This window comes from Sphingomonas sp. GW821-FHT10C01 (assembly GCF_059415525.1).
Map to the genome: position 1 here is coordinate 172,162 of NZ_JBWKNK010000003.1, position 115,343 is coordinate 287,504.

The window sequence follows — 115,343 nt, forward strand, 5'->3', positions numbered from 1 at the left end:
TGGACGACGATGCCGTTGGCGAAGCCACCCGTCGCGCTGATGTTGCCCGAGAAGGTGACGTTGCCGGTCTCGTGGTTGTCGACGAACACCACGCTGTTGCCCGTGGTCTTGGTGATCGACGATGCGATGTTGACCGCGCCGGTGCCGTTCAGAACATAGACACCGAAACCGGTCGGATCATTGGTGGCGCCGATCGCGCCGCCCGCCAGGTTCACGGTGTTGCCGGAGTTGTTGATCTCCACGCCGTTGCCGCCGGTATTGTTGATCGTGACGCTGCTCGCGGTGAACGTGCCGTTGCCCAGGCCGTTGATCTCGATGCCTTCGTCACCGGTATTGGCGATCGTCACGTTGCCGAGATTGACGTTCATCGTCGATCCGCCGCCGTAGAAGATGCCGTCCGCCGTCGCGCCGGTGGTACCGGCGATCGAGACATTGGTGGCGCTCAGTGTGCCGCCATCGACATTGCTGATGTTGATCGCGCTGCCGTTGGTCGAGCCGGTGCTGGTCAGGGAGTCGAAGACCAGGCCGAGCGTGCCGACATTGCCGTTCACCAGGTTGAGGATCTGGCCGGTGGCGGTCTGGATCGAGTTGCCGGTGCTGTAGACGGTCAGGTTGCCGCCGCCGCTGAAGTCGATGCCGTTACCAGTGCCCGACGCGACGATGTCGACGCCGTTGCCGCCCGCTGCAGACGAGAAGGTGATGTTGGTACCGGTGTTGCTGGCCAGCGTCACCGCATTGGCATTGGCCACGGTGTTGAGCGCGATGCTCTGGCCGTAGAAGTTGATCGCGCCGCCGGCGTTGTTGGCGATGTTGATGCCGAGCGCATTGTCGGTGAGGTTACCGCCGAACGTGTTGCTGCCGCCGGTGATGTTGGTCACCTCGACCGAACGGGCCAGCGTTCCGCTGGTGGCAATGCTACCGTTATAGTCGAGCGACAGCGTGCCGCCGTCGACATCGATGCCGCGGGTGGTCGCGGTGATCGAGCCGGAGTTGATGGTGACGCTGCCGGTGAGCGTGCCCGCGGTGCGGCTGATCAGGATGCCGTTGGTGCCCAGCGTGTTGCTGGCGCTCGCGAAGTTCAGGTTGAGCGTCGACGTCACCGCCGAGGCGTTGCTGATGTCGAGGATCGTGCCCGAGCCGGTGGCGATCGTGCTGTTCGGCCCCTGCACGTTGATCGTGCCGCCGCCCGCGATCGTGAAGGCGGTGCCGCTGGTGGTGGTGATGCCCAAGCTGCTGCCGACCGAGCTGAACGCGACCGTTCCGCCCGCATTTGCGCTCAGCGTGACGGCATTGTTGGCCTGGGTCGACAGCGTGGTCGTGCCGTTGAAGTTGACCGAACCACCATTGCTGTTGGTCACGCTCAGGCCCAGCGCGTTGGCGCCGCTTGAGGTGATCGCGCTGGCGCTGCCGAACGTTACCGTGCCGGCATCGTGATTGTCGATGCGGACGGCATAGCCGTTGCTGTCGCTGATGCTGCCTGAATAGGTGAGGTTGCTGTTGCTGTCGGTGAGGACGAAGGCATCGCCCGCTGCGGCATGGGTGATCGCCGTGCCGCTGCCGAAGCCGAAGGTGCCATCCGCCCCATTGACGATGTCGATGCCGGCATCGCCGCCATTCAGCGTCGTCGTACCGGTGAAGTTGTAGGTGCCATCGGCATTGTTGAACTGCAGGCCGATGCCGTTGGTGGCGCTCAGCGTGCCAGTCTGGAAGGTCAGCGTCCCGGCCGAATGGTTGAGGACATTGACCAGCGCGGCGTTGTTCGCCTGGGTGATGCTGCCGCTATAGGTGACCGCGGCGGTGCTGCCCGAAACGTTGAACGCCGTGCCCGTCGGGCTGGTAATCGACGTATTCGCCCCAAAGCCGAAGGTACCGCCCGAGCCGTTCAGGATGTCGATCCCGGCGTCGCCGCCGTTCAGCGTCGTCGTGCCGTTGAAATTGTAGGTACCGTCGGCATTGTCGAACTGCAGGCCGGTGCCGTTGGTGGCGCCCAGCGTACCGGTCTGGAAGGTGATCGTCCCGCCTGAATGGTTGAGGATCGACACCAGCGCGGCGTTGTTCGCCTGGGTGATGCTGCCGCTATAGGTGACCGCAGCGGTGCTGCCCGAAACGTTGAACGCCGTGCCCGTCGGGCTGGTGATCGCGGTGTTGGCGCCGAAGCTGAAGGTACCGCCCGAACCGTTCAGGATATCGATGCCCGCATCGCCGCCGGCCAGCGTCGTCGTGCCGAGGAAATTGTAGGTACCGTCGGCATTGTCGAACTGCAGGCCCGTGCCGCCGGTGATGTTGAGTGTGCCAGCATAAGCGAAGGTGCCGGTGCTATGACCGCCGCCGATGCTCAGTGCAGCGCCAGCGGCGCTCTTGGTCACCGAGCTGGTCGAATCGAAGTTGAACGATGCCGTACCGCCGGAGATCGTGAGCCCCGCGACCAGCGGGTTTGCGATGTCGACATTCGTCGCGTTGATCGTGCCGGCCGCATTGGTGAAGATCAGGCCATTGCCCCCGGTCAGGTTGACATTGGTCAGGGTCGTCGTGCCGGTGGCGTTGTTGAGCGTGATGCCACCGCCGGTGCTGGTGATGTTGGTCAGCACCGAATTCGCGGCGTTGAGCAGCAGGTCGCCGCCCGGGTTGCCCGAGAAGGCGACATGGTCGATCGTCGTGCTGGTCGACGGGGTGATCTCGATACCCATCGTCCCGAAGTTGCGGACCGTCAGATAGTCGAGGAGCGTATTGGTCGCGCCGGCGCCATTGTCCTTGATGCCGCGCGATACTGCACCCCCACCATCGAGGATGAAGCCCGACAGACGGTTGCCCGTCGCGCCCAGCGTGATCGCATTCGCGCCCGCCGCGCTGGTGAGGGTCGCAGCACCGTTACCGGTCGGATCGGCAATGCTGACCGAGCCACCGCCCGACAGAAGGATCGTCGAAGGTACAGTGAGTGCGACGACGATCGGCGCGCTGCCGGTTCCCGCACCGCCGCCCACGCCGTTACCGAAGCCACGAACCTGGACGTTGGAAGCCAGCGCCAGTGAGTCATTGCCGTTGGAACCGGCCGCGCTGATTGCGCTCCCGTTATTGACCAGGACGATCATGTCCTGCGCAGTGGCCAGCAGCTCTGCGGCCGCGAGCGTCATCGGGTTGGCGCCATCCGAGCCGCTGCCGTTCCCGCCGGCGCTCGCAGCGACGAAGTAGATTTTCCCGAGCCCGAAGCCCGCGCCCGGGCTGCCCAGGAAGGACACGTCGCGGAAGTCATAGGTGCCGAACGCCGGCGCGTTGCTCGCGTTGATCGCAGTGCTGGCAGAGATCGACGAACCCGTGTCGATCGCCGCTTCGCCATCGCCATAGGTAAGCAGCGCGTTGGTTGTGGCATCGAGATAGATACCGGTGCCGACGCCCGCGATCGAGCTGGAGGCACCCATCTGGCCACCGAGCATGATGTTGGCGCCGCCCAGCGTGCCGCGGAGATCGACCGCGATGCTGGTGCCCGCGCCGCCTGCATTGGTGACGTCGAAGTCGCCGAACATGATCGGCGCTGAAAGCGTTGCGCCATTGAGGTCGAGCGCCACCGCGTTGTTGCTGTTCAGCCCGATGTCGAGATCGTCGATCACGATCCCGACCGGGTTGTTGCCAATGATGTCGATGCCGCGCGAGGTAATGCCCTGCAGGTTCACAACGCCAAGGCCGAGCGCGGCGCCGGTGGTGCCCACACCGTCGAGCGAAATGCCGGTGGTCGCCCCGCTCGTGCTGACACTGCCGAAGGTGAAGCCGCTCAGGCCAATGATCACGCCCTGGAGGCTCAGCGCCGTCCCCGTGCCGGTGGTGCTGATCGAATTGCCCGCACCGCGCACGATGACCGTGCCGCCGTTCGTGGCGGTGAAGCCGGTACCCGTCGTCACGATGTCGAGACCGTTGCCGCCTCCCGACATATTGAAGTCGATCGTGCCGCCCGTATTGCCGGAGAGGAAGACCCCGGCACCGGTGCCGCCCAGCGCGAGCGACGGACCGGTGAAGCGGATCAAGCCCGAATTGACGTTGGTGACCGAGATGCCGCTCACGGTCGACGCCATGTCGCCGCCGAAAGTGACAGTGCCAGTCTCGTGATCAACGATCTGGACCATGTTGGTGCCGACGAGCGCCGAGCCCACCGCAACGTCGCCGGTGCCGCCGGTGACCGAAACCGCATAATTGGCCGCACCGGTGGCGGCGATCGTGCCGGTGCCCAGAGTAACCGGGCCGGTCGAGCCGGCGATGACAACGGTGCTGCCGTTGGCACCCGCGAGATTCATCATGCCGAAGGTCACCGCCGAACCGCTGTTGAGGAGTTCGATGGCGTTGCTGCCGGCCAGGCCGATCGTGGTGTTGCCGAAGGTGATCGCCGCCGTGCCGGTGGTCACCTTGATGCCGTCATTGGCGGCGCCGCTGGTGCCATTGGCGATGCTGACCGTGCCGCCGTTGAAAGCAGCGCCGGTGAGATTGTTCAGCAGGATGCCGTTGTTGGCGACGGTTCCCGTGGCGGTCAGCGAGGCGAAGTTGATGCCGCCGGTGCCGCCGGTCACCCCGCTCAGGCCGAGTATCTGGCCGGTGGTCGTGTCGATCCGGTTGTTCGCACCGGTGATGACGAGCGTACCGCCGCTGGCACTGAAGCCGGTACCGCTGGTGGTGTCGATATCGAGCCCGCCGCCGGTGAAGGACAGCGTACCGGTGCCCGCCATGTTGATCGCAGTGCTGGCGCCGCTGTTGAACGCCTTGCTCGCATTCGAGAAGGTGATCGCGCCGCTGCTCGCCGCATCGACGGCAACGCCCGCGCCGCCAGTGTGGCTGACAGCGCCGGTGACGGAATAGGTGCCGTCGGCATTGCCGAAGTTGAACGCGGTGCCGGCACTGGTCGAGGTGATCGCGCCAGCCAGCGTAACGTTGGCAACGCTGTTCGCCACGTTCAGGATCGAACCCTGGCTCGCATTGATCGTGCCGCCATAGTTCAGCGTGCCGCCGGTATCGCCGCTCAAGTCGATCGCGGAAACGGTCGAGCCGTTGATCGCGGCGCTGCCGGCTGCACTTGCGATGTTCACCGTGCCGCTGGTGACGTTGAGGAAGCGCATCGCGTTCTGGCCGCCGTCGACCGTCAGCGACGAGCCCGCGGTGTTGGCGATGTTGATCGTTCCGAGCGTGCCCGAGAAGGTGAAGCCGATACCGCTGTCGATATCGAGCGTACCGGTCAGGTTGACGCCGCCGGTTCCGGTCAGGTTGCTGAACAAGACCGCGTTGTTGGCCGCATCCAGATTTAGCCCGCCGATGTTGAGCGAGCCGGCCAGATTGACACCGGCCACCCCGACCGCGGTACCGAGGGCAGGTGCCGCGGTGATCTGGTCGAAGGTCACCCCACCCGCTGCCACCGTGATGCCGCCGAGTATGAGCCCCGCCGCATTGCCCGTGGTGATCGTATTGCCGCTGCCCGTCACGCTGATCGTGCCGCCGCTGTTGCTGGCGAAACCAGTGCCGGTGGTGGTGACAATCCCCAGTCCGCCGGTGAAGTCTACCGTCGCGCCTGCGTTGTTGGTGAGCAGGACACCCGCGCCCACGGTATTGTTGATCGCGACCGCGCCTTGGAACTGCACGCCCAGCGCGGTATTGTCGCGCACCGAAATCCCGGCGCCGGTCGCGCCGTTGACGTTGACCGCGCCAGTAACGGTGAAGTTGCCGAGCACCTGATCGAGCAGGATGCCATAGGCGCCACCGCTCGCGTTGACCGAATTCAGGACCATGTTGATCGTCAGCGGGTCGAGGTTGATCGCCGTGCCGTTGGTCGTGTCGATCGCGCCGCCGGTCGTACCCAGGGTGAAGTTGTTCGTCTTGGAATTGGCGACGATCAGACCGGTGCCGCCGTTATTGGCGATGTTGAGATTGCTGAAGTTCAGCGCGCCGGTGACATTGGTCAGGCTGAGGCCATCGCCGGTGATGCGCGACCCCGTGGTGCCCAGCGTCAGAGCCCCGGCGTTCACCGCCTGGAGGCCTGCGGTGAGCGTATCGGAATCGAACGTCACGTCGGAGAAGACGAAACCACCGGTCTCCATGGTGTGGTTGACGGTGAGGTTGGTCAGCTGACTGACAGTGAACGTCCCGGCGCCGGTCCCGTCCAGGTTCAGGATATTGCCACCATTCGCGGCGAGCGTGAGATTGCTCAGCCCGAGCAACACGTTCGCGGCATTATCGTAGATGCGCAGCGCACCCGCCGCGCCCCCCGAGATGGTGCTGTTGCGGATCGTCAGCGTACCACCGGCCCCATTGCCGAGGATGCCGGCGCCGGTGCCCGAATTGGCGATGATCACGCCGTCGATGATGTTGTTGCCGCCCAGCGTGAGCGTTGCATTGGCGCCGCTCGCGGTCAGCGTCGGAGCCCCCGAACCCGCGAACGGGTTGGAAATCACACCGGTCTGGACATTGTAGAGCAGGATGTTGGCCGGGGCGCCGCCGCCCACGGTGAAGCTGTCCGTATCGCGGAAGCTGTACAGGATCTGGCCGCCGTCGAGATCGAACGATCCGCCCGCGCCCGCCGTCGCGTCCAGAATGTCGTTGCCGCCCATCGGATTGTTGAGCAGCACGATATAGGTCGCGCCCGCCGCCTCGGCGCCGGCCAGGCTGCCCGGATCGCTGCGCGTGCCGGTGCCGGTCGCGCCTTCCAGCACGAAATAAGCGGAGACGGACAGATTCGTGGTGTCGCCGACCATGTTCACGTCGGCGAAATTATAGGTGCCGGTGCCGCCGTTCAGTCCGCCGATGACCAGTGGCGTGACCGCCGAAATGCTGGACCCCGCGCCATTGGCATCGGTGTTCGAGCCGTCGCCATAGCGGAAGGTACCGGTGATCGCCGCGTTGGTCAGGTCCACACCGACGCCGAGGCCGGTCATGGCGCTGCTGCCATTGACGATCACGTTGGCGGCAGTGGCGCTGCCGGTCATGTCGATACCGCGCGTACCGGTTGCCGACGCGGCCGCGATATCGAGCGTCGCGAAGGTGACGTTACCGGTCGCGCCGGTCAGATCGACCGCGGTGGTGTTGGCCTGAAGCCCGGTGATATCGACATCGCCAAAGGTGAAGCCGCCCACCGAGCCGTTGATAATCCTAAGGCTCGCGCCGCCGCTGAGGGCCATATTGCCGAAGCTGTACGTGCCATCGGCGTCATTGAACGTCAGGCCGTGTCCGCCGGTTACGTTGAGGGTCGCGCCGCTGAAATTCAGCGTTCCGACGGAATGCGCCGAGACGGAAAGCGCCAGCGACGTCGCGTCCGACTGGTTCAGCGTGCCCAGATACGTCACGCCCGCGGTCGAATTCGAAATCGCGAACGCCGGGCCGAACGGATTGGTGATCGTCGTATTGGTACCGAAGGTGAAGCTGCCCGCGGAGTTGGCGAGGACGGAGATGCCCGCGCTGCCGCCGTTCAACGTCGTCGTGCCGTTGAAGTTATAGGTGCCGTCGGCGTTGTTGAACCGCAGCCCGGTCCCGTTGGTCGCGCCCAGCGTGCCGCTCAGGAAGGTGATCGTGCCGCCCGAGTGATCGAGGACCGAGAGCAGAGCCGCATTGTTCGCCTGGCTGACGTTGCCGGCATAGCTCAGGCTGGCCGTGCTGTCGGCGATGCTGATCGCCGCGCCGGTCGGGCTCGTGATCGTCGTGCCCGCGCCGAATGTGAAGTTGCCTGCCGAACCATTCAGAATGTCGATCCCGGCATCGCCGCCGTTCAACGTCGTCGTGCCGTTGAAGGCATAGGTGCCGTCGGCATTGTCGAACTGCAGGCCGGTGCCGCTGGTCGCGCCCAGCGTGCCGCCCTGGAAGGCGATCGTGCCGCCCGAATGGTTGAGGACCGAGAGCAGCGCGGCGTTGTTCGCCTGGGTGATGCTGCCGGTATAGCTCAGGTTCGCCGTGCTGTCCGCGATGTTGATCGCGATGCCCGTCGGGCTGGTGATCGACGCGTTGGCGAAGGTGAAGCTGCCCGCCGAACCGTTCAGGATGTCGATGCCGGCATCGCCGCCGTTCAGCGTCGTCGTGCCGTTGAAGGCATAGGTGCCATCGGCATTGTCGAACTGCAGGCCGGTGCCGTTGGTCGCCGACAGGGTGCTGCCCGCGCCGAAGGTGATCGTACCGTTATGGCCCGCGACGCTCAGCAGCGCCGCGTTGTTCGCCTGGCTGACGCTGCCGTTATAGGTGAAGCCAAGCGTACCGGTGCCGCTGCCGATCGAGATCGCCGAACCGGTGGTGCCGGCGATGCTCGAGCCTGCGCCGAATGTGATCAGGCCGTTGACGTTGCCGCCGATCGAGATGCCATTGGTGGTGGCCGAAGTGACGTTGAGCGCGCCGACCTGAAGCGCGCGGCCGCCTGTGCCGATGCCGGTGAGGCCGTTGGTGACGGCAACGCCTGCGCCCATGCCCGAATGAACGACACGGTCGAGCACCAGGTCGGTCTGCGATCCGTTGATCGACAGAGTGGTGCTATTCACCGTGTCCACCGTGCCGGCGGTGCTGCTGAGCGCCAGCCCCATGCCGCCGACACTCAGGCCGTTGCTGCTCTGGTTGTAGATGCCCAGACTGGTGAAGTTCAGCGCCCCGGTCGCGTTGATGAGGGTGACACCCTGACCATTGACCCGCGCAGCCGCGGTCCCGGCCGTGAGCGAGGCGTTGACCGTCTGATAGCCTGCCGTCGCCAGATCGGCGTCGAAGGTCGCGCCGAAGAAATAGGCGCCGCCCGCCTCGCCATGCCCGCCCTCGATCGTGATGTCCGAGAGCTCGGTGATCGTGGTCGAACCTGCGCCGCCCTTATAGACCGCGAGCGCGATCGAATTGTTGCTGGCCCACAGGCGCAGATTGCTGAGCGCAAGGCTTGCCGCCGCGCCATTGTCGCTGAAGTCGATCGCGCTGTCCGCACCGGAGATGATGCTGTTGCGGATCGTCACATTCGATGCGCCAAGGCCCGCCACACCGGTGCCGGTGCCGCCATTGGCGATGATCACGCCGTCGATCAGCGCGCCGCTATTCACACGCACCGTGTCCGCGCCGCCGCCCGCCGTCGTCGTCAGCGTCGGGGCACCCGATCCGGCGAACGGGTTGGTCACGGTGCCGGTCGCGACATTGTAGAGGGTCACGTTCGCCGGGGCGCCGCCCGGCAGCGCGATCACGTCGCCATACAGGAAACCGCGCAGCTGCTGGCCGGTCAGCAGCGTGAACGTACCTCCGGTGCCAAAGGTCGGATCAGCGGCATTGAGCGTGTCGCTGCCGCCCGCAAGATTGTTGAGCAGGACGACGATGTCGGCGCCCGACGCCGCGGCCCCGGCCAGGCTACCCGGATCGCCGCGCGTGCCCGCGCCGCTGGCGCCGGCCAGCACCCAATAGACTGTTGCCGATGTGGCAAGCGCGCTGGTGTCGCCGACCAGGTTCACATCGGCGAAATTATAGGCGCCGATGGCACTGTTGAGCCCGGTGACGACAAGCGGAACCGCGGCGTTGATCGTCGACGCCGCACCGTTCGCATCGGTGTTCGATCCGTCGCCGAAGCGGAAATTGCCGGTAATCGCGGCACTGGTCAGATCAACGCCGGTGCCGACGCCGGTGATCGTGCTGCTGCCGGTGATGGTCAGATTGCCGCCGAACGTCGCGCCGGTCAGGTCGATACCGCGCGTGCCGGTGGCCGACACGCCAGTGATGTCGAGCGTGCCGAAGGTCACATTGCCCGAAGCGTTGCGCGCATCGAGGCCGGTGGTGCTGCTGCCCAGCGCGGTGATGTCGACATCGCCGAAGTTGATCGAACCAGTGCTGCCCGCGCCCAGACGAATGCCCGTACTGCCCGGGCCGGTGATGGTCACGCCGCCGGTGAAGGTTGCCGAGCCGTCGATATCGGTGAGCGACAGGCCAGTAGCGCCGCCGATGATCGATCCGCCAAGCGCCGTGAACGCGCCCTGCATCCCTTCGATGCGCAGACCTGTGGCTCCGGCCCCGCTGATCGCGAAAGTGCCGAGCGTGACATTGCCGCTGTTCGCAAGAACCTCAACGCCGTTAGTCGCGGTGTTGGCGACCGTTACCGCACCGAGGTTGATCGCGGCGCTGTTGCCGCCGAGCGAAATGCCCGCCCCCGCGCTGGTGCCGCCGACATTGATGCTGGCGAAGCTCAGTCCGCCGCTGCCGCCGATATTGTTGAGCGCGACGCCCGCCCCCGCCGAGGTCAGCGTCGAAACCGAGCCGAAGCCGAGATTGGCACCCAGCGTCACCGAATCCATCGCCAGCCCGCGCGCATTGCCCGTGGCGGCGATCGAAATGCCCGATCCACGCAGGTTGAGCGACCCGCCATTGGTGCCGAGCAGGTTGAGCACCGTGCCGCCGGTGCCCGACAGCGTCAGGTTGGTGAGCGTCGCCGAGGCCGCCACGCCACCGTCGCGCAACAGGATCGCGCCGCCGGCGCCCGAGATGATCGAGTTGCTGATCGAGATATTCGAGACGCCGATGCCCGAAACGCCGATGCCCGCGCCGCCGATGCGAAGCCCGTCGATCGACGCGCCGTTCGCCAGGGTGACGGTCGCGCCAGCGCCGGTGTTGGTCAGCAGTCCCGCCCCCGAACCGGCATAGGGATTGGTGACCAGGCTCTGAGTCAGGCCGTAGAGAGTCATGTTCACCGGCGTGCCGCCGCCGACATTCTGACTGTCGCCGTTCAGGAAGCCGATCAGCCGCTGGTTGGCGTCAAGCGCGAACGTGCCGAGGCCAGCCACGTCGAGCGTATCGTTGCCGCCGGTCGGGTTGTTGAGCAGCACGATCACCGTCGCATTCGAAGCCAGCGCGGCGGCCAGGCTGCCCGGATCGGTCTTGGTGCCGGCGCCGGCGCGGCCCTGCTCGACGAAGAACAGGCGGACCGGGTTGGTCACAAGCCCCGTCGTGTCTCCGTTCAGCACGACATCGGCGAAGTTGTAGTTGCCGACAGCCTCGTTGATGCCCGTCACGGTGATCGGCGTGATCGCGTTGATCGTCGAATGCGCGCCGTCGGCGTCGGTGTTCGATCCGTCGCCGTAGCGGAAGCTGCCGGTGATCGCCGCATTGGTCAGGTCGATGCCGGTACCCACACCGGTGATCGTGCTGCTTTCGGCGACGGCGAGGTTTCCAGCAAAGGTCGCGCCGGTCATGTTGATGCCGCGCGTTCCGGTGGTCGAGGTGCCCGAAATGTCGAGCGTGCCGAAGGTAACGGTGCCCGACGCGGCGCGCGCATCGAGGCCGGTCATGTTCGCGCCAAGGCCGGTGATGTCGACATCGCCGAAGCTGATCGTTCCGGTGCTGCCGGTGCCAAGCACGATGCCGTTGCCGCCCGAGATCGTGGTGGTACCGGTGAAGCTGGCGCTGCCCGTGACGCCGCCGATCTGTATACCGGTGCCGGCGTTGTTCCTGATGTCAGTATTGCCGATCGACAGGCTACCCGAAACATTGGCGATCACGATACCATTGTTTGCGAAATTGATCGCCGCGCCTGCAACGGTCGTGGCACCGGTCGCGCCCGCGACGCGCAAGCCCGCGCCGGCCACGTTCCGCACCGTCAGCTGCCCGAGCGAGACCGTCCCGCCATTGCCGTTGAGGCGAACGCCATCGGCAGCTCCGCTGTCGACCAGTACCGGCCCGAGCGTCACATTGCCGGTGTTGCCCGAAATGTTGACGCCAGCAACGGTACCCGCACTGTTGATGACCGAAACAGAGCCCAGCGTCACATTGCCGCTGTTGTTGAGAATGGTGACGGCGGTACCGGCCGTGTTGGTGATATCGACCGCCCCGATATTCACCGTCGCGCCGCTGTTTACGACGGCAAGAGCAGTGCCTGTCGGCGAAGTCGTCCCGAAGGTCGTGACGCTGCCGACATTCACTGTGCCGCCGGCCACCTGGTTGAACATCACCCCATTGCTGATCGGAAACTCGGTGGTGACCGAACCGATATCGAGCGTACCGACCGTGACATCGGTCAGGCCGACCGCACTCGCGGCGCCGGTCGCGGCGATGTTGATGCCCGTGCCCGAGACATTGAGCGTCCCTGCTCCCGCGCCACTGAGCGCCAGCGCGCGGCCGCCGCTTGCCGACAGATTGAGGTTGGTGAGCGTGACCGAAGCCGCCGCGCCTCCATCGTTGATGGCGATCGCACCGCCGTTGCCCGAGATGATCGAGTTGCGGATGATGACGTTGGACACGCCCGAGCCGAAGATGCCGACTCCCGACGCGTCGTTGTTGATGACGACGCCGTCGATCCGGGTGTTGTTGGCAAGATTGAGCGTCGTCGCGCCAAGGCTACTGGTCAGGATCGCGGCACCGGATCCGGCAAACGTATTCGCGATACCGGTCGGACCAAGGTTCGAGACGATCAGATTGGCCGGAACGCTGGCACCGGTGACCGAGAAGAAATCGGTATTGAGGAAGCTGACCAGCGATTGGCCCGTCGTGAGGCTCAGAGCGCCGCCGGTTAGGCCGGCGGTATCGATCACATCCTGCCCGCCATTCGGATCATTGAGCAGCACGATATACTGTGCGCCCGACGCCGCGGCTCCCGCGATGCTGCCCGGATCGCTCGCCGTGCCCGTACCGGTGGCACCCGCAAGGACGTAGTAAGTGGTGAAGCTGCCGCCGGTGAGGTTGTTGGTGTTGCCGTCCAGCTGAACGTCGGCAAAATTATAGGTGCCCTGGGTCGCGTCCATGGCGAGGACGGCGATTACCGTGTTGGCGGTGATCCGGCTTTCCAGACCGTCGGCGGCATTGCCGTCACCGTAGCGGAAGCTGCCGGAGATGTGCGCGTTGGTCAGGTTCGCGCCGATGTCGACGCCCTGAATCACGCTGGGGTTGGCGATCGTGACCGCACCCGCATTGGCGGCGTTGGTCAGGTCGATGCCAGTCGAACCGGCGGCACCGGTGCCCGTGATATCGAGCGTGCCGAAGGTCACGTTGCCCGATGTACCGGTGAGGTCCAAGCCGGTGGCCGCGCCAAGGCCGGTGATATCGACATCACCGAAGACCACGCCGCCCGGCACCGCGCCGATCACGATGCCGGCGGCCGCCGGATTGACGATGTTGAGCGAGCCGGTGAAGGCGGTGCCGCCCGCCAGATTGTTGAGCGAAAGCGCAGGCTCACCGGCGCCGGTGATCGTGGTGGCCCCGGTGAAGGCCACGGTCGACCCGGCGGCACTGTTGCCGACGATGATGCCGCTACCCGTCGGATTGGTGATGTTAAGCGTGCCGGTGAAGCCCACCGTACCGGCGACGTTGTTGATCGACAGCGCCGTGCCGGTCGAACCGTTGATCGCGGTGTTGCCCGCGAAGATGACGCTCGATCCCGCGGCCGTGCCGTCGATGGTGATCGGCCCGGTGCCGCTGATCGCACCGGTGAAACGAATCGCGCCGCCGGTGTTGAAGAGCGAGACGAGCGGCCCCGCGCTGCCATCGGTGATCGTCGCGCCGAAATTGAGACCGATCGCGCCGCCGCTGCCCGCCACGCCGGCCTCGCCGACCTGAACCGACGCGCCGCCGCTGTTGGTGATCGTGCCGCCGCCAATCGTCACCAGGCCGGTCGAACCGCCGGTAATGAACAGGCCCTGCTGGCCGCTGTTTGCGATCGTCAAGGTGCCGATGTTCAGCGCGTTGCCGCCGGTGCCCGCACCCTGGACATTGTCGAGGATGATGCCCGCGCCCGCCGCGCCGGTCGAACTGACGGTCGCGAAATTGAGGTTGATCAGCAGCGGATCAAGGTTGAGCGCGGTCCCCGAAGTGGTGTCGACCACGCCGGCGATGTTGCTCAGCGTGAAGGTACCGGTCTTGGTGTTGTTGACCGTCAGGCCGGTGCCGGCATTGTTGGTGATGTTGAGCGAGGTGAAGCTCAGCGCGCCATCGACTTCAGTGAGCGAAACACCGGCTCCGTTCACACGTGCCGTGGCGGTGCCCACCTGCATCGTACCGGCGTTGACGGCCTGGATACCCGCCGCGGTGCTGGAATCGAAGGTGACGTTGCGCGCCGCGAAGCCGCCGGTCTCGCCATTGCCGCCCGCGATGAAGAGGCCGGAAAGTCCGGCAATCTGCACCGTGCCCGCACCCGAGCCGTCGATGTCGAGAACCGTGCCGCCGGTCGCCGACAGCGAGAGGTTCGACAACGACGCCGTCAGGTTGCCGCCAGCATCGTTGATGTCGATCGCGCCCGCGCCGCCGCCGATGGCCGAATTGCGCACCACCAGGCCGCTGCCGCCATTGACGAGCAGACCCGCACCGCCGGCGCCGCGAATCGTGATCCCATCGACCACCACCGTGCCGGTGGTGTTGGTGAGCGTCAGGCCCGCCCCGCCGGTGTTCTCGATGGTCACGCGGTCGAGCGAGAATCCGCCCACACCGTTCGCCAGGATGCCCGATCCGGCGCCACGAATGGTGACGTCGCGCACGACCGAACCCTGGCCCAGCGCGACCGCCGCGCCGCCGGCATTACTGCCGACGATTGTGCCGTTGGTGCTACCGAAGCTGAAGGCGCTGACCGTGCCGTTCGAATGGCGCACGCTCACACTGCTCGCGCCGCCGATCAGATATTGATTGGTGGCCAGAGTCACCCCGCCGGTGGTGATATTTCCGGCATTGCCCATCGCCACGACGACGCCGTTCGTGCCCGCACGCGTGACCGCATCGGTCAGCGTCGTCGGGCTGGTGCTGGTCCCCGCCCCCGCCCCCGCCGCTGCACCGTTGACGTAATAGATACCGCCGAACTCGGCACCGGTGCGCGCGTCGATCGCGAAGCTGTTGCTGGTAAGGTCGGTATAACGGGTGCCCGAAGGCGTCACATAGTCGCGGCGAATCCGGTCGCCCATCTGGCGGTCGAGTCCGGTATTGCCAGCGCTGCGGTCGCGCGAGCCGCGGCCGAGCGGAATCGACAGACGCACCGTGCCGCGCGCCTGCGTGCCCCAGCGATTGTCGTTCTGCAGCTCGGCGCCGATCGTGAAGCGGCCGCCGGTGCCCAGCGGATCCTCGACACCCAGTTCCAGCGCGCCGCGAACGCCGCGATAGGCCTTGCTCGCCGCATCGTCGCGATAGTCGAAGCCCGCCGCCGAAGCGCGCACGCTCAGGGTCTTGCCGACCGGAACGGTCGCACCAACCTCGGCATTGGCGCCGCCCAGCGGCACGTCCTCGAGCCGCCAGCCGCTCTTGCGCTCGATCAGCCGGTTATTCTCGACCAGGAGGGCGCCAACCGGGCTGGCATTGGGATCGAGATAGCCGATCGTACTGCGGTTGGTGACCGGCAGGCGATAGTTGAGCCGCACGTCGAACACCGAAGTAAAGCCTTCGAGGCCGAAGGAAACCGCGGTCTGGTCGCGCTTGGAGAGGTTCGACTTGTAGAAGTCGATACCGGCATTGACGCCGATCGCGACATTCTCGCCGATTCTCCCGCGCCCGCCGATGGTGACCGAGCCGTTGCGGTCGAATTCCTCGTCATAGCCGATCCGGCCGGAGACGAACATCAGGCTCGAGTCGTTCTGCGCGACCGGTGCGAAGAGTTCGAAGGAGACCTGGCTGCTGCCATCGGCTGCGCGAGCGTCCACTTCGGCGCGGGGCTGCCAATTGGGATCCTTGTCCTGGGCCTGAGCGCCAGATGCCGCGGCAAGGGCGATGCCCGTCAGGCACGTCGACAGCAGCAGGCGGCCACGATGGAGCTTCTTCACGGACAATTCCCCCCTGGTCGGCGCCGACTCCTGACATTTGCCTGCTGGCAATGTCTCATCGATGATCGTGACGCCCCGGCAACGGTTACCATCGCCACGCTTTTCCCTCAAGGCGGCAGTAACATTCCGCGCGCCCACACGCGGAACGGATCGAGGTCGCCTCAACGCGGGACTATGCGCGTCCAAGCCCTATGGTCAGTTTGGTTCATTTCGGTTACGTCGCCATCCGGGGCTTCGGGGAATTACGGGCGATGGCAGAACCTTTTTTGTCGGAGATCCGACTGATGTCGTTCGGCTTCGCGCCGAAGAACTGGGCACTGTGCAACGGCCAGTTTCTGCCGATCAATCAGAATCAAGCGCTGTTTTCGCTGCTCGGCACCACCTATGGCGGTAATGGTCAGACGACCTTCGCCTTGCCCGATCTGCGCGGCCGCGTACCGATCCATGTCGGCAACGGCTATTTCCTCGGCCAGCAAGGCGGCGAACAAGCGCATACGCTGAGCATCAGCGAGATTCCGACTCATGTGCACGCGCTGCGGGCCTCCTATGCCAACGGCAATGCGGTGAACCCGAATTTCGGCGGCACCGGCTATGTTCTCGCGGCGGAACCCGGCAACCCCTATTCGACTGGGTTCACGCCCAGTGCGGTCGCGCTCAACCCGGCAACCGTGGCCAATAACGGCGGCAGCCAAGCCCATCAGAATATGCAGCCCTACCTGACGCTAAGCTATTGCATCGCGTTGACGGGCATTTTTCCGTCCCCGAACTGAGGAAAAGCCCATGGCACAACCTTATGTCGGCGAGCTCCGCATCTTCGCCGGAAACTTCGCCCCCGCGGGATGGATGTTTTGCGAGGGGCAGCTCCTGCCGATCTCGGAAAACGAGACGCTGTTCGCGCTAATCGGCACCACCTATGGGGGCGATGGCCAGAGCACATTCGCTCTACCCGATCTGCGCGGTCGCCTGCCTCTTCACCAGGGCAATAGCTACGCTCTCGCCGCGACCGGCGGCGCCGAAGAGGTCACGCTGTCGATCAACCAGATCCCGTCTCACTCACATCCCATGCGGGGTGCCTCGGGCAACGGATCGCAAGCGAACCCCAGCAACAACGTGCTTGCGAGCTCGACGCTGGTGAAGCTCTATTCGGGCGAGGCCCCTGACACCGCGATGGCCGCGACCTCGATCACCACGATCGGCGGCAGCCAACCGCATACCAATTTCCAACCTTATCTCTGCCTGAACTATATCATCTCGCTGTTCGGCATCTTCCCCAGCCAGAACTGACAGGAACGAACCATGGCCGATCCCTTCGTCGCCGAGATTCGCATATTTCCGTTCAACTTCGCGCCAAGGGGCTGGGCGTGGTGCGATGGACAACTGCTGCCGCTTTCGCAGAATACCGCGCTGTTCTCGTTGCTGGGCACCACCTATGGCGGCAACGGTCAGAGTACGTTCGCGCTTCCCGATCTGCAGGGCCGCGCGCCGATGCATCCGGGCCAGGGCCCTGGCCTCTCGCTGCACATGCTTGGCGAGACGGGCGGCAGTGACACCGTCACCCTGCTTGAATCGGAAATCCCGAACCATTCGCACACCCTGCGCAGCTCCGTGGAGGACGCCACCCAGGGCACGCTTGCGAACGGCGTTACGCTGTCCACTTCGACGGGTGGCTCGCTGTATCAAAATACCACCAACTCCAACCTGGTTTCGATGTCGCCCCAGGCACTCTCACCCGCGGGCGGGAGCGCCCCCCACAATAACATGCAGCCCTACCTGACCTTCTACTTCTGCATCGCGTTGCAAGGCGTCTTTCCGGCGCGCAATTGATCTAGCTCGAAGCGCCATGCCACCGCCTCTCCGTGCCGCTGCGCCCTATGGGCTTGCCTATCGTCCATATGCGACTGACGATTTCGATTTCATCGAAGCGCTCTATCTTTCCACGCGTGATTCGGAACTGGCGCTAAGCGGCTGGTCCGAAGCGCAGAAGCACGCCTTCCTCGTGCAGCAGCACCGCGCTCAGCATCACCACTATCAAACCTATTATCCGAACGCCGAACGCCTGATCCTGGAACGCGACGGTGTCCCGGCTGGACGCCTCTATGTCGATATCTGGCCACTGGAGGTGCGGATCGTCGATATATCGCTCGTGTCGGCGGTGCGCGGACAAGGAATGGGCCAGGCAATCCTGCGCGACGTGATCGCGTGGGCGGAAACGCAGGCTAGGGGCGTTTCGATCCACGTCGAGAAGTTCAACCCGGCGCGGCGGCTCTATCATCGCCTTGGCTTCGTGGTCACCGAAGACAAGGGAGTGTACGAACTGATGGAGTATGGCACGCCCCGCGCCATCCGTCAGGTTTAGAAGAAGACCGCTTCGTAGCGCAGCCCGCCTTCGGGTCGATAGCCGATCGCGACGATGAAAATCTCATGCGGGGTATCGCCGAGTACGAAGCGATAGATCGCCTGCGGCAGCCTGGGCTCCGACGCTCCGGCAAACTCAAGCCTGAATCCGCCTTCCGGGCGAGGGGACTCCGGCACGCGCGCAACATCGACAAGTTCAAGCGTCTGCACACCGATTTCCGTTCCGATCGCGAAAATCTCGCCGATACGTCCCTCGAAATCGCTGAATCTCAGCCCAGGAACGGCATCCGTTCTCATCACTCAACCTTCCCAACCATAGCGCGCGGCGTTGCACGCCATTAAGCAGGCCATGCGGGAGACGCCAATCCCACACTGAACCGGGGCCGTACCGATTCACGGGGTGCAGAGCGGCCAAGCAGATGATAAGGACGGCTCTGGGGGAAAGGCCATGCGCAATCGTCGCATTCGGGCCTGGCCATTTGAAAAGTACGAAACAATGACTGACAGTTCGCGTCGTCGCTTCGTGGTCGGGGGATTGGCCGTCATTGCCGGTGCCGCAGTTGCAGGCTGCGATGGCGCCGGGCAATCGGGCAGCGTGGTTGTGCCCACCACCGGCGCCACTCCGGCCGGCCCTCCGCTCACCGCTTCCGAAGCCAGTGAATGGGACAAGCTCGTCGGCACGTCGTTCCAGATATCCACACCAACCGGCAAGGTGGTTGCCACGCTCGCCAGCCTGGAACGGATCGCCGATGCGTCGCGGCCGACGGCCTTGGGGCGGCGGCAGCCTTTCTATGCGACCTTTCAGATGGACGCCCGCCAAGCGCCCGTCGGCGGCAAAACCTACCAGATCTCACATGCCACCAAGGGAGATTTCGATCTGTTCCTTGGTATGTCGAGCGAGATTCAAGGCAAGGGCGTTCTCTCGGCACTTCTTAACTAAGCGCCCGCATCGCTACCCGCCACAGCGGTGAATGGCATCCGTGCACACCGCTGTCCGGCTGTGCTTAAATCCTAGAAGCGGCGCGATTGCCAAGGGCGCAAAACCGCCATCGGTTTTAGCGGATTTCGAACGGGAAGGTTGGAATCCCCAAACCGGATCGCTTTCCGGCGTCCACGCAGAATCAGCTGCAACGATTTGATGCTGCAAGCAGCGTCTTCAGCTCGCGGAGCCGAAAGACAGAGTCAGCGCGCGACAGGCCCCGGCCGTCAGCACAGATCTTTATCGTTATGAATCAGCATTCTACATCATAGAATGGCGGAGCGGGAGGGATTCGAACCCTCGATACGCTTTTGACGTATACTCACTTTCCAGGCGAGCGCCTTCGACCACTCGGCCACCGCTCCGCATTGCCAGGAGGCGCTGCCCTAGTGACTTGCGCGGCTCTCCGCAAGCGTTGCGCGCGCCGCGGCGCCGTGCCAGCCTGCGACGATGCTGACCCCCCTTCTCGCCGCCCTGCTTCAGGCAGGCGCCACGCCCGCCCCGGCGCCCAAACCATCCGACCCGCTCCCTGCCGACTGGCGCGCGGTCCCCGATGACGAGCTGCTGGTGATGACGCTGGCCGGCGAGCGGCGCGTCTATATCCGCCTCGCCCCGCGCTACACGCCGGTGCATGTCGCCAACATCCGCAAGCTCGCCGCGGCGCGCTGGTGGGATGGCGAGAGCGTCTATCGCGTCCACGACAATTATGTCGTGCAATGGGGCGACCCGACCGAGAAGAAGGCGCTGCCCGCGAGCGTGATCGCCCAGCCGCCCGCCGAATATGACTGGCCGCGCTACGATGCGGTGACGAAGCTCACCCGCACCGATCCCTATTCCATCGCCGCCGGGCACAGCGCCGATGGCTGGCCGCTCGCCACCAACGGCAAGGTCGCCTGGCTGCCGCATTGCTACGGCATGGTCGGCGTCGCGCGCGACATGGCGCCGAGCACTGGGAGCGGCGGCGATCTCTATGCGGTGATCGGCCACGCCCCGCGCCATCTCGATCGCAACATCGCGATCGTAGGACGCGTGCTGGAGGGGATCGAGCATCTCTCGTCGCTCCCGCGCGGCACTGAGGGCGGACTCGGCCTCTACAAGGACAAGAGCCAGTATCTCCCGATCGTCAACGTGCGGCTGGCGAGCGAACTGCCCGCCGCCGAACGCCCGCGCTTCCAGTATCGCGCCGCCGACAATGTGCGCTTCGCCGCCTGGATGAAGTCGCGCGAGAATCGCGAACCGCCCTTCTTCAACCTGCCTTCGGGCGGCGCGGACATCTGCAACGTCATGCCGCCGGTCCGCCGCGCACCCTGACGCGGATCAGATCCTGCGGATCATCGCGCGGGCTTCGTCGCCATAGCCCTTGACCGGATCGACCCGCCCATCGCCGATCTCGGTGAACCCCTGATGGCGCCAGAAGTCATGCGCGTCGCCCACCGCAATCAACGCGATGGTGTCGAGTCCGGCGCGGCGCGCATCGGCGATGACGATCTCCACCGCCGCCTTCGCCAGCCCGTGCCCGCGCGTCACCGGCGCCAGCGCAAGGTCATGGAGATAATAGCAGTCCGCCGGTTCGGGCAGCCGCTCGAGCGGCACATGCAGCACCGACGGCGTATCGAAGCGGCCCGGGTGCGCGATCAGATAGCCGCCAAGTTCCCCGTCCCCTGCATCAACGACATGACAACCCGCCGGATAGAGGCGGAAACAGGCGGCGAAGATCGCCGTATCTTCCCAATATTCCTCATGGGCGATCCGCGTGAGCGCGTCCATCCGCGCGAGATCGCGCTCAGTCATCGCTCGCCAATCCAGCATCATCTCTAGTCCAAACAACAATAATCGTCCGCGACAGCCCATGTGCCGCAGCTACACCGCGAGGCCAACGCGCCACCGTCCGTTCAGTCGCATCTCGGGAGAAAGAACGCGGGATCCATCAAACCTTCTGGCAACGGCCAGGGAAGGTTACCCATTTCGATAAGTATTCCTCTGTCATTATCATGTATTATATTGGTATTTGCATGACGTAACTTACCGCATCCCAGTCAAGCGAGACATATACGGTAATCATTATGTGGACTCCACTCGCGATCCGTCCGCTCGCCCTTGACGCCAACATGGACAGGGAATAGCCCGGACTCACTACAGAACGAACATCCGACCTCGGATCACAGCGCGAGGTGCCATGCGTTACATGATGATCCCGGTGCATATGAACAGGGCCCCGTGCTGAGGGAGGCAGCAATCGCCGCGATCCTGGTGCCGCTCGTCGCGGCACCCGCCTTCGGCCAGACCGAACCGGTCGCGCTTTCCTTCGATGCCGCCCGTGCCCGCCTCGAAACGGTCTCGCCGACGCTCAAGGGCGCGTCGCTCGATGTCCGGGCGAGCGAGGAGCAAGAGGCGTCGCTGCGGACGCTCAACCGCCCGCTGGTCAGTGCGTCGGCATCGGTCATCACCTATCAGAAATCGCTGTCGATCGACCTGACCGGCCAGAAGAACAGCTTCGACACCGCCGCCGGCGATTTTCTCAGCGGCCTGCCCGCGCAGTTTCCGGGGTTCGAGGGGGTAGTTCAGCAGGTCACCGGACGCATCGAACAGGCGCTGCCCGGCCTGCTCGGGCTGATCCCCGACCAGCTCGACTTCCGTACGCGCGACACCGTGCTGCGCCCCAATCTCACCGCCGTCATGCCGCTCTATTCGGGCGGCGCGATCCCGGCCGCCCAGCGCGGTGCGGCGGCGGCATCGGCGCTGGCGCGCGCCAAACAGGCCGGCGTCCGCGACCTCGCCCAGATCCGGCTGGTCCAGACCTATTTCGGGCAGCAACTCGCCGCCGCGCTGCTCGCTTCCTCGGTCGAAACGCGCGACAGCCTCGACCGTCATCTCGCCAACGCGCAGAGCCTGTTTCGTGAAGGCGTGATCCCCAAGGCGCGTGTGCTGGAGGTTCAGGTCGCGCGCGACACCGCCCAGCGCGCGGTCGAACGCGCCGAGATGCAGGCCAGGTCCGCATCGGACACGCTCGCGCGGCTGCTCGATGCCGATGGCGGCGTGCGGCCGACCACGCCGTTGTTCGTCAACACCGGCTCGCCCGCGCCGCTCCCCGATTTCCTCGCCAGCGCGACCAGCGGCAATCACCCGCAATCGCTGGCGGCCAATGCCGCGCGCGAAATGGCGGGCGCCGGGACCGATCTCGCCAAGTCCCGGCTGCGGCCCCAGGCCTTCGCCTTCGGGTCCTACAATCTCAATCGCAACGACAGCATCCCGGTCGACCCCGACTGGATCGTCGGCGTCGGGGTCCGCTACACGCTCTTCTCCAATGTCGGCCGCCGCCACGCCCTCAACGCCGCCCAGGCGCGTGAGGCCGCCGCCGCCGAAGCCGCGCGTGAGGCGGGCAAGACGATCGAGCTGGAGACGACCCAGGCCTATAACCTGACCGAGGCCGCACGCCGCTCCTTCCTGCTGCTCGATACCAACATCGTCGCGGCGAAAGAGAATTTGCGGGTGCAGGACATTGCCTTTCGCGAGGGCGAGGGCACCGCCAGCCAGCTGATCGACGCGCGCAACGCACTCACGCTGGCCCAGACCCAGCGGATCGCCGCCGCCTATGAATATGTGGTGACGCTGGCCGCGCTGCTCGCCGCCAGCAATCGCGGCGACAGCTTCCCCGACTATCTCGCCCGCGCCGACCGGATCGCAGCCCCATGACCGATCAACCCGAAACCGTCGAACCGCCCTTCGCCCCGGAAGCACCGAAGAGCGGCAACCGAATGCGCCTCCTCGTCGCCGCTTTGCTGGGGATCGCGGTATTGCTGGCGCTTGGCCTGTGGGTCGCCGCGCGACCGGGGCCGTCCCAGCTTCAGGGCATGGTCGACGCCGAACAGGTCAATGTCGCGACCAAGGCGCTGGCGCGGGTCGAGCAGCTCATCGCCAAGCCGGGCGAGACCGTGCAGGCGGGTGCCCTGCTCGCGACCTTGGCCAGTCCCGAACTCGACGCTGGCAAGCAGCAGGCCGAAGGGATGCTCGCTGGGGCGCGAGCGATGGAGGCGATGGCGCAGACCGGCGCGCGGCGCGAGGACATCGCCTCGCTCCATTCGATCTGGCAGGCCGCGCAGGCCGCCGCCAATCTCGCCGCCGTCACCGCGCGGCGCTCGGACAATCTCTATGCCGAGGGCGTCATTGCCGCGCAGCGCCGTGACGAAGCGCGCGCGGCACGCGACGCCAGCGCGCGCAACGCCGAGGCGTCGCGCCAGCAATATCTGAAGGCGGTCGCGGGCGCGCGCGCGGAAGAGAAAGAGGCGGCGCGCGCGCAAGTCCAGGTCGCCGCCGCCGGAGTCTCGACCGCCAACGCGCTTCAGGCCGAAAAGCGCCTGGTCGCACCGATCGGGGGCGAAGTGGTCAAGCGGCTCGCCGAAGCGGGCGAGATCGTCGGCCCGGCGGTTCCGGTCTATCAGATTATCGACACCGCCAATCCCTGGGTCTCGCTCAACGTGCGTGAGGACAGCTACATGGGCTTCGCCAAGGGCCGCGTCGTCAAAGGGGATATCCCCGCGCTCGGTCTTACCGGCGTGCCCTTCGCCGTCTATTATATCAGCCCGCAGGGCGATTTCGCGACTTGGCGCGCGACACGGCAATCCGCCGGATTCGATGTCCGCAGCTTCGAGGTGAAGCTGAAGCCCCAGCGGCCGGTCCAGGGCCTGCGCCCCGGCATGAGCGTGCTCTTCACCTGGCCGCAATGAGCGGCTTTGCCGCCGCCTTCCGCCGCGAATGGGCGCATCTGATGCGCAATCGCTGGGATCTGGCGATGGTCACCCTGTTCCCGGCGCTGGCGATCGTGATCGTCGCAGCGATGCTGATTCAGGGCGTACCGCGCGAACTGCCGGTGGCGATCGTCGATCAGGAGCAGAGCGCGTTCAGCCGCGCGGTGGTGCGGTCGGTCGCCGCCGCGCCCTCGGTGACGATCGCCGAACGCCCGGCCGACATGCAAGCCGCCGAGGCGCTGGCCCGATCGGGCAAGGTCTGGGCGGTCCTGCATATCCCCAAGGGTGCGTCCGACGGCCTCGCGCGCAGCAAGACGCCCGCGATCCACATCTTCTACAACGCCTCCTTCCTCACCATCGGCGCGAGCGCGGCGAGCGGTCTTTCCGGCGCGGTCAAGGACGTGATCGCCGACCGCGGGATGGCGGCGCTGCACGCGCGCGGTCTGCCCGCGATGCGCGTCCATCCGCCGCCGGTTCAGGTGACGATCCTGTTCAACCCGCAGACCAGCTTCGAATGGTATCTTCAGGCGCTTATCCACCCCGCCGTGCTGCACCTCCTCACCGCCTGTGTCGCGGTGATGGCACTTGGGCGCGAGCTGGAGGGACGTTCGCTCGCGCGCTGGAAGCACGAGACCGGCGGCGGTCTCGCCGCGCTCTTGGGCAAGTTCGCGCCCTATCTGCTCTTCCTTGGCCTCTGGGCGGCGGTGTGGATGATCTGGCTGCTCGGCGTGCGCGGCTGGACGATGGGCGGCAGCCTGATGCTGACGCTAGCCGCCCAGATCCTGCTCTTCGCCGGGACGATGGCGATCTCGGTCCTGCTCGTCACGGGCGTGCGCAAGCCGAGCTTCGCCTTCTCGGCGAGCGCACTCTATGCCGGCTCCGCGCTCGCCTATTCGGGGGGCACCCTCCCGCTCGAGGGCGGGTCGCTGTTCGCGCGCGGCTGGAGCCAGGCGCTGCCCTTCACCCATTATCTGCGGCTTCAGATGGACCAGTTCCTCGGCACGCCGGTCGCGGACGCAGTGCCGGCGCTGCTCGCGCTCGGCCTCTATCTGGTCGTGCCGCTCGCGCTCACCTTGCTGCTGCTCCAGCGCCCTGAGGCCGAGGCGACCGCATGAGCTTCTCCGCCGCTTTCGCGCAGGTGTTTCGCGCCATCGCCTCCAACTTCGCCCTGGCCTCGATCATCATACTCGCGGTCATCCTCTACGGCTTCTACTACCCCGCCCCCTATGCGCATCAGACCGCGCGGCAATTGCCCGTGGTCGTGGTGGACGAGGAACAGACCCCGCTCACGCGTCAGTTGATCCGCAACCTGTCGGACGCACGCGAGGTACGGATCGCGGCCGAGGCGCCCTCGGTCGCCGCCGCCGAGCAGATCGTGCGCGCGCGCGAAGCCGACGGCATCCTGTTGCTGCCGCGCGGCCTCACCCGCAGCCTGCTCACCGGCGCGCGCGGCGGCGGCATGGGGCTGTGGCTCAACGGCACCTATCTCGTCCGCGCGCGCGATATCGGCGGCGCGATCCAGGCGGCGGCGCTTGCGGTCGGCATGCAGCGACTGGGGCCGGTGGCGGAGGGGCTGCACCTCCATCCGCCGATCGAGGTGGTCGAACGCCCCTTGTTCAACACGCGGGAGGGCTATGCCGACTATATCTTCCCCGCGGTCGCGGCGGTGATCCTTCAGCAGACCCTGTTGTTCGGATCGGCGATGCTGGTCGCGGGGCGGCGCGAGGAACGCTTGCCGCCAATGCGTACCGCCGAGTTTTTCGGCACCTGGTGCGGCCTCACCCTGATCGGCTGTTTCGGCGCGATGCTCTATTTCGGCTGGATCTACTGGTTCCAGGACGTGCCCCGCGCCGGCAACCTCCCCGCCCTGCTCTTCGCCGTCCCGCTGTTCGCCAGCGCCGTCGCCGCCCTGGGAATCCTGCTCGGCAGCGTCTTCGACCGCACGGATCGAGCGCTTCAGGTGTTGATTCCGACCTCGATCATCCTGTTTTTCCTAGCGGGAACGGCCTGGCCGCTGAGTTCGATGCCCAACTGGGTGGCTGCGCTCGCGCATCTGTCCCCCGCGACGCCCGGCGCCCAGACATTTGTCCGCCTCAACGAAATGGGTGCGTCGCTGCGCGAGGTCGCACCGCTACTCGCCGGCCTTGCCGCGCTCGCCTTCGTCTATGGCCTCGCCGGATATCTCCGGACGACCCGCGCCTCGCGGCCCCTTAGCGCCCAACCCAATCGGCGACCTGTCCGGCGACCTGATTGGCGGCGCGATTGAGCGCGGTTCCGGCCGACGCCGCATCGATCACAGCCACGGCCACGCGCGCTTCGAAGCGGCGCTTCTCGAAAGTCTGCGGCGGACGCGCACCACTCGCCTCGGCGGGCCGATCGCGCACCAGCGTCGCGTCGAAGGTCACGACCGCCTCGTTGGTCGCGGCGTCGATCCCGAACGCCCGCAGATCGCCGCCCAGCCGAGCGCCCGGATCCGAAAGTGACTGGCGTAGGCTCAGCACCACCCGGCCGGTGCGTGCAGAGACCGTGTCGGAGAGCAACCGGCCGAACAGCCGGCTCGGCGGCTCGACCCAGTGCGCGTCCTTGAGATAGGCGATGTTCGTCTCGTTTGAGCGCACCGGCACCCGCGCCACAGCTAGCTCCTGCGGCACGCCCAGTGCACCGATGCTGATTGACTTCGCCGTCGCCGAGCTCGCGGTCTCACCCACCGCGATCGGCACCTCCGACGTCAGCGTGAGCAGCGAGGGTGGGGCTTCGGCGCCGAAGCGAATGCAGCCGCCGAGAATGAGCGGGAGCGCCAGCGCGAGGGGAAGCGTCTTCATGATCGAACTCACTTCTTCCGGGGTTCATATTCGGGCAGCTTCGGTCCGCCGATCAGCGATCCGGCACCGCCGCGATCGACCTTCTCGGCGACCGACTGCAACGCAATCGCCATCTCGCGCAGATCCTGGATCAGCTGGTTGACCTCGGGGATGGTGCGGCCCGACACTTGGTCCAGGCCGGCATCCGCCTTGCCCAGCGTGCGCTCCAGCGCCTTCATACTGCCGTCGGCGGACGCGATCGCCTTGCGCAGATCCTTCATCGCCGGGCCGACCTCGTTCGCCAGCACCTGGTCGGTCGTGCCAGACAGCTTGCCGATCTGCTCGGCGGCGAAGCCGGCCTGCTTGACCGTGTTGCGAAGCTCCCCGATCGCGGCGCGCAGGTCCGGTGCGCCCTTGGCAAGTTCGGCGGTCATTTTGTCGGTGTTTTCGAGGATGCCCGCGATCGACGCCTGGTTGCGGTCGGAGAGCAACTCGGTCAGCCGCTCGGTCAGCGTCGACAGACGCTCAAGCAGCCGCGGCGCGGTGTTGAGCAACGCGCCGAGGCCGCCTTGCTTGGTTGGGATCACCGGCACGCCGAGCGGACAGACGCTGCGCGGATCGACCTCGGGGCAGACGATCGGCGGCGCGCCCTTGACCGCGCCGTCGAGCTGGATCTGGCTGACCCCGGTAAAGCCGACGCCCTGGATCGTCGCGGTGGTACCCTGAAGCACCGGAACTTCCTTGTTCACGCTGATCCGCACCCGCACCAGGCTGGGGTCCGGCGGAAACAGCGCGATTTCCTTCACCTGCCCGGCAGGCACACCCGAGAAAGCGACCGACGATCCCTTGGCAATGCCGTCGACCGCCTGCTTGAAGAAGATATCATACTCCTTCTCCGCGGCGGTATTGAGCCGGGCGAGCCACACGGTGAACAACGCCAGCACGGCGAGCAGGATCAGCACCACCGCACCGACCAGCACATGATTTGACCGGGTTTCCATCTAGTGCCTCATGCCCCCTCAGAGTTCGAACGAGCCTCGGCCCGTTCCACGCTGCCGACCGCCGCCCGGCCGCGCGGGCCGTTGAAATATTCCTGAATCCACGGGTGATCCAGCGCGAGAAGTTCATCGATGGTGCCGACCGCGATCACGCGCTTGTCGGCGAGCACCGCAACCCGATCGCAAATCGCATAGAGCGTATCGAGATCGTGCGTAATCAGAAACACCGTCAGGCCCAGCGTACGCTGGAGCGACAGGGTCAGTTCGTCGAACGCCGCCGCGCCGATCGGATCGAGCCCCGCCGTCGGCTCGTCGAGGAACAGTAATTCGGGATCGAGCGCCAGGCTGCGGGCAAGCCCCGCCCGCTTCTTCATGCCGCCCGACAACTCGGCGGGGTATTTGGGACCGGCATTGGGCTGAAGCCCCGTCATCACCACCTTGTACGCCGCGATCTCGTCGAGCAGCGCCTGATCGAGCGCGGGGTAGAATTCCTTCAAGGGAACCTGGACATTCTCGGCCACGGTCAGCGTCGAGAACAAGGCGCCGCCCTGGAACAATACGCCCCAGCGCTTGCGCATCTCGATCGCCTCGGCCTCGTTCACATCGAGCGCGTCCTCGCCGAACACCTCGACCGTGCCCGCATCCACTTCCTGCAGGCCGATGATCGATCGCATCAGCACCGATTTGCCGGTACCCGACCCGCCGACCACGCCCAGGATCTCACCTGGCCGCACATCGAGATCGAGATCCTCGTGCACCACCTGTTCGCCGAAGCTGTTGCGCAGGCCACGCACGCGGATGATCGCGTCCCCATCAAAGGTCGGGCTGGCGGAGGTGGGGGCCATCAGTTCCATCCCACTTCGGTGAAGAACACCGCGAAAAAGGCGTCGAGCACGATGACGAGGAAGATTGCCTGGACGACCGCGGTGGTGGTGCGGGTGCCAACCTGTTCGGCATCGCCCTCAACCTGCATCCCCTGATAGCAACCGGCGATCGCGATGATCGCACCGAACACCGGCGCCTTGACCAGACCGACATAGAGGTCGGTGAGCGGCACCACTTCGCGGAGGCGCTGGACGAAGGTGATCGGCGGAATGTCGAGCGAGATCCAGCAAAGCAGCCCGCCGCCGATGATCGCGACGACCGAGGCATAGAAGCCCAGCAGCGGCAGCATCAGCACCGCCGCGATCACGCGCGGCAGCACCAGCGCCTCCATCGGATTGACCCCGATGGTACGCATCGCGTCGATTTCCTCGGTCAGCTTCATCGTGCCGAGCTGCGCGGCGAAGGCCGATCCGGAGCGGCCGGCGACCATGATGGCGGTCATCAGGATGCCGAGTTCGCGCAGCGTGATGCGTCCGACGAGGTTGATCGTGAACACCTCGGCACCGAATTGGCGCAACTGCACCGCGCCTTGCTGCGCGATGACGATGCCGATCAGGAAGCTCATCAGCCCGATGATGCCGAGCGCGGAGACGCCGACCACCTCGAACCGGTGGACGGTCGCGTGGAAGCGGAAGCGGCTGGGGTTGAGGATCACCGCGCCGAACGCCATCGCGGTCGCGCCCATGAAACCGAGCAGGCCGTGCAGCGTCTTGAACGCCTGGATCACCGCTTCACCCACTTCGGCCAGCAGCCGCTTGAAGGTACCATAGGGCGCCGGCGGCATTTCGATCGGCTGATCGGCGTCCGCGACCTGATCGAACAGATGCTGAGAATCGGAGTTGAGGCCCGAAACCGTGGCGCCATGATCACGCGCGAAGCGATGGACGAGCCAGGCGCCGACGGTATCGATTCGGTCGATGCCCGACATGTCGAGCCGCTCGACCGGTCCGCTCACCGCCGCCAGACGATCAGGCAGGTCCCCAATCGATCGAAGCGAGAGATTACCGCTGAAGCGGAGCGTGCCGCCATTGGCCGCGTCGTGCTGGAAGTCGGCTGGCGCGCTCATCCCTCTTCCATGATTGATTGGCACTGGAACGGCAAGCGCTTGCCTTTACAGATGTTTCGCTCTCAACCCAATCCCGGAAGCACGCCGAAGGTTCCGATGCGAAGTGTTGCAATTTATGACATGGACAAGACGATCACGCGCAAGGCGACGTGGACGCCGTTCCTGATCCATGCGGCGATGGCCCGCGCGCCATGGCGGCTGGCGCTGCTGCCCGCGGCGGGGATCGCCTCGCTGCTCTACCTTGCCAAGGCGATTGACCGCGCAAAGCTCAAGGAAGTGACCCATCGGCTGATGCTTGGCCGCACGATCCCTCCGACGGATCTTGAGGCTGTGGCCGAGGCGTTCGCCGACGGCGTCGCATCGAGCAACATGTTTTCGGATGCGCGCGCGCGAGTCGAGGCGGATCGCGCCACGGGCTGGGAACCCGTGCTGGCAACGGCGAGCCACGGCTATTACGCCCGCGCCATCGCCGCGCGACTGGGCATCACACAAGTGATCGCGACCGAAGCGCGGCGCGACGCGGACGGCAACGTGCTGGCAGGAATCGAGGGCGAGAATTGCTACGGCCCCGCCAAGCTGCGCCTGATCGAGGCGTGGATGGCGCGCGAGGGCATCGCGCGGAACGACATGCGGGTGCGCTTCTACAGCGACCATGTCTCCGACGCGCCGGTACTCGAATGGGCGGACGAACCGTTTGCAGTGAACGCGCACGGGCCGCTGCGAAAGCTGGCGGCGGCGCGGGGATGGACCGTGCTGGACTGGGAGGGGTGACAGCGCCCCTGGTTGAGGGCGCTGGATTCCGCTGATAGCGCAAGCGCATGAACCCGTCCGTATCCGCGCTGTGGCAGCGTTACCGCCTTATCGATCCATCCGCGCCTGTCGAAGCGCAGGCCGTCTATCATTTCTGCGACAATCGGGAGGATGCGGACGCTTGCGCCGATCTGGTCGTCGCGGGGCAGAAGCGCGCGACCGCATCGTCGCTCGCCGAACTGGAACGCGACAATATCCCAATGCCCAAAGCCGGCGATTATGCGGTGATCACCGGTTGGAACGGTGAGGCACGCGCGGTGATCCGGACCACATCGGTCGATATCCACAGATTCGGCGACGTCGATGCGGAGTTCGCCCGCACCGAAGGCGAAGGTGATTTGACGCTGGAATGGTGGCGGGACGCGCACCGGAGCTATTACGAGCGCGTGCTGGCGGACAGCGGCTATTCAGTCGACGACGACCTGCTGATCGCGTGTGAACGGTTCGAGGTCGTGCTGCTGCCCTGAACCTGCCTCACAGCCACACATGCAATGTGTGGATGATGAGACCGACTAGCCCGCCCACAAGCGTGCCGTTGATGCGGATATATTGCAGGTCCTGTCCCACCGCATTCTCGAGCCGGCCGGTGATCGTTTGCGCGTCCCAGCCGCGCACCGTGTCCGACACCAGCCGGACGATGCCGTCGCCATAATCGGCGGCGGTACCGACCGCGGCACGGCGGACGAAGCGGTTGATCATATGGCTAAGGCGCGGGTCGTTCTGCAGCGTCTCACCCAGCTGGCGCAGCGCATCGCCGAGCTTACCGGCGAGCGCCGCGTCGGGATCACGCGCGACACGAAGCAAGGCGGCGCGCGCCTGTTCCCACATCCCCTCGATCCAACGGGCGAGCGCGGGATTGTCGAGCAGATCGGCCTTGAACTCCTCCACCTTGATCCGCGTCGGAATGTCGAACTGGAGGTCGAAGGCGAGCTTCTCCAGCCCTTCCTCGACCTTGGCGCGCAGCGGATGGCCGGGGTCTTCGGCGACGTCGGCGACCAGCTTGTAGAGGCCGTCGATGATGGCGTTGGCCAGCGTTTCGTCGAGGCCGGTCCAGCGCATGATCGATCCGGCACGTTCGTGCACCATCTTGCGGATCAGTGCCTCATTCTGATCGATGATCTTGGCGAGCCAGCGCAGCATGCCGTCCATCAGCGGGATATGGCGCTCCTCCGCGATCGCCGCGCCCAGCGCCTGTCCCATCAAGGGTGAAATGTCCGTCTGGCGCAGGCGGTTGGCGACCGCGCCCTTGATCATCCCGCCCAACTGCTCCTGATCGAGCGATTCGAGCAGGCTCGCCGCCATGCGCGATGCGCCCCGACGTAGACGGCCCGAGCTTCCCGGCGGCTGGGCGAGCCATTTGCCGGCGGCGGTGGCGACATCGACGCGGTGCATCCGTCGCGCCACCACGGAAGGGACGAGGAAATTGTCGCGCAGGAAGTTGGCGAGCGCCGTCGCGATCCTGTCCTTGTTGCGAGGGATGATCGCGGTGTGCGGGATCGGAAGGCCGAGCGGGTGGCGGAACAGCGCCGTGACCGCGAACCAGTCGGCAAGGCCACCGACCATCGCCGCTTCCGCGAACGCCCGCACGAATCCCACCATGGGATAGATGGGCTCATAGTGGCGCGCGGCGAAGTACACCGCCGCCATCGCCACCAGCAGGCCGGTGGCGATGAAACGCATCCGCCGCAAACCCGGCGGCGCGGGTTCGCGGCGAATACGGGCGGCGAACAGACCGCCGGACCCATTACGGCGAGACTGCGTGCGGGGAGGCGGGCTCATGCCCGTAACAATCCCCCCGCGCGCGTTTGGTTCACTCGGCAGGCTGGGTACCCTCCCCACCCTGATGGCCAAGGCGCCCCTGCTGCTCGATCACGGCGCCACCCTGGGGGCCGTGCTCGTCGCCGGGCGTGTAGGTCAGCAGGCGGCGGCGCAGGCGCGGCCCCATCCACTTCTCCACCCCGATCGCCAGGCTGAAGCTCGCCGGGACGATCAGCAACGTCAGGATGGTCGACAGGATCAGACCGCCGATCACGGTGACGCCCATCGGCGCGCGCCAGGCGGCGTCGCCCGACAGCGCAACCGCGGTCGGCACCATGCCCGCCACCATCGCCACCGTGGTCATCACGATCGGCTGGGCGCGCTTGTGCCCGGCGTCGGCGATCGCCGTCATCTTGTCGACGCCCTTCTCCATCTCCTCGATGGCGAAGTCGATCAGCAGGATCGAGTTCTTGGCGACGATACCGAGCAGCATCAGGATACCGATATAGACCGGCATCGAGATCGGCTGACCCGCGATCCACAGCGCGAACAACCCGCCCAGCGGCGCCAGCAGCAGCGACCCCATGTTGACCAACGGCGAGACGAAGCGGCGATAGAGCAGCACCAGCACCGCGAAGACGAGGAAGATGCCCGCCACCACCGCGATGATGAAGTTCTGGATCATCTCCGCCTGCCATTTGGCCGAGCCGACCTCGAGCTTGCCGACACCGAGCGGCAGGTTCTTCATCGCTGGCAGCGCGTCGATCTGCTTCATCGCGTCGCCGCTGACCACGCCGGGGGCAAGGTCGGCACCGATCATGATGCGGCGCTGCTTGTTGATCCGGTCGATGCGGGTGGGACCCGCGCCGAAGCCGATATCAGCGACCAGGCTCAACGGCACCGATCCGCCCGACTGGGTCTGAACCGGCAGATTCTGGATCGTCGACAGCTTGGCGCGCGCGTCTTCCTCAAGCGCGACGCGGATCGGGATCTGGCGATCCGAAAGCGAGAAGCGCGCGCTGTTCTGGTCGATGTCGCCCAAGGTCGCGATGCGGATCGCGCTGGAGAGCGCCGCGGTGGTGACGCCGAGATTGGCGGCCAGGTCCATGCGCGGTCGGATCACGATTTCGGGTCGCTGGAGATCGCCCGAGATACGTGGCGCGACCACGGTCTTGAGCCCTTCCATCTCCTCGACGATCTTCTGCGCGGTACGGGTCAGCAGCGCCGGATCCTCGCCGCCCAGGGTGATCGTCAGGGCGCGGCCCGACCCGCCCCAGCCCTGCTGGTTGCGGAACGAGACGCGCGCGTCCGGAATGGCCGCCAACGCTGGCGTCATCCGGCGCTCGAACTCGTCGCTCTTGAAGTCGCGCTTGTCGGCAAGCATCGCGGTGACGCGGCCATTGCCGACGAACGCACGCGAATAGGTGTTCTCGACCCCCTCCTGCTTGGCCAACAGATCGCGGACGCGGTCGACCACGACCTTGGTCTGCTGAAGCGTCGTACCCGGCACCATCTCGATGCTCGCGGTCACCGAATCCTGGTCGAGATTGGGCTGGAAGGTCTTGGGCAGGATCGCGAAGAACATCACCGTCAACGCCAGCGACACGATGCCACCGACGATCGCCGACCAGCGATGGCGGAGCGTCCAGTGCAGGATCTTCATATACTGGTCCATCATCCACCCTTCACCATGGGTGGCGTGGCCCTTCGCCTTCAGGAAATAGGCGGCGATCATCGGCGAGATGAGACGCGCGACGGCAAGGCTCATCAACACCGCCGCGACGACGGTGAGGCCGAAATTCTTGAAGAACTGGCCGGAAACGCCCGGCATCATGCCGACGGGCAGGAACACCGCGACGATCGACATGGTGGTCGCGACCACCGCGACGCCGATTTCGTCCGCCGCGTCGATCGAGGCCTGATACGCCGTCTTGCCCATGCGCATGTGGCGGACGATATTCTCGATCTCCACGATCGCGTCGTCGACCAGCACGCCCGCCACCAGGCTGAGCGCGAGCAGCGTCATCTGGTTCAGGTTGAAGCCAAGCAGTTCCATGAAGAAGAAGGTCGGGATCGCCGACAGCGGAATCGCCAGGCCCGAGATCAGCGTGGCGCGCCAGTCGCGCAGGAACAGATAGACCACGATCAGCGCGAGGACCGACCCTTCGATCAATGCCCAGAGTGCCGATTTATACTGCGATTCGGCATATTCGGTGTTGTTGAACAGCACCTCGAAGCGAACCTTCGGATTCGTCTCCTGAAGCTTCTTCAGCTTCTGTTCCGCCTCATGGAACACCGCGACGTCCGAAGCACCCTTGCCGCGCTTGATGTCGAAGGCGAGCACCTGGTTGCCGTTCCATTCGGCGTTGCTGCGCAGCTCGGCATAGAGGTCCTTGACCTGCGCGATGTCGGACAGGCGGACCGTGCGGCCGCCGCCGATCGCGATCTGGGTCTGGCCGAGCGCATGGGCGTTGGCCGCGTTACCGAGCACGCGCACCGACTGTTCGGTGCCCGAGATTTCCGCACGGCCGCCCGCGGCGTTGAGGTTCACCTGGCGCAGCTGCTGGTTCACCTGGCTCGCGGTCAGGCCATAGGCCTGGACCTTGGCGGGATCGAGGATGATGCGGATCTCACGGTTGACGCCGCCGACGCGGTCGACCCCCGTCAGGCCCGAAACCGACAGCAATTCCTTGGTCACCGAATTGTCGACGTACCAGGAGAGCTCCTCCATCGTCATGTCGGTGGCGATGGCGGTGAAGCTGGCGATGTCGTTGTCGGTGGTGTTGGCGCGGAACACCTGCGGCTCGAGAATGCCGTCGGGCAGCTGGCCGCGAATCTGGTTGATCGCCTCACGCACGTCGTTGACCGCGCGGTCGATCGGAGTGCCGATATCGAGCTGGATGACCGTGGTGGAATTACCCTCGGTCACGTTCGATTCGATCTGGTCGATCCCCTGCAGGGCACGCACCGCGGATTCGACACGCTGGGTGATCTGGGTTTCCAGCTCGGTCGGCGCGGCGCCCGGCTGGCTGATCGTGACGATCGCGACCGGGAAGTCGATGTCCGGATCGTTGTTCACGTCCATCCGCGCGAAGCTGACGAACCCCGCGATCGTCAGTGCGATGAAGAGCACGATCGGCGGAACCGGGTTCCGGATCGACCAGGCCGAGATGTTGCGAAAACCCATGGCTGTGTCCTTAGATCCGCGTCAGCGCTGCAGCTTCGTGAGGTTGGGCTTCACCTTCTGCCCAGGATTCAGGAAGGCGCCCGCCGTCAGCACGACACGCTCGGTGCCCTGGAGGCCGGTAGTGATCGCCACACCCACATCGGAAACGTCGCCCGTGGTGATCGGGCGGCGCTCCGCTTCGTCCTTGGCATTCAGGATGTAGACGAAATTGCCCTTGGTATCGCTCTGGATCGCCGATTGCGGAAGCATCGGCGCCACCTGCCCGCCCGAATGAATGATCGCGCTGGCAAAGCCGCCGGGACGCAGCGCCTTGTTATAGGACAGCGCGACGCGGGCGATGCCCTGACGGGTCTGCGGATCGATCACCGGCGATACCTGCCACACCTGGCCCGCGAACTTCTCCTCGGTGCCGGTCGGCGTCACATCGACGCGCGCGCCGACGGGAATGCGCTGAAGATCGGCTTCGCTGAGCTGCACGCGCATCTCGAACTGGCCGCCCTGCGCGACGCGGAACAGCGTCCCGGAACCGGCGCTGACGATCTGCCCCGGCTCGACCGTGCGGGTCAGGACCAAGCCGGCCGAAGGGGAACGGATGTCGAGCCGGCGGTTGCGCGCATTGGTTTCCGAATGCTGTGCCTGCGCGACGCGGACGCGCGCCGCAGCGGCATCGCGGGTCGCGGTCTTGCGGTCGATATCGGCCTTCGACACGAACCCGCGCGCGACGAGCTGCTTGGCGCGATCGAGTTCGGCCTGGGCGATTCCGAGATCGGCCTGCGCAACGCGAACGCTGGCGGCCTGGGACTGGGCGGTCTGCGACTGGACCGAGCGGTCGACCGTCGCCAGCACCTGTCCAGCGGCGACCCAGTCGCCCGGCTCGACCAGTACGCGCGTGACCTCACCGCCCTCACCGGCGACGCCGACCGGCATCTCACGGCGCGCGGCGAGCGAGCCGGTGCCGGAAATCACGCGATCGATTTCCTGACGGCCGGGCACCGCAACGCTGACCACCGGAAGCTGGCGATTGCCGCCTTCCCCGCCCCTGCCCGCAGCGGCAGCCTTGCCGCCATCCGAACCGCCTGAACCGAACGCGAACCACGCGCCCGCGAGCGCCGCGACCAAGATCAGTCCGCCGATGATCCACCAGAGCCGCCGCGACCGACCTTCACCCTCGCCGGCAATCGCCAGCTGTTCGTCCCTGCCAAACATCCGTGCCTCATAGTTCATGCGCGACCCCATCACCCCGGCCATTGCGGCCGCTTCGGGCCATCCCGTCGCGCTGTATTATCTGAATATATCACCGGCCTCAATAGCCGTCGTTACGCTGTTGCTTTGACTGCCCGTTTTCGTCTTGTTCCGCAAGGGGACGAACTGCGGCCCGATGCTGCGACGCATGGTCGAATCGGGGTTTGCAGCGCCCGCATCCTCAGGCAAGTTCCCGCGCGGTTTCCCGCGACGGAAACCGCAAAACAGGAGGAAAGCATGCCCGACGGTATTATCGGTTGGATCCTCATCGGCCTGGTCGCAGGCGCTCTTGGCAAGCTGATCATGCCCGGCAAGGACCCGGGCGGCATCATCGTTACCATCCTGATCGGTATCGCGGGCGCGTTGCTCGCCGCTTTCATCGCGCCGGCCATCGGCATCAGCCTGACCGGCAAGTTCGCCAGCTACATCGCCGCCACGATCGGCGCGGTCGTATTGCTGGCCCTTTATCGCGTGGTCATCGCCCGGCGGGCGGCCTGATTACGGGTTCGCCTCTTTGGGTCCGTTCAGCTTCCGTTGTCCCGCCGCCAGTTAGCGCGGCGGGACAACTAGCTGGAAAGGCCTTATTGAATGGTTCGATTGCTGACCCTCGCGGCCGCCGCCGCCGCGCTTCCCATGACCGCCAACGCGCAGGTGCCCGCGCCGGGTGTGCTGGTGTCTGAAGGCACGCTGCTCGAGGTGGTCGCGGACGGCGAGGCGAGCCGCGTTCCCGACATCGCGACGATTCGCGCCGGCGTGGTGACCCAGGCACCAACCGCCGCGGCCGCGCTCGCCGCCAATGCCACGCAGATGAAGAGCGTGCTCGCCGCACTCAAGGCCGCCGGCGTCGCCGACCGCGACGTGCAAACCGCGACCATCTCGCTCAATCCGCAATATCGCTATGCCGAGAACCAGCCGCCGGTGATCACCGGTTATCAGGCGTCGAACAATGTATCGGTCAAGTTCCGCGACATCGCCAAGAGCGGCAATATCCTCGACGCGCTGGTGAAGCAGGGCGCCAATCAGATCGACGGCCCGAACCTTTCGATCGACCAGATCGAAGCCGCGCAGGACGAAGCGCGCGTCGATGCCGTCAAGCGCGCCCGTGCCCGCGCCGACCTCTATGCCCGCGCGCTGGGCATGCGGGTCGACCGGCTGGTGTCGCTGAGCGAAGGCAATGACGTCGGTATGCCCGGCCCGGTGATGGGGATGATGGTCCGCGCCGAAGCCAAGGATTCGACCCAGGTCGTACCCGGCGAGCAGCGCGTCAACGTCACGGTCCGCGTCCGCTTCCTGCTCAAGTAAGAACAACAAAGGGCCGCCCCCTCGACGGGGCGGCCCTTTTTTTGGTTCAGCGTGGCTGAATCAAAGGCGGCACAGCCGCGCCCAACCCATCAACGCACCGATCCGCGGCGGACCAGATTGACGACCGCCAGCAGAATGATCGCGCCGACCAGCGAAACGATGAAGCTGTAGACCGACAGTCCGGCGTTGATTGATCCGCCGCTGAAGATCAGTCCGCCGATGAACGCGCCGACGATGCCGACCACCACGTTCAGCAAGATGCCTTGCTGAGCGTCGGTCCGCATCACCAGGCTGGCGAGCCAGCCGACGACACCACCGATGGCGAGCCACACGATAATTCCGACGAGGTCCATGATTTTCCTCCATCTTTGCGTCCGCATCGCCGCGGCGCAGGTGGAGAATGAGACTCACCAGCCCCCAAAATGGTTCCGCCCGCGCCTTGTGGGCGCGGGCGGTGGGAGAAACCGAATTTCGAAAAGCTGCGGATCAGTATTTCTGCTGCCGCTCGTAGAGCGAACGATAATGCTGGATCCGCGTCACGCGCAGGCCGGGCATGCCCGACCGATCGATCGCGCGCTGCCAGCCGGCAAATTCCTCGACCGTCAGGCTGTAGCGGTCGCACACTTCATCCACGGTGAGCAGGCCGCCATTGACGGCCGCGACCACCTCCGCCTTGCGGCGCACAACCCAACGGGTCGTTTCGGGCGGGGGCAGCGAGTCAAGCGTCAGCGGCTCGCCGAGCGGTCCGATCACCTTGGCTGGTCGGATCTTCTGGTTTTCAATCATTACCTACCTCGATCAGGGCGGGGGGTCCCCGTCTTTGTTCTGTAACGACCATAGTCGTCGCGGCTTGAGCATCGCCTAAGCGGCACGGTAAACGCCGCCTTCATTGCTGTTGCCAGCCGGTTAGCGTGGCTTCCATCGGACGGTTGAACGCACCGTGCGCGGGCGCGAGCAGCGCGCCGGTCGGCAAGGGCCGATCGAGCACCGCCTGAAGCTGAGCGGTCGGACTCGCCGCCTGTCGAGCGGCGATGCCAACCATCAGCACCGCGAGTTCGGTGGGGATTGCGGTCATCACCGCGACGTCCCGGTCGAATCGGAAGCTCAGGTCCACAAACGCTACTCACCTTGAGGTCGAATCCACCCATTTTGAATAAGCCCGAAGGTTGAAGGGGGAGTAAACGCGGGCGGTTTTTTGCATCCCGGCCCGCAAATCCCTATGTGGCGGCGCGATGACCGGACCCGATTTTCAGTTGAGCGGACCGCTGGAGAAGCGGCGAATCGTTGTTGCCATGTCGGGCGGCGTCGATTCCTCGGTCGTGGCCGCGCTCGCCGCGCGCACCGGCGCCGAGACGATCGGCGTAACGCTCCAGCTCTATGATCATGGCGAGGCGACCGGCCGTTCGGGCAGCTGCTGCGCCGGCCGCGACATCCGCGACGCGCGCGCCGTGTGCGATCGCCTCGGCATCGCGCATTATGTCTTCGACCATGAATCGAGCTTCCGCGAGCAGGTAATCGACGATTTCGCCGACGAATATCTTGCCGGCCGAACCCCGATCCCGTGCGTGAAGTGCAATATGGGGCCGAAGTTCACCGACCTGTTCGCGCTCGCCCGCGATCTCGGCGCCGACTGCCTCGCCACCGGCCATTATGTACAGCGCATGGTCGGAGCTGAAGGCGCGGAACTGCACAAGGGCGCCGACCCCGCGCGCGACCAGAGCTATTTCCTGTTCGCAACCACCGGCGACCAGCTCGATTTCCTGCGCTTCCCGTTGGGCGCGATGCCCAAGGCGCGCGTGCGCGAGATCGCGGCGGAGATCGGCCTGGCCGTCGCGACCAAGCCCGACAGCCAGGACATCTGCTTCGTCCCCGACCGCAACTATGCCGGGCTGGTCAAGAAGCTGCGTCCCGAAGCGGACACCGCGGGCAAGATCGTCGACGAAACCGGCCGCACGCTCGGCGAGCATAAGGGCCTGATCCACTTCACCGTCGGTCAGCGCCGCGGGCTGGAGATCGGCGGCAGCCCCGAGCCGCTCTACGTCATCCGCCTCGATCCCGAACGCCGCGAAGTGGTGGTCGGCCCCAAGACCGCGCTCGCCGTCCGCGCCGCGCGAATCGAGGGGGTGAACTGGCTCGGCGGCAGCTATGACGGTCCGATGACCGCCAAGGTCCGCTCGATGGCCAAGCCCGCCCCTGCCCGGCTGGTAGACGGCCGCGTGGTGTTCGACACGCCCGAATATGGCGTCGCCCCCGGCCAGGCCGCCGTGCTCTATGCCGGCGAGCGCGTGCTCGGCGGCGGCTGGATCAAGGAAACCGAACGGGCGGAGCTGGTGGCGGCCTGAAGCGGCCGCGACGATTGCGACGTCGAGTGACGACCTGATCGCAGGCATGTCCCTAGACCGTCATCCCGGCCCTGTGCCGGGATTCACCCGGAGGCAAGCCGAAAGCAAAAGGCTCAATCGCACCCTTTGTGGCACCGTGGATCCCGGCGCAGAGCCGGGATGACGGAGAAGAGGAATGACCGCTAGCGAACCCTTTGCGGTCGCCGCGTCTCAACTATCCGATATAAAGAAGGACGTCAGGTCTATCCTCAAATGCTCGCCGGAGTTCAAAAATAAGATTGCGTAGACGCGGGCCGACATACTCCGTGCACTCTTTTGTCGATGGGATATTTGCAAGCACCTCTTGCAAGTTACTTTCAAGATCGTCGCGATTAGAAGATGAAATTTCAAATCCAGCACCGAATCCACATACCATCTCCGCCCCAACGCGCTTCGCTATAGGAAGCACGCTTTTATTGAATGATGCCTCATCTAAGATAGGCACTGAAAATTTCTTCTCCGAATCATTCGCAGGATCTGGGATGAACAACAGAACGGACATCTTACTTTTCCAGCTCGGCATTGAATGCCCAAGTTGAATATTTTCCGCAATGAGACCTAGTCTATGATGGAACCGAACAGACGGCAATTCACCCCATTGCCGCCGCTCAGTCCCGCCGCTCCATGAACGTCGCGATCACCTCGCGCCGCACCCGAAACCCCAGTTTCTCGTACAGCGCGATCGCCCCGGCATTGCTCGCATAGCTGTGCAGGAACGGCGTTTCGCCGCGCGCGACGATCCGCGCCATCACCACCCGCATCAGCTTGCCGGCCAGCCCACGGCCGCGCCAGTCGGGATGGGTGCAAACCGCGCTCACCTCGGTCAGGCCCGGCCCGCGCATCCGTTCTCCCGACATGGCGACAAGCTGGCCGTCGACGCGAATGCCGATGAACTCGCCCAGCCGGTGCGTCGCCTCCACGAACGGGCCGGGTTCGGTCAGCGTGGCGAGTGCCAGCATCTCGGGCGCATCGGCATCGCCAAGGTCGAGATAGTCGAGCGGTTCGGCCGGGGCTGGATTCTCGGCGATCATCTGGACCAGCATGGCCTGCTTCACGACGACCAGACCCGGCGGCACCAAAGTCTGTGCACCCTCGACCGTCGCGATCTTCCCACCGACAGGCACCAGCGCGGTGAGCGCCGCCAGCGCCTCGGGCGAATCATCAGCCGCCGCCGCGAGCAGGTTGATCTCGGGCCGGTAGCGAACCGCGCGCGCATCGCCCGCGGCGAAACCCGTCTGCCGCCCGGTCAACGCGGTCCAGACGGGCCGGTCGAGCGGGTGCGAAGTGTCAGACATCACTTATCCTTGAGCTGTTCGATCTCGTCGGCCTCGCGCAGGTCGTTGCCGGGATGATCGACATGCCCCGCCGGATCGACATGGATCAGGATTTCGGTGCCCGGGAACGCCGCTTCAAGCCGGGCTTCCAGCTTTTCGACCAACGCATGCGCGTCGGCCACGGACGTGTTTCCGGGCAAAGCGATGTGAAACTGGGCGAAGTCCTGCGATCCACTGGTGCGCGTGCGCAGGTCGTGCAGGCTCTCCAGCCCCGGCTCTCGCGCCGCGACCTCGACAAAGGTGCGGCGCTTCTCGTCCGGCCATTCGCGATCCATCAACTGCGCGATCGCCTCGCTCGCGCCATGCCATGCGCCCCACAGCAGCCAGGCGGCGATGACGATGCCGAACAGCGGATCGGCGCCGGTGAAGGCTAGATACTGATCGGACACCAGCGCAACGATCACTGCGACATTGAGCAGCAGGTCCGACTGATAGTGCAGCCGGTCGGTCTTGATCGCCACCGATCCGGTCGCGGCGATCGCGCGCCGCTGATAGGCGGTAAGCAGCAAGGTCACGATGATCGCCGCGACCGACACCGCGATCCCCGATTCGGCATCCGCCGCGACATCGCCCGAATTCAGCCGCTGCACCGCGCGCACCGCGATCAGGCAGGCGGAGACCGAGATCAACGCGACCTGGAACAACGCCGCCAGCGCCTCGGCCTTGCCATGGCCGAAGCGGTGTTCGGCATCGGCGGGCTGCGCCGCGATGTGCACCCCCGCCAACGTCACCAGCGATGCGACAAGGTCGAGCAGGCTGTCGGCGAGGCTGGCGAGCATCGCCACCGACCCGGTGCGCCACGCCGCCCAGGCCTTGAGCACGCCGAGCAGCACCGCCGCGCAGACGCTGGCGATCGCGGCCCGGCGCGCAAGGTTGCTCACGGGTACAGCAGCCCCTCGTCCCACCCGTCGGCGGTGCGGGTGAAAACGCGGCGCTCGTGGAGCCGGTGTTCGCGGTCCTGCCAGAATTCGATCCGCTGCGGGGTTACGCGATAGCCACCCCAATGCGGCGGTCGCGGCACGTCGCCTCCTTCGAACCGTTCACGCGCGGCTTCGTAGCGGGCCTCGAACGTGTCGCGCGCGTCGAGCGGGCGTGACTGGTCGCTCGCCCAGGCACCGAGCTGCGAATCCCGGCTGCGGCTGGCGAAATAGGTGTCGGATTCCACGTCGGTGGCGAGGGTCACCGCCCCTTCGATCCGGATCTGGCGGCGCAGCGATTTCCAGTGGAACAGCAATGCCGCGCGCGGCACCGCCGCCAGCTCGCCCGCCTTGCGGCTCTCGCGGTTGGTATAGAAGACGAAACCGTCTGGGCCATGGCCCTTCAGCAGCACCATCCGCACCGATGGCTGGCCCGCGACGTCCACCGTCGCCAGCGCCATCGCGTTGGAATCATTCGGCTCGGTCGTGCGTGCTTCGGCGTACCATTGGCCGAACAGCGTAAAGGGATCGGTCGTCATGCGCCCGCCCATACGCCTTCGCGCCGTACATAAAAAGGAGGGTCATGGCGTGGCAGCCGGCATCGGCGGCCCCTGAACGGAGGCTTCGCACTCAAAGCCACATCGCACCACAGGTCCTATCGTGGGCCGCCCGATTGCAATGTCCGCATCCCCCCCATATCCCGTGCGCGGGAGATTTTCATGAGCCGTTCGACTCGCAGGACTTTGGGCGGCGTGACCGTGCAGGACGTGGCGCGTGCCGCCGGCGTCTCGGCGATGACCGTGTCGCGCGTGATGAACGGCGGCACCAATGTGCGCGAGGACACGCGCAAGGCCGTCCTCGCCGCCGTCGAGCAGTTGAACTACCGCCCCAACGCAGCCGCGCGATCGCTCGCGGCGGGCGGCGCGGCGCAGATCGGGCTGCTCTACGCCAACCCCTCGGCGAGCTATCTTAGCCAGTTGCTCATCGGCGCACTGGAGGCGGCGCGACGCGCGGGCTGCCACCTCGTGCTCGAAACATGCGAGGATGACGGTGCCCCGGCGCAGGTGGAGGCGGTACGCCAACTGATCGACGCCGAAGTCCGCGGCGTGGTCCTCCCGCCGCCGCTCTCGGAATCCACCGCGATACGAAATGCGCTCGCCGAAGCGGGCATCCCCTGGGCCGCGATCGCGATGGGATCGCAGGACGCCGGGACGCTCAACGTACGGATCGACGATTTCGAGGCGGCGCGTGCAATGACCCGCCATCTGATTGAACTCGGCCATCGATCGATCGGCTTCATCAAGGGGCATCCCAATCAGGTCGCGAGCGCCGAACGTCATCGCGGCTTCGTCGCCGCGCTGGCGGAAGCCGGGATCGATCCGGCATCCGTACACATCGAACAGGGCCTGTTCACCTATCGATCCGGCATCGACGCCGCCGAGCGCATCCTGGAGGGGCCGAACCGACCGACCGCGATCTTCGCGTCGAACGACGACATGGCCGCCGCCACGGTGGGCGTCGCGCACCGCCACGGGCTTCAGGTCCCCGGCGACCTCAGCATCGTCGGGTTCGACGATACCGCGATCGCGACCAGCATCTGGCCAGCGCTGACCACCATCCGCCAGCCGATCTCGGCAATGGCCGACGCGGCGATCACGATGCTGCTGCGCCGCGTGCGCGAACGGCCGGGCGAAACCGAGGCGACCGAAGAGGAAGTTTTGCCCTACCAACTGGTGTTGCGCGAATCCGCGGGGCCGACAAGGCACTAGTTTGGTGCTTGCCGCCGCACCGGCACATCGGCATTAGTTACCGCTAACAATGCGTCTTGAAACGCAGGTGGGGAGGGACGGATGAGCCAGGCAAGGCAAGCCAATATGGGCCTGATCATCGCCATCGTCGCGATAGCGACGATTGGCGGCCTGTTGTTCGGCTATGACAGCGGCGCCGTGAACGGCACACAGGAGGGGCTCAAGTCGACGTTCGCATTGAGCGAAGGCGGGCTTGGCTTCACGGTCGGATCGCTGCTGATCGGCTGCTTTATCGGCGCCTTCCTCGCAGGTCGGCTCGCCGACATGATGGGCCGCCGCAACGTCATGATCCTGACGGCATTGCTGTTCCTGATCGGCGCGCTGGTCCAGGGGTTCAGCCACGAACAATGGATCTTCGTCGCCGCGCGCATTGCGGGCGGCATGGCTGTGGGTGCGGCGAGCGTTCTCTCCCCCGCCTACATTTCGGAGGTCGCTCCGGCGAACATCCGTGGCCGCATGACCACGATCCAGCAGATCATGATCATCTCAGGCCTCACCGCCGCGTTCGTGGTGAACTATTGGCTGGCAAAGACCGCGGGCGCGTCGACCAACCTCTTCTGGGGCGGGTATGAGGCTTGGCGCTGGATGTACTGGATGCAGGCAATCCCGGCGACCGTGTTCCTGATCGCGCTGTTCTTCATCCCCGAAAGCCCGCGCTACCTGGTCTCCAAGGGCCGCCATGAAGAGGCATCGCGCGTTCTCACCAGCCTGTTCGGCGCCGACACAGCGACGCGGAAGCTCACCGAGATCCAGGCGAGCTTCTCCGATCACCGCCCCACGCTGCGCGACATTCTCGACCCGGTAAAGGGCGGCGTCCGTCCGATCGTCTGGGCGGGGCTGCTGCTCGCGGTGTTCCAGCAGCTCGTCGGCATCAATGTGATCTTCTATTATGGCGCGACCCTGTGGCAGCTCGCGGGCTTTACCGAGAACGACGCGCTGCTGATCAACATCGTCTCCGGCCTGGTCTCGATCGCCGCATGCTTCATCACCGTCGCGATGGTCGACCGGATCGGTCGCAAGCCGCTGCTGCTGATCGGCTCGGCGGGCATGGCCGTCACCCTGTTCGCGATGGTCCTCGCCTTCAGTCAGGGCTCGCTCGATGCACAGGGTAAGTTGGTCCTGTCGCAGCAGTTGGGCGTCATCGCGGTGATCGCCGCCAATCTCTACGTCGTCTTCTTCAACGTCAGCTGGGGCCCGGTGATGTGGGTGATGCTGGGCGAGATGTTCCCCAACCAGATCCGCGGATCGGCGCTCGCCGTGTGCGGCTTCGCGCAATGGTTCTCAAATTACCTGATCGCGCAGAGCTTCCCGATCATGGCCGCGGGCTTGGGCCTTGCCGTCAGCTACAGTTTCTACGCGGTGTGCGCCGTCATCAGTTTCTTCCTGGTCCAGAAATTCATCCATGAGACCAAGGGCATGGAACTCGAGGACATGCAAGGATGACGACACGCACCCCAGCGCAGCCCTTCCGTTCGCGCGAATGGTTCGCCGCGCCGGGCCGCAGCGACATGACCGCGCTCTATCTCGAGCGCTTCATGAACTACGGCCTCACGCCCGAAGAGCTGCGTTCCGGCAAGCCGATCGTCGCGATCGCGCAGTCGGGGTCGGACCTGTCCCCATGCAACCGCATCCATATCGACCTCGCCAAGCGCGTGCGCGACGGCATTCGCGATGCGGGCGGGATTCCGATGGAATTTCCGGTCCATCCGATCTTCGAGAATTGCCGCCGGCCGACCGCCGCGCTCGACCGCAACCTCGCCTATCTGGGGCTGGTCGAGCTGCTCAACGGCTACCCCATAGACGCGGTCGTGCTCACCACCGGCTGCGACAAGACCACGCCGGCGCAGGTGATGGCCGCATCGACCGTCGACATTCCGGCCATCGTCCTCTCCGGTGGCCCGATGCTCGACGGCTGGCATGACGGCGAGCTGGTCGGATCGGGCACCGTCATCTGGCGCGCGCGGCGCAAGCTTAGCGCGGGCGAGATCAGCGAGGAGGAATTCCTCGACGCCGCCGCCGCGTCCGCGCCCTCGGCCGGCCATTGCAACACGATGGGCACCGCATCGACGATGAACGCGATCGCCGAGGGCCTGGGCCTATCTCTACCCGGCTGCGCGATGATCCCCGCGCCCTATCGCGAGCGCGGGCAGATCGCCTATGCGACCGGCCGCCGCGCGGTCGAGATCGCGTATGAGGATCTGCGCCCTTCGAAGATCCTGACCCCCACCGCCTTCCGCAATGCGATCGCGCTCACCACCGCGATCGGTGGCTCGTCCAACGCCCAGCCGCACCTGGTCGCGATGGCGCGCCATGCCGGGGTCGATATCACCGCCGAGGACTGGATGGCGGCCTATCACCTGCCGCTGCTCGTCAACATGCAGCCCGCCGGCGAGTATCTATCGGAGCGCTTCCATCGTGCGGGTGGCGTGCCCGCAGTGCTGACCGAACTGCTCGCTGCTGGCAAGATCAACGGATCGTCGCTCACCGTGACGGGCCGCACATTGGCCGAGAATGTCGCAGGCCTTACCGCGACCGACCGCGACGTGATCCTACCCTTCGACGCGCCACTCAAGCAGGCGGCGGGCTTCCTCGTCCTCAAGGGCAATCTGTTCGACTTCGCGATCATGAAGACCAGCGTGATCTCCGACGAATTTCGCGCACGCTATCTCTCGGTGCCCGGGCGCGAAGGGGTGTTCGAAGGCCGGGCGATCGTGTTCGACGGATCGGACGACTACCACCATCGCATCAACGATCCGGCACTGAACATCGAAGAGACCTGCATCCTCGTCATCCGCGGCTCGGGCCCGCTCGGCTGGCCCGGCTCGGCCGAGGTCGTCAACATGCAGCCACCCGACGCGCTGCTGAAGGCCGGGATCACCAGCCTTCCCACGCTTGGCGACGGACGTCAGTCCGGCACGTCGGACAGCCCGTCGATCCTCAACGCCTCGCCCGAGAGCGCGGCGGGCGGCGGCCTCGCCTGGCTGCGCACCGGCGACATGATCCGCGTCGATCTCAACGCGGGCAGCTGCGACGCGCTGGTCGACGAGACGGAGATCGCTCGCCGCAAGACCGAGCCGGCCCCGCCGATCCCTGAAAGTCAGACGCCGTGGGAAGAATTGTACCGCGAAAGGACCGGCCAGCTCTCGACCGGCGGCGTGCTGGAGTTCGCGGTCAAGTATCGCGGTACCGCAAGGAAAGTGCCACGGCACAACCACTAGACGTTCAGCGTCATCGCCAGCGTTCGGCTCTCACCGGGTGCGAGGGCGTCCATCCCGTCGCGATTGATCGCATCGGGCAAATGGCTCGCCGGCTCGGCGCAGAAGAAATCGGTACCGGACGGACGGAAGAGGTGCAGCACGCCCGCGCCCTCGCCTCGCATCGTAAACCCGCCCCAAGCCTGCCCGATTCTCGCCGCGCCGTGCCAACCTTCATAGGCATTGTCGATCAGGGTCTCGCCCGCAACCACCGCACCCGCGGCCCAGTCTCCGAAATGCGCCGCCACCGCCACTTCGGTCGGCAGCATCGTGGCGTCCGCCAGCCACACGCCTTCCGCCTCGAAGCGCAATCGCGTCTGCGCATCACACGGGAAATAGGGGTGCAGGCCAAGTCCCGCGGGCATCGGCGCGTTCGCCAAATTGGTCAGCGACAGCTCCACCCGGACATTGCCCGGGGCCAGCACGACGCGTTGCTCCGCCCGATACGCCCACGGCCAGCCCGCGCGCCCGTCATGCGCATGAACCAGCATCGCGTGATCCTGACCTGCTTCCATGACCGCCCATTCGGCCCGCCAGCCAAGTCCGTGCAGGCTATGTGGATGATCGCCGAAATTGAGCGGCAGTTGATGGCTTTGCGCGGCGAAGCCGAACCGCCCGTACGCGATGCGGTTGGCATAGGGCACCAGCGGGAAACAGCTCGTCTCCAGTGCATCGCGCGCACCCGCCGGCGTCGGGCGCAGCACGTCGCGCCCATCATGCCGCAACGCGCCGATCGCCCCGCCCAGCGCGGGCAGCAGTTCAAGAGCCCAGCCATGCGCTTCAAGCTTCACAGCCCGACCGAAATCTCCGTCCCCGGCATCCCGGGCACGGACACATCGAATGCGAACAGGTCACCCGCGCCAGGCTCGGCCGCCCGACCCTGCGCATCGAGATGCTTGTTCGCGGTAGTCGCATAGACGGTGCGCAGATCCGGTCCACCGAACGCGACCTTGGTGATCGCGCCGACCGGGAACGCCACCACCTCCAGCAACGCGCCGGCAGGCGAATAGCGTCGCACGGTGCCACCATTGTAGAGGCCGATCCAAACGCAGCCCTCGGCATCCACAGTTGGGCCGTCAGGAAAGCCCTCCGCATTCGGGATCGCGACGAATTCGCGCGAGGCGCCCAGCGTCCCGTCCGCGCCCAGCGCCACGGCATGGATCACGCCGGCCAGCGTATCGACATGGTAGAGCGTGCGCCCGTCGGGGCTGACCGCGGGCCCATTCGAGATGCACACCGCCCCCGTCTCCGCAATGCAGCGGCCATCGACGCCAAGGCGGTAGATGCTTCCGGTCGCGTCACGCTCGCCATCGTCCATCGTCCCGAACCATAGCCGCCCGCTCGGATCGACGGTGCCGTCATTCAGCCGGTTGCCTGGCAAGGTCGGTTCGGGATCGGTCAGCGGGGTGAAGCCGCCATCGGCAGGATCGAACACCGCCAGCCCGGTCTGCAATCCCGCGACAAACCTGCCGTTCGCGATCGGGAGACAGAAGCCGATCTGCGCGGGCGCGTCCCAGCTGCGTTTTTCTCCGCTTGCCGGATCGAACCGGTGGACTTTGTGCGACTTGATGTCGACGAACCACAGGGCCGCATCGCGCTGCACCCAGACCGGCCCTTCGAGCAGCGGCGCGCCGAGCGCCCAGACCGATCGCGGAGCGCTCAGTGCCACGCCCATCAGCGCCAGCCCGCGTCCACGAAATAGCTGTGTCCCGTCACCAGACGCGCGTCGTCGGAGGCAAGGAACAGCACCATCGCCGCAACGTCCTCGGGCGCGAGCCGACCGTCAAGGCACTGCGCGGCGACGATCTCCGCCTCGCCATCCGGCGTGTACCATTTGAGTTGGCGCGGGGTACGGACATTGCCGGGGATGACACAGGTCGCGCGGATACCGTCGCGGCCAAGGTCGCGGGCCAGGCTGCGGGTCAATCCTTCGATCGCGGCCTTGCAGGTCTGATAGAGAATTAGATCGTTAAGGCCGAGATGCCAGGAGATCGAGCCGAGATTGACGATCGCCCCGCTGCCCTTCGTCCGCATCGCCGGCACCACCGCTTGCGCACAGAAGAACATGTGCTTGAGATTCACGCTGAGCCGCTCGTCCCAATAGGCTTCGGTGATATCGTCGATCGCATGGCGGTCGTCATTGCCGGCGTTGTTGACGAGGATATCGAACCCGCCCGATCGTTCGATCAGACGAGCGATCACTGCTTGTAACTTGGCGACATCGGTCAGGTCCACCCGCTCGAAACGCGCTCCGTGCCCTTCCGTCATCAGCCGCTCGACCAGCGACGCCGAGTCGGTTTCAGCGATATCGAAAAAAGTGACATCGGCGTCCTGCCGCGCGAAACCCTCGACAATCCCCGCACCAATGCCCGATCCGCCACCAGTGACCAGTACCCGCTTGCCCTTGAGGCTCGGGTAGATCGCGGCGGACCTTGCTGTCGGATGCGTCATCCAGCGCGCCGCGCAGCGATGCTGCGATAGAGGTCACGAATGCCGAAGGTCCAGGGCGCGGCATCCTTGGACGTAGTGACCCGGTTGGTCAGGGTACCGAGCTTCGGCGAAGAAATGCGCACCGTATCGCCGACCTTGTGCGTGAAGCCGCGGCCGGGATTGTCGCGGTCCTGCACCGGCGCGAACAGCGTGCCCAGGAACAGCGCGAACCCGTCCGGATACTGATGCTCGGACAGGGTCTGACGCACCAGTTCGAGCGGATCGCGGCTGATCTGATTCATCGAGCTATGCCCCTCGAGGCGGTAGCCCTCCGGCCCCTCGATCAGCAGATCGAGTTCGGCATCGCGGACATCGTTGATCCCGAAATGCGCGTCGAACAACCGCACGAACGGCCCGACCGCGCACGCCGCGTTATTGTCCTTGGCCTTGCCGAGCAGCAGCGCGCTGCGCCCTTCAAAATCGCGAAGATTGACGTCGTTGCCCAGAGTCGCGCCGACCACCTTGCCCGCGGCATTGACGATCACCACCACTTCAGGCTCGGGGTTGTTCCAGCTCGAATCCGAGCGGATGCCGACCTCCGCGCCCCAACCGACCGACGACAGCACCGGCGCCTTGGTGAAGACCTCTGCATCCGGGCCGATCGCGACCTCCAGATATTGCGACCACATGCCCGCATCGATCAGTGCGGCCTTGAGCTTCGCGGCCTCATCGCCGCCGGGCACCACCGATCGGATGCCGCCGCCGATCTTGCCTTCCAGTTCGGCGCGGATCGCCGCGGCCTGGCCGGCATCGCCACGCGCGCGCTCCTCGATCACGCGTTCGATCGCCGAGACCGCAAAGGTCACCCCGCACGCCTTGACGCATTGCAGATCGATCGGGGCGAGCAAGGCATAGTCCCCGCCACCAATGGTGAGTTCCGCGACGTCGCAGAGATAGCTTCCCGCCACGCCCGCGGGATCGGCGAGATCGAACAGATCCGCAGTCGTCTCGACCACCGCCGAAACGTCAAAGACCCGGCCTTCCCGAATGATCGCCGGGACCGGTCCGTCCGTGAGCATCACCCGACCGGCGAGAATCGCCCGCGCGGCATCCTCCGGAAGCGCCGACACATCAAAAGCTTCAGGCACAATTCTCTCCTTCGCTCCGCCTCGCGGCAGAACAATGATAGCGCTATCAATGTTCACATCCGCCCGCAAGGGGCGCGACTTCAGATCGTCCAGGCTCCGTCGATCCGTGCGACCATGCCGCCCTGCCCGCCCTCACGCAGTGCCGCGGGCAGCAGCGCGTCGGGCATGCCCTGATAGCTTACCGGGCGCAGGAAACGGTCGATCGCCAGCGTCCCGACCGATGTACTGCGCGGGTCGGACGTAGAGGGATAGGGGCCGCCATGCACCATGGCATGCGCCACCTCGACACCGGTCGGCCAGCCATTGGCGATGACGCGACCGACCGTGCGTTCGAGCACGGGTAGCAGATCGCGCGCCGCATCATAATCGCCCTCATCGACCTGCAATGTCGCGGTGAGCTGCCCTTCCAGCTCGCCCAGCACTGCCGTCAGTTCATCGAGGCTGGCGCAGCGCACCACCACCGAGGAAACGCCGAACACCTCGTGCAGGTGCACAGGATCAGCCAGGAAGTCCTTGCCCGCCACGCTGAACAGCGCCGCGCGGCCGCGGTTGGGGCCGTCGGGTTCGGTACCCTCGGCAACCTTGGTCACGAACGCGCTGCCCGCGAGCTTCGCCTTGCCGCTCTCGAATGCTTCCCAGATGCCGTCCGTGAGCATCACCTGCGCCGGCTGCCCCGCCAGCACCTCGCCCGCGCGGTCGATAAAGGCGTCCAGCTCAGGGCCTTCGACCCCCATGACGAGACCGGGATTGGTGCAGAACTGGCCCGCGCCCATCGAAAGGCTGGCGACGAACGCCTCGGCCAGCGCCGTGCCGCGTGCCTTGAGTGCTTCGGGCATCAGGATGACGGGATTGATCGCCGCCATTTCGGCATAGACCGGGATCGGGCGCGGGCGCGCCGCCGCGATCCGCATCAATGCCTCACCACCGCCGCGCGATCCGGTGAAGCCGACCGCCTGGATGCGCGGATCGGCGACCAGCGCCTCACCCACCTTGCGCGACGTGCCATTGACCATGCCGAACGTGCCCGCCGGCATGCCGCACTTCTCAACGGCGCGAATGATGGCTGTGGCAATCAACTCCGCTGTTCCGGGATGAGCGCGATGGCCCTTCACCACGACGGGACAGCCCGCGGCCAATGCCGAAGCGGTGTCGCCGCCTGCGGTCGAGAAGGCGAGTGGGAAGTTTGACGCACCAAATACCGCGACGGGGCCGAGCGGAATCATGCGCAAACGCAGGTCGGGCTTGGGCGGCACGCGCGCGGGATCGGCATGGTCGATGCGCAGTTTCTGCCACTGACCGTCGCGCACTTCCTTGGCGAACAGGCGGAGCTGGCCCGTCGTGCGCCCGCGTTCGCCGGTGATCCGCGCGGCGGGCAGGCCGGATTCGCGGCAGGCGCGTTCGATCAACGCGTCGCCCAGCGCCTCGATCTCATCGGCGATGGTTTCGAGGAAGCGGGCGCGCTCCTCGAGCGGCTTGGCCGAATAGGGCAGGAAGGCGGCTTCGGCCGCGGCGCAGGCGTCGGCGACATCCCGTTCACTCGCACCGGCGAAGCCGGCGTCGTCGATGTCCGCGCCGGCCGCGGGATCATAAGCGTGGAAGCGCGTGTCGCTCTGACGGCGTTCTGTCCCGATGAAAAGTCCGCCCGTCAGTTCCATGATCGTCTCCGTAGATCGGTGGCCGCGACGCTACGCGGCAAGGGACATGCCTCGCCCATCTACAAACATCATACGAATTTTCAACCCGGGCGGGCAAGATTGGTAACGCCCCAAATTCTGACGCGAATGCGATGGCAGCGTCAACGCGCGATCATTGCGTTTTCAGCCCAGATTTAGCGCAGCCGCGCGCTCATCAGGAAACGTTCGCGGCTCTCCGCCGCCTTGCGCCTCAGCTCGGAGATCGCGTGCTCTTCGGTTGCGTCGAGCATCGCTTCGAGCAGCCGGTTGAAATGGTGGCGCATCGCCACGCGTGCCGCGTTGGAATCGCCCGCGCGCAACGCGTCGACGATCGCGCCATGCTCGCGCTGGCGGGTGCGGCCGTCATGCTGGCAGACGCTGGCATAGGTGGTACGGACCTCCGGTACCTCGGTCCGCATCCGCCACAGCGACTTGATGACATGGATGATCGCCTGATTGCCCGACGCCGATGCGATCAGCAGGTGGAATTCCTGATCCGCTTCCGTCGACTTGGCATCGTCGCTGTCGTCGCGACCCATGATCTCGAGCAATTCGTCGAGCCGCTCCAGCATCTCGGGCGTGACGGTCGACGCGGCCAGCGCCGCCGCCTCGGATTCGAACAGCGAGCGCGCCTCGGTCAGTTCGAACGCGCTGACCGCCGGCGGCTCGTCGGTGCGCACGGCCCTGGCGTCGGTGACATAGACGCCCGATCCGGTCTTGATGCGGATGCGGCCAATGGCCTGAAGCGCGATCTCCGCCTCACGGATAGTCACGCGGCTGACGTTGAACCGCTCGGCCAGCTCGCGCTCGCCGGGCAGGCGCGAACCGGGCGGAAACACGCCGTCGTCGATCAGCGCGGTGATATGATCGGCAATGCTCTGGTATAGCCGGTCAGCCACGATGATCCTCACCAATTCCCCTGGCCCGATCCTTATTCGGTCCGCCCGAAAGCGCAAGCGCCCCCGTCACGGACATCGAACGCAGCGGCCCGCGCCCCGAACCGGTCGCCTGCGGGGAGGTAGTGCAGACGACCGGAAGGGGAGCGGGCCGGCACCGTCGCGGCATTGCCGAACGGAAAGCCATGAGCGGGCGCCTAGAGCCGCATGCGCGCGCCGATGAAGTAGCGCGGCCCGTAATAATGATATTGGCGGATGCTGCCCTGCACCGGCATGTCGGTGACCTTGGGCGAGTCGAAGATGTTCGTCGCCTCGAACCGCAGCGAGACGTTGCGGTTGATATCGTACGAGGCGCGCAGATCGAACGTCTCGTTGCCACGGACATAGCGCAGCTGCGAATTGCCGCCGACAAAGTCCTGATAATAGTTGGACCGGTAGTTGTAGATGCCCTGGATCGAGAAGCCCTTGAGCTGATAATAGAGCTGGGCGGAAACGACGTGCTTCGAGAAGCCCGACAGGCCGGCGGGCGGCACGATCCGCGGCGTCGTCACCCCCGTTGCGGGCGTGAAGATCTGACCCAGCAGAATGTCCTCATTCTCGAAATCGGTGTCGGCGTAATTGTAGCTGACCTTGCCGCCAAACCCGTCGAGCGGCTTGGGCAACCACGAGAAGCGGTTGGCGAGCGTGATCTCGACACCCCAGAGCTGGCTCTTGTCCGGGCTGTTCGCGGTCTGGGTCACCGGCACGCTGACATCGCGACCGCCGATGTTGAACGTCTCATTGGTCAGGACCGGCATGAAGCCGCCGCTGAACTGCTTGAAATAGACCGTCGCCGAGAACAGCGAATCCCGGTTGGGATAATATTCGAGCGCAAGGTCGCCGTTCCACGACATCAGCGGCTTCAATGCCGGGCTGCCATTGGCGCGGATCTCGCTGATCGCATCCTCGATCGTCGTGCCATTGGCGTCGAGGAAGAAGGTGCGGCCCGCCCCCAGCGCGCTCGGCGCCGGTCGCGACATCGCGCGATAGGCGGCGGCGCGCAGCAGCAGCCGGTTGGGCTGAAGCTCAAAGATCGCGTTGACGCTGGGCAGGAAGCGGGTGGTCTCGTCCTTGAGCGTCACCGTCTCGTAGCTGCCGGCGACGGGCACCAGGGTGATCGTTCCGTCGGTGTTGTTCCTGACGCTGAACGCGCTGCGCAGGCCGACCGAGGTAACCTTGGTGTTGACCACGCGCACGCCGAAATTGCCGCGCACCGGCATGTCGCCCAGATCGCCCGCATAGTCGGCCATGATATAGCCAGCGAGCGTCTTTTCGGTCACGTCGCGATTGGCGGGCGAGAGCAGGTCGGCGGGCAGACCCGGATCTTCGGACCCGGTATATTCGTGCATCAGGCACAGCGGATCGAAGGTCGCCCAGCTGGTGATGGTGTTGCCGCGCGCCTTCTCCAGGAAGCCCGTCTGCGGGAATTGCGTGCGGCAGAGCGTGTTGATCCGCGCATCCTCACGCCCCGCTGCGGGCGGCCCCGCCGGGTTGAGGTTGAATTCGTTGCGCAGGTCGTAATCGGCATAGGTCTGCTGCGCCCACCGGCCGCCGACCGCGATGTTGGTGATGAAGCCGTCGAGCTTGTAGTCGGCATCGAGCCGCACGCCCCAGATCTCGTTCTGGCGCCGGCTTTCGTCGCGGCGGGCGCGAGCGTCGTCCCAGAACAGCGCGTGATTATTGGGGTCGAAGCGCGGGTCGAAGGCGATGCTCGGCGCGAAATTCCCCGGCTTCACTTCATAGGTATAGGGAATGCGCTGGTTGTTGATCGCGGTGCGGTTGCCGTTCATGTCGAACGGGTCGGTGCGCAGGCGCACCTGGCGCTCGACCTCGCTGCGGATCGTGCGCGAATAGGAGCCGTCGAGCGCCAGCGTCAGCCGGTCGCTGGCCTGCCAGCGCAAATTGGCACCGCCGCCCAGATACTCCTCGGAACGCTCAAGGTTCGACGCGGTCGACTCGATCGAGCTCAGCCCGTTCATCTTCTGGATGACGCCGTTCGAATCATAAACGACGTTGGTCAGTCCGTAGCGCATCTCCGAAATGTTCAGGTCGCGCCGGTTCTCGACAAAGGTGCGATCCGAATATTGCCCGTCGATATTGAGTTCGACCCGGTCCGAGAATTTCCACTGGATCGCGCCGAAGATCGCGTCGCGCCGATCGGTCTCGCTGATCTGGCGCCACGTCATCGAGTTGGGCGCGAGGTAATAGGGCGTGCCCGCCGCCGCCTGCGCCGGCGTCACCGCGGTGCAATTGTTGTTGGCGACGACGATGGTCGCGTTGCACGCGGTCCAGGTCGAGCTGCCCGCGACCGTCTCTTCGGGGTTGTTGGTGCTGTTGCGCTGCACGCCGATCGCGACGCCGATCTCGCCCAGCCCACCCAGCTTATACTGGTCGACATAGGACACGGTCCCGCGCCAGCCCCAGGCCGACGATCCGATCACCTTGTCCTGATAGGGGCTGTAGTTCGCCTTGATCTCACCCTGGATGCGGGTCTTGCCGAAATCGAGCGGGCGCAGCGTACCGATGTCGATCGTGCCGGCGACGCCGCCTTCGACCAGATCGGCCTGCTGCGTCTTGTAGATCTTGATGTTGTTGACCAGTTCCGAGGGGAACTGGTTGAAGTTGACCGAGCGGTCGCCCGAGCCGTTGGTCGCGTCGCGGCCGTTGAAGGTCGAGTTGGACAGGAACGGGCCAAGGCCGCGCAGCGCGATTTCCGAGGCGCCGCCCTTTTCACGGTGCGTGGTCGCGCCGGTGATCGTCTGGATCGCTTCACCCACCGACAATGCCGGCAGGTCGCCGATCTCGTCGGTCGACAGCGCATCGACGATCGCGGTCTCGCGCTTCTTGACGTCGATCGAAGTGCGAAGGGTCTCGCGGATGCCGGAGACGACGATCTCTTCCTCGTCCGCCGATGCATCGGCGGGCGGGGCGGCCTCCTGCGCCATCGCCTGCGTCGCCGCGAGCAGCGACACGGCAGCGCCTGCCATCAACCATGCGCGGGTGCGCGAGCGCTCGGCGGTTGCCGGCTTACCCATTCGTCCTCTCCCTGAGTCCAATTTTGTTGATTGACCCTTGCCGGTTGCAAACCAGTTGTCAACCTAATGCACATGCCAATTATCGAATAATTGGTCCTACCAATTTACGGCACAAGCTGTGAGGCCAATGCCGGAACGGCGCGTGCGAGATCGTCGGCGACCAGTTTCGCGAACACGCCGGCGCCGGTCTCCCCGACATGGGTGTAGTCGAACTTGCGATTATGCTGGCCGCGCGGACCGCCGGGCTTGACCGGCACGTCGGGCAGCCGCGCCTCTTCGGCCGCGCGCGGCTTGAGCGTCGTCCCCGCCTTGGCGGCGGCGCGCTCCTCGTCGGTCGGCTCAGCCTGAGCCAGCGCCATCGCATCCTCCGGCCCCAGCTTCTGCACCACCGCCGCGCTGCGCCGGTTGAGATCGACCAGCGGCGCCTTGGTCTCGAGCGCGACCTTGCGCACCTCTTCCGACCAGGCGTCGAGCGTGTTGTCGAGCTTGCCGCCCTTGAACTCGCGCCGCGTCAGCGGCGTGACGAGGACGGGGATCGCGCCCGCCGCGCGGACCTCCTCGACCATTTTCCGCAGGTTCGCGGGAAATTCGGTCGCGCGGTCGGTCCAGCGCTCGGGCCGGGTCGACTGATCGTTATGGCCGAACTGGATCAGGACGTAGCTGGCGCGGTAGCCGGGCACCTTGGCCTCGGCGAGCGCAATTCCCCAGCTGCCCTCCTGGCGATAGCTGCGCGTCGACCGGCCGCCGCGCCCGACATTGAGGCAGGCGACCGACGATTTGACGTGCCGCGCGCAGAAGATCGAGGCCCAGCCGCTGGCCGGAGCCATGGTGGAATCCCCCACCAGCACGACTTTGTACGGTTCGATCGGCGGGGCGTCGGTGCGCTCGCGCGCCTGCTGCGCGAGCGCGGCGGGAGCCAGGGCCAATGCGGCGGCGGCGAGCGCAAGCCGCATCACGAGAAGAACAGCCCGCCGTTGATGTCGACGTTCGTACCCGTGAGGAACGAGGCGTCGCCCGAGGCGAGGAAGGCGACCGCCGCCGCGACCTCGTCCGGATGGCCCTCACGGCGCAGCGGCGTGTTGCCGGCGACCGCGGCGCGGCCCTCGGGCTTGGAGAAAATGTCGTGGAACGAGGTACCGATCAGGCCCGGGTTCAGCGCGTTGACGCGAATGCCCTGCGGTCCCAGCTCCTTCGCCCAGCTGCGCGTCAGCGTCATCAGCGCGCCCTTGGACGCGGCATAGATGCTTGCGCCCGGACCGCCGCCATCGCGCCCGGCCTGAGAGGCGATGTTGACGATCGCCGCACCGCTTTCGAGATGCGGGAGCACAGCCTTGGTGACCAGGAAAGCGGACTTGAGGTTGAGATCCATCACCGTGTCGAAGAACGCCTCGTCCATGTCGGCGAGCGTCTTACGCGCGACCATGCCGCCCGCGCAGTTGACCAGGATGTCGACCTTGCCGCCGAACGCGTCGGTCGCGGCCTTGACCAGCGCCGCAACCTCGTCGGCCTTGGTCACGTCGGCGCGCGCGAGCAGCGCGGTGCCGCCGGCCGCCTCGATCGCGTCGAGGGTTGCCTTCGCCGCCGCTTCGTCGCTGCGATAGTTGATGACGACCTTCGCGCCCTCACTGGCGAGACGCAGCGAGATCGACTTGCCGATGTCGCGTCCACCGCCGGTGACGATCGCGACCTTGTCCTTGAAACGCATGTAAGCCCCTTATTCTTCGGTTTTGGGTTGAACGGGTTCGATCCGGCCGCCGAGCCAGATGCAGAGGAGGGAGAGCGGCACGAGCGCCGCGCCCAGAATGAAGATCGGCGCGAAGCTGGTCTTGGTCATGACCGGCACGAGCCAGGTGGTGATCAGCGTGCCCGCGACCGCGGCGGTGCCGCTGATCCCGGCGAGCGAACCGACCGCGCCGCCGCCGAACCAGTCGCTCGGCAGCGTCTGGATGTTGTTGATCGCGACCTGGAAGCCGAACAGGATCGCCGCGATCAGCAGCACCGCCGACAGCGGGGTCGATGCCGTAGCGGTGAGCAGCAGCGCCGGCAGCATGATGACGCAGCCCAAGGTGATGGCGAGCTTGCGCGCCTTGTCCGCGCTCCAGCCGCGCTGGATGAGCTTGCCCGACAGCCAGCCGCCCGAGAGCGAGCCCGCCATCGCGCCGACGAACGGCACCCAGGCGAACATGCCGATCTGCTTGACGTCGAAGCCGAAGCTTTCGTTGAGGTAGATCGGCAGCCACGACACGAACAGCCACCAGATCGGGTCGAGGAAGAAGCGCCCGGCCATCACCGCCCAGGCCTGTTTATGACGCAGCAGCTGGCCCATCGATGGGGCGTAGCCGGCGGGCTTCGTATCGCCGTCGATGCGCTCGTTGGCGCCGAGGATATGGTCGCGCTCGACCTTGCTCAGCCAGGGGTGGGCGTCGGGATCGGACTTGTAGACCCACAGCCACGGCAGCAGCCACAGGAAGCCGAGCACGCCGACGATCAGGAAGGTGGTGCGCCAGCCGACCAGGCCGAACAGGATCGCGACCAACGGCGCCGAGACGATCGCGCCCATCGACGCGCCCGCGTTGAAAATGCCCTGAGCGAAGGCGCGTTCGGAGCGCGGGAACCAGGTGGCGTTGGCCTTGGCCGCGCCGGGCCAGTTGCCCGCTTCGCTGATGCCGAGGGTGGCGCGCAGGATTCCGAGCGTCAGCATCGACTTGACCAGGCTGTGCGCGGCGATCGACAGCGACCAGACGATGATCGAGATGGCGAAGCCCATGCGGGTGCCGACGACGTCGAAGATCTTGCCGAACAGCGACTGGCCGAACGCGTAGAAGACCATGAAGATGGTCACCAGCAGCGCATAGTCTTCCTTGTCGGCGCCGATGTCCTTGGCGACCGCGGGCCACATCACGGCGAGCGCGTTGCGGTCGATGTAGTTGATCACGGTCGCGACCGCGATCAGCGTGATGATCCACCAGCGGAAACCCGATTTCATTTGCCTGCCTCTCCGTCGAACCGGCCGACCGGTCCGCGCCATTCGAGCTTGCGCCCGTTCACGGTGACGCTGTGCGCCTTGTCCGCCGTGGTATCCGCCGCGATGGCGACGAGGATGTGTCGCCCGCCAGTGAGTGAAATCGTGGCGATGCGCGCACCGCCGGACTCTGTCATGGTGAGGCCGGTCACCGCGCTGCGACTGTTGGTCGTGGTCTCGGTCGCGGCGTCGTAGCGGCCGTGCGGCTCGATCAGGCTCACGAACGCGGCGTCGCCCGCGCCCGCGATGCGCTGGATCACTACCGGCTCGCGCCGTAGGTTGAAGCGCGGATCGTTGGCGCCGCTCTCGGCGAGGATCACATGCGCGCCAGCCGTCGCCATGCGATAGGTGTAGAAGCGCCCGTCATTGATCCAGGTGACGCGCCCCTGCCCGTTCGTCAGCGGCGCGGTCGCGTCGACCCAGAGGTGCTGATAGCCATTGGTCTTGCCCAGCACGGGCCGCGTGGTCGTGTTCGATGCGAGCTTCAGATCAGTGTCGATGATGTGCCCGGCAAAGTGCAGCGGCAGATCATAGGTGGCCTTGGCCGCGTTCTTCACCGTGAGCAGGTCGAGCACCAGCGGCGCGCTTTTGCCCATCTCAAGCTGCACCAGCGCGCGGCGGAAGCTGACGCCGGGATAGGCGCCCGTCATCTCGCCGATCGAATAGCGGGCCGATCCCTCGCCCTGGAACGCCAACTGGACCGGCGCCGCCTTTTCGGCGGGCGCGAGCTTGGTCTCGAAATGGCTGGTCTCGTTCACCACCAGCGTATTGTGGGCGATCGTCTGCTGCGCCCAGCTGTCATTCTCGGGCAGATAGCGCCCGCCGTCCTTCGCCTCGATATTCAGGAACCGCGCTGCGCCGTAATCGGTCACGATGGCGTTGCCATTGTCGTAGAGCAGCCAGTTCAGCTTGTCGAAATGGCCATGGCCCATGCCCTGGGCGGTGTTCTTGGCGACGACGACCTGCGCCTTGTCCTCCGGTCCCGAACGCAGGATCGCGAGCGCGCCGTCCTTGCCCTGCGGCCCGTCGCGCAGCAGCGTCGAGGCGAAGGCGAAGGGCTTCGCCTTGCCCGCGGCGAGATCGCGCGCGACCGCGAATCCCTGCGGCGACAGCGCGACCTTGTTCTGCCACTGCGCGATGCCCAGCAGCCCGGCGTCGCCGCTCGCCGCATAGCCGATCGCCACGCCCTGATAGAGTTCCTCGGTCTTGAGGCTCTTGTCGGGCATCGCGTCGTTGATCGGGAAGAAATAGCCCGCATAGGTCGTCTGCACCGCGGTGCGGATCGCCTTCAGAACGATGCCGTCGCGATATTCGAAGATCTTCCGCTCCGGCTCATTGTCCGCGATCGCCTGGGCGAACACGACGAAGGGCTGGAGTGCGTAACGCTGATAGTAAGGCCCCTCGGCATAATAGCCGTCGGGCGAGAAGAGCAGGTCGAGCTGACGCAGGAAGCCGACCTTGCCGCTGCGGTCGCTGCCCTTGAGCGCCTGTTCGACCAGTGTCTTGTCGCGCAGCACATAGCCGGTCATGCCGACCCCGGCATTCGCCCAGGTCGAATGGTTGTGGATGCGGTCGAAGGTGGTCGGCTCGCCGGTCAGGAAGGCGGCCATACGACGAAACACCTGATCGTCGATCGTTTTGCGATCGGCAGGCGTCAGGTCGCCGCGCACCGCGTCGTAACCCTGGATCGCGTGGACCAGCCACACGCTGTCGTTGAGGCTCTGCCAGAACAAGCGACCGGGCACCTGATTGGCGGCGGCCGGATGCTTGCCGAGGCCCGGATAGAGCTTCGCGTACGCCAGCAGCATGTCGCGGACATAGTCGGCATAGCGCTTGTCGCCGGTGACGCGGTAGAGCGTCCCGGCCAGCTGGATCAGCTTGTAATTGGCCTTGTGCCGCTCATGCGTCGGCCCGCCGCCGCGATCCCTGGGCACCGGCACGTCGATCCCGGCGCGGATGCCCGCCTCGACCGATTTCTTCGCCGACGCCAGCTCGCGCGCGAACAGCGGGGCGCGGGCGCCCTCTGCAGCCATGGCACGATAGGCTTCGGTGCTGGCGAGCACGGGGGCGGCGTCTTGCGCGAAGGCGGGAGCCGTGCCGGCGAGCAACGCGGCGAGGAAGACCGTGCGGATCATGGCTGCGCCACCGCGATGTTGCCGGTCAGCGTCACGTCGGGCTTGCCCTGTTTGTAGAGGTTGATGATGCGCGGCTCGGGCGTCGCGACGAAGCGGTTGTCGGCAATACGCACCACCGGCACGCCGACGCTGTTCGCGACCTCGATCCCGGCTGACTTGGCGAAGCGGTTGCGCGCGATCTCGACCCATTGCACGCCCGACAGGCGCACCGCGCCTCCATCGCTGACGCTGTTGCCGGTCATGGTGAAGCGCGGGCCGAAGGTGCTTTCGTCGGTGCCGAGCCGGGCGAGATCGGCGATGATCGCGACGTCGGCAAAGCTGTTGTCGGCGATCTCAACCCGCTCGGCGCTGTACAGGCCCTTGCTGCCGGTTTCCGCCGCCGCGGCGATCACGGCGCCAGAGATTTTGGCAAAACTCGACCCGCGAATCTCGACCTTGTTGGCGAAGGTCGCGGGGGTCGCTGCGAAGACATCGTAACCGGGTGCAGTGAGGTCGCGCACCGCCACGCTGTCGAGCGTCACGCTGTAGTTCAAAGTGCTCACCGACTGCGACGCACGCACGAGCGCGTTGCCCGCCGCGGTCGGTGAGGCAGCGCCGGAAAGGGTGGCGCCACGAAGAACGATGCTGCCGCCCGGCAGCAACTGGAACAAGGTAGAGGCCGCGCTTTCGATCACCGCCTCACGCGGACCGGACACGGTCAGCGAATGCGCAATCGGGATCGGCTGGACGACGCGATGCGTACCGGCGGCGACACGAACGATGTCGCCCGCTGCAGAGGCCGCGACGGCCTTGGCCAACGCGCCTTCGCTGGCCGGCACCGCGATCTCGCGGCCCGCCGCGCTCGCCGGCGCATCCTTGGGATACCAGACAGGTCCGGCCTCCCCGCGCTTCAGCACCACCAGGTCGCGCGGGGCACCCGCATTGACCGACGGATCGGCGGGGTAGAGCAGACCATTCGCGGCCCGCTCGAGCTTGACCGCCTGCTTCACATTCCCAGCCAACGCGATGCCGGTCACGGCGCCTTCGAAGCGGACGATATCCTTGCCATCGGCATTGGCGATCAGGTTGCGCTCGAACCAACTGTTGATCGGCGGGGCGCTGCGTTCGGCATCGGCGCCCGCGCCAAAGGTGATGCGCGCCGCCTCGATGATCGAGTTGCGCTCGATCCGTGCGTTGACGACCTGATGATAGCGGTTGATCACCGAGTTGGGCACGCCGTTCATCACCGCGATCGCGCTGAGGAACGAAGTGCCGGTGACACCCTCCAGATAATTGTCGCGGACGATCTGGTCGCGGTTGATGACGCGGATGCCGCCGGTGCTCGGCTTGCCCTTGCCGAGGAAGACGTTGCGCTCGACCAGGTTTCCGTTGCCGTGGCGCAGCACCACCGCGCCCTGCGATTCGACGAACATGTTGCCGCGGATGATGTTCGCGCCCGACTTGATCGAGACGATCTCGACCTCGCCATCGCATTTCTCGAACCAGTTGTTCTCGATCACGCTGTTCGACCCGCTGAGCGACTCGTCGCTGGTACCGACGCGGATCGTCTCCCCGCCGTTCGAGCCGAGCGGCGGGCGGGGGCCGAAGTAATTATGGTCGATCCGTGCGCGGTTCGCCTCCGGCTGCCCCTTGGGGCGGATCACTGCCAGCGTGACCCCGGCATTGCCCTTGCCCGCGAACCACGAATGATCGACGCGATTGTCGGCGCCGTAGATCGCGACCCAGATATCCTCGGCCCGGCGATCGGGATTGGTGAAATTATCGACGACGATCTGCGTCAGCCGCACGTTGCGCGCTGGGGTCTTCGAATCGCGACGGAAGGCAATCAACTCGCGGGTCGGCGACCAGCCATTGCGGAAGACGAAGCCCGACACCACCAGATGCGCGCCACTGATGCGCAGGTTCGACTGGCCCGACAGGATGACCTTGCCCGGCGTCTGCGCGGCGAGCGTGATCGGCTTCGCCTCAGTGCCTTGCCCCGTGAACACGATCTGGAAGTCGCGCCATTCGCCATCGGCGAGCAGGATACGGTCACCCGGCGCGGCCTTCTTCACAGCAGCGGCATAAGCGGCGGGATCGCGGACCAGATGGTCCGCGGCCAGCGCGGGCACCGGTGCCAACAGCGCGCAGGTGATCCACGCCCCCATTGCCCGCATCCCATCCACTCCTCTGAAATCTGTTCTGCGCACTGGACTAACCAAGTGGCATGAACTGTTCAAGGATTGATTATACCACTTATCACAATTGGTATAGAAGAGCGTGATCCGCTCCGCAGCGGCTTTGCCGCGCGGCCGCGTCCGGCTATAGGCGCGCGCATGGCAGACATCTTGATCCTCACCACCGGCGGCACCATCGACAAACTCTATTTCGATGCGCTGAGCGAATATCAGATCGGCGACAGCGTCGTCGCGCGCCTGCTCGCGGTCGCGCGCGCTTCGCTCGAGGTTCGCGTGGTCGAGCTGATGCGCAAGGACAGCCTCGAACTGACTGACGAGGATCGCGCGACGATTGCCCTGGCGGTGCGCGACGCGCCCGAGGATCGCATCGTCATCACCCATGGCACCGACACGATGACCGACACCGCCGCCGCGCTGAAGGACATCCCCGGCAAGCGCGTCGCGCTGCTCGGTGCACTCGCCCCAGCGCGCTTCGCCGAGAGCGACGCCGCGTTCAACCTGGGCATGGCCTTCGCCACGGTTCAGGTTGCGGCGGAGCCGGGCGTATGGATCGCGATGAACGGCACCGTCTTCGCCGCCGGCAGCGTGCGCAAGGACCGGACGCGCAACAGCTTCGTCCCTATCTGATCCCGCCTTTGCCGCGCTGAACCAGAACTATCTTTCAGCCCACCTCAATCTCCTATCTAAACAATAGGAGTTCAGGCGGAGGTCGATCGATGGGCAGGCAGCAGACAGCGGTGGAGATCTACCCGCGCAATCTCGACCGCGTGGTCGCGGGCCTGCGCGATGCGCGCCGCGCGTGGCGGCAGGGGCATGACCGCCATGCCGAGCAGGGCATCGAATTCCCCTCGCGCCGCGTGCTGGCGCGGCTATTGCGCGAGCTTGGCACCGCACTCTTCCCGCTCCGCCTCGGCCCGCCCGAACTCACCGCCAGCAACGAGAATGGTTGGGTCGAGGCGACGCTCGAATCCACCCTTTCCCAGCTCGGCGCGCAGATCGAGCTTGAGCTGCGCATCGCCCGCCCAGGCATCTCGCGCGTCGAGGAAGGCTATGCCGTCGAGCATATCCTGACCGATTTCGCGGAGAGCCTGCCCGGTATCCGCCGTCTGCTCGATGCCGATGTCGCGGCCGGTTACGCCAACGATCCCGCCGCGCGCAGCGTGGACGAGGTGCTGCTGTCCTACCCCTCGATCGCCGCGATCATCCACCACCGACTCGCCCACCGCCTCCATTTGCTCGGCGCCCCTTTGGTGGCCCGGGTGATCGCGGAGGTGGCGCATGGCGAGACCGGGATCGACATCCACCCCGCCGCATCGATCGGTCGCAGCTTCTTCATCGACCACGGCACCGGCATCGTCATCGGCGAGACCAGCGTGATCGGTGACCGCGTGCGTGTCTATCAGGGCGTGACCCTGGGTGGCGAACCACGCGCGGCTGGCACGGCGCATCGCGGCGACACGCGCACACGGCGGCATCCGCTGATCGGTGACGATGTCGTGATCTTCCCCGGCGCGGTGCTGCTCGGCCCGATCAGCGTGGGCGCGCGCAGCCGGATTGGGGGCAATGTGTGGCTGCGCGACGACGTGGCGGAAGACAGCTTGGTCGAACTGCCCGCGCCGGTGACGCGGCCACTTGGCTAGGATAGGCTCGGGCCTTTCCTTCTTCCAACGGGTAGCCCGGCCAATGAGCGACTTCCGCCAAATCCTCGAACGCGCACATGCCCTCGATGCCGCAGCGGGGTCCCCGACGCTGGTGATCCACAAGCTCGACGAAGCGCGCGGCAAATCGATCACGCTCAGCTACAGCGACGTGGTCGATCTGGAAGTCCTGCTGGGCGGGCTGGTTCGGGCGCTCGAGGAACGTCACGCCGAACGATAGGAGCATCGCCTCAACGTCCCGCATCGGAGGTTCTCAAATCAGCAAGCGCCTGTTTGACAATTTTCCGAAACGGACCATTATTTCGAAATAGAGATATTTCGACTTCGTCCGGTTTCGGAAGGTTTCGGCGATCCGCCGCCTTGCCGGGATGGGCCGTAGCGGACAATTCGGGAGGGGATCGACATGTGGCTGAATGAGAAAATTTCCAGGCGCCGGATCCTAAGCGGCGGTGCCGCGGCCATAACCGCGGCCGCCGGCTTCCCCATGATCAACCTCGGGCAGTTCCGGCTCCACGCCGCCTCGCCCAAGACCTATTCGAAGCGGGCGATTGACCTGGTGCGCCGGTCGCTGGTGATCGACATGCTCGCGCCGATCAAGCTTGACTTCCGCCCGGACTATTTCGCGGCCCCGCTGAGCGAGAAGGACGCCGCCGAATTCCGGGCGAGCGGCATCACCGGCTTCCACAACGCCGTCGGTGTCGGCGGCAAGGACGCCCGTGCGAGCGTGCTCGAATGGATGAACGGCTGGCAGGGCTTTGTCGGCCGCAATTCGCACGTCTTCTCGCTCGTAGGCCTCGCGGGCGATCTCGATCGCGCCAAGCGGGAAGGCAAATGCGCGGTGATCATGGGCCTGCAGAACTCGGACCATTTCGACACCGTCGCCGATGTGAAGGCCTTCTACCAGCTGGGTCAACGCTGCTCGCAGCTCACCTATAACAGCCAGAACCGGCTCGGATCGGGCAGCACCGACCGCGTCGATGGCGGCATCAGCGACTATGGCGCCGCGATCATCAAGGCGATGAACGAGGTCGGCATGCTGGTCGATGTCTCGCATTCCGGCGACAAGACCACGCTCGACGCGATCGACATCTCGACCAAGCCGATCGCGATCACGCACAGCAATTGCCGCGCGCTCAACGACCACCCCCGGCTGAAGCGCGACGAGGCGATCCTGGCGCTGGGCAAGAAGCAGGGCGTGATGGGCATTACCGGCGTGCGCAACTTCGTCAGCGCCAAGGAGCCGACCACGATCGTCGAGATGGTCAATCACATCGATCATGTCGTGAAGCTGATCGGGGTCGACCATGTCGGCATCGGATCCGACGCCGACCTCAACGGCTATGACGACATGCCGGCCGATCAGTACAAGATGCTGAAGGGCAGCTACAAGGAAAGCTACGCCTTCCGCGACAAGCTGGACACCGACGGGTTCGACCAGCCGATGAAGATGTACGACCTCACCGAGGAGCTTATTCGCCGCAACTATTCGGACGCCAACATCACCGCCATCCTCGGCGGCAACTTCCGGCGCCTGCTCGGCGACACCTGGATCTGATCCCAAGCGGGGGAAGGCGGTTCCGCCTTCCCCCAAGGATGTAGTCCACGCCGTTCAGCGCACCTTCGCCGTCCCCGTGATCGCCTCGCCGGGGAAGGTCCGCGCTACCAGCTTGCCGTCGCGCACGACCGGCTGGCCGTTGACCAGCACATGGCGGATGCCGACCGACGCCTGCATCGGCTTTTCGAAGGTCGCCACGTCGGCGACCGTGGCGGGATCGAAGATGGTGATGTCCGCGTCGGCACCGACCTTCACCCGCCCCTTCCGCGCCATTTGCGGCGAGACCGCCTCGAGCCGCTGAGCCGGCATCAGCGCCATCTTGCGCAGCGCGGCCATCAGCCCCAGCGTCTTGCGCTCGCGGACATAGCGGCCGAGCACGCGGCCGTAGGTGCCCGCACCGCGCGGATGCTCGCCCGATGTCACCCAGGGCATGCCATCCGACGCGATCGAGATTTCGGGTTCGGCGATGATCGCATCGACCACATCCTCCGGGATCATATGCACCACGACCGCGGCATTGGGCTGCTCGCGGCGATAGCGTTCGAAGCTCTCCTTCGTCAGCCGCTCGCCGGTCGCTGGCCATTGTAGCTCGCCATAGCTGATGCCCGACCGCTCCTGCCAGCCGTCACGGAAGAATTCGGACCCGATATGCGTGCTGCCCGCCGTGTAGGGATAGGCTTCGGACGTGATGTCCAGCCCGCGCTGACGCGCGCGTTTCACCATGTCGATCAGGACCGGCGTATCGCGCAGGCCAGTCGAATGAAGGTGGACGATCTGAAGCGGGGCGCCGGTCACCGCCGCGTTGGCGATCACCTCCTGCGCCACCGCGATCGGCACCCCCGGTGCGGGATCGAGCGGGCGACTGCGGACATGGACGAAGACGGGCGCGCGCGTCACCGCCGCGGCCTTGAAGATATCGTAGATCTCGCTGCGGCCCGCACCCGGTGTGTATTCGATCCCAAGGCCATAGCCGAGCGCGCCGGCCGCGACCTCGCGGTCGAGCGCGGCGACGATCGCGCGCTGCTGCTCGGGTGTCGCGGCCGCGGTATAGGCACGGCGGTCGTTCGATCCCCCGTCCGGATTGATCGCGCCATGGCCGGCGCAGGGTGCATTGGCGATCACCTCCCGCCGCGCGCATTGGTGGGATGCGGTCGCACCGAAATTGACCAGCGCCTTGCCCGAAAGCGCGGCAAGGAAGGGCGCGATCGGCATGGCGCCGCCCTCCGCGTCGATCGCCGTCGTGACACCGTCGAGGACCTGGTAATATTCCCCCTTGGGGTTCTGCCCATGGGCGTGGAGGTCGACGAAGCCGGGGGCGACCACCAGGTTCGTCGCGTCGATGGTCAGACGCCCGGTCAGCTTCGCGCTGGTGATGATCGCGATGCCACGGCCGTTGATCCCGACATTGGCGACTTCGTCGCGCCCGCTTTCGGGGTCCATCACCCGGCCATTGGCGATGACGATGTCATAGGTCTGCGCCCGCAGCGGATGCGCGACTCCGGTCGCGGCGAGCAACAGCGGCAGCATGGCAAGTCGAAGCTTCTGATTCGACATGGAAAAACCCCTCCTGAGGACCTGGCACGCATGGCGAAGGCGCCTGCGGGCCGTGCCAGATGGCCCGACTATTTTCTCTGATTGGAACATTCACCGCATCACACGGTATTGCAAGGAGAGAATTCATTACATCAAACTATTGATATTAAATGTATTTAACTCGAATCGCCGAGAATTTGCAAATCCGAAAATATCTGATACGAAAATAGTGTCCCGATGCGGAGCGCAGAAGCCGCACGGATTTTGGGAGACCCGGATGATCAATGGACTCAGCGCGCGGGCGAAATCCCTGACGGGAAGCGCGGTCGCTCTTTCACTCCTGCTCGGCACACCCGTCGCGGCACAGAGTGCGCCAGCGGCGAAGGCGTCAGTCGCGAAGACCGCAATCGACCCGGCACGGCTCGCCGGCCTCGGTGAGTTCGTCGACGGCGTGATGGCCCAGCAGATCGCGACCCGCGAGATCGCCGGCGCGGTCGTCACCGTCGTAGCGAACGGCAGAACCCTGTTCTCGCGCGGCTATGGCTATGCCGATCTCGACCGCAACATCCCGGTCGACGGCAAGCGCACGCTGTTCCGCCCCGGCTCGGTCTCCAAGCTGTTCACCTGGACGGCGCTGATGCAGCAGGTTGAGCTGGGCAAGGTGAAGCTCGACGATCCGATCGACAAATATCTCGATTTCACGATCCCGGCGAATGGCCAGACCCGCCCGATCCTGGTCCGGCACCTGCTCGATCATACGCCGGGCTTCGAGGATCTGGGCGGGATCACCGCGGACTCGGTTGCGGACCTGATCCCGCTCGACACCTTCCTGAAGAATCCGAAGAATATTCCGACGCGCGTGCGCGAGCCGGGCGTCGAGACGTCCTATTCCAATTATGGCTCGGCGATCGCCGGCTATATCGTCCAGCGGGTCTCGGGCGAAACGTTCGCCGACTATATCGACAAGCACATCTTCGGTCCGCTCGGCATGACGAACGCGACCTTCCGCGAACCGCTGACGGGCGAGCGCGCCGCGAACATGGCGACCGGCTACAAGCTGGTCGACGGCAAGCTCGTCGCCAAGCCGTACGAACTCTATTCGAACATCATGCCCGCCGGCTCGGTTTCCGCGACCGGACCGGACCTGGCCCGCTTCATGCTCGCGCATCTTGGCGACGGGCAATTGGGCAAGGTCCGGATCCTGAAGCCGGAAACGATGCGCCTGATGCGCACCAACCTGACCCGCAACGCGCCGGCGCTCCAGCCGATGGCCCATGGCTATATGGTGCTGCGCGAACAGGGGCCGCGCCTGATCGGACATGGCGGAAACACCGCCGATTTCCATTCCTACATGGTGCTGGCGCCCGAGGCGAACTTCGCCTTCTTCGTCTCCACCACCGGCGGCCAGGGCAGCTATGGCGGCCGGACCGAGCTCATGAACGCGATCATCGGCCGCGTCTTTCCGACCGCGCCCGCGCCGCGCTGGACCGGCAAGGCCGCACCCACGCTCGGCTCCTATCGCACCAATCGCCGCACCTATAGCGAAACGCCCAACCCCGCCTACGACATCAAGGTCACGGCACAGGGCGATCACGGTCTCGTCACCGAAGCCGGCGGCGCCAAGACCTATTGGGAACAGATCGGTCCCGAACTCTACGAACAGGTGACCGGCGCGCGGGTCGGCGGCCCGTACGAACGGCTGCAATTCCACGGCCCCGCCGAGGACCGCAAATTGTCGTTCGGCTCGCAGCCGCACGTGCTCTTCCGGCTGGTGAAGCCGTGACTGCCCGCCGGTGGCGGTAAGCCACCGGCGAATTCGAAACCTGATCGGGTCGGGCTTTCGACCCGACGCCCGACGCCGGCCAGATCCGGCGGCGAGCGCAAGACTCACACGGCAAGTCCGTACGCGGCGCCGCGCATAGAGGAAACCATCGCATGATTTCTCCCCGACCCCATCGTCATCTCCGCGTCCGTAGCAGCGCGGTTGCACTCGGCGTCGCGCTCGCCTTCGCCGCCCCCGCGTTCGCGCAGGACGCGCCGGAGGAGCCGGAACCCGCAGCGCCCGAAGTCGTCGTCACCGGCTCGCGCATCAGCACCGCCGGCTTCGAGGCGCCGACCCCGACGACGGTGATCGGCGCCGCCGAACTGCAGCAGGCCGGCCGCACCGACATCGCCGCCTCGCTCGCGGATCTCCCGCAATTCCGCCAGACGCAAAGCGCGACCTCGACCAATACCGTCACTTCGTCCGGCCAGGCGCCCGCCGATCTTCGCGGCCTTGGCTCGGCGCGCACGCTGGTTCTGATCAACAACCGCCGCAGCGTCAGCTCGAACGACCTGCAGACCATCCCCTATTCGCTCGTGAAGCAGATCGACGTCGTCACCGGCGGCGCATCGGCCGCCTATGGTTCGGGCGCCGTCGCCGGCGTCGTCAACATCCTGCTGGACGACAACAAGGAAGGCTTCGAGCTCGGCGCGCAGACGGGTATCTCCTCGCGCGGCGACGCACAGAAATATCTGCTCGAAGGATCGGCCGGCATCAAGTTCGCCGATGGCCGCGGCCATTTCATGATTGGTGCCGACTATCTGAAAGACAAGGGCATCACGCCGGGCAACGCGCGTCCGCGCATCGGGTCCGCCGGGTTCTTCCCCGATGCGACGGGCAAGCTGGTTCCGACCGGCAATCTGCGCGAGCTGACCCGCAGCGAGGGCGGCCTGATCCGCACCGGTGCGCTCGCCGGGCAGACCTTCAATCCGGACGGCAGCCTGCGCCCCTTCCAGTTCGGCATCATCCGCCCCGGCTCCGCGTCGACGATGATCGGCGGCGAGGGTTATAATATCGATCAATATCGTTCGCTGTCGGCGCCGATCGAACGGACCAGTGTGTTCGCACGCCTCAGCTACGACGTGACCGACACGTTGAAGGTCTGGGTCGACGGCAATTACAACAGGGTCTCCGACAGACGCCTGTTCTTCCCCGACCTTGGCGTGACGCAGCTCACCTTCTCGACCACCAACCCCTATCTGACCGCGGCGCAACGGTCGGCCTTCGCGACAGCGGGCGAGACCAGCTTCACCATGGGCCGCGTCCTGACCGACATGTCGATGGTGGATTTCGATTATAAGCGCGTGACCAAACAGGGCTCGATCGGCTTCGACGGCACCTTCGGCGGCGGCAAATGGCGCTATGGCGCATTCTTCACCCATGGCGAGCAGGAGCAGGACCAGAGCCTCATCGGCCTGACCAAGAAGGCCGAGTTCGCCCGCGCGATCAACGCGGTGTCGAGCGGCGGATCGATCGTCTGCGCGGTGAATGCGGATGCGGACCCCACCAACAACGATGCCGCCTGCCGCCCGCTCAACCTGTTCGGTTCGGGCCGCGCCGACCCTGCGGCGATCGCCTATGCGACCGGCACGTGGAACTCGGTGACGACCACCTGGCTCGACCATGCCGGCGCCAGCATCAGTGGCGAGCCCTTCACGCTCTGGAATCTTCCGGTCTCGGTCGCAGCGGGCGTCGAATATCGCGAGGAGTCCTTCCGGACGCTCTACGATGCGACCTCGCTCGCGAACAACTTCAACACCATCAACGGCGTGAACATCCAGAAGACCGGCAACAGCGTGAAGGAGGGCTTTGCCGAGGTCGACATCCCGCTGCTCGCCAATCTGCCGATCGTGCAGAAATTGAGCTTCAACGGCGCGGTCCGCGTGTCGGACTATAGCACCAGCGGCGCGATCTGGTCGTGGAAGCTGGGCGGAATCTGGGAGATCATCGACGGACTGAAGATCCGCGCGACGCGCTCACGCGATATCCGCGCCCCTTCGCTCAACGAATTGTTCAGTCAGCGTTCGACCCTGTTCACCAACATCGCGGATTCGGGCCGTCCAAACAGCCCGCTGACCAACATCACCCTGTTCACCGGCGGCAATCCCGACCTGCGCCCGGAAATCGCCGACACGTTCACGATCGGCGGCGTCGTCCGGCCGAGGTTCCTCCCGGGCTTCGACCTGTCGGTCGACTATTACAACATCAAGATCGACGACGTGATCACGACGCTGACCGCCCAGCAGATCGTCAATGGCTGCTATTCCCAGAACAATCAGGGCGCGTGCAGCCAGATCGTTCGTGATGGCAGCGGCGTGATGACGTCGATCAACGCCGCCTATATCAACGTCGCGAGCTTCAAGAACACGGGCATCGACATCGAAGCCTCCTATCGCACCAAGCTGGACGGCATCGGCCTCGACGGCCTGTTGAAGCTTCGCGCGATCGCCAACTATGTCGACCAGATGGTCGTCAACAACGGCGTGGTGGCGATCGACGGTGCGGGCTATCTCGGCTCCCAGGCCGGCTACCTCGTGCCCAAGTGGCGTGGGTCGCTGACCGTGAACTATGAGAGCCAGGGCATGGGCGCCGATCTGCGCACGCGCTATGTCGGAAGCGGTGGCTTCGCACCGGTCGCGGTGCTCGCCAATCAAGATGCGCGGATCGACAGCCACGTCTATGTCGATCTCGGCCTGCGCGCCTATATCCGCACCAGCGACAAGAATCGCCTGACGGTCTTTGGCAGCGTTCAGAACCTGTTCGATCGTCAGCCGACGCTCGGCGCGATCAGCTCGCCCTATCTCGACATCATCGGGCGCCACTTCACCTTCGGCGTCCGCGCGAACTTCTGACACCATGCCGATTTGGGCCGGTCCGCTCCGGGCCGGCCCAAATCGGTAGTTCGCCCGGCTAGGGCTTACATAGCCCCGTCACGATCGCGCCGATGATCCGCTCAGACCGCCCGACCTAGCCGGACCGTGCCACCTTCGGGAACGCCGGGGCCGGCGGTCGCGGCGCTTCTGGCTGTACTCGGCGCACAGCGAATTCGATGCTTCTGCAATGGCCCGGAACGATATCGGCCCATGCATCCCGAATCCGGCAGCCAAATGCGCCTCTGACTCGGAAATGCACGCGCGGCACGGGCAAGCTACGGAAATCGCAGCACAAAGGCGCGACAACGCCGATCCGAAAAACGCAGATGCCTTTGAAGGTGAATGGTGCCCGGGGACGGATTCGAACCGCCGACACTGCGATTTTCAGTCGCATGCTCTACCAACTGAGCTACCCGGGCACGGGTACCGGTCAACGCCGGAAGGCGCGCTCTTAGTCGGCGGTTTCGCCCCTGTCCAGTCCGCTTTGCGCACCATCCGCGTCATCGGGATCGATCGCGGCCCCGGGCAGACGATAACCGTCGCCCAGCCATTGCAGCAGGTCGCGATCCTTGCAGCCGCGGCTACAGAAGGGCTTGAACGCCGGCTCGCCCGGCTTGCCGCAGATCGGGCAGTCGTCGCGTTTCACTTTTGCTCCACAAACTCGGTGCGCCCGCCGGTGCGACGGTGCAGTTCCGCGACCCATTCGGGTTCGCGCGCCAGCCGCCGCAACAGCGCCGGATGCAATATATGGGTGGCGGGGGCCGGCGGGGGAAGGCGTTCCAGCCGCCGCAGTTCCGCCCGCACCGCCGCGCCCGCGGGATCGGCGGCAAACAGCTCGGGCAAGGACATGCGCGACCGGCGCCGCACGACCTGGAGAAAGCCGAAGCCGTTCATCGCGGTCCGCTCGAACGGCTGCGGCAGCGCGGCATCGATCGCCTCCGCCACCGCGTTGCGCTCATTCTTGTTGGCAAGCGTCGGAAAATCGATCCCGACCGATCCGGTGATCTCCATCCGCTCCATCGCCTGCGCGATCGCGTGCGCGGCGCTGATCGACAGCGGGCCCAGCGGCGCTGCGCCGTCGACGTCGAACAGGGTCATCGCCGGGGTCACGACCATGCGCAGCGCACCGCCGGCAAAGGCGATCTCGCCGCTGGCCGCTTCTTCGAGCAACTCGGTCCAGCCCGCGTCCTCGAGCAGATCGGGCTCGTGCGCGCGCAGCTGCCGCACGGGCAGGTCGGTCGCCTTGATCCGGGTAAGAAGGTCCGGGCCAGGCATCGGCGGCGCGTCGGCGGGCACCGCCTTGGGCAGCTTGGCGCGCCCGGCCTCGGCGATCGCCTCGCGCACGATGCGCGCATTGAAACGCGCGCCCTGGGTGATCCCGGGCGGCAGCGGATCGCACAACGCCTCTTCGCCGGTGTCGAGCTGGATCTTGCCGGTGACGCGATCGACCAGGCGCGCACGCGCCACCGTGCCGACACGCACGCCGCCGGGCAGTTCGATCGCCGCCTTCCAGATCACGCCGCGCGCGACCAGCGCCGCGCGGTTCTCGCCGATCCCGGCTTCGTAGAGCCACTCAGCCAATTGGGTAGCCAGCGCTTTCCAGCAGCGCGCGGGTCTCGAACACCGGCAATCCCACGACGCCCGAATGGCTGCCCGACAGGAAGCGCACATAGGCTTCGGCGCGGCCCTGGATGGCATAGCCGCCGGCCTTGCCCATCCCCTCGCCGCTCGCGACATAGGCGTCGAGCTCGGCATCGGTCAGCCGCTTGAAGGCAACGACCGTGTCGGAAAGCCGCGTCCGCGCCTTGCCCGCGCTGTCGATCAGGCAGACCGCGGAGAGGCAATGATGCCGCCGCCCCGACAACAGGCCGAGCATGCGACGCAGGTCCGCCTCGTCCTCGGGCTTGCCCAGGATGCGGCGGCCCACCGCGATGGTGGTGTCGCCCGCCAGCACGATCTCGTCGTCCGCGCGCGCGACCGCCTGCGCCTTGCCGAGCGCGATGCGCTGGACATAGGCGCGCGGCAATTCGTCCTTGAGCGGGTTCTCGTCGGTGTCCGGCGCGGCAATGCGATCGGGCACGATGCCGATGCGCGCGAGCAGGTCGCGGCGGCGTGGCGATGTCGAAGCGAGCACGAGCCGCATGGGCATTCCTATCGTGGATCCCCGCCTATGCGGGGAGGGCCATCACTTGAAGCGATAGGTGATGCGGCCCTTGGTCAGGTCATAGGGCGTCAATTCGACGAGCACTTCGTCGCCCACCAGAACGCGGATGCGGTTCTTGCGCATCTTGCCGGCAGTATGGCCGAGGATCTCGTGATCATTCTCAAGCCGGACACGGAACATCGCGTTGGGAAGAAGCTCCACAACACGGCCGCGCATTTCAAGCAGTTCTTCCTTGGCCAAACAAACCTCTAGCGATGGAGCAGAAAAAAGACGCGGTGCCTTACTCTTCCTTGACGGAAAAGGAAAGCGCGACGGTTTGACGCACCGAAAGCGATAACGGCGGCAACGAACGGTTTCCCGCTGCTCGCTTGATGCGGCGAGCATTCGGGGCCACATGAGCCTCATGCTGATCGAGACCGAAACCACGCCCAACCCGGCGACCCTGAAGTTCCTGCCCGGCCGTACCGTCATGGACGCCGGCACCCGCGACTTCGCGACCCCGGAGGAGGCCGAGGCCTCGCCGCTGGCCGAGGCCCTGTTCAACCTCGGCGATGTCACCGGCGTCTTCTTCGGCCGCGACTTCATCTCGGTGACGGCCGCGCCGAGCGTCGAATGGACCGGCCTGAAGCCCGACGTGCTCGGTATCCTGCTCGACCATTTCAGCGCGAACATGCCGCTGTTCCGCCCGGGCAGCGCCGCCGGTTTCTCCGTCCCGGCCGAGGAAGTCTTCACCGACGACCCCGAAGACGCGGATATCGTCGCACAGATCAAGGAGCTGATCGAGACGCGCGTGCGCCCCGCCGTCGCCAATGACGGCGGCGACATCGTCTATCGCGGCTTCGACAATGGGAAGGTCTATCTGCAGATGCAGGGCGCCTGCGCCGGCTGCCCCTCCTCGACCGCGACGCTCAAGAACGGGATCGAACAATTGCTCAAATATTATGTGCCCGAAGTCACCGAAGTGCGCTCGGTCTGATGGGCGCGCCTTTGAACGAGGCCGGCCTCGACACGATCTTCCGCACCGCGCGCACCTATAATGGCTATCTTCCGGGCGAGGTGACCGAGGCGGATATCCGCGCGATCTACGATCTGCTCAAGATGGGGCCGACCTCGGCCAACATGCATCCCGCGCGCTTCGTCTGGTGCCTGAGCCAGACGGCGAAGGACAAGCTCGCCGATTGCGCGAGCGAGGCGAACGCACCCAAGATCCGCACCGCGCCCGCCGCCGTCGTGATCGGGATGGACTATGACTATCATGAAGAGCTGCCCTGGCTCTTCCCGCACACCGATGCGAAGAGCTGGTTCACCGACCCTGAGGCACGCAAGGCGCATGCACTGCGCAACTCGTCGCTCCAGGGTGCCTATTTCCTGATCGCGGCACGCGCGCTGGGCTGGGACACCGGACCGATGTCGGGGTTCGACGCGGCGGCAGTCGATGCCGCCTTCTTCGCCGACCAACCCTCGGTCCGCGTCAATTTCATCGCGACATTGGGCAAGGGCGATCCCGCGAGCATCTTCGGCCGCAGTCCGCGCCCCGAATTCGGGCAGTTCAACCAGATTGCCTGACGCGCCGCTCACCCTCGTCATCGAAACCGCCACCGCCGCCTGTTCCGTCGCGCTTATCCGCGACGGAGCGGTCGTCGCGCAGCGCCATGAAGAGGTCGGCCGAGGCCATGCCGAGCGGCTGATCCCGATGATCGCGGAACTGCCCGATGGCGGCCGCGCCGACCGAATTCTGGTCGATTGCGGGCCAGGCAGCTTCACCGGCATCCGCGTCGGCATCGCTGCGGCACGCGGGCTGGCGCTGGGTTGGGGGGTACCGGTGACAGGCTTCTCTTCGCTCCCGTTGATCGCGGCCGCCGGCTTCGCGACCGATCCGGCGGTGCCCGCGCTTGCCGTCGTCCTCGAAGGGGGACATGGTGAGGTCTTCATGCAGGCCTTTACCCGCCCGCTGGCCGAGACCGGCCCCTTCGCCTCGCTCAAGCCCGAAGCGGCACTTGCCGCGCTCGCCGGCCATGCCGCGATCGGCAACGGCATCCGTCATCTGGCGGCGCTCGACCCCGATCTCGACCTGCGCGAAGCGCTGCCCCGCGCCGCCGATGCCGCGCTGCTCGCCTCCGCTTTCTCAACGCTCGAACCGCGTCCGATCTATGGCCGCGCGCCAGACGCCAAGCCCCTTTCCCCCGCGCCCCCGGCCACATGAGTTCGGCACTGCAGATCGTCGAGATCGTCCACGGCACGCCGGCGGATATCGCTACGCTCAACGCGATCATGGCGGACGCGTTCGATCCGCGTTTTGGTGAAGCCTGGACCCCCAGTCAGTGCATGGGAATGATCGCGCTGCCCGGAGTCTGGTTCAGCATCGCCTGGAGCGGAACCCGCCCCGCCGGCTTCGCGCTTGCCCGCGTTGTCGCTGACGAAGCCGAACTATTGCTGCTCGCCATCCGCCCGGCGATGCGTCGCCGCGGTATCGGCACAGCATTGCTGCGGTCGATCGTTACGGACGCGAACGAACGTGGCGCGGACACGCTGCATCTGGAAGTGCGGTCGAACAATGAAGCCGTACAGCTTTACCATAGCGAAGGCTTCGAGAAGGTCGGCGAGCGTCGCGATTACTATCGTGGCAAAGACGGTAAGCTGTTCGACGCGCACACCTTTTCAAAATGGGTAGGCTAAAATCGACAATTTTTATTGCGACTGGTCTTGCAATCACTCCATTCTCGATCAATAGCGCGCGACGCGGCCTGTAATATTGCTGCCGCTGCATCGGTAGAAAGGATCATCATGGACGCTCAGAACGACCTGCAGGAAACGCTGGTCACGCTGACCGCGGACATTGTTGCGGCACATGTCAGCAACAACAGCGTTGCAGTCTCGGATCTTCCGCTGCTGATCGCGAATGTTCACGGTGCGCTTACCGGTCTTGGCACCAAGGCACCCGAGCCCGAAGCGAAGAAGCAGGAACCGGCGGTTTCGATCCGCTCGTCGATCAAGCCCGACTATATCGTCTGCCTTGAGGACGGTAAGAAGCTCAAGATGCTCAAGCGCCACCTGATGACCCACTATCAGATGACGCCGGAACAGTATCGCGCCAAGTGGAACCTCCCCGCCGACTACCCGATGGTCGCACCCAATTACGCTGAACAGCGCCGCAGCCTCGCCAAGAAGATCGGCCTGGGCACCAAGCGCCGCAAGCGCTGAGATTTTCCTGGACGGGCGATACCAGCCCGCTTCCGCCCTGCCGGCGGGGCGCGTCGGTACCGCACAAACAGAAACGCCGGTCCGGGCCAACGCCCGGGCCGGCGTTGTTCGTTCTCGTTCCCCTTTTATCTCAAGCCGATTGTCGCTACATCACCGCCATGGCCCGCAAGATCGACCTCGAAGCCCTTTGTCATGAAAAGGGTCTCCGCATCACCGAGCAACGCAAGGTGATCGCCCGCGTCCTTTCCGAAGCGGAAGACCATCCCGATGTCGAGAAGGTCTATGCCCGCGCATCGGCGATCGACCCAGGCATCTCGATTGCGACGGTCTATCGTACCGTCCGCCTGTTCGAGGAAGCGGGCATCCTCGACCGCCACGATTTCGGCGACGGCCGCGCGCGCTACGAGCCCGCGCCCGAAGCGCATCACGATCACCTGATCGATGTCGAGACGGGCAAGGTGATCGAGTTCGTCGATCCCGAACTCGAGCTGCTGCAGAAGCAGATCGCCGAGCGCCTCGGCTTCCGGCTGGTCGATCATCGCATGGAACTCTACGGCGTCGCACTCGACCGGAAGAGCTGATCCGCATATGGCCCTGCTCCGATCGCGCTGAGCTTGTCGAAGCGCTGACCTGGCCCCCGCCCACCGCGCAGGGGGAAACAGTGCTTCGACAAGCTCAGCACGAACGGGGGACGGGTTGACGCAAGGCTTGACGGAACGCCGCCTCGCCGCCGCGCGGGGCGAGCCCACCCAACTCACCTCGTCCGAAGCCTTTCGCTTCTGGCGGCGCATCGGGCTGCTGCTGCTCACGCTGCTCACCCATGTACCGATGCATTATCTGTGGCGGCTGCTGCGCCTGCCCTCGCCCTGGCCGCGCTGGTTCCTGCGCCGCGTCGGGCGGATCGCAGGAGCACGGGTCGAGGTGATCGGCACACCGCTGCGCCGCGACGTCTTCTACATCTCCAACCACCTTTCCTGGATCGATATCCTCGCGCTGGGCGGAGCGAGCGGCACCGCCTTCGTCGCCAAGGCCGAAATCGGTGAGACGCCGGTCGTCGGCTGGCTCGCGGGGCTCAACCGCACCGTCTATGTAAAGCGCGAGAACCGCATGGGCGTCGCCGAGCAAATCAACCAGCTGCGCGACGCGCTGACAGACAATTGGGCGATCGCCGTCTTTCCCGAAGGCACCACCACCGACGGCCGTTCGCTGCTCCCATTCAAGACCCCGATGCTGCGCGTGCTCGAGCCGCCGCCGCCCGGCGTCATGGTCCAGCCGGTCCTGCTCGACTATGGCGTTGTCGGCGAGGAGATCGGCTGGGTCGGCGAGGAGGGTGGGGTCAACAATGCCCGCCGCGTGCTGGCACGCCGCCACAGCTTTCCGCTGCGCATCCACTTTCTCGATCCTTTCGACCCGCGCGACTTTCCGGGCCGCAAGGCGATCGCCGCCGAAAGCCGCCGCCGGATCGAGGAGGCACTGGTCGCCGCGCTCGGCGGTCCGCTGCGCCCATTCGCCTGGTCGGTTGGCCCGGTGAACTACACGCCGCCGGCGGATGGCTAGTCGGTAATTGGCGGTCCGGCCCGCTTCGGCGGAGCCGAAACAAATCTAACGCCGCCTCTCCGGCACCTGCTGAACCACCGGTTCCAGCGGCGCAAACACCACACCGCCCCCGCTCACGACATCGCGCGTCTCGACCACCGGGATGATGACATCGTTGCTGGCAGTGACCTGATCGAACGCCCCGACCTGGAAGATCGCCGGATCGGTGCGCAGGAAAGGCGGCGGATCGGGCGCCTTCGCGATCTGCTCGGGCGGCAACGGGTCGGGCTGCAGTCGCGGCACCCCACGGCGCACGCGCGGATCCTCGATCTCGTAGTTCACCACGGACACCGGCGCACCCAGCTGCGTGATCTCAAACAGCCGCCGCGCGAATTCGCGCGGGAAACGAATGCAGCCATGCGATGCCGGATAGCCCGGCAGCACCCCGGCATGCAGCGCGATGCCGGTCCAGGTCAGCCGTTGCATGAACGGCATCGGCGCGTTGCTGTAGAGGTTGGAGCGATGGAATTCGCGCTTCTGCAGGATCGTGAACTCACCCGCCGGGGTCGATTTACCGCGCTTGCCGGTCGACACGGTCGATGCCGCGATCAGCACCCCATCGCGATAGACATAGGCGATCTGCCCCGGCAGGCTGATCAGGATCGAGACCGATTCCGGACCGCCGATCTTCTGGAACGCGCCTTCCTCCAGCCATGCCCATTGGCCGTTGCGCAGGACCAGCTCCTCGCTTCCGGCGGCACGGATCTGCTGGGCCGCGACGGGTGAGGCGGCGGCGAGCGCAAGGCCCAGACCACCCGCCAACATCGCCCGAATCCCCTTGTGCACGACCCTGATTCTCCGCCTCGACTCGCCGATGGTTAGCGTCATCTCAACCACGGGGTTGCCATGCGGTTCCCGGGTTTCAAAGCCGAATCCATCCGCGACCAGGTCCCGTTCCGGGTCGCACGGGAACGACAAGTCGAGCCACCGGCGGGGTGAATGGCTGTATTTTGGGGAACTTGTTCAGGGGAATCGGAAGATTCATTTGCTATATTCTAGCGCAGAGCGAGTTTTGATTGGGGCGCTACAGCGCATGAATGAACTGATCGACGCGGTGGCTTCGCGCCGCGCTTTCCTCAAGTCGGCGGCCGCGGTCGCGGGTACCGGTTTGCTTGCAGGCTGCGCCGCACGTAGCGTCACCACGGCCGCGGTTCCGGCGCCGGCCGCGCCGATCCCGGTTCTACCCCCGCCGGTCGCCACGCCGATCGTCCAGCCGGCGCGGGTCACCACCGCCCCGCGCGGAATCCGGCCCGAGCTGTTCGAGCGAGCAATGGCCGCGCTCCAGCGCCATGGCAGCCGCATCCGCCAGCAGGACCGGATCGCGATCGCCGATTTCTCGATGCCGTCCTCGCGGCTGCGCTTCCACTTCGTCGATCTGCACAATGGCGCGACGCGATCGATGCTCGTCTCGCACGGCATCGGATCGGACCCCGAACATACCGGAATGCTTCAGCGCTTCTCGAACGAGGTGAATTCGGAAGCGACCTGCGAAGGCGCGTTCCTCGCCTCCAACTACTATGTCGGCAAGCACCAGCTCTCGCAGCGGCTGATCGGGCTCGACGCCACCAACAACAACGCACTCGACCGCGCGATCGTGATCCACGCCGCCTGGTATTCGAACGCCGACATGATCGCGAAACACGGCAAGCTCGGCCGCAGCCAGGGCTGTTTCGCGGTCGGCCAGAACGAGCTGGACAAGGTCTTCACCTTGCTCGGCGAAGGCCGCATGATCTACGCCGAGAAGACCGCCTAGGCGTTAGTGGCGTGTTGGCCCGGTAGCGTTTAAAGCCGGGATCATGGCGAAGCATCCTTTCCACTCGATCCATTCGCACGGGCTGGTGCGCGTCGGCGCCTGCACCCCGCGCGCCACCGTTGGCGACATCGCCGCCAACACCGCGTCGCACATCGCGCTCGCGAAACAGGGTGACGAAGCGGGCGCCGATCTGCTGCTCTTCACCGAACTCGGCATCACCGGCTACGCGCTCGACGATCTGCACCTGCAGGACGCGGTGCTGCGCGCGACACGCCAGGGCCTGGCCGATCTGGTCGCCGCCAGCGCGAAGCTGCGGCCCGTGCTGGTCGTCGGCGCCGCGCTCGAACGCAACAACCGCCTCTACAATTGCGCCGTCGTCATCGCACGCGGCCGGCTGCTGGGCGTCGTCCCCAAGACCTTCCTGCCCAATTACCGCGAATATTATGAGAAGCGCTGGTTCGCCTCGGGCCTCGGCCTCTCGGGGGAGATCGAGCTGGCCGGGCAGACCGTCCCCTTCGGCCCGGACCTGATCTTCGCAGCCGACGACCTCCCCGATTTCACGTTCCATGCGGAGATTTGCGAGGATTTCTGGGCGCCGATCCCGCCGTCGACCTATGGCGCGCTCGCCGGTGCGACGATCCTCTGCAACCTCTCCGCCTCCAACGTCACGATCGGCAAGGCGCGTCAGCGCGCGATGCTGTGCGCGGCGCAGTCCGAACGCGCGGTCGCGGCCTATATCTTCTCCGCCTCGGGCCCCGGCGAAAGCACCACCGACCTCGCCTGGGACGGGCAGAGCCTGATCCATGAACTCGGCGATCTGCTCACCGCATCGCGCCGCTTCGACATCGACGAGGAGATCATCCTTGCCGATATCGATGTCGCGCGGATCCGGCAGGAGCGGATGCGCGTCGGCACCTTCAACGACAGCGCCGCCGCGCTCGGCCATCCCGAGACCGAATTCCGTCGCATCGGCTTCCGCCACGATCCCGGGTTCGACGATATCGGGCTGCAGCGGAAAGTCCGCCGCTACCCCTTCGTCCCCAACACCCCCGAACGGCTCGACGAGGATTGCTACGAAGCCTTCAACATCCAGGTCGAGGGGTTGCGCAAGCGCATCGAAGCGACGGGATCGCAACGGCTCGTCATCGGTATTTCGGGCGGCCTCGATTCCACGCACGCGCTGATCGTCGCGGCCAAGGCGATGGACCGGATCGGCCTGCCCCGCGCCAACATCCTCGGCTTCACCATGCCCGGCTTCGCGACGGGTGAGGGGACCAAGGCCAATGCCTGGGCGCTGATGAAGGCGCTGGGCATCACGGGCGAGGAAATCGACATCCGCCCCGCGGCGAACCAGCTGCTCACCGACATGGGTCACCCCTATGCCGATGGCGAGCCGGTCTATGACATCACGTTCGAGAATGTGCAGGCGGGCCTTCGCACCGACTATCTCTTCCGCCTGGCCAATCAGCGCGGCGCCTTCGTCGTCGGCACGGGCGACCTGTCCGAACTCGCGCTTGGCTGGTGCACCTATGGCGTCGGCGACCATATGTCGCATTACGCGGTCAATTCGGGCGTGCCCAAGACGCTGATCCAGTTCCTGATCCGCTGGTGCGTCGCGACGGACCAGTTCGATCCGGCGACCGACAAGGTGCTCGAAGCGATCCTCGCGCAGGAAATTTCGCCCGAGCTGGTTCCGGCCGGCGCCGACGGCGCGCTGCAGAGCACCGAGAGCAAGATCGGCCCCTACGCCCTCAATGACTTCTTCCTGCATTATACCGTGCGTCAGGGTGCCGCGCCCTCGAAGATCGCCTTTCTGGCCTGGCATGCGTGGAAGGATGCGGCAGCGGGCGAGTGGCCGCGCGGCATTCCGGCCGAAGCCCGTGCGCAATATGATCTCGCCACGATCCGCAGCTGGCTCGAGAAATTCCTGTTCCGCTTCTTCGTAACCAGCCAGTTCAAGCGCAGCGCGATCCCCAATGGCCCCAAGGTCTCCCCTGCCGGCGCGCTCAGCCCGCGCGGGGACTGGCGCGCGCCGTCGGATGGCACCGCCAAACCCTGGCTCGACGAACTGGACGCGAATCTCCCCAAGTGAAGCGCGTCCTTATCGTCCTGTTGCTGCTCGCGCTGGCTGTGCCGGTGTTCGGCTATATCAATGCCACCGCCGACCCGGTGGTGCGCCATGCCGATATCGGCCTTCGCGACTGGCCTGCCACCACCCCGCCGGTCCGCGTCGCGCTGCTCGCCGATGTGCATGTCCAGGGCCCAGACCTCAGCCCGGAGCGAATGGCGGGCATCGTCGAGCAGGTGAACGCGCAAAAGCCCGACCTCGTCCTGATCGCGGGCGACTTCAGCGGTGACCGGACGCTGCGGACGCGTCTCTACTCGGAAGACGAGATCGCCGCGTCGCTCAAGGGCCTCACGGCGCCGCTCGGCGTCTATGCCGTGCTCGGCAACCATGATCACTGGCGCGACGGGCCGGCGATGAAGCGCGCGGTCGCCGCCGCCGGCATCCCGGTTCTGGTCAATCAGGCGGTGCGCGCCGGGCCGCTCACCATCGCCGGGGCGGACGACATCCACACCCGTAACGCCGATATCGAAGCGCTGACCCGTTCCGCCGCCGCGCTGCCCGGCCCAGCGATCGTGCTGAGCCACAGCCCCGACATCGCCCCCACCCTTCCCCCGCAATTCGGACTGGTCTTGGCCGGTCACACGCATTGCGGCCAGATCGTGCTGCCGCTGGTCGGATACCTCGCGACCGCGTCGCGCTATGGCGAACGCTATGCCTGCGGGCTGGTACGCGAACCAGGCCGCACCACGATCGTCTCCGCCGGGATCGGCACCAGCGTTCTGCCCTTCCGTTTCGGCGCCCCACCCGATTTCTGGATCGTCACGCTCGGCCCTATCGCGCCCGCCGCATCCCCGCGCTAGGTTTCCGCCGCCCCATGGGCCGGCCGCGATTCGCGCGTGCCGTTGGGAGGGATGTTCCACATGAAGACTGCCCTGTTCGCCGCGCTCGCGGCCGTATCGCTCGCGCCTGCCGCCATGGCCCAGAATGGGGCTCCAGCCGCTCCGGCTCCTGCCGCAGCCGCCGCCAAGTTCAATCTCGAGACTCCGATCCAGGACATCGTCGCCGATGCCAAGGCGAAAGCCGCGCTCGAAGCCAATCTGCCCGGCATCAGCGCGCATGAATCCTATGAGATGTTCAAGGGCATGAGCCTCAAGCAGCTCGCCGGCTACGCCGCCGACAAGCTGACGCCGGAAGTACTCGCCAAGACCGAGAAGGATCTCGCCGCGGTCAAATGACCCGGCCGACCCCGGACCATCGCGTCCGGGGTCAGTCCCGCGGCCCGAAGTTGAGGAAGCGGGTCACGCGATAGTCGAGCACCGCCACCACGAGATACACCGCCGCCTGCTTGATCCGCGTCCACAGGCCGGTGCGGACCCGATTCAGCTCGGGCGTCACCTCAAGCGACCGCGCGACCTCCGCATCGACATAGGCGCGGACATGCGCCGCGAACGTCGCATCCTCGATCCGCAGCATCACCTCGAGATTGAGGAACAGGCTGCGCGTATCGAAATTGGCCGATCCGATCTGCACCGCGTCGTCGATCACGAACAATTTGGTATGCAGCTTCGTGGGCAGATACTCGAAAATCCGTACCCCCCGCCGCAGCAATCCTCGATAGGTGAAGCGCGCGGCATGGAGCGTCAGATAATTGTCGGTGACCGAGGGGACGATCACCCGCACCCGCCCCCCGCGCCGCGCCGCGCGGTCCAGCCGCATCAGCATCGCCGGGCTCGGAAAGAAATAGGCGGCAAGGATGTCGATCCGCCGCGCATGTTTGAGGTCGCGGCGCACCGCGCGCGCCCAGGGCGACAGCCGGCGTGTCGGCCCGCCGAGCAGCCAGCGCAGCTTGCCCGCGGGCTCGCTCCACTCGGCCAGCGCCTTGCGCAGCACCCGCAGCGGCGCGCGTGGCCGCTTCGCCCAGCGCCACAGCGCGTCGAAATAGCCGGCGAGCTGGGCCGCCTCCGGCCCCTCGACCAGCAGCCCCAGGTCGCGCCAGCCGGCCCGGCCCGGCCCTTCGAAATAATCATCCTGGATATTGAACCCGCCGATGATGATCCGCGCGTCCCCGGTCTCCGCGTCTGCCAGCGCCACCTTCTGGTGATTGCGCAGCAGATAGCGGCGCCCCAGCCGCGGCTCGAAGAAGCAGACCCTGCCCCCGGCTTCGCGGAGCGGCGCGAAAAAGTCGCGGTCATAGGCGGGATCGCTGCCAAGCCCGTCGACGATCAGCGTCACCTCGACCCCGCGCGCCGCCGCCGCCTCCAGCGCCGCGCGCACCCGCTCGCCCACGACATCGTCGGTATAGATATAGTAGAGCAGCCGCAGCGACCGCCGTGCCCGCGCGATCAGGTCGAGCAACGTATCCAGCCGGCGCGGGCCGGTGTCGAGCAGGGTCAGCCGGTTGCCGTCGACCGTGAACACCGGCTGTGGCGGCGGTTCGGCGGGCAGGCCGGGGGGAATCGCGGGTCGGATCGGGTCGGCCTGCTCCATCCCCCAACCGATTGCACCAGCCGCGCGGTGATCGCCAGCCCCGCAGTCCCGATTTTCTTGACTCTTTGAGGGGGCACCCCTAATTGGCCCCCTTTCCTGTATCTCTGCCCGAAGGAAGCGTTTCATGGCGCGCGTCACAGTCGAGGATTGCGTCGACAAGATCTCCAACCGGTTCGACCTGGTGTTGCTCGCTGCTCAGCGTGCGCGTCAGATCTCGGGCGGCGCCGAGCTGACGCTTGAGCGCGATCGCGATAAGAACCCGGTCGTCGCGCTGCGCGAGATCGCCGAAGAGACCGTCCGTCCGGATAATCTGGAAGAGTCGCTGGTCGGCAGCCTGCAGCGCGTGCAGATCGACGACGAGGAAGCGCCGGACGAAGTCGGCTCGCTCGCCGCGTCGGCCGAGGCGCTTCGCCTCACTGCCGCCGCGCCGCCGCGCAACCAGAATCTGGGCGCCGACTACGACGGTTGATCCGTTTCGGATGCAATTGACGAACAACGAACGCCGGAATCCCCAGGGATTCCGGCGTTTTCGTTTTTGCGAATCATCGCAGCCACTTGATCCTTATTCCTCCGAATCGGACAATCGCTGATCCGACTCGGGGGAGGGGGAACAGGGTTGCCTGACGTCGACGCGATCATTTCGGCGATCGATGCCGTTGCGCGCGAGGCGATTTTGTTCGCCGCGATCGGATTCCTGATCGGCGGCCTCGACGATCTGATGGTCGATCTCACCTATTTCGGATCGCGGTTGCGGCGATGGTGGCGGCCCGAACCGCAACGCGCGCCGCGACGCGACGGGGGCGGCATGGCGGTGTTCGTTGCCGCCTGGGACGAGGCGCGGGTGATCGGCCCGATGCTGCACACCGCGCTCGCACGCTATGTCTATGCCGACTACCGCATCTATGTCGGCGTCTATCCGAATGATCCCGCGACCCTCGCCGCGGTCACCGACGTCGCCGCCACGGATGCGCGCGTCCGGATCGTCATCAACCCACTGCCCGGCCCGACGACCAAGGCCGACTGCCTCAACGCCGTCTGGCGCGCATTGCTGCGCGACGAAGCGGACGAAGGCCCGGCCCGCGCGATCGTGCTGCACGATGCCGAGGATGTGGTGCACCCTGACGAGCTTGGCGTGATGGCCGCATGGCTGGCCGATCATCAGGCGGTCCAGATCCCCGTCCTCCCGCTCCCCGATCCGCGCTCGCCGTTGATCGCCGGCCATTATCTCGACGAATTCGCCGAGGCGCATGCCAAGAACCTCGCGGTGCGCGAGGCGCTGGGCGCGGCGCTTCCCTTTGCCGGGGTCGGCTGCGCGATCGACCGAACGCTGCTCGAACGCATCGCAGCGGCGCGCGGCGGGTGCCCGTTCGACGAATCGAGCCTGACCGAGGACTATGAGCTGGGCCTGACCGTCGCGGCGATGGGCGGACGGACCAAGCTCGCACGCGCCTATGACCGCAACGGTGACCTCGTTGCCGTCCGTGCCTATTTCCCGGCGTCGTTGCGTGCGGCGGTCCGGCAAAAGGCGCGCTGGATGACCGGGATCGCGCTTGCAGGATGGGACCGGACCGGCTGGGCACGCGGCGGTTCGATTGGCGAACATTGGATGCGGATGCGCGACCGGCGCGCGACGCTGGCGATTCCCGTCCTCGCCATCGCCTATCTCGCGCTCCTCGCCTGGGGGTTGTCGCTCGGCATCCACCTCATGACCGGAATCCCTTTGCCCGCGCTGGACAGCGCACCGGCGACATTGCTGGCGGTGAACCTTGTGCTGCTCGGCTGGCGGATTGCGATGCGGCTGGGATTCACCGCCCATGCCTTCGGGCCGGTCGAGGCGCTGCTGTCACTCCCCCGGCTGTTCGTCGCCAACCTGGTCGCGCTCCTCGCGGCACGGCGCGCGATCACGATCTATCTGCCCACATTGCGCGGCAAACGGCCGGTATGGGAGAAGACCGAACATCATTTCCCCGAACCCGGCGAAAGCGGCGCCGCGTGAACGGCCGGGGGCGCCCGCTGCGTTTCGTCGCGCTGGTGGCCATCGGCTGGGCGAGTACGCGGACGATCATGCTCTGGCCCGAAGGCGCGACGCTGCCCCAGGCGATCGAGGCCGCCTTCCCCCTGCTCCCCGCACAGGCGGCCACCGCGCCGGCCCCACGCCGCAACCTGCCGGCGGCGCAGCCCCGCGCACCCATCGCGATGGCGGTCCCCAGCGCTCAGTTCATCGCCACCGGCCCCGCAGTGCGACCCGCCGATCCCGCACGTGCCAACCTTGCGATGCTCGGGCTGATCGGCTTCGGGCGCGAGGAGATTCTTGGGGTCCCGCCCGGCGCGCTACCCCGCCCCGCGCCGCCCGCTTCGCTCCCGCACGCCGCTCAGCCTTCGCGCTGGTCGGCCAGCGCCTGGCTGATCACTCGGCGCGGGAGTTCGGCGAGCGGACCGATGCTCGGCGGCGACCAGGCGGGGTTGCGCATCGCCTATCATCCGGGAAGCGGGCGCATCGCCCTGTTCGCACGGCTGACCGCCCCGCTCGCCGGTCGGGGTAGCGAGGCCGCCGCCGGCATCGAGTGGCAGCCGACCGCCGCGCCGGTCCGCGTCGTCGCCGAATATCGCGCGGGCCTGGACGGAACGCCCGGCGGCCCGGCGGTGGGCGTGGTTGCGGGCATCCATGCGGTGCCGCTCCCACTCGACTTCAGTCTCGAAGCCTATGGCCAGGCGGGTGTCATCGCCCGTACGCGCATCGATCCCTTTGCCGATGGCGCGCTGCGCATCACGCGTCAGATCGCCACCGCCGGCAGCGCCCGGATCGATGTGGGCGCGGGGGTGTGGGGCGCGGCACAGCGTGGCGCCGCACGGCTCGATGTCGGTCCCAGCGCGATCGCCAGCGTACCCGTCGGCGACAATGCGCTACGGGTCGCGATCGACTGGCGCGAGCGTGTCGCGGGGGACGCCCGCCCCGGTTCCGGCCCCGCGCTCAGCCTGGGCGCCGACTTCTAGCAAGTTTTCGCGTCCATCCGCCTTCCGCACGCCCCATTGAGGGTCTAGGCATAGCCTGCCCATGGATCTCTACCTCCCCATCGCCAATCTTTCGGTCAACGCGGTCGTGATCGTGATGCTGGGGCTGGGCGTCGGGCTGTTGTCGGGCATGTTCGGCGTCGGCGGCGGGTTCCTCACCACGCCGTTGCTGATCGTCTATGGCATCCCGCCCACCGTCGCCGCCGCCTCCTCCGCCAGCCAGGTCACCGGAGCGAGCGTGTCGGGCGTGTTCGCGCACCTGCGCCGGCAGGGCGTCGACCTTCACATGGGCGCGGTGCTGATCGCCGGCGGCGTGCTCGGATCGGGGGCCGGGGCATTGCTGTTCAAGCTGCTTCAGGCGAGCGGGCAGATCGATACCGTCATCGCGATCCTCTATGTCCTGATGCTCGGCTCGATCGGCTGGCTGATGCTCTCGGAATCGCTGGGCGCGATCCGTGCGCAACGCGCCGGTTCCGCGCCCAAGGCGAAACGACGGCGCCACCACCCGATGGTCGCCGCGCTGCCGCTGCGCTGGCGCTTCTACCGCTCGGGCCTCTACATCTCTCCACTCGCGCCGCTGCTGCTCGGCTTCGCGACCGGCATCCTGACCATGCTGCTCGGCGTCGGCGGCGGGTTCATCCTGATCCCGGCGATGCTCTATCTGCTCGGCATGCCGGCACAGGTCGTGGTCGGCACCTCGCTGTTCCAGATCCTGTTCGTCAGCGCCGCGGCGACGATGGTTCACTCGGTCACGACCAAGGCGGTCGACATCGTCCTTGCCGTGCTGCTGCTGCTCGGATCGGTGGTCGGCGCTCAGCTCGGCGCGCGCTTCGCGGCCAAGGCCAAGCCCGAATATCTCCGCCTCGTCCTCGCCGTGATGGTGCTGCTCGTAGCACTGCGTATGGTGCTCGGCCTCGCCTGGCGCCCCGACGAGATCTTCACGGTGACGCCGGGGTGAAGAAGCTCACCCTCATCCTGGCGCTCGCCGCGCCGCTGCTGATGGGTCAGGCCAAGCCGGTCCTCGTCCCCGACGTTTCGCAGCGCGAGATCGAGATCGCCTATTCGTTCACCGGGGCCGACCTGCTGCTGTTCGGCGCGATCGTCCATGCCGGGGGCAGCGCCGCGCAGCCCGGCGAGCCGCCCGCCGACATCGTCGTTGTGGTGAAGGGGCCGACCGAATCGGTGCTGGTGCGCGAGAAGCAGAAGATCGCCGGCATCTGGGTCAATGCCGACCGCACCCGCTACCGCTCGGCCCCCTCCTTCTACGCGGTCGCCTCCTCGCGCCCGATCCGCGACATCGTCGACGCGCGGACCCGTGCTATCTATGAGCTTGGCCTGGACAGTCTTCAGCTCTCCCCCGCTTCGGGCGCGGTTCCGGCGGTGCAGGCGCGCTTCGACGCGGGGTTGGTCGATCTCAAGAAGCGGACCGGCCTCTATTACGAGGCGCCCGGTACGGTCGAGATTTCGGACGGCGTCCTCTATCGCGGCCGGGTCAACATCCCCGCTCGCGTGCCCGTCGGCCGCTTCACCGCCGAAACCTTCCTGATCCGTGACGGCCGCGTGCTCGCCGCCGCGGTGCGGGAGATCGACATCCGCAAATCGGGCTTCGAACGCTGGGTCGCGCGCGCCGCGGAAAAATCCTCGATACTCTACGGCATGGCCGCCGTGCTGCTCTCGGTCTTCTTCGGTTGGGCGGCGGGCGCGATCTGGCGGCGCTTCTAGGGACCGCAACCTAAAACGCTCCACGCGAACCCATTATTTACCTTGAATGCTCCATATCCGTGCGGTTGAACCGGGGGAGCTTGCCTTGACGACCGAGGATATGGGCGGACAGAATTTCGACACGATCCGTCCCGCGTCCCACGCGGCGGCGCCCGGTGGTGGTGCGTCGGCGAGCAGCATGGGCGCCGTGTTCGCGATCGGTGGCGCGTCGAGCGAGGTCGTTTTCGATCCCACCGCCCTCGAGCATTTCTCCACCAGCGCCGATCCAGCGATCGCCAATGCCGGCACCGTAGGTAGCCAGGTGAAGATGCGGTCCGGTTCGTCCTGGCTCGTCGCGAGCGTCCGTTCGTTGCGCTACGATGACCAGAACGGCCGCATCGTCGCCCAGGTCGACTTCCTTGGCGAGGGCGTCGAGGAAAAGCTGACCGGGAAGCTGTATGGCTTCCGCCGCGGCGTGACACGCTACCCGTCCCCCGGCACGAACGTCTTCCCCGTATCGACCGCTGACCTGCGCCAGATCTACGCCGCCGACGACCGCCCGCATATCGAAGTGGGCAATGTCTACCCGACCAAGGAAATCCGCGCCGCGCTCTATATCGACGCGATGCTGGGCAAGCATTTCGCGCTGCTCGGCTCGACCGGTACCGGCAAGTCGACCAGCGCCGCGCTGATCCTCCACCGTATCTGCGAACTCGCGCCGCAGGGCCATGTTGTGATGATCGACCCGCACGGCGAATATTCGGCGGCGTTCAAGACCAACGGCGCGCTGTTCGACGTGTCGAACCTTGCCATGCCCTATTGGCTGATGAACTTCGAAGAGCATTGCGAGGTCTTCCTGACCACCGAAGGCTCGGACCGCCAGATCGATGGCGATATTCTCGCCAAGTGCATCCTGATGGCGAAGCAGAAGAATCGGCTCGCCGCCGAGTTCGGCAAGCTCACCGTCGACGCTCCGATCCCCTATCTCCTGTCCGATCTCACCACGATCATCCAGAACGAGATGGGCAAGATGGACAAGGCGACCGACACCGCCCCCTATCTGCGCCTCAAGGGCAAGATCGACGAGATCAAGACCGATCCGCGCTATGCCTTCATGTTCTCGGGCATGCTGGTCGCGGATACGATGGCAAGCTTCATCAGCCGCGTCTTCCGCCTGCCCGGCGACGGCAAGCCGATCTCGATCATCGACGTGTCGGGCGTGCCGTCCGAAATCACGTCCGTCGTGGTGGCCGTTCTGAGCCGCATGGTGTTCGACTATGCGATCTGGTCGCGCGGCGAATCGCAGCGCCCGATCCTGCTCGTCTGCGAAGAGGCGCACCGCTACGTGCCCAATGAGCGCAACGCCGACGGCTCCTCGGTCGGCCGCATCCTCAGCCGGATCGCCAAGGAAGGCCGTAAATACGGCGTCTCGCTGGGCCTGATCACCCAGCGCCCGTCGGACCTGGCCGAAGGCGTGCTATCGCAGTGCGGCACGATCATCGCGATGCGCCTCAACAACGACCGCGACCAGGCGTTTGTCCGCGCCGCCATGCCCGAAGGCGCGCGCGGCTTCCTCGATTCGATCCCCGCGCTGCGTAACCGTGAGGCGATCATGGTCGGCGAAGGCGTCGCCACCCCGGTCCGCGTCGCCTTCGATTCGCTTGAGGAAGCGAAGCGGCCCGCATCCAGCGATCCGCTGTTCTCGGAACTTTGGCGCCATTCCGGGGGAGAAGACGCCAGCCTGGAGCGCATCATCAAGCGCTGGCGTTCCCAGGGGCGTTAGTTTGTCTCAGCGTCGCTGAACTGCGCCAATGGCGCATTCTCAAATAGAGCCCTTCGGGATCGGTAAAACGAAACGCTCCGGCGCCAGCGCCTCGCCGCGGGTGAACGCCGCCTGCCGCACCGCGCCGCGAAACGGGCTGACCTTGTTCATCCGCATGCCGACCGACGCCCGGCCCGGCCCCTGCGGCGTGAAGGCCAGCGCGGCCTCGGCCTGCAGCGCGCCATTCACGAAGGCGCGATAGGTCGTCCCGTCATAGCTTTGCGCGACATGATGCCAGCGGCCGACGGGGAAGCGCTTTTCCGGCACGATCAGCGGCTGGCGATAGCCGGGGCCAAGGATGAAGGTGTCGAGATACCATTCGCTCCCCTCGACCCGGATCTCGAACAGCATCCGCGTACCGGTCTTTGCGGTCGGGTCAGCGTTCGCACCGCTCTCGAGATGGAACCAACGCTGTTCGAACGCGCCGCCATCGGGACGGAACAGCGCCTCGAAGGTGAAGCGCGCCGCACCCGCCAGCGGATGCCGGTCAAGGAACAGCACATCGTTCGCGCCATCGAACGCCACTGATTTGCCCAGCGGACTGTCGATCAGCTTCGGCTCACCTTCGATCCGGGGCTTCAAACCGCCGATCCGGCTGAGCGAATCGAACGTCCAGATCTCGGGATCGCCCCCCTTCGCCGCAGCGGGCGACAGGCTGGCGAGCAGCGCGCCGCCGCCACCGATCAACACTGTCCGGCGATCAGTTCGCACCGGCGCCGTCGTTCTCGGTCTTCCTGTTGCGCGCCCCGCCCACCGGCACCGCCAGCAACTGGGCGAGCTTGGCCTTGAACTCGCGCAGATCGCCGCCGCTCAGCGCCTGGACGACCGAGAAGGAGACCGAGCGCGGATTGATCGCGACGCCGTTGCGGTAGAGTTCGTAATGAAGATGCGGTCCAGTCGAGATGCCGGTCGATCCGACATAGCCGATCACCTGCCCGCGCGTGACGCGCTGACCGCCGCTCACCGCGATCCGGCTCATATGGCCATAGCCGCTGCCCATGCCGCCGCTGTGATTGAGCCGCACGAAATTACCGTAACCGCCGTTGCGTCCGGCAAAGGCGACGGTGCCGTCGTTGGCCGCGCGGATCGGCGAGCCATAGCCCGCCGCGATGTCGAGCCCCTTGTGCATGCGGGAGAAGCCCAGCACCGGGTGGCGCCGCAGCCCGAAACCCGAGCTGATCCGGCCCGCCGCAGGCATCGCCATCTGCCCCTTGCGCTCGCCGGTGCCGCGGCCGTCATACCAGGTGGTGCGGCCATCCTCTTCCCAGCGGACCAGCTGCAGCTTCCCCGCGCCGCCGTTCAACCCGGCATAAAGGAGGTTGCCCATCTGCACCTCGCCGGTCGCGGCCTTGGCCTGTTCGACGATGATATCGAACTCGCTGTCGGCGCCGACGCGGCCGATCGGCACGCGCGTCGCGATCGATCGGATATAGGCCTCGACCGCCTTGGCCGGAACGCCGGCGGCCCGCGCCGAGCGATAAAGACTGTCGCCCACCCGACCACGGATCCGCAGCGGGGTATGGTCGATCGCGATCGGGATTTCATGGAGCGCAAGGCCGCCGCCGCTGCGCACCAGTTCGAGGCTGAGATCGAAGCGCGCGCGGAACGCCAGCTTTTCGAGCGGGCGCGGCTGCGCCTTGTCCATGCGCCGCCCCAGCGTCAGGTCGAGCTGGGTGCCGGACTTGAGATCGCCCAGCGATACCGCGCCCGCGACCAGATTGGCGGCCCGCGCCGCGTCGGCGCTACCCACGCCCGATCGAGTCAACGCCGCCTGCAACGCGCCTCCGCCGCCCAATGTCACCGTGCTCTGAAGGATCGGTCGCTCGGGCGTGTCAGTCAGATTGGCGACCAGATTGGTCGCGCCAAGCTTGGTGCCGGTCGTCGATCCGGCCGCCAGCGGTGCGATCGCCTGTGCATGCGCGATATCGGCATCGGCGCCGGTCAGCGCGGCGGGGACATTGGCATAGATCGGCCGCTCGAATCCGGGCGAAAGCAGCACCGCCAGGGTGCACAGGCCGCCGCAAGTCACGACGCCGCGGAACCATTCGCCGCTGCCGATGCGTGAGCCAAGGTCGGGAACAAGGTCGAAATCGGGAAACCGCTCACGGAACCGGTCGGCCAGCGTGGTCTTCCGGATCACGAGCGCGCGACCGAACGAGCGCGCATTGGCGCCGCCCGCTTGCTCCACCCCATGATCATTGCGCAAAAACAAGGTGCGCCGTCCCCAACCCCGTCGCCACCAGCCACCTGGCGGCTTGTTGGAATCGTTGTGGAACCGAGTCCCTAAAGTCAAATTAAGTACCTAGCAGATTCTGGCGATTGCGGCGAGTCGTGCGGTGGTACGGATGGGGCGTTCGATGTGCCGAAACAGGGCACGGAAGCACTTGCGCAGTCCACCGCATCGACCGATCTTGGCAGCGTAATGAGCCGCTTTTCGAACAGCCCGGTCACCGCGGTGCTCGGTCCCACCAACACCGGCAAGACCCATCTCGCGATCGAGCGGCTGTGCGGCCATTCGAGCGGAATGATCGGCTTCCCGCTGCGCCTGCTGGCACGCGAGGTCTATGACCGCGTGGTCGCGATGAAGGGGCCGAAGGAAGTCGCGCTGGTCACGGGGGAGGAGCGCATCGTCCCGCCCGGTGCGCGCTGGTTCCTGTGTACCGCCGAGTCCATGCCCACCGATCGCGAAGTCGGTTTTGTCGCGATCGACGAGGGGCAGCTCGGCGCTGATCCCGAGCGTGGTCACGTCTTCACCGACCGTATCCTCAACGCGCGCGGCCGCGACGAGACGATGATCCTCGGATCGGACTCGCTGCGTCCCGTTCTGAAGAAGCTGGTGCCTGACGCGGAGATCGTCGCGCGCCCGCGTTTCTCGACCCTGCGCTATGCCGGGGCCAAGAAGCTGTCGCGCCTGTCCAAGCGGTCCGCCATCGTCGCCTTCTCGGCCGAGGAGGTCTATGCCGTCGCCGAAGCGCTACGCCGTCTGCGCGGCGGCGCGGCGGTGGTGATGGGCGCCCTCTCTCCCCGCACCCGCAACGCCCAGGTCGCGATGTTCCAGTCGGGCGAGGTCGATTACCTCGTCGCCACCGACGCGATCGGCATGGGCCTCAACCTCGACGTCGGCCATGTCGCCTTCGCCTCGCTCAACAAGTTCGACGGCAAGCGCCAGCGCCGCCTGACCATCGCCGAAATGTCGCAGATCGCGGGCCGCGCCGGGCGGCACCAGCGCGACGGCACCTTCGGCGCGCTGGTCGAGGAAGGGCCTGGCGCCTTCACGCCCGAAGAGATCCGCGCGATCGAGGATCACCATGTCCCCGCGCTGGGTCATTTGTTCTGGCGCGAGGGCGAACCCGATATCGCCAGCATCGACGCACTGATCGCCAGCCTCGAGCGCAAGCCCGATTCCCCCGTGCTGCGTGCCGCGCCGGAAGCGGTGGACCTGGGCGTACTCAAACGGCTGGCGGGCGAGGACTGGGTACGCGAGCGCGTCCGTTCCTCGCGCGGCGTCGCCCGGCTATGGGCGGCATGCGGCCTCCCCGATTTCCGCAAGCTCGGCGCCGATCCCCATGCCCGCTTCGTCGCACGCGTCTTCAAGCATTTGAGCGAAGGCAGCGGCCATATCCCGCACCAATGGTTCGCCGACGAGATCGCCCGGCTCGACCGGATGGACGGCGATGTCGAAACGCTCGCCGGACGCATCGCCGCCGCCCGCAGCTGGGCCTATATCGCGCAGCGTTCGGACTGGCTCGCCGAGCCGCTTCACTGGGCCGAGCGCACCCAGGCGCTGGAGGAGAAGCTGTCCGATGCGCTGCACGCCAGCCTGACCCAGCGCTTCGTCGACAAGCGCACGACCGTATTGCTCCGCCAGATCGGCGCGGGCGCATCGCATCTGCCCGTCGTGGTCGGTCCCGAAGGCGAGGTCAGCGTCGAGGAGCATGTCCTCGGCCATCTCCACGGCTTCCGTTTCGCGGTCGAACCCGGCGCACGGGCAGCCGACAAGCGCATGCTGCTCGCCGCCGCCGAAAAGGGACTGGCCGCCGAACTGCGGCAGCGGGGCGAGGCGCTCGTCGCCGCGGCGGACGATGAGTTCACGCTCGATACGGCGGCGATCCTGTGGCGTGGCGTGGCGGTCGCGACGCTCGAAACAGCAGCCAACCCCGTGCGCCCGCGTATCCGCCTCGACCGTGCGCTCGACATTCTCGATGCGCGCGTTCGCGCCGCAGCGCAGGAACGGATCAAGCACTGGTTCGCCGATCGTATCGCCGCCGACCTCCCCGATCTCGCCAAGATCGACGCGCTGAGCCGCGACGAAGCCGCCGGTCCGCGCGTGCGTGCGCTCGCCGGTGTGCTGGTCGAGGCGGGCGGACTGCTCCCCCGCCGCGCTGCCGGAGCGCAGATCGAGGCACTCGACCCCAACGACCGCAAGACATTGCGCAAGGCGGGGGTCATCATCGGCACGCTGGATATCTTCGCACCCGCCCTGCTCAAACCCCGCGCCGCCGCCGCGCGCCGCGCGCTGCTCGCCCTCGCCCAGGCCCCGGCCGAGGGCGCCGCCGTCCTTCCCCGCGGCGCTCCTGGCGCGACCCTCGACTATGGCTTCCGGCCCTTCGGCGCACAGGCGGTGCGCATCGACCTCGCCGAGCGGATCGCCCATGCCGCGCATGATGCCCGCAAGGGCCGCGCCCCCTTCACCCCCGACCCCGCGCTCGCGACCTCGATGGGCCTCGCCCCCGACACGCTTGCCCGGCTGATGACGCAGATCGGCTTTCAGGGCGTCCGCACCCCCAAGGGCGAGCCGCAACGCTGGGTGTGGAAGGGACTGACCCCGCTGGCGAAGCCCAAGGCACCGCCGCGCGACACCTCGATGGCCCATGCCTTTGCCGCGCTCGCGGAGCTGGTCGATGACTGAACCCGCGATGCGGCTCGACCGGTTCCTATGGTTCGCACGGCTGGTAAAGACCCGGGGCGGGGCGCAGGAGATGGCCGAAGCGGGGACGCTGCGGCTCGACGGGCGGCGGATCGAACGCTCCTCGGCGCAGGTGCGGGTGGGATCGGTCATCGCCTTCCCGCTGCGCGGCCGGGTGCGCGTGTTGCGCGTCGAGGCGCTGCCGCACCGCCGCGGCCCCGCGCCCGAAGCCGCCGCTCTGTATCAGGAATTGCTCCCAGGTCCGGTATCACCGACGGAAAAGCCTGAAATTTGAGAACGTATCGCAGAAAGCGTCTCTTGATTGACGCGCCCCGAGCACGGGCATAGCAGGAACAGGTTCACCGCCCGCGTTGGGCGCTCCAGGGGCCTGAAACCGCCATGACCTACGTCGTCACCGATGCCTGCATCCGCTGCAAGTACATGGACTGCGTCGAGGTGTGTCCGGTCGATTGTTTCTACGAGGGCGAGAATATGCTCGTCATCAACCCCAGCGAGTGCATCGACTGCGGAGTGTGCGAGCCCGAATGCCCCGCCGAAGCGATCCTGCCCGATACCGAGAGTGGACTGGAGCAGTGGCTCGAGCTCAACAACACCTTTTCGGCGCAATGGCCCAACGTCACGCGCAACGCCGGCCAGACGCCGGCGGACGCGGACGAGTTCAAGGGCAAAGAGGGCAAGTACGACGCGTATTTCTCGCCGGAACCCGGCGCCGGCGACTGAGGTCCCTCTTATTTGAACCGGTCTGACGACCGGCTGTAGCATCGTTGGAAAGGCCACGGAGGGCGGTACTGCGTTCAGCACAAGCTGAACCAGGCCATATATCGCGGCGCAGCAACCCGAAATCCCAGGATTCCGGGGTGGTAATATTATTTCATCTGTGTTAAACAGCGCGCCGGACGCGAGGAATCGCGTTTCGGTACTGGAGACCGTTGTTGATTTGCCCCGATCTCGTGTCTTCGTCCCGGTAACCACACCGGGCGATACGCGCAATCCAAAAGGGGCCACGTTGATTAGAAAGGCTTCCCACACATGGCTGCCAAGGCGCTGTCCTTCGATGTCGGCGATTATGTCGTTTACCCCAAGCACGGCGTTGGCCGTGTGATCGAACTCCAGAAGTCGGAAATCGCGGGGATGCAGCTCGAACTGTACGTCCTCCGCTTCGAAAAAGAGAAAATGACGCTCCGCGTGCCGACCAACAAGGCCGAGAGCGTCGGCATGCGCAAGCTGTCGAGCGACAAGACGCTCCGCGAGGCGCTCGACACGCTCAAGGGCAAGCCCAAGGTCAAGCGCACCATGTGGTCGCGCCGCGCCCAGGAATATGAAGCGAAGATCAACTCGGGCGATCTGGTGTCGATCGCCGAAGTGGTCCGCGACCTGTTCCGCGCCGACGACCAGCCCGAGCAGAGCTATTCGGAGCGCCAGATCTTCGAAGCCGCCGCGTCGCGCCTCGCCCGTGAGCTCGCCGCGATGGAACAGATCGACGAGAAGGCCGCGCTCGAAAAGCTGCTCGACATCCTGCGCGCCGCTGCCGCGATCTACAACAAGGACAAGGTGCCCGCATAAGGCTACGGCCTGAGCGGCGCATGCGTCGAACCGAAAGGGGCGGCCCGCAACGGCCGCCCTTTTCATTTGCGCCGCTCGCGCGGCGAGTGTATTATAACAACAACACACACAGGAGAGTCGCCTTGAAACTCGCCCTCGCCATGATCGCCGCGGTCCTTCCGCTCACCGCCTGCAACTTCGCCAACGGCATGAGCGGCGACGTCGTCCAGCCCAGCGGATCGGGCGGCACCCGCAATTTCGACGTGTCCGGTTTCACCGAAGTGTCGCTGCGCGGCGCCGACGATGTCGAGATCAGGAACGGTCCCGCCTTCAAGGTCACCGCAGAGGGCGACACCGCGCTGCTCGACCAGCTCGAAATCCGCAAGGACGGCGACACGCTGCGCATCGGCCGCAAGGACGACAACTGGAAATGGGGCGGCGACAAGGGCGCGAGGATCATCGTCACGCTCCCCAAATTGCTCAGCGCCAGCGTCGCCGGATCGGGCGACATGACCGTCGACCGCGCCGATGGCAATTTCGACGCCTCGATCGCGGGCTCCGGCAATCTCAGCATCGCGCAGTTCGCGGGCGGCAAGGCCGATCTGTCGATCGCCGGATCGGGCGATCTGCGCATCGCGGCGGGCCAGGCCAGCGAGATCGATGCCTCGATCGCCGGATCGGGCGATATCGACGCCGCCGGACTCAAGGCGGCGCGTGGCGACATTTCGATCGCGGGGTCCGGCAACGTCCGCGCCCAGGTGACCGGTGAAGCCGATATCTCGATCCTGGGATCGGGCGATGTCGTGCTGACCGGCGGCGCCAAATGTTCGGTCAGCGCGATGGGCTCGGGCGAGGCGCGCTGCAACTGATCGAGTAAGGACGGACGGCATCATCCGCCGGCCAGGTACAGCGCTTGCGCATTCCGGTGGATTGATGCGATCCACCGGTCATGCGTATCGCCCTGCTGATCCCGACCGTCCTCTTCGCCGCCGGGTCCGCCCCGGCGCCTGAGGAACGCCGCGTCCTGCTCACCGGCTTCGACCGCATCCGCATCGACGGACCGTTCGAAGTGCGGGTGGTCGCGGGACCGCCATCAGCGGTCGTCACCGGCGATCGCCGCGCGGTCGATCGGGTGAGCATCCGCAACCAGGGCGGCGTGCTGGTCGTCGGCGTCAGCACCGCGACCTGGGAAGGCTGGCGCGATAAGGAAGGCGCGGCCGCGATCACCGTGTTCACCCCCCGATTACGCGCGGCGAACATCAACGGCGGCGGCAAACTCGATATCGCGAACGTCGCTGGCCAGCGCGTCGACCTGGGCGTCAACGGCGCCGGATCGCTGACCGTGCGCAGCGTGGCGGCGGATCAGCTGGTCACCACCCTCACCGGTACCGGCATCGTGCGCGTCGAAGGCGGAACCGCCCGCACCGCTCGCTTCATGTCCTATGGCGCCGGATCGATCGATGCCACCGGCCTTTCGGCCAGCGACCTCATCGTTCATTCGCAGAGCGCGGGTGACAGCCGATTTACCGCGCGCTTCACCGCCAACGTCTCCACCCTGGGTACCGGCTCGGTGCGGGTCGAGGGCAATGCCGCCTGCCGCCTTGCCGGGCCTGGCCCGGCCAGCTGCGCGGGCAAGGTCGAGGGGCAATAGTAGGAACTCAGGACTCCCTAGGCTGCGATCGGGAACCGCAAGAGCCGGTCCTCCAGCGCCACCAACGCCTCCGCGCCCCGGCCGACCGCCCGGACAATCTCGGGATGATGCGCGTCGAGCCCACCGGTCAGTGCCCCGAACGCGGGCAGGATCAATTTGGTCGACGTCGAGACGAAGCAGCGCCGCGCCACCTGACGCCCGCGCAGCCGCACGCGCAGCTTGGGATGGAAATGCCCCGACAGCTCGGGCCGCGCCTCCCCCGGCTCCGCCTCGTGGCGCAGCAACAGCCCGTCGACCTCCACCTCCTCGACAATCTCTCCGCCGATGGGCCCGCCGAGCGCGGCGTCGTGATTGCCGGTGATCCACACCCAGCGCAGCGATCCTGTCAACGCAGCCAGCGCCGCGCGCGCCGCTTCGGGCAGTCGCTCGCATCCTTCCGAATCGTGAAAGCTGTCGCCCAGGCACCAGAGTTCACGCGCCTCCGTCCGCTCGACCAGCCCGGTCAGCGCGGCGAGCGTCGCCATCGAATCATAGGGCGGCAGCATCTGGCCCTTCAGCGCGAACCAGCTCGCCTTCTCGAAATGCAGGTCGGCAACGATCAGCGCCCGACGCGCGGGCCAGTAGAGCGCGCCTTCGGACAGCGCGCACAGATCATGGCCAGCGAACGAAAAGGGAACCATGAAACCGCTATCGCCGCACCGCGCGGCCAGGTCAATCGAGCCGGGTTCCAGTCCTGCCCGCGCGCGGCAGCGAGAGCCGCAACTTACGATCGGGGAAATCGATCTCGACCCGACGGAAGGCTCGCAACGCATCCATCCCCAGCATCAACGCGGGGCGATCGCTAAGGCCGAAGCGCTCGAACGGCGGAACATCGGCGAACGCAACGGGCAGCTCCTGCAAGGTCACGCCGCCCAGCTCGACACGATGCGCAATGTGATAATTGACGCTCAACGTCTCGCCGGTGACGCTGGTCATCGTGATCGGTCCCTTCAGCCGGATGCGCTTCAGCTTCCGCTGCAACGCCATATTGCCCATGCTGATCTGCGATCCGGTGTCGAGCACCACGGTGACCTTGTTGCCTTCGAACCAGGCCTCGGTCACGATGAGCTGCCCCATCAGGCTCTTGGCGGTGATGACGATCTCGTCGGTAAAGGGCAGGCGCGGCGCGGGCTTGCCGCCCGATCGCCGCGACGGGCGCACCGCCATCTGGTTCTTATCGAAATCGATCGAAACCATATGCGTGCGCAATTGCTGGATGCCGAGCAGGCCATGCGCGCCCAGGTGCGACGCTTCCAGCGCCGGCGCGTTGAACGCTTCCGCGTCCCGCACGGGGCCGACGGCAAGCGAAGGGATCACGACCGTCGGCACGGTGCTGCTGCCCGTCATCGTCGTCAATGTGACCTTGGGGCCCGGCGGCAAGCGCAGTGTGCCCGCGAACTGACGCGAGATCACCGAGCGTTCGGCGCCGGTATCGATGACGAAGGGTTGCGGCTTGCTGCCATTGATCGAGACCGGAACGGTCATCCGATCGGCCAGCGCGCCAAGCTCAAGCGTGCCGCTCCCTTCTTCCGTGGCAGCGGGTGCGGGCGCCGCAGTTTCCTGTGTCGATGCGGGGGCCGCGGCGAACGCGATCAATAAAGGCGTCAACAGGCGAAGCTGCATAGCCCAGCTATTGTACGCCTCTTCATGCTGCGCAGCAAATGTTGTTCGTCGAAAGATCGCGGGGGTTCGGAACGCGCCTAGTCGATCCGCATCGCCTCCGCCGCCAGCATTTCCGCCTCGATCAGCATCGCATCCTCCGCCGCGCCCTGCGCCACCGTCTCGCGCCCGATCATGATCAGCACCGGCACCGCCATCGGACTGACCCGGTCGAGGTCAACATGCTCAAGCCTGTCGGCCGCGGTATCGAGTAGCGTGCCAAGCCGTCCGACATCGGTCATCCGCGCGCGTGCATCGGCCCAGGCGGCATTGAGCAGCAGATGGTCCGGCTCATATTTGCGCAGCACGTCATAGATGAGGTCGGTCGAAAAGCTGACCTGACGCCCCGTCTTTCGCTTCCCCGGCTGCTGGCGCTCGACCAACCCGCCGATCACCGCGACCTCACGGAACGCGCGCTTGAGCAGCGCGGACCCCTGCACCCAATCGACGAATTCATGCTCGAGGATGTCGGGCGAGAAGAGCGGCGCCGGGTTCTCGATCTTCTCCAGCCCATAGACCGCCAGCGCATAGTCGTTGGCGACGAACCCCACCGGCTTCAGCCCCATCGCCTCCATCCGCCGCGTCACCAGCATCCCGAGCGACTGGTGCGCGTTCCACCCCTCGAAGCAATAGGCGACCATGTGGTGGTGCCCACCATGCGGAAAGGTCTCGACCAGCAGCTTGTCCGGCGCGGGCAATCGCGAGCGATACGCCTGCACCTCCAGCCATTCGCGCACGTCGGCCGGAAACCGCGCCCATGTCTCCGGCTCGTCGAAGAAACGCCGCACGCGCCCCGCAAGGGTCGATGTGATGGCGAGCCGCGCGCCCATGTAAGACACGAATCGCGCATTCTTCGTCGTCGCGCGGACGAGAATATCGGTAACCTCGACCCGCTCGACCTCCAGCGCCAGGCCCGCGAAGAAGAAGCGGTCGCCCGGCGACAGCGACGCGCCGAACGCTTCCTCGACCCGGCCCAGCCGCCGCCCGTTCCTGAAGCGCACCTCCAGCATCGGCGCCTCGACGATGATCCCAGCGTTGAGCCGATGCTGCGCAACGAAAGCGGGCTTGGTCACCCGCCACAGGCCGTCCCGGTCCTGCGTCAGCCGCTTGAACCGGTCATAGGCGCGCAGCGCATAGCCGCCATCGGCGATAAAGTTCAGCACCTCGCCGAACCGCGCTTCGGTCAGCGCCGAATAGGGCAGAGCGCCCTGCACTTCGCGCAACATGTCCGCAGCATCGAACGGCGCGGCGCAGGCCAGCCCCATCACATGCTGCGCCAGCACGTCGAGCGCGCCGGGCCGGAAGATGTCGGGATCCAGCTCGCCCGCCTCGACCGCGTCCAGCGCCGCGCGCGCCTCCAGATATTCGAAGCGGTTGCCGGGCACGAGCACCGCCTCGCTCGGTTCGTCGAGCCGGTGGTTGGCGCGCCCGATCCGCTGCAGCAATCGCGACGAACCCTTGGGCGCGCCCATCTGAATCACACAATCGACATCGCCCCAGTCGACACCCAGGTCGAGGCTCGCGGTCGCGACCAGCGCGCGCAGCCGCCCCTCGGCCATGGCCTGCTCCGCGCGCTGCCGCGCCTCCAGGCTCAGGCTCCCGTGATGCACCCCGATCGGCAGCTTGAGCTCGTTCACCTTCCACAGGTTCTGGAACACCAGCTCGGCCAGGCTGCGCGTGTTGCAGAAGACGATCGTCGTCTTGTGGGTCTCGATCTCGGCCATCACCTGCGGGATCGCATAGAGGCCCGAATGTCCGCCCCAGGGCACGCGCCCCTCGGGCAGCAGGATCGCGACATCGGGATCGGCGCCCTTCTCGCCCTTGACCAGCTCGACCGCATCGATATCGCCATGCGGGGCGAGCCAGGCACGATACTCGTCGGGATCGGCGACCGTCGCCGACAGCGCGACGCGGCGCATGCCGGGCGCCAGTGTCTGCAGCCGCGCCAGCGACAGCGACAGCAGGTCGCCGCGCTTGCCGGTGGCAAAGGCGTGGACCTCATCCACCACCACCGTCTTCAGCCCCGCGAACATCAGCAGACTGTCTTCGTACGACAGCAACAGGCTGAGCGACTCCGGCGTGGTCAGCAGGATCTGGGGCGGCCGCGCGCGCTGGCGCACCTTCTTCTCGTGCGGCGTATCGCCGGTCCGCGTCTCGACCCGGATGTCGAGCCCCATCTCCTCGATCGGCGTCAGCAGATTGCGCTGCACATCCACCGCCAGCGCTTTCAGCGGCGAGATGTAGAGCGTGTGCAGCCCCTCGCCTGGTTGCTCGATCAATTCGGTCAGCGTCGGCAGAAACCCCGCCAGCGTCTTGCCCGCCCCCGTCGCCGCGACCAGCAGCGCATGCCGACCCGCCCGCCCGGCCGCGAGCATGTCCAGCTGGTGCCGCCGCGGCGTCCAGCCGCGCGACGCGAACCACTGTTCAAGAACGGGGGGAAGGTCGCTCATCCACTTGCCATATAGGCAGCATGGCTACGCGCCCGCCACCGATTGCGCTAAGGCCATGCACGATGACGCTTCTCGCCTATGCCCTCGCCGCCCTTGCCGAGATCGCCGGCTGCTTCGCCTTCTGGGCGTGGCTTCGCCTCGACAAGTCGCCGCTCTGGCTGATCCCCGGCGTGGCCGCGCTGATCCTGTTCGCCTGGCTGTTGACCCTGGTCGAGACCGGCCATGCCGGCCGCGCTTATGCCGCCTATGGCGGGGTTTACATCACCGCAGCGCTTCTGTGGCTGTGGGCGGTCGAGGGCGCGCGGCCCGACCGCTGGGACCTGATCGGCGGCGCGGTCGCGCTGCTCGGCACCGCGATCATCCTGTTCGGGCCGAGGGGGGCGAATGCCTGACATCCGCAACATCGTCATCCTCACCGGCGCGGGCGTGTCGGCGGAATCCGGCGTCGCCACCTTCCGTGGCCCCGGCGGCCTTTGGGAGGGACATCGCGTCGAGGATGTCTGCACGCCCGAAGCGCTCGCGCACGATCCGGTGCTGGTCCACCGCTTCTACGACGAGCGCCGCGCGAAGCTGACGGCCGTCGCGCCCAATGCCGCGCACCACGCGCTCGCGCGGCTCGACGCGGCGTGGCCCGGCGAACTGCTGCTGGTCACCCAGAATGTCGATGATCTGCACGAGCGCGCGGGCTCCAAACGCCTGATCCACATGCACGGCGAGCTCAACTCCGCGCTCTGCGCCGAGTGCGATGCGCGCAAGCCGTGGACCGACGGCCTGCCGCCGCGCACCCGCTGCGCCACCTGCGGCGCACCGTCGCTTCGCCCCGACATCGTCTTCTTCGGCGAGATGCCCTATCAAATGGACGCGATCGACGCCGCCATCTCCCGCGCCGACCTGTTCGTCTCGATCGGTACCTCGGGCGCGGTCTATCCCGCCGCGGGCTTCGTGCGCACCGCGCGCTATCACGGCGCCGACACGCTCGAACTCAACCTCGATCGGTCGGAAGGCAGTGCCTGGTTCGCCGAGTCCCGCCTGGGCCCGGCGGGTACGCTCGTCCCCGAATGGGTTGACTCGCTGCTAGGCTAGAGCGGCCCGCATCGGGATGACGGATGGTAATCAGGCCGGTGAAGACGACAGTTTTAGCCTACTCGACCCAGTCCAGCCCGATATCACGATACAAAGTGCGGTCGTCCTCCCAGCCCGGCCGCACCTTGACGTGCAGGTACAGGTGGACCTTCACCCCCATCAGCTTGGCCAGTTCCGCCCGCGCCCGTGCGCCGATCTCCTTGATCCGGCTGCCGCCCTTGCCCAGCACGATCGCGCGCTGCGTCTCGCGCCCGACCAGGATCTGCTGGTGGATCTCGACCGACCCGTCCTCGCGCTCCTTATACTGCTCGGTCTCGACCGCGCTGGCATAGGGCAGCTCGGCATGGAGCTGCAGATACAGCTGCTCGCGCGTGATCTCGGCCGCCAGCATGCGGTCGGTCGCGTCGGATACCTGGTCCTCGGGGAAGTGCCACGGCCCCTCGGGCAACTTCGCGGCCAGCGCTGCCTTGAGTTCGGGCACGCCGTCGCCGGTCGACGCCGACACGAAATAGGTGTCGTCGAACGCGCCCAGCTCGTTGAGCGTCGCGGCATGGCCGAGCAGGCGCGGCTTGTCGGCGATATCGACCTTGTTGAGGATCAGCAGCTTGCGTTCCCGCCGGTCCTTGAGGCTTTCGGCAAGCCCGCGCACCTTGGGCCCGACCCCACCCTTGCCGTCGACCACCAGTGCGATCAGATCGGCGTCCTTGGCGCCTTCCCACGCCGCGGCAACCATCGCCCGATCGAGCCGCCGCGAAGGATCGAAGATGCCCGGCGTGTCGACCAGCAGCAATTGCGCGTCGCCCTCGATCGCGATGCCCATCAGCCGCGTGCGCGTCGTCTGCGCCTTGGGGCTGACGATCGCCACCTTCTGGCCGACCAGCGCGTTCACCAATGTCGACTTGCCCGCATTGGGCGCGCCGACCACGGCGATCAGGCCGCAGCGTTGTTCCGTAACTTCGTTCACTTGATCTCCGTAGCGGTCTTAGCTCACCGCCGCCAGCAATGCCGCAGCAGCCGCGGTCTCCGCTTCCTGTTTCGAGCTGCCTTCGCCCTCGGCCTCGGCAAGTTTGCCGATCACCGCGCGCACCTTGAAGCGCGGCGCATGGCCCGGGCCGGAGCGTTCGACCAGCTCATACTCCGGCGGACGCCGGTTGTTCGCCGCCGCCCATTCCTGCAGCGCGGACTTAGGGTGCTTGGGGGCGGACGCCTGCGCGTCGATCCGGCTGTCCCACAGCCGCCGCACCAGCGCCTTGGCCGGTTCGAATCCGTGCGCGATGAAATGCGCGCCGATCAGCGCCTCCATCACATCGCCCAGCACATTGTCGCTCGACGCCGCGCCATCGTCGCGCGCCTGCTTGCCGAGCCGCAGATGCACCGGCACGCCGATCTCGCGCGCCACCTCGGCACAGACCTGCCCGGTCACCAGCGAATTGAAGCGGCGCGACAACTTGCCCTCGGGCTCGTCGGGAAACCGTTCGTACAGCCATTCGGCCAGCGTCAGGCCCAGCACCCGGTCGCCCAGGAACTCCAGCCGCTCGTAATTGGCCGCGCCCTGGCTGCCATGCGTCAGCGCGCGCTCATATCCCGCCAGTTCGGTCGCGGGTCCGTCCAGTACCCGCGCCAGCCAGTCGGCCAGCTTCTCGGTCAAAAACCTTCCCCGATCCGGCTGAAGCGCGCCGCGCTGAACCAGGTCCAGGGCAGCAGCCATTGGGCGCTGCCATCGGTCGACCAGAAGCTCACCACCGCCTTGCCCTGCAGATTCTCCATCGGCACGAAGCGGATACCGCCCTTGTTCTCACCCATGCTGTTGAGCATCGGCACGAAGCGGCTGTCGGCGGAATTGTCGCGATTGTCCCCCATCAGGAAGACATGATCAGCGGGCACGGTGAACAGCTCGGTATCATCGGCGGGCGGGTTCATGCCCTCGTCCAGCACTTCGTAGCTTTTGCCGCTGGGCAGCGTCTCGCGGAAGCGCGGGATGCGGCAGAACGCCGTGCCGTTCGGCCCCTGCTCGACGAAGCTCGCGTTGCAGCCACCCTCGCCGCCCATGCCCGAAATCGGGAAGTTGGGGCTGATCGGGACCACGAAATCGGCGATTCGTTCCTTGGGGATCGGCTGGCCGTTCAGGATCAGCTGGCCGTTCCGCATCTGCACCGTATCGCCGGGCAGGCCGATCACGCGCTTGATCCAGTCGGTGTCGTCGGTCGGTGGCGCCTTGAATACCACCACGTCGCCGCGCGTCGGATCCTTGGCGAAGATGCGGCCCGGGATCAGCGGCAGGCTCCATGGCAGCGAATGCTTGGAATAGCCGTAATTCCATTTGGTGATGAACAGATAGTCCCCCACCAGCAGCCGCGGCAGCATCGATCCCGACGGAATGCTGAACGGCGCGAAGATGAAGCTGCGCACCACGAACACCAGAATCGCGAGCTTGACGAGGAAGCTCAGCGTGTCGCGCCATTCGGAGCGCGGCTTGGCCGTCGGGGCGGGCGTGGGCTTGATGCCGGAATCGGCGGGCGCGATATCGTCCATTTCGTCTCTCTGTGCGGGCCGTGTGGCAGCGTCAAGGCGGTGGTGGCGTTGATGGCGGGTAGCGATGCCCGAAACGGCACGCTACATGGCGCGCGATTTCACACGGGAGACAGGTGATGGCGACGGCGGACTGGACTGCAATCGAGGCGCTTCCCCGCATCCCGCTGACCCAGCTGTTCGCCGACGACAAGGATCGGCTGGCACTGCTCACCACCGATGTCGCCGGGATCCATTTCGATTTCTCGAAGACGCATCTCGACGGTGCCGCGCTCGACGCCTTCACCGCGCTCGCCAAGGCGACCGACCTTGCGGGCAAGCGCGAGGCGCTGTTCGCGGGCGAACCGGTCAACGTCACCGAAGGCCGCGCGGCCGAGCATAGCGCCGAACGGGGCGAGGGCTCGGACGACAGCGTCGCCCGCGCCGCCGCCTACCACGCCCGCATGCGCGGCCTGATCGACGCGATCGAGGCCGAGGCGCTCGGTCCGATCCGCCACATCCTCCACATCGGCATTGGCGGCTCGGCGCTGGGTCCGGAACTGCTGATCGACGCGCTCGGCCGTGAGGGTGCGCGCTACGACGTCGCGATCGTCTCGAATGTCGACGGTTGCGCACTTGAGGAAGCGATCGCTGATTTCGATCCGCACGCCACGCTGATCGCGGTCGCGTCCAAGACCTTCACCACCACCGAAACCCTGCTCAACGCGACCAGCGCGCTCGACTGGATGCGCGAACATGGCGTCGAGGATCCCTATGGCCATGTCATCGCGCTCACCGCCGCGCCCGACAAGGCGATCGAATGGGGCGTCGATGAAACCCGCGTCCTGCCGTTCGCCGAGAGCGTCGGCGGCCGCTATTCCTTGTGGTCGTCGATCGGTTTCCCCGCCGCGCTCGCGCTGGGCTGGGACGCGTTCGAATCACTGCTTGAGGGCGCGGCCGAGATGGATCGCCATTTCCGGCTGACCGATCTGCGCAGCAACGCCCCGGTCCTCGCCGCCTTCGCCGACCTCTACTACACCCAGAACCGCCATTGCGAGACGCGGGCCACGTTCGCCTATGACGAACGGCTTCGCCTGCTCCCGCCCTATCTCCAGCAGCTCGAGATGGAATCGAACGGCAAGGGCGTCACCGCCGACGGCCAGCCGGTCGGCCGCGCCACCGCGCCGATCACCTGGGGCGGCGTCGGCACCGACGCCCAGCATGCGGTGTTCCAGCTGCTCCACCAGGGCACCCACCTCGTTCCGCTCGAATTCGTCGCGGTGATCGAGCCGGGCGACGATCTCGCCGAGGATCATCATCGCCAGCTCCTCATCAACGCGTTTGCGCAGGGCGCGGCGCTGATGGCCGGCCGCGCCAATGCCGATCCCGCGCGCGCCTATCCCGGTGACCGTCCCTCCACGACGCTTCTGCTCGATGAGCTCGATCCGCGCACGCTCGGCGCGCTGATCGCCTTCTATGAACAGCGCACCTTCGTCAGCGCGGCGCTGCTCGGCATCAACCCGTTCGACCAGTTCGGGGTCGAGCTCGGCAAGGAAATGGCCAAGGCCGCGGACCAGGGCGGGCAGGACTTCGACCCCTCGACCGACGACCTCATCCGCAGGGCGTTCGGATGAGCGACGAGGAATACGTCTATGACGAGGCGAGCGGGGAATGGGTCCCCGCCTCGCAACTCGCCGCCGCGCCGTCGGACGAAACCGTCGAAGTCCGCGATTCGGTCGGCAATCTCCTTGCCGACGGCGATCAGGTCACGCTGATCAAGGACCTTACCGTGAAAGGCGCGGGTCAGACGCTCAAACGCGGCACCCTGATCAAGTCGATCCGCCTCACCGGCGACCCGCAGGAAATCGACTGCAAGTACGAAGGTATCAAGGGCTTGGTGCTGCGCGCGGAGTTCGTGCGCAAGCGGTGAAGCATCGAGTGACAGGCGGGCCTTGGAGCTTCGAAGGCAGCGGCGTACATCTCATAGATGGCAAGGATTCAGCAGACCTTCTCGAACGAGAAGGATAGCCCGATCTACGTGTCGGTGGAGCCATGGCCGGAATGCTTCGAGCTGGAGCCGGGTGAGAAACTCACACTGATCTGGAACGGACCCGAAGATGGCGACGCCGCAGTGGTAGGCTCCATTAACGAACGCGAACTTGTCGTGTGGCCAAACGGCGACTGGGATGAGATCAAATTCCTCATTGATGGTCAGGACGCGGAGGCCCTAAGCTGGACCTTCAAGCATAGGTGATGCCTTCTAGTTCGCCGTCGCGGTGAGAGGACGCAACCTCCTCACCCGCCGTCCGTAGCGGTGCGCCGATTGCCCGCCGCCCGCAATCCGTTGGCATCCGCGCTCCGCCCCCCTATCTCCCGCTCCTGCGCACCGGGCGCATGAGCAGGAGCACCCCATGGCCGAGTACGACTACGACCTCTTCGTCATCGGTGCGGGCTCGGGCGGCGTGCGCGCCAGCCGCGTCGCCGCCGCGCACGGCGCGAAGGTCGCGATCGCCGAGGAATATCGCGTCGGCGGTACCTGCGTCATCCGCGGCTGCGTGCCCAAGAAGCTGCTCGTCTACGGCGCGCACTTCGCCGAGGATCTGAAGGACGCGCGCCGCTTCGGCTGGAACGTCCCCGATTGCGACTTCGACTGGGCGGTGCTGCGCGACAATGTCCTGGCCGAAGTCGACCGGCTCAACGGCGCCTACACCCACACGCTCGACAATCACGGGGTCGAGATCGTCCATGAGCGCGCCACCGTGTCCGGCCCCAACGAAGTGACGCTGGCGAGCGGCAAGACGATCACCGCGGGAAAAATCCTGATCGCGGTCGGCGCGCGCCCCGCCGTGCCGCATTGCCCGGGCAGCGAGCATGGCATCACCTCGAACGAGGTGTTCCACCTCGACGCCTTGCCCAAGCGCGTGCTGATCGCGGGCGCTGGGTACATCGCCAACGAATTCGCCGGCATCTTCAACGAGTTCGGATCGAAGGTCACCCTCATCAACCGCAGCGACGTGATCCTGCGCGGCTATGACGAGCAGATCCGCGACCGCCTGCTGCAGATCAGCATGACCAAGGGCATCGACTTCCGCTTCCACGCCGAATTCCGCGGGATCGAGAAGCAGGCCGACGGCAGCCTCAAGGTCAGCATGACCAACCATGAGCCGCTCGAGGTCGACCTCGTTCTCTTCGCCACCGGCCGCGTGCCCAATACCGAGGGGCTGGGCCTTGCCGAAGCCGGAGTCGAACTCGACGACAAGGGCGCGATCGTCGTCGGCGCCGACAACCAGTCCTCGGTCGAGTCGATCTACGCCGTGGGCGACGTCACCAACCGCGTCCAGCTCACCCCCGTGGCGATCCGCGAAGGTCAGGCGTTCGCCGACACCGTGTTCGGCAACAAGCCGACCACCGTCGATTACACCAGCATCCCCGCCGCCGTGTTCAGCCACCCGCCGATCGCCGGCGTCGGCCTGACCGAGGGGCAGGCCAAGCAGAAATACGGCTCGGTCCGCGTCTACACCTCGGACTTCCGGCCGATGAAGAATGTGCTGGCCAACCGCAACGAGCGCGCGCTCTACAAGATGGTGTGCGAGGCGGATTCGGGGAAGGTGCTCGGTCTCCACATGATCGGCCCCGACGCTCCGGAGATCCTTCAGGCCGCCGCCATCGCGGTGAAGGCCGGGCTGACCAAGGCGGACTTCGACCAGACCGTCGCGCTCCACCCGTCGATGGCCGAAGAGCTTGTACTCATGAAATGAGCCGCCCCGGCTCGCGCCGGGGCGTTGCTCAGCCCTCGTTTCTGAGGAGGCGGTCGGACTCGTCCTCCAGCCCCTCTTCGCCGCCGGTGCGCAGGCTCACCACGCGTGTCGCGCTGACGTCCATCGCGACGTTGCCGAGGGTACGGAACAGGTCGGGGATCGTCTCGACCGCCACCAGCAGCCCCAGCATCGGCAGCGGCACGCCCATCGCGGTCGCGATCGGCGCGATCGAGCTGACGAAGCTGATCGTACCGGGCAGACCGACCGCGCCCATCGTCGTGATCGCCGCGACCACCCAGCCCGCGGCGAGCTGGCTTGGCCCGAGCTCGATGCCGAGCAGGTGCGCGACATAGATCGCCACCGCGAAGTTCATCGCCGGCCCGGTCCAGCGGAAGATCGCGACCGCGATCGGCAGCGCCACGCCCGAATGCGCCGCGGGCACGCCCAGATTCTCGGTCGCCTTGAGCATCGCGGGCAGGCTGGCGAGCGACGACTGGGTCGAGAAGGCGACCGCCTGCGACGGCGCCACCGCGCGGATATACCGCATCGGCGAAACGCGCCCGGCGATGATGCCGAACGGTGCGGCGAGCAGCCACATGACGAGGCCGACACCGCACAGGATCGCGACATAATGGAGTAGCGCGCCGAACGCCGCGGTTCCTGCGCGCGCGCCGACCATATAGGCGAGTGCGGCGACGCCGATCGGCCCCAGCCACAACACCCAGTTGATCACCACCAGCATGGTGTTGCCCAGCGCCTCGAAGAAGCGCGTCAGCGTTTCGCGCTGGTCCTTGGGCAGCCGGGTCAGCGCAAAGGCGAAAACGGTGGTGAACAGAATCAGCGGCAGGAACGCATCGTTGGCAGCCGAGGTCACCGGGTTCGACGGCACCATCGCGACGATGAAATCGACGAACGGCGGGATCGTACCGATCTCGGGCGTCTTCTCCGCCAGCGCGCCCTGCAGCGCCTGCGCCGAGGACGAGGCGAGCGGGAAGAGGTCCAGGTAAAAGACCGTCAACGTCCCGCCAAGCGCCGAGGAAACCCACAGCAGTGCGATGAAGGTGACGAAGGCGCGGCCCGCCAACCGCCCCGCGCGCGCCTTTTCCGCGGTTGCGGAGATGCCGGTGATCAGCAGTGAGACGACCAGCGGGATGATCGTCATCTGCAACGCGTGCAGCCAGATCGTGCCCACCGGGGCGATCCAGTCGGCGGCGACCAGCGCGCCAGCGGGCGCGGTGGCGGCAGCGCCGACGCCGATCACCAGCGCGGTGACCAATGCGATCAGGATGCGCACCGGTTGCGCGCGGTTCGACGGTCCCAGGACGATGCGGACCAGCGCGGCGAGAGTTCGGAAGATCAGCGACATACTCGCCCTTGAGAGAAAGCGGCGCTATCACGCCCCGCAGGAATCGGCGCAAGGTCGCAAAGCGGACGGATATGGCAAGGAAATATTTCGGCACCGACGGAATTCGCGGCAAGACCAATGTCGCGCCGATGACCGCGGCGATGGCGATGCAGGTCGGCATGGCCGCCGGCGCACACTTCCGTCGCGGCGACCACAAGCATCGCGTGGTGATCGGCAAGGACACGCGTCTGTCGGGCTATATGATCGAGAACGCGCTGGTCGCCGGCTTCACCAGCGTCGGCATGGACGTGGTGCTGGTCGGCCCGATGCCGACCCCTGCCGTCGCGATGCTCACCCATTCGATGCGCGCCGACATGGGCGTGATGATCTCGGCCAGCCACAATCCCTATGCCGATAACGGCATCAAGCTGTTCGGTCCCGACGGTTACAAGCTGTCCGACGCCGACGAGCTGGCGATCGAGGCGCTGATCGACGGCGAGATTCCGCTCGCCCCCGCTGCCGATATCGGCCGCGCCAAGCGCATCGACGACGCCAAGGGTCGTTACATCCACTTCGCCAAATCGACCTTCCCGGAGGATCTGCGCCTCGACGACCTCAAGGTCGTGGTCGATTGCGCCAACGGCGCCGCCTACCAGGTCGCCCCTTCGGCGCTGTGGGAACTGGGGGCGGAGGTCATCGCGATCGGCGTCAATCCGAACGGGAAGAATATCAACGATCAGGTCGGCTCGACCGCGCCCCTGACGCTGTGCGAGACGGTGGTCGCCTCGGGCGCGCATATCGGCATCGCGCTCGACGGTGACGCCGACCGGCTGATCGTGGTGGACGAGCGTGGCGAGGTCGTCGACGGCGACCAGCTGATGGCGACGATCGCCGCCGGCTGGGCCCGGCAGGGTCGGCTACAGGGCGGCGGCATCGTCGCCACCGTCATGTCCAACCTCGGTCTGGAACGCTATCTCACGGGCCTCGGCCTCGGCCTCGCGCGCACCGGTGTCGGCGACCGCTATGTGCTCGAAGAGATGCGCGCGTCCGGCTACAATGTCGGCGGAGAGCAA

At 66.2% G+C, this 115,343-nt stretch carries 99 protein-coding genes and 2 tRNA genes (2 of these 101 only partly in view); 54 read left to right on the top strand and 47 right to left on the bottom strand.

Going from position 1 to position 115,343, the window contains the following annotated elements; all coding sequences use genetic code 11:
- Positions 1-15,686, bottom strand: partial view of a hypothetical protein gene (locus AC07M1_RS14780; RefSeq protein WP_495163388.1) — the 5' portion only. Its footprint begins 1,636 nt before the window's first position; 15,686 of the gene's 17,322 nt are visible here — the first part of the coding sequence; the start codon lies at positions 15,684-15,686; the stop codon falls past the left edge of the window.
- 200 nt (positions 15,687-15,886) lie between these two features.
- Here AC07M1_RS14780 and AC07M1_RS14785 point away from each other — a divergent pair, with 200 nt between their 5' ends.
- Genes AC07M1_RS14785 through AC07M1_RS14800 form a run of 4 tightly spaced genes read left to right on the top strand, consistent with a single transcriptional unit; the run spans position 15,887 to position 18,042 of the window.
- Positions 15,887-16,456: a phage tail protein gene (locus AC07M1_RS14785; RefSeq protein WP_495163389.1), complete on the top strand. Its 570-nt coding sequence runs from the start codon at positions 15,887-15,889 to the stop codon at positions 16,454-16,456.
- Positions 16,457-16,466: 10 nt separating this feature from the next.
- Entirely contained in the window at positions 16,467-16,970 is a 504-nt protein-coding gene (locus AC07M1_RS14790) for a phage tail protein (protein ID WP_495163390.1), read from the top strand.
- A gap of 12 nt (positions 16,971-16,982) precedes the next feature.
- The gene (locus AC07M1_RS14795; protein ID WP_495163391.1) at positions 16,983-17,510 is read left to right on the top strand and encodes a phage tail protein; all 528 of its coding nucleotides are present in this window, start codon (positions 16,983-16,985) and stop codon (positions 17,508-17,510) included.
- A 16-nt stretch (positions 17,511-17,526) separates the two neighbouring features.
- Positions 17,527-18,042, top strand: coding sequence for a GNAT family N-acetyltransferase (locus AC07M1_RS14800; RefSeq protein WP_495163392.1), 516 nt, complete (start codon positions 17,527-17,529; stop codon positions 18,040-18,042).
- On the opposite strand, the gene AC07M1_RS14805 is transcribed toward AC07M1_RS14800, so the two are convergent.
- A complete protein-coding gene (locus AC07M1_RS14805) occupies positions 18,039-18,338 on the bottom strand; it encodes a DUF6916 family protein (RefSeq protein WP_495163393.1) in 300 nt (99 codons plus the stop codon). The genes AC07M1_RS14800 and AC07M1_RS14805 overlap by 4 nt on opposite strands.
- Before the next feature lie 151 nt (positions 18,339-18,489).
- Between AC07M1_RS14805 and AC07M1_RS14810 the strand changes: the two genes are divergently transcribed.
- The gene (locus AC07M1_RS14810; RefSeq protein ID WP_495163394.1) at positions 18,490-18,981 is read left to right on the top strand and encodes a DUF6916 family protein; all 492 of its coding nucleotides are present in this window, start codon (positions 18,490-18,492) and stop codon (positions 18,979-18,981) included.
- A 313-nt stretch (positions 18,982-19,294) separates the two neighbouring features.
- Here AC07M1_RS14810 and AC07M1_RS14815 read toward each other — a convergent pair.
- A tRNA-Ser gene (locus AC07M1_RS14815) sits at positions 19,295-19,385 on the bottom strand.
- 85 nt (positions 19,386-19,470) lie between these two features.
- Between AC07M1_RS14815 and AC07M1_RS14820 the strand changes: the two genes are divergently transcribed.
- On the top strand, positions 19,471-20,331 hold the full coding sequence (locus tag AC07M1_RS14820) for a peptidylprolyl isomerase (RefSeq protein WP_495163395.1): 861 nt from the start codon (positions 19,471-19,473) through the stop codon (positions 20,329-20,331).
- A 6-nt stretch (positions 20,332-20,337) separates the two neighbouring features.
- On the opposite strand, the gene AC07M1_RS14825 is transcribed toward AC07M1_RS14820, so the two are convergent.
- A complete protein-coding gene (locus tag AC07M1_RS14825; protein ID WP_495163396.1) occupies positions 20,338-20,811 on the bottom strand; it encodes a GNAT family N-acetyltransferase in 474 nt (157 codons plus the stop codon).
- A gap of 426 nt (positions 20,812-21,237) precedes the next feature.
- On the opposite strand from AC07M1_RS14825, the gene AC07M1_RS14830 reads away from it, so the two are divergent.
- The 4 genes from AC07M1_RS14830 to AC07M1_RS14845 are packed head-to-tail and all read left to right on the top strand — an operon-like array spanning position 21,238 to position 26,031.
- On the top strand, positions 21,238-22,713 hold the full coding sequence (locus AC07M1_RS14830) for a TolC family protein (protein ID WP_495163397.1): 1,476 nt from the start codon (positions 21,238-21,240) through the stop codon (positions 22,711-22,713).
- On the top strand, positions 22,710-23,744 hold the full coding sequence (locus AC07M1_RS14835) for an HlyD family secretion protein (RefSeq protein ID WP_495163398.1): 1,035 nt from the start codon (positions 22,710-22,712) through the stop codon (positions 23,742-23,744). The genes AC07M1_RS14830 and AC07M1_RS14835 overlap by 4 nt, the downstream gene beginning before the upstream one ends.
- Positions 23,741-24,880: an ABC transporter permease gene (locus AC07M1_RS14840; protein ID WP_495163399.1), complete on the top strand. Its 1,140-nt coding sequence runs from the start codon at positions 23,741-23,743 to the stop codon at positions 24,878-24,880. The genes AC07M1_RS14835 and AC07M1_RS14840 overlap by 4 nt, the downstream gene beginning before the upstream one ends.
- On the top strand, positions 24,877-26,031 hold the full coding sequence (locus AC07M1_RS14845) for an ABC transporter permease (protein ID WP_495163400.1): 1,155 nt from the start codon (positions 24,877-24,879) through the stop codon (positions 26,029-26,031). The genes AC07M1_RS14840 and AC07M1_RS14845 overlap by 4 nt, the downstream gene beginning before the upstream one ends.
- Here the strand turns inward: AC07M1_RS14845 and AC07M1_RS14850 are convergent.
- Genes AC07M1_RS14850 through AC07M1_RS14865 form a run of 4 tightly spaced genes read right to left on the bottom strand, consistent with a single transcriptional unit; the run spans position 25,976 to position 29,515 of the window.
- A complete protein-coding gene (locus tag AC07M1_RS14850; RefSeq protein ID WP_495163401.1) occupies positions 25,976-26,587 on the bottom strand; it encodes an ABC-type transport auxiliary lipoprotein family protein in 612 nt (203 codons plus the stop codon). The genes AC07M1_RS14845 and AC07M1_RS14850 overlap by 56 nt on opposite strands.
- Before the next feature lie 8 nt (positions 26,588-26,595).
- Positions 26,596-27,567, bottom strand: a complete 972-nt coding sequence (locus AC07M1_RS14855; RefSeq protein ID WP_495163402.1) for an MlaD family protein — start codon at positions 27,565-27,567, stop codon at positions 26,596-26,598.
- Between the two features lie 8 nt (positions 27,568-27,575).
- Positions 27,576-28,409: an ABC transporter ATP-binding protein gene (locus AC07M1_RS14860; RefSeq protein WP_495163403.1), complete on the bottom strand. Its 834-nt coding sequence runs from the start codon at positions 28,407-28,409 to the stop codon at positions 27,576-27,578.
- Positions 28,409-29,515, bottom strand: a complete 1,107-nt coding sequence (locus AC07M1_RS14865; RefSeq protein ID WP_495163404.1) for an ABC transporter permease — start codon at positions 29,513-29,515, stop codon at positions 28,409-28,411. The genes AC07M1_RS14860 and AC07M1_RS14865 overlap by 1 nt, the downstream gene beginning before the upstream one ends.
- 96 nt (positions 29,516-29,611) lie before the next feature.
- On the opposite strand from AC07M1_RS14865, the gene AC07M1_RS14870 reads away from it, so the two are divergent.
- Entirely contained in the window at positions 29,612-30,286 is a 675-nt protein-coding gene (locus AC07M1_RS14870) for an HAD family hydrolase (RefSeq protein ID WP_495163405.1), read from the top strand.
- A 47-nt stretch (positions 30,287-30,333) separates the two neighbouring features.
- Entirely contained in the window at positions 30,334-30,792 is a 459-nt protein-coding gene (locus AC07M1_RS14875) for an ASCH domain-containing protein (RefSeq protein WP_495163406.1), read from the top strand.
- A 7-nt stretch (positions 30,793-30,799) separates the two neighbouring features.
- On the opposite strand, the gene AC07M1_RS14880 is transcribed toward AC07M1_RS14875, so the two are convergent.
- The 3 genes from AC07M1_RS14880 to AC07M1_RS14890 form a co-directional block, all read right to left on the bottom strand.
- On the bottom strand, positions 30,800-32,005 hold the full coding sequence (locus AC07M1_RS14880) for a DUF445 domain-containing protein (RefSeq protein WP_495163407.1): 1,206 nt from the start codon (positions 32,003-32,005) through the stop codon (positions 30,800-30,802).
- 130 nt (positions 32,006-32,135) lie between these two features.
- The gene (locus tag AC07M1_RS14885; protein ID WP_495163408.1) at positions 32,136-35,270 is read right to left on the bottom strand and encodes an efflux RND transporter permease subunit; all 3,135 of its coding nucleotides are present in this window, start codon (positions 35,268-35,270) and stop codon (positions 32,136-32,138) included.
- A 21-nt stretch (positions 35,271-35,291) separates the two neighbouring features.
- A complete protein-coding gene (locus tag AC07M1_RS14890; RefSeq protein ID WP_495163409.1) occupies positions 35,292-36,494 on the bottom strand; it encodes an efflux RND transporter periplasmic adaptor subunit in 1,203 nt (400 codons plus the stop codon).
- 105 nt (positions 36,495-36,599) lie between these two features.
- Between AC07M1_RS14890 and AC07M1_RS14895 the strand changes: the two genes are divergently transcribed.
- Positions 36,600-37,010, top strand: a complete 411-nt coding sequence (locus tag AC07M1_RS14895; RefSeq protein WP_495163410.1) for a GlsB/YeaQ/YmgE family stress response membrane protein — start codon at positions 36,600-36,602, stop codon at positions 37,008-37,010.
- 90 nt (positions 37,011-37,100) lie between these two features.
- Positions 37,101-37,814: an SIMPL domain-containing protein gene (locus AC07M1_RS14900; protein ID WP_495163411.1), complete on the top strand. Its 714-nt coding sequence runs from the start codon at positions 37,101-37,103 to the stop codon at positions 37,812-37,814.
- 89 nt (positions 37,815-37,903) lie between these two features.
- Here the strand turns inward: AC07M1_RS14900 and AC07M1_RS14905 are convergent, their stop codons facing one another.
- The 3 genes from AC07M1_RS14905 to AC07M1_RS14915 all read right to left on the bottom strand — a co-directional run bounded on the left by AC07M1_RS14905 (position 37,904) and on the right by AC07M1_RS14915 (position 38,889).
- A complete protein-coding gene (locus AC07M1_RS14905; RefSeq protein WP_495163412.1) occupies positions 37,904-38,167 on the bottom strand; it encodes a GlsB/YeaQ/YmgE family stress response membrane protein in 264 nt (87 codons plus the stop codon).
- Positions 38,168-38,300: 133 nt separating this feature from the next.
- Positions 38,301-38,600 carry a CtrA inhibitor SciP gene (sciP, locus tag AC07M1_RS14910; protein ID WP_495163413.1) on the bottom strand — a complete coding sequence of 100 codons (300 nt, stop codon included), beginning with the start codon at positions 38,598-38,600 and terminating at the stop codon, positions 38,301-38,303.
- Between the two features lie 100 nt (positions 38,601-38,700).
- The gene (locus AC07M1_RS14915; RefSeq protein WP_495163414.1) at positions 38,701-38,889 is read right to left on the bottom strand and encodes a hypothetical protein; all 189 of its coding nucleotides are present in this window, start codon (positions 38,887-38,889) and stop codon (positions 38,701-38,703) included.
- Between the two features lie 157 nt (positions 38,890-39,046).
- Here AC07M1_RS14915 and mnmA point away from each other — a divergent pair, with 157 nt between their 5' ends.
- A complete protein-coding gene (gene mnmA, locus AC07M1_RS14920) occupies positions 39,047-40,156 on the top strand; it encodes a tRNA 2-thiouridine(34) synthase MnmA (protein ID WP_495163415.1) in 1,110 nt (369 codons plus the stop codon).
- Positions 40,157-40,370: 214 nt separating this feature from the next.
- On the opposite strand, the gene AC07M1_RS14925 is transcribed toward mnmA, so the two are convergent.
- From AC07M1_RS14925 to pdxH, 4 genes are all read right to left on the bottom strand, one after another.
- Positions 40,371-40,697, bottom strand: coding sequence for a hypothetical protein (locus tag AC07M1_RS14925; RefSeq protein ID WP_495163416.1), 327 nt, complete (start codon positions 40,695-40,697; stop codon positions 40,371-40,373).
- Between the two features lie 106 nt (positions 40,698-40,803).
- The gene (locus AC07M1_RS14930) at positions 40,804-41,490 is read right to left on the bottom strand and encodes a GNAT family N-acetyltransferase (protein ID WP_495163417.1); all 687 of its coding nucleotides are present in this window, start codon (positions 41,488-41,490) and stop codon (positions 40,804-40,806) included.
- Positions 41,490-42,410, bottom strand: coding sequence for a cation diffusion facilitator family transporter (locus AC07M1_RS14935; RefSeq protein WP_495163418.1), 921 nt, complete (start codon positions 42,408-42,410; stop codon positions 41,490-41,492). Before AC07M1_RS14935 ends, AC07M1_RS14930 begins: the two co-directional genes overlap by 1 nt.
- On the bottom strand, positions 42,407-42,985 hold the full coding sequence (pdxH, locus tag AC07M1_RS14940) for a pyridoxamine 5'-phosphate oxidase (protein WP_495163419.1): 579 nt from the start codon (positions 42,983-42,985) through the stop codon (positions 42,407-42,409). Before pdxH ends, AC07M1_RS14935 begins: the two co-directional genes overlap by 4 nt.
- Positions 42,986-43,165: 180 nt before the next feature.
- On the opposite strand from pdxH, the gene AC07M1_RS14945 reads away from it, so the two are divergent.
- The 3 genes from AC07M1_RS14945 to AC07M1_RS14955 all read left to right on the top strand — a co-directional run bounded on the left by AC07M1_RS14945 (position 43,166) and on the right by AC07M1_RS14955 (position 47,472).
- Positions 43,166-44,215, top strand: coding sequence for a LacI family DNA-binding transcriptional regulator (locus AC07M1_RS14945; protein ID WP_495163420.1), 1,050 nt, complete (start codon positions 43,166-43,168; stop codon positions 44,213-44,215).
- An 81-nt stretch (positions 44,216-44,296) separates the two neighbouring features.
- Positions 44,297-45,697, top strand: coding sequence for a sugar porter family MFS transporter (locus AC07M1_RS14950; RefSeq protein ID WP_495163421.1), 1,401 nt, complete (start codon positions 44,297-44,299; stop codon positions 45,695-45,697).
- Positions 45,694-47,472, top strand: a complete 1,779-nt coding sequence (locus AC07M1_RS14955; protein WP_495163422.1) for an IlvD/Edd family dehydratase — start codon at positions 45,694-45,696, stop codon at positions 47,470-47,472. The genes AC07M1_RS14950 and AC07M1_RS14955 overlap by 4 nt, the downstream gene beginning before the upstream one ends.
- Here AC07M1_RS14955 and AC07M1_RS14960 read toward each other — a convergent pair.
- The 12 genes from AC07M1_RS14960 to AC07M1_RS15015 all read right to left on the bottom strand — a co-directional run bounded on the left by AC07M1_RS14960 (position 47,469) and on the right by AC07M1_RS15015 (position 64,042).
- Complete coding sequence (locus tag AC07M1_RS14960) at positions 47,469-48,299, bottom strand: aldose 1-epimerase (RefSeq protein ID WP_495163423.1); 831 nt, start codon at positions 48,297-48,299, stop codon at positions 47,469-47,471. The two genes, AC07M1_RS14955 and AC07M1_RS14960, sit on opposite strands and share 4 nt — an antisense overlap.
- Positions 48,296-49,177, bottom strand: coding sequence for an SMP-30/gluconolactonase/LRE family protein (locus tag AC07M1_RS14965; protein ID WP_495163424.1), 882 nt, complete (start codon positions 49,175-49,177; stop codon positions 48,296-48,298). Before AC07M1_RS14965 ends, AC07M1_RS14960 begins: the two co-directional genes overlap by 4 nt.
- 5 nt (positions 49,178-49,182) lie before the next feature.
- Entirely contained in the window at positions 49,183-49,959 is a 777-nt protein-coding gene (gene xylB / locus AC07M1_RS14970) for a D-xylose 1-dehydrogenase (RefSeq protein ID WP_495163425.1), read from the bottom strand.
- Complete coding sequence (locus AC07M1_RS14975; RefSeq protein WP_495163565.1) at positions 49,956-51,017, bottom strand: fumarylacetoacetate hydrolase family protein; 1,062 nt, start codon at positions 51,015-51,017, stop codon at positions 49,956-49,958. Before AC07M1_RS14975 ends, xylB begins: the two co-directional genes overlap by 4 nt.
- A 149-nt stretch (positions 51,018-51,166) precedes the next feature.
- Positions 51,167-52,741 carry an aldehyde dehydrogenase (NADP(+)) gene (locus tag AC07M1_RS14980; protein ID WP_495163426.1) on the bottom strand — a complete coding sequence of 525 codons (1,575 nt, stop codon included), beginning with the start codon at positions 52,739-52,741 and terminating at the stop codon, positions 51,167-51,169.
- Between the two features lie 173 nt (positions 52,742-52,914).
- Positions 52,915-53,670, bottom strand: coding sequence for a FadR/GntR family transcriptional regulator (locus tag AC07M1_RS14985; RefSeq protein ID WP_495163427.1), 756 nt, complete (start codon positions 53,668-53,670; stop codon positions 52,915-52,917).
- Positions 53,671-53,852: 182 nt separating this feature from the next.
- Positions 53,853-56,729, bottom strand: coding sequence for a TonB-dependent receptor (locus AC07M1_RS14990; protein ID WP_495163428.1), 2,877 nt, complete (start codon positions 56,727-56,729; stop codon positions 53,853-53,855).
- A 104-nt stretch (positions 56,730-56,833) separates the two neighbouring features.
- Positions 56,834-57,682, bottom strand: coding sequence for a rhamnogalacturonan acetylesterase (locus tag AC07M1_RS14995; protein WP_495163429.1), 849 nt, complete (start codon positions 57,680-57,682; stop codon positions 56,834-56,836).
- Positions 57,682-58,434 (bottom strand): SDR family NAD(P)-dependent oxidoreductase, encoded by a 753-nt coding sequence (locus AC07M1_RS15000; protein WP_495163430.1) that lies wholly within the window; start codon positions 58,432-58,434, stop codon positions 57,682-57,684. The genes AC07M1_RS14995 and AC07M1_RS15000 overlap by 1 nt, the downstream gene beginning before the upstream one ends.
- 9 nt (positions 58,435-58,443) lie before the next feature.
- The gene (locus tag AC07M1_RS15005) at positions 58,444-59,715 is read right to left on the bottom strand and encodes an MFS transporter (protein WP_495163431.1); all 1,272 of its coding nucleotides are present in this window, start codon (positions 59,713-59,715) and stop codon (positions 58,444-58,446) included.
- Complete coding sequence (locus AC07M1_RS15010; RefSeq protein ID WP_495163432.1) at positions 59,712-61,886, bottom strand: alginate lyase family protein; 2,175 nt, start codon at positions 61,884-61,886, stop codon at positions 59,712-59,714. The genes AC07M1_RS15005 and AC07M1_RS15010 overlap by 4 nt, the downstream gene beginning before the upstream one ends.
- Positions 61,883-64,042, bottom strand: a complete 2,160-nt coding sequence (locus tag AC07M1_RS15015; RefSeq protein WP_495163433.1) for a polysaccharide lyase 6 family protein — start codon at positions 64,040-64,042, stop codon at positions 61,883-61,885. Before AC07M1_RS15015 ends, AC07M1_RS15010 begins: the two co-directional genes overlap by 4 nt.
- Before the next feature lie 159 nt (positions 64,043-64,201).
- Between AC07M1_RS15015 and AC07M1_RS15020 the strand changes: the two genes are divergently transcribed.
- From AC07M1_RS15020 to AC07M1_RS15035, 4 genes are all read left to right on the top strand, one after another.
- Positions 64,202-64,690 carry an asparaginase domain-containing protein gene (locus AC07M1_RS15020; RefSeq protein WP_495163434.1) on the top strand — a complete coding sequence of 163 codons (489 nt, stop codon included), beginning with the start codon at positions 64,202-64,204 and terminating at the stop codon, positions 64,688-64,690.
- Between the two features lie 89 nt (positions 64,691-64,779).
- A complete protein-coding gene (gene epsC, locus AC07M1_RS15025) occupies positions 64,780-65,703 on the top strand; it encodes a serine O-acetyltransferase EpsC (protein WP_495163435.1) in 924 nt (307 codons plus the stop codon).
- A gap of 43 nt (positions 65,704-65,746) precedes the next feature.
- Positions 65,747-65,941: a hypothetical protein gene (locus AC07M1_RS15030; protein WP_495163436.1), complete on the top strand. Its 195-nt coding sequence runs from the start codon at positions 65,747-65,749 to the stop codon at positions 65,939-65,941.
- Between the two features lie 264 nt (positions 65,942-66,205).
- The gene (locus tag AC07M1_RS15035; RefSeq protein ID WP_495163437.1) at positions 66,206-67,276 is read left to right on the top strand and encodes a membrane dipeptidase; all 1,071 of its coding nucleotides are present in this window, start codon (positions 66,206-66,208) and stop codon (positions 67,274-67,276) included.
- A 54-nt stretch (positions 67,277-67,330) separates the two neighbouring features.
- Here AC07M1_RS15035 and AC07M1_RS15040 read toward each other — a convergent pair whose 3' ends face one another.
- A complete protein-coding gene (locus AC07M1_RS15040) occupies positions 67,331-68,830 on the bottom strand; it encodes an amidohydrolase family protein (RefSeq protein WP_495163438.1) in 1,500 nt (499 codons plus the stop codon).
- Positions 68,831-69,086: 256 nt separating this feature from the next.
- Here AC07M1_RS15040 and AC07M1_RS15045 point away from each other — a divergent pair, with 256 nt between their 5' ends.
- Both AC07M1_RS15045 and AC07M1_RS15050 read left to right on the top strand, forming a co-directional pair.
- Positions 69,087-70,592, top strand: a complete 1,506-nt coding sequence (locus AC07M1_RS15045) for a serine hydrolase domain-containing protein (RefSeq protein WP_495163439.1) — start codon at positions 69,087-69,089, stop codon at positions 70,590-70,592.
- A gap of 152 nt (positions 70,593-70,744) precedes the next feature.
- Complete coding sequence (locus AC07M1_RS15050) at positions 70,745-73,483, top strand: TonB-dependent receptor domain-containing protein (protein ID WP_495163440.1); 2,739 nt, start codon at positions 70,745-70,747, stop codon at positions 73,481-73,483.
- 364 nt (positions 73,484-73,847) lie between these two features.
- Here AC07M1_RS15050 and AC07M1_RS15055 read toward each other — a convergent pair.
- The 5 genes from AC07M1_RS15055 to infA all read right to left on the bottom strand — a co-directional run bounded on the left by AC07M1_RS15055 (position 73,848) and on the right by infA (position 75,908).
- Positions 73,848-73,923: transfer RNA gene (locus AC07M1_RS15055), tRNA-Phe, on the bottom strand.
- A 32-nt stretch (positions 73,924-73,955) separates the two neighbouring features.
- Positions 73,956-74,150 carry a DNA gyrase inhibitor YacG gene (locus AC07M1_RS15060; RefSeq protein ID WP_495163441.1) on the bottom strand — a complete coding sequence of 65 codons (195 nt, stop codon included), beginning with the start codon at positions 74,148-74,150 and terminating at the stop codon, positions 73,956-73,958.
- The gene (locus AC07M1_RS15065; RefSeq protein WP_495163442.1) at positions 74,147-75,085 is read right to left on the bottom strand and encodes a ribonuclease; all 939 of its coding nucleotides are present in this window, start codon (positions 75,083-75,085) and stop codon (positions 74,147-74,149) included. Before AC07M1_RS15065 ends, AC07M1_RS15060 begins: the two co-directional genes overlap by 4 nt.
- Entirely contained in the window at positions 75,078-75,647 is a 570-nt protein-coding gene (locus tag AC07M1_RS15070; protein ID WP_495163443.1) for a Maf family protein, read from the bottom strand. Before AC07M1_RS15070 ends, AC07M1_RS15065 begins: the two co-directional genes overlap by 8 nt.
- 42 nt (positions 75,648-75,689) lie before the next feature.
- Entirely contained in the window at positions 75,690-75,908 is a 219-nt protein-coding gene (gene infA, locus AC07M1_RS15075) for a translation initiation factor IF-1 (protein ID WP_066578926.1), read from the bottom strand.
- 163 nt (positions 75,909-76,071) lie between these two features.
- On the opposite strand from infA, the gene AC07M1_RS15080 reads away from it, so the two are divergent.
- The 7 genes from AC07M1_RS15080 to AC07M1_RS15110 all read left to right on the top strand — a co-directional run bounded on the left by AC07M1_RS15080 (position 76,072) and on the right by AC07M1_RS15110 (position 80,426).
- Positions 76,072-76,644, top strand: a complete 573-nt coding sequence (locus AC07M1_RS15080) for a NifU family protein (protein ID WP_495163566.1) — start codon at positions 76,072-76,074, stop codon at positions 76,642-76,644.
- Entirely contained in the window at positions 76,644-77,234 is a 591-nt protein-coding gene (locus tag AC07M1_RS15085) for a malonic semialdehyde reductase (protein ID WP_495163444.1), read from the top strand. Before AC07M1_RS15080 ends, AC07M1_RS15085 begins: the two co-directional genes overlap by 1 nt.
- A complete protein-coding gene (tsaB, locus tag AC07M1_RS15090) occupies positions 77,227-77,871 on the top strand; it encodes a tRNA (adenosine(37)-N6)-threonylcarbamoyltransferase complex dimerization subunit type 1 TsaB (protein WP_495163445.1) in 645 nt (214 codons plus the stop codon). Before AC07M1_RS15085 ends, tsaB begins: the two co-directional genes overlap by 8 nt.
- Positions 77,868-78,344 carry a ribosomal protein S18-alanine N-acetyltransferase gene (gene rimI, locus AC07M1_RS15095; protein WP_495163446.1) on the top strand — a complete coding sequence of 159 codons (477 nt, stop codon included), beginning with the start codon at positions 77,868-77,870 and terminating at the stop codon, positions 78,342-78,344. The genes tsaB and rimI overlap by 4 nt, the downstream gene beginning before the upstream one ends.
- 108 nt (positions 78,345-78,452) lie before the next feature.
- Positions 78,453-78,869, top strand: coding sequence for a Ros/MucR family transcriptional regulator (locus tag AC07M1_RS15100; RefSeq protein WP_495163447.1), 417 nt, complete (start codon positions 78,453-78,455; stop codon positions 78,867-78,869).
- A 158-nt stretch (positions 78,870-79,027) separates the two neighbouring features.
- On the top strand, positions 79,028-79,450 hold the full coding sequence (locus tag AC07M1_RS15105; protein ID WP_331029534.1) for a Fur family transcriptional regulator: 423 nt from the start codon (positions 79,028-79,030) through the stop codon (positions 79,448-79,450).
- A gap of 127 nt (positions 79,451-79,577) precedes the next feature.
- A complete protein-coding gene (locus tag AC07M1_RS15110) occupies positions 79,578-80,426 on the top strand; it encodes a lysophospholipid acyltransferase family protein (RefSeq protein WP_495163448.1) in 849 nt (282 codons plus the stop codon).
- Between the two features lie 45 nt (positions 80,427-80,471).
- Here the strand turns inward: AC07M1_RS15110 and AC07M1_RS15115 are convergent, their stop codons facing one another.
- Positions 80,472-81,230 (bottom strand): L,D-transpeptidase family protein, encoded by a 759-nt coding sequence (locus AC07M1_RS15115; RefSeq protein ID WP_495163449.1) that lies wholly within the window; start codon positions 81,228-81,230, stop codon positions 80,472-80,474.
- A gap of 268 nt (positions 81,231-81,498) precedes the next feature.
- Here AC07M1_RS15115 and AC07M1_RS15120 point away from each other — a divergent pair, with 268 nt between their 5' ends.
- From AC07M1_RS15120 to AC07M1_RS15135, 4 genes are read left to right on the top strand one after another with little or no spacing between them, the layout of a single operon-like run.
- Positions 81,499-82,218, top strand: coding sequence for a murein L,D-transpeptidase catalytic domain-containing protein (locus tag AC07M1_RS15120; RefSeq protein ID WP_495163450.1), 720 nt, complete (start codon positions 81,499-81,501; stop codon positions 82,216-82,218).
- 43 nt (positions 82,219-82,261) lie between these two features.
- Positions 82,262-84,310: an NAD(+) synthase gene (locus AC07M1_RS15125; protein WP_495163451.1), complete on the top strand. Its 2,049-nt coding sequence runs from the start codon at positions 82,262-82,264 to the stop codon at positions 84,308-84,310.
- Entirely contained in the window at positions 84,307-85,146 is an 840-nt protein-coding gene (locus AC07M1_RS15130) for a metallophosphoesterase (protein WP_495163452.1), read from the top strand. Before AC07M1_RS15125 ends, AC07M1_RS15130 begins: the two co-directional genes overlap by 4 nt.
- 60 nt (positions 85,147-85,206) lie before the next feature.
- Positions 85,207-85,521: a hypothetical protein gene (locus AC07M1_RS15135; RefSeq protein ID WP_495163453.1), complete on the top strand. Its 315-nt coding sequence runs from the start codon at positions 85,207-85,209 to the stop codon at positions 85,519-85,521.
- A gap of 31 nt (positions 85,522-85,552) precedes the next feature.
- On the opposite strand, the gene AC07M1_RS15140 is transcribed toward AC07M1_RS15135, so the two are convergent.
- Positions 85,553-86,773, bottom strand: coding sequence for a phospholipase D-like domain-containing protein (locus AC07M1_RS15140; protein ID WP_495163454.1), 1,221 nt, complete (start codon positions 86,771-86,773; stop codon positions 85,553-85,555).
- Positions 86,774-86,897: 124 nt separating this feature from the next.
- On the opposite strand from AC07M1_RS15140, the gene rpoZ reads away from it, so the two are divergent.
- The 6 genes from rpoZ (at position 86,898) to AC07M1_RS15170 (ending at position 93,269) form a co-directional block, all read left to right on the top strand.
- Positions 86,898-87,242 (top strand): DNA-directed RNA polymerase subunit omega, encoded by a 345-nt coding sequence (rpoZ, locus tag AC07M1_RS15145; protein WP_495163455.1) that lies wholly within the window; start codon positions 86,898-86,900, stop codon positions 87,240-87,242.
- Between the two features lie 147 nt (positions 87,243-87,389).
- A complete protein-coding gene (locus AC07M1_RS15150; protein WP_495163456.1) occupies positions 87,390-88,769 on the top strand; it encodes a glycosyl transferase family protein in 1,380 nt (459 codons plus the stop codon).
- Positions 88,766-89,767: a hypothetical protein gene (locus AC07M1_RS15155; RefSeq protein WP_495163457.1), complete on the top strand. Its 1,002-nt coding sequence runs from the start codon at positions 88,766-88,768 to the stop codon at positions 89,765-89,767. The genes AC07M1_RS15150 and AC07M1_RS15155 overlap by 4 nt, the downstream gene beginning before the upstream one ends.
- A 61-nt stretch (positions 89,768-89,828) precedes the next feature.
- The gene (locus AC07M1_RS15160; RefSeq protein WP_495163458.1) at positions 89,829-90,743 is read left to right on the top strand and encodes a sulfite exporter TauE/SafE family protein; all 915 of its coding nucleotides are present in this window, start codon (positions 89,829-89,831) and stop codon (positions 90,741-90,743) included.
- Positions 90,744-90,784: 41 nt separating this feature from the next.
- Positions 90,785-91,507: a TIGR02186 family protein gene (locus tag AC07M1_RS15165; protein ID WP_495163567.1), complete on the top strand. Its 723-nt coding sequence runs from the start codon at positions 90,785-90,787 to the stop codon at positions 91,505-91,507.
- 178 nt (positions 91,508-91,685) lie between these two features.
- Positions 91,686-93,269, top strand: a complete 1,584-nt coding sequence (locus AC07M1_RS15170; RefSeq protein ID WP_495163568.1) for an ATP-binding protein — start codon at positions 91,686-91,688, stop codon at positions 93,267-93,269.
- A gap of 39 nt (positions 93,270-93,308) precedes the next feature.
- On the opposite strand, the gene AC07M1_RS15175 is transcribed toward AC07M1_RS15170, so the two are convergent.
- Both AC07M1_RS15175 and AC07M1_RS15180 read right to left on the bottom strand, forming a co-directional pair.
- Positions 93,309-93,998 carry a LamG-like jellyroll fold domain-containing protein gene (locus AC07M1_RS15175; protein ID WP_495163459.1) on the bottom strand — a complete coding sequence of 230 codons (690 nt, stop codon included), beginning with the start codon at positions 93,996-93,998 and terminating at the stop codon, positions 93,309-93,311.
- Positions 93,999-94,008: 10 nt separating this feature from the next.
- Positions 94,009-95,496 (bottom strand): M23 family metallopeptidase, encoded by a 1,488-nt coding sequence (locus tag AC07M1_RS15180; protein ID WP_495163460.1) that lies wholly within the window; start codon positions 95,494-95,496, stop codon positions 94,009-94,011.
- Positions 95,497-95,730: 234 nt separating this feature from the next.
- Here AC07M1_RS15180 and AC07M1_RS15185 point away from each other — a divergent pair, with 234 nt between their 5' ends.
- The 6 genes from AC07M1_RS15185 to AC07M1_RS15210 all read left to right on the top strand — a co-directional run bounded on the left by AC07M1_RS15185 (position 95,731) and on the right by AC07M1_RS15210 (position 101,428).
- Complete coding sequence (locus AC07M1_RS15185; protein WP_495163461.1) at positions 95,731-98,217, top strand: helicase-related protein; 2,487 nt, start codon at positions 95,731-95,733, stop codon at positions 98,215-98,217.
- Complete coding sequence (locus AC07M1_RS15190; RefSeq protein ID WP_495163462.1) at positions 98,210-98,509, top strand: RNA-binding S4 domain-containing protein; 300 nt, start codon at positions 98,210-98,212, stop codon at positions 98,507-98,509. Before AC07M1_RS15185 ends, AC07M1_RS15190 begins: the two co-directional genes overlap by 8 nt.
- Positions 98,510-98,613: 104 nt before the next feature.
- On the top strand, positions 98,614-98,955 hold the full coding sequence (fdxA, locus tag AC07M1_RS15195; RefSeq protein WP_495163463.1) for a ferredoxin FdxA: 342 nt from the start codon (positions 98,614-98,616) through the stop codon (positions 98,953-98,955).
- A gap of 309 nt (positions 98,956-99,264) precedes the next feature.
- The gene (locus AC07M1_RS15200) at positions 99,265-99,798 is read left to right on the top strand and encodes a CarD family transcriptional regulator (protein ID WP_495163464.1); all 534 of its coding nucleotides are present in this window, start codon (positions 99,265-99,267) and stop codon (positions 99,796-99,798) included.
- Positions 99,799-99,920: 122 nt separating this feature from the next.
- A complete protein-coding gene (locus AC07M1_RS15205; RefSeq protein ID WP_495163465.1) occupies positions 99,921-100,646 on the top strand; it encodes a head GIN domain-containing protein in 726 nt (241 codons plus the stop codon).
- A gap of 80 nt (positions 100,647-100,726) precedes the next feature.
- A complete protein-coding gene (locus AC07M1_RS15210) occupies positions 100,727-101,428 on the top strand; it encodes a GIN domain-containing protein (protein ID WP_495163466.1) in 702 nt (233 codons plus the stop codon).
- Positions 101,429-101,445: 17 nt separating this feature from the next.
- On the opposite strand, the gene pdeM is transcribed toward AC07M1_RS15210, so the two are convergent.
- From pdeM to AC07M1_RS15225, 3 genes are all read right to left on the bottom strand, one after another.
- Positions 101,446-102,108 carry a ligase-associated DNA damage response endonuclease PdeM gene (gene pdeM / locus AC07M1_RS15215; RefSeq protein WP_495163467.1) on the bottom strand — a complete coding sequence of 221 codons (663 nt, stop codon included), beginning with the start codon at positions 102,106-102,108 and terminating at the stop codon, positions 101,446-101,448.
- A 31-nt stretch (positions 102,109-102,139) separates the two neighbouring features.
- Entirely contained in the window at positions 102,140-103,090 is a 951-nt protein-coding gene (locus AC07M1_RS15220; protein ID WP_495163468.1) for an aspartyl protease family protein, read from the bottom strand.
- Between the two features lie 77 nt (positions 103,091-103,167).
- The gene (locus tag AC07M1_RS15225) at positions 103,168-105,576 is read right to left on the bottom strand and encodes a ligase-associated DNA damage response DEXH box helicase (RefSeq protein ID WP_495163469.1); all 2,409 of its coding nucleotides are present in this window, start codon (positions 105,574-105,576) and stop codon (positions 103,168-103,170) included.
- A gap of 62 nt (positions 105,577-105,638) precedes the next feature.
- Between AC07M1_RS15225 and AC07M1_RS15230 the strand changes: the two genes are divergently transcribed.
- On the top strand, positions 105,639-105,968 hold the full coding sequence (locus AC07M1_RS15230) for a YnfA family protein (protein WP_495163470.1): 330 nt from the start codon (positions 105,639-105,641) through the stop codon (positions 105,966-105,968).
- A complete protein-coding gene (locus AC07M1_RS15235) occupies positions 105,961-106,659 on the top strand; it encodes an NAD-dependent deacylase (RefSeq protein ID WP_495163471.1) in 699 nt (232 codons plus the stop codon). The genes AC07M1_RS15230 and AC07M1_RS15235 overlap by 8 nt, the downstream gene beginning before the upstream one ends.
- A 58-nt stretch (positions 106,660-106,717) precedes the next feature.
- On the opposite strand, the gene era is transcribed toward AC07M1_RS15235, so the two are convergent.
- From era to lepB, 3 genes are read right to left on the bottom strand one after another with little or no spacing between them, the layout of a single operon-like run.
- On the bottom strand, positions 106,718-107,623 hold the full coding sequence (gene era, locus AC07M1_RS15240) for a GTPase Era (protein WP_495163472.1): 906 nt from the start codon (positions 107,621-107,623) through the stop codon (positions 106,718-106,720).
- Positions 107,624-107,641: 18 nt separating this feature from the next.
- Positions 107,642-108,307, bottom strand: coding sequence for a ribonuclease III (gene rnc, locus AC07M1_RS15245; RefSeq protein ID WP_495163473.1), 666 nt, complete (start codon positions 108,305-108,307; stop codon positions 107,642-107,644).
- Entirely contained in the window at positions 108,304-109,191 is an 888-nt protein-coding gene (lepB, locus tag AC07M1_RS15250) for a signal peptidase I (protein WP_495163474.1), read from the bottom strand. The genes rnc and lepB overlap by 4 nt, the downstream gene beginning before the upstream one ends.
- 116 nt (positions 109,192-109,307) lie before the next feature.
- Between lepB and pgi the strand changes: the two genes are divergently transcribed.
- The 4 genes from pgi (at position 109,308) to gor (ending at position 112,925) form a co-directional block, all read left to right on the top strand.
- The gene (gene pgi / locus AC07M1_RS15255; RefSeq protein WP_495163475.1) at positions 109,308-110,801 is read left to right on the top strand and encodes a glucose-6-phosphate isomerase; all 1,494 of its coding nucleotides are present in this window, start codon (positions 109,308-109,310) and stop codon (positions 110,799-110,801) included.
- Positions 110,798-111,097, top strand: coding sequence for an alkylphosphonate utilization protein (locus AC07M1_RS15260; protein WP_495163476.1), 300 nt, complete (start codon positions 110,798-110,800; stop codon positions 111,095-111,097). The genes pgi and AC07M1_RS15260 overlap by 4 nt, the downstream gene beginning before the upstream one ends.
- A gap of 57 nt (positions 111,098-111,154) precedes the next feature.
- Positions 111,155-111,421, top strand: a complete 267-nt coding sequence (locus tag AC07M1_RS15265) for a hypothetical protein (RefSeq protein ID WP_495163477.1) — start codon at positions 111,155-111,157, stop codon at positions 111,419-111,421.
- A 157-nt stretch (positions 111,422-111,578) separates the two neighbouring features.
- Complete coding sequence (gor, locus tag AC07M1_RS15270) at positions 111,579-112,925, top strand: glutathione-disulfide reductase (protein ID WP_495163478.1); 1,347 nt, start codon at positions 111,579-111,581, stop codon at positions 112,923-112,925.
- Positions 112,926-112,953: 28 nt separating this feature from the next.
- Here the strand turns inward: gor and AC07M1_RS15275 are convergent, their stop codons facing one another.
- Positions 112,954-114,291, bottom strand: coding sequence for a dicarboxylate/amino acid:cation symporter (locus AC07M1_RS15275; RefSeq protein ID WP_495163479.1), 1,338 nt, complete (start codon positions 114,289-114,291; stop codon positions 112,954-112,956).
- A 71-nt stretch (positions 114,292-114,362) separates the two neighbouring features.
- Here AC07M1_RS15275 and glmM point away from each other — a divergent pair, with 71 nt between their 5' ends.
- Positions 114,363-115,343, top strand: the 5' portion of a protein-coding gene (glmM, locus tag AC07M1_RS15280; protein WP_495163480.1) for a phosphoglucosamine mutase. 360 nt of this gene lie beyond the right edge of the window; the window shows 981 of its 1,341 coding nt (coding positions 1-981); it begins with the start codon at positions 114,363-114,365; the stop codon falls past the right edge of the window.

What these genes read in the sequence shown, in the direction of transcription:
- AC07M1_RS15170 (WP_495163568.1), top strand. Translation starts at nt 91,686, where the DNA reads ATGGGCGCCGTGTTCGCGATCGGTGGCGCGTCGAGCGAGGTCGTTTTC.
- AC07M1_RS15120 (WP_495163450.1), top strand. Translation starts at nt 81,499, where the DNA reads ATGAATGAACTGATCGACGCGGTGGCTTCGCGCCGCGCTTTCCTCAAG.
- AC07M1_RS14880 (WP_495163407.1), bottom strand. Translation starts at nt 32,005, where the DNA reads ATGCGTTTCATCGCCACCGGCCTGCTGGTGGCGATGGCGGCGGTGTAC.
- AC07M1_RS15080 (WP_495163566.1), top strand. Translation starts at nt 76,072, where the DNA reads ATGCTGATCGAGACCGAAACCACGCCCAACCCGGCGACCCTGAAGTTC.
- AC07M1_RS14810 (WP_495163394.1), top strand. Translation starts at nt 18,490, where the DNA reads ATGCGCAATCGTCGCATTCGGGCCTGGCCATTTGAAAAGTACGAAACA.
- AC07M1_RS15005 (WP_495163431.1), bottom strand. Translation starts at nt 59,715, where the DNA reads ATGAAATCGGGTTTCCGCTGGTGGATCATCACGCTGATCGCGGTCGCG.
- AC07M1_RS14805 (WP_495163393.1), bottom strand. Translation starts at nt 18,338, where the DNA reads ATGAGAACGGATGCCGTTCCTGGGCTGAGATTCAGCGATTTCGAGGGA.
- AC07M1_RS15030 (WP_495163436.1), top strand. Translation starts at nt 65,747, where the DNA reads ATGAGCGACTTCCGCCAAATCCTCGAACGCGCACATGCCCTCGATGCC.
- AC07M1_RS15020 (WP_495163434.1), top strand. Translation starts at nt 64,202, where the DNA reads ATGGCAGACATCTTGATCCTCACCACCGGCGGCACCATCGACAAACTC.
- AC07M1_RS15045 (WP_495163439.1), top strand. Translation starts at nt 69,087, where the DNA reads ATGATCAATGGACTCAGCGCGCGGGCGAAATCCCTGACGGGAAGCGCG.
- AC07M1_RS15230 (WP_495163470.1), top strand. Translation starts at nt 105,639, where the DNA reads ATGACGCTTCTCGCCTATGCCCTCGCCGCCCTTGCCGAGATCGCCGGC.
- xylB (WP_495163425.1), bottom strand. Translation starts at nt 49,959, where the DNA reads ATGACGCATCCGACAGCAAGGTCCGCCGCGATCTACCCGAGCCTCAAG.
- pdxH (WP_495163419.1), bottom strand. Translation starts at nt 42,985, where the DNA reads ATGACGACCGATCCCTTTACGCTGTTCGGCCAATGGTACGCCGAAGCA.
- AC07M1_RS14975 (WP_495163565.1), bottom strand. Translation starts at nt 51,017, where the DNA reads ATGCTCACGGACGGACCGGTCCCGGCGATCATTCGGGAAGGCCGGGTC.
- AC07M1_RS15220 (WP_495163468.1), bottom strand. Translation starts at nt 103,090, where the DNA reads ATGCAGCTTCGCCTGTTGACGCCTTTATTGATCGCGTTCGCCGCGGCC.
- AC07M1_RS14950 (WP_495163421.1), top strand. Translation starts at nt 44,297, where the DNA reads ATGAGCCAGGCAAGGCAAGCCAATATGGGCCTGATCATCGCCATCGTC.
- AC07M1_RS15200 (WP_495163464.1), top strand. Translation starts at nt 99,265, where the DNA reads ATGGCTGCCAAGGCGCTGTCCTTCGATGTCGGCGATTATGTCGTTTAC.
- AC07M1_RS15010 (WP_495163432.1), bottom strand. Translation starts at nt 61,886, where the DNA reads ATGATCCGCACGGTCTTCCTCGCCGCGTTGCTCGCCGGCACGGCTCCC.
- fdxA (WP_495163463.1), top strand. Translation starts at nt 98,614, where the DNA reads ATGACCTACGTCGTCACCGATGCCTGCATCCGCTGCAAGTACATGGAC.
- AC07M1_RS15070 (WP_495163443.1), bottom strand. Translation starts at nt 75,647, where the DNA reads ATGCGGCTCGTGCTCGCTTCGACATCGCCACGCCGCCGCGACCTGCTC.
- AC07M1_RS15135 (WP_495163453.1), top strand. Translation starts at nt 85,207, where the DNA reads ATGAAGACTGCCCTGTTCGCCGCGCTCGCGGCCGTATCGCTCGCGCCT.
- AC07M1_RS14890 (WP_495163409.1), bottom strand. Translation starts at nt 36,494, where the DNA reads ATGAACTATGAGGCACGGATGTTTGGCAGGGACGAACAGCTGGCGATT.
- AC07M1_RS14875 (WP_495163406.1), top strand. Translation starts at nt 30,334, where the DNA reads ATGAACCCGTCCGTATCCGCGCTGTGGCAGCGTTACCGCCTTATCGAT.
- AC07M1_RS15265 (WP_495163477.1), top strand. Translation starts at nt 111,155, where the DNA reads ATGGCAAGGATTCAGCAGACCTTCTCGAACGAGAAGGATAGCCCGATC.
- AC07M1_RS14925 (WP_495163416.1), bottom strand. Translation starts at nt 40,697, where the DNA reads ATGTCCGTTCTGTTGTTCATCCCAGATCCTGCGAATGATTCGGAGAAG.
- AC07M1_RS15225 (WP_495163469.1), bottom strand. Translation starts at nt 105,576, where the DNA reads ATGAGCGACCTTCCCCCCGTTCTTGAACAGTGGTTCGCGTCGCGCGGC.
- rpoZ (WP_495163455.1), top strand. Translation starts at nt 86,898, where the DNA reads ATGGCGCGCGTCACAGTCGAGGATTGCGTCGACAAGATCTCCAACCGG.
- mnmA (WP_495163415.1), top strand. Translation starts at nt 39,047, where the DNA reads ATGACCGGACCCGATTTTCAGTTGAGCGGACCGCTGGAGAAGCGGCGA.
- lepB (WP_495163474.1), bottom strand. Translation starts at nt 109,191, where the DNA reads ATGGACGATATCGCGCCCGCCGATTCCGGCATCAAGCCCACGCCCGCC.
- AC07M1_RS14855 (WP_495163402.1), bottom strand. Translation starts at nt 27,567, where the DNA reads ATGGAAACCCGGTCAAATCATGTGCTGGTCGGTGCGGTGGTGCTGATC.
- AC07M1_RS14790 (WP_495163390.1), top strand. Translation starts at nt 16,467, where the DNA reads ATGGCACAACCTTATGTCGGCGAGCTCCGCATCTTCGCCGGAAACTTC.
- AC07M1_RS14980 (WP_495163426.1), bottom strand. Translation starts at nt 52,741, where the DNA reads ATGGAACTGACGGGCGGACTTTTCATCGGGACAGAACGCCGTCAGAGC.
- AC07M1_RS15040 (WP_495163438.1), bottom strand. Translation starts at nt 68,830, where the DNA reads ATGTCGAATCAGAAGCTTCGACTTGCCATGCTGCCGCTGTTGCTCGCC.
- sciP (WP_495163413.1), bottom strand. Translation starts at nt 38,600, where the DNA reads ATGATTGAAAACCAGAAGATCCGACCAGCCAAGGTGATCGGACCGCTC.
- AC07M1_RS14945 (WP_495163420.1), top strand. Translation starts at nt 43,166, where the DNA reads ATGAGCCGTTCGACTCGCAGGACTTTGGGCGGCGTGACCGTGCAGGAC.
- AC07M1_RS15000 (WP_495163430.1), bottom strand. Translation starts at nt 58,434, where the DNA reads ATGCGTTTCAAGGACAAGGTCGCGATCGTCACCGGCGGTGGACGCGAC.
- AC07M1_RS15115 (WP_495163449.1), bottom strand. Translation starts at nt 81,230, where the DNA reads ATGTTGGCGGGTGGTCTGGGCCTTGCGCTCGCCGCCGCCTCACCCGTC.
- AC07M1_RS14955 (WP_495163422.1), top strand. Translation starts at nt 45,694, where the DNA reads ATGACGACACGCACCCCAGCGCAGCCCTTCCGTTCGCGCGAATGGTTC.
- AC07M1_RS14800 (WP_495163392.1), top strand. Translation starts at nt 17,527, where the DNA reads ATGCCACCGCCTCTCCGTGCCGCTGCGCCCTATGGGCTTGCCTATCGT.
- AC07M1_RS14860 (WP_495163403.1), bottom strand. Translation starts at nt 28,409, where the DNA reads ATGGCCCCCACCTCCGCCAGCCCGACCTTTGATGGGGACGCGATCATC.
- AC07M1_RS15260 (WP_495163476.1), top strand. Translation starts at nt 110,798, where the DNA reads ATGAGCGACGAGGAATACGTCTATGACGAGGCGAGCGGGGAATGGGTC.
- AC07M1_RS14850 (WP_495163401.1), bottom strand. Translation starts at nt 26,587, where the DNA reads ATGAAGACGCTTCCCCTCGCGCTGGCGCTCCCGCTCATTCTCGGCGGC.
- AC07M1_RS14820 (WP_495163395.1), top strand. Translation starts at nt 19,471, where the DNA reads ATGCTGACCCCCCTTCTCGCCGCCCTGCTTCAGGCAGGCGCCACGCCC.
- AC07M1_RS14835 (WP_495163398.1), top strand. Translation starts at nt 22,710, where the DNA reads ATGACCGATCAACCCGAAACCGTCGAACCGCCCTTCGCCCCGGAAGCA.
- AC07M1_RS15165 (WP_495163567.1), top strand. Translation starts at nt 90,785, where the DNA reads ATGGGTCAGGCCAAGCCGGTCCTCGTCCCCGACGTTTCGCAGCGCGAG.
- AC07M1_RS15190 (WP_495163462.1), top strand. Translation starts at nt 98,210, where the DNA reads ATGACTGAACCCGCGATGCGGCTCGACCGGTTCCTATGGTTCGCACGG.
- AC07M1_RS14900 (WP_495163411.1), top strand. Translation starts at nt 37,101, where the DNA reads ATGGTTCGATTGCTGACCCTCGCGGCCGCCGCCGCCGCGCTTCCCATG.
- AC07M1_RS14990 (WP_495163428.1), bottom strand. Translation starts at nt 56,729, where the DNA reads ATGGGTAAGCCGGCAACCGCCGAGCGCTCGCGCACCCGCGCATGGTTG.
- AC07M1_RS14905 (WP_495163412.1), bottom strand. Translation starts at nt 38,167, where the DNA reads ATGGACCTCGTCGGAATTATCGTGTGGCTCGCCATCGGTGGTGTCGTC.
- AC07M1_RS15015 (WP_495163433.1), bottom strand. Translation starts at nt 64,042, where the DNA reads ATGCGGGCAATGGGGGCGTGGATCACCTGCGCGCTGTTGGCACCGGTG.
- AC07M1_RS14840 (WP_495163399.1), top strand. Translation starts at nt 23,741, where the DNA reads ATGAGCGGCTTTGCCGCCGCCTTCCGCCGCGAATGGGCGCATCTGATG.
- gor (WP_495163478.1), top strand. Translation starts at nt 111,579, where the DNA reads ATGGCCGAGTACGACTACGACCTCTTCGTCATCGGTGCGGGCTCGGGC.
- AC07M1_RS15210 (WP_495163466.1), top strand. Translation starts at nt 100,727, where the DNA reads ATGCGTATCGCCCTGCTGATCCCGACCGTCCTCTTCGCCGCCGGGTCC.
- AC07M1_RS15125 (WP_495163451.1), top strand. Translation starts at nt 82,262, where the DNA reads ATGGCGAAGCATCCTTTCCACTCGATCCATTCGCACGGGCTGGTGCGC.
- AC07M1_RS15235 (WP_495163471.1), top strand. Translation starts at nt 105,961, where the DNA reads ATGCCTGACATCCGCAACATCGTCATCCTCACCGGCGCGGGCGTGTCG.
- AC07M1_RS15105 (WP_331029534.1), top strand. Translation starts at nt 79,028, where the DNA reads ATGGCCCGCAAGATCGACCTCGAAGCCCTTTGTCATGAAAAGGGTCTC.
- AC07M1_RS15035 (WP_495163437.1), top strand. Translation starts at nt 66,206, where the DNA reads ATGATCAACCTCGGGCAGTTCCGGCTCCACGCCGCCTCGCCCAAGACC.
- pgi (WP_495163475.1), top strand. Translation starts at nt 109,308, where the DNA reads ATGGCGACGGCGGACTGGACTGCAATCGAGGCGCTTCCCCGCATCCCG.
- AC07M1_RS14915 (WP_495163414.1), bottom strand. Translation starts at nt 38,889, where the DNA reads ATGACCGCAATCCCCACCGAACTCGCGGTGCTGATGGTTGGCATCGCC.
- AC07M1_RS14885 (WP_495163408.1), bottom strand. Translation starts at nt 35,270, where the DNA reads ATGGGTTTTCGCAACATCTCGGCCTGGTCGATCCGGAACCCGGTTCCG.
- AC07M1_RS14825 (WP_495163396.1), bottom strand. Translation starts at nt 20,811, where the DNA reads ATGACTGAGCGCGATCTCGCGCGGATGGACGCGCTCACGCGGATCGCC.
- AC07M1_RS15275 (WP_495163479.1), bottom strand. Translation starts at nt 114,291, where the DNA reads ATGTCGCTGATCTTCCGAACTCTCGCCGCGCTGGTCCGCATCGTCCTG.
- AC07M1_RS14845 (WP_495163400.1), top strand. Translation starts at nt 24,877, where the DNA reads ATGAGCTTCTCCGCCGCTTTCGCGCAGGTGTTTCGCGCCATCGCCTCC.
- AC07M1_RS14865 (WP_495163404.1), bottom strand. Translation starts at nt 29,515, where the DNA reads ATGAGCGCGCCAGCCGACTTCCAGCACGACGCGGCCAATGGCGGCACG.
- AC07M1_RS14995 (WP_495163429.1), bottom strand. Translation starts at nt 57,682, where the DNA reads ATGCGGCTTGCGCTCGCCGCCGCCGCATTGGCCCTGGCTCCCGCCGCG.
- AC07M1_RS15160 (WP_495163458.1), top strand. Translation starts at nt 89,829, where the DNA reads ATGGATCTCTACCTCCCCATCGCCAATCTTTCGGTCAACGCGGTCGTG.
- AC07M1_RS15100 (WP_495163447.1), top strand. Translation starts at nt 78,453, where the DNA reads ATGGACGCTCAGAACGACCTGCAGGAAACGCTGGTCACGCTGACCGCG.
- pdeM (WP_495163467.1), bottom strand. Translation starts at nt 102,108, where the DNA reads ATGGTTCCCTTTTCGTTCGCTGGCCATGATCTGTGCGCGCTGTCCGAA.
- AC07M1_RS15050 (WP_495163440.1), top strand. Translation starts at nt 70,745, where the DNA reads ATGATTTCTCCCCGACCCCATCGTCATCTCCGCGTCCGTAGCAGCGCG.
- rimI (WP_495163446.1), top strand. Translation starts at nt 77,868, where the DNA reads ATGAGTTCGGCACTGCAGATCGTCGAGATCGTCCACGGCACGCCGGCG.
- AC07M1_RS15085 (WP_495163444.1), top strand. Translation starts at nt 76,644, where the DNA reads ATGGGCGCGCCTTTGAACGAGGCCGGCCTCGACACGATCTTCCGCACC.
- AC07M1_RS15185 (WP_495163461.1), top strand. Translation starts at nt 95,731, where the DNA reads ATGAGCCGCTTTTCGAACAGCCCGGTCACCGCGGTGCTCGGTCCCACC.
- epsC (WP_495163435.1), top strand. Translation starts at nt 64,780, where the DNA reads ATGGGCAGGCAGCAGACAGCGGTGGAGATCTACCCGCGCAATCTCGAC.
- AC07M1_RS15140 (WP_495163454.1), bottom strand. Translation starts at nt 86,773, where the DNA reads ATGGAGCAGGCCGACCCGATCCGACCCGCGATTCCCCCCGGCCTGCCC.
- AC07M1_RS14930 (WP_495163417.1), bottom strand. Translation starts at nt 41,490, where the DNA reads ATGTCTGACACTTCGCACCCGCTCGACCGGCCCGTCTGGACCGCGTTG.
- AC07M1_RS14870 (WP_495163405.1), top strand. Translation starts at nt 29,612, where the DNA reads ATGCGAAGTGTTGCAATTTATGACATGGACAAGACGATCACGCGCAAG.
- AC07M1_RS14795 (WP_495163391.1), top strand. Translation starts at nt 16,983, where the DNA reads ATGGCCGATCCCTTCGTCGCCGAGATTCGCATATTTCCGTTCAACTTC.